Source organism: Paraglaciecola mesophila KMM 241 (genome assembly GCF_000315015.1).
In the GTDB taxonomy this organism is placed as follows: Bacteria; Pseudomonadota; Gammaproteobacteria; order Enterobacterales; family Alteromonadaceae; genus Paraglaciecola; species Paraglaciecola mesophila.
Map to the genome: position 1 here is coordinate 1 of NZ_BAEP01000032.1, position 115343 is coordinate 115343.

The 115343-nt window shown below is 45.0% G+C and carries 101 protein-coding genes and 1 pseudogene (1 of these 102 running past the window's edge); 69 read left to right on the plus strand and 33 right to left on the minus strand.

The features are described from left to right. Nucleotides 1-89: 89 nt before the first annotated feature. The 9 genes from GMES_RS07715 to GMES_RS07755 all read right to left on the minus strand — a co-directional run bounded on the left by GMES_RS07715 (nt 90) and on the right by GMES_RS07755 (nt 6749). A complete protein-coding gene (locus tag GMES_RS07715; RefSeq protein WP_006992073.1) occupies nt 90-788 on the minus strand; it encodes a VC0807 family protein in 699 nt (232 codons plus the stop codon). Between the two features lie 115 nt (nt 789-903). Beyond that, nucleotides 904-1482, minus strand: a complete 579-nt coding sequence (locus GMES_RS07720; protein ID WP_006992074.1) for a rhomboid family intramembrane serine protease — start codon at nt 1480-1482, stop codon at nt 904-906. A gap of 67 nt (nt 1483-1549) precedes the next feature. Beyond that, entirely contained in the window at nt 1550-2713 is a 1164-nt protein-coding gene (locus GMES_RS07725) for a glutathionylspermidine synthase family protein (RefSeq protein ID WP_006992075.1), read from the minus strand. 8 nt (nt 2714-2721) lie between these two features. Further along, nucleotides 2722-3336 (minus strand): DUF1190 family protein, encoded by a 615-nt coding sequence (locus GMES_RS07730; protein WP_006992076.1) that lies wholly within the window; start codon nt 3334-3336, stop codon nt 2722-2724. Nucleotides 3337-3344: 8 nt separating this feature from the next. Next, nucleotides 3345-3761 carry a DUF350 domain-containing protein gene (locus GMES_RS07735; protein ID WP_006992077.1) on the minus strand — a complete coding sequence of 139 codons (417 nt, stop codon included), beginning with the start codon at nt 3759-3761 and terminating at the stop codon, nt 3345-3347. Nucleotides 3762-3787: 26 nt separating this feature from the next. Next, nucleotides 3788-4435, minus strand: coding sequence for a YjfK family protein (locus GMES_RS07740; RefSeq protein WP_006992078.1), 648 nt, complete (start codon nt 4433-4435; stop codon nt 3788-3790). Between the two features lies 1 nt (nt 4436). After that, nucleotides 4437-5486, minus strand: a complete 1050-nt coding sequence (locus GMES_RS07745) for a potassium channel family protein (RefSeq protein WP_006992079.1) — start codon at nt 5484-5486, stop codon at nt 4437-4439. A gap of 177 nt (nt 5487-5663) precedes the next feature. After that, on the minus strand, nt 5664-6344 hold the full coding sequence (locus GMES_RS07750; RefSeq protein ID WP_006992080.1) for a PspA/IM30 family protein: 681 nt from the start codon (nt 6342-6344) through the stop codon (nt 5664-5666). Between the two features lie 15 nt (nt 6345-6359). Next, nucleotides 6360-6749, minus strand: a complete 390-nt coding sequence (locus tag GMES_RS07755; protein ID WP_006992081.1) for a YjfI family protein — start codon at nt 6747-6749, stop codon at nt 6360-6362. Between the two features lie 186 nt (nt 6750-6935). Between GMES_RS07755 and GMES_RS07760 the strand changes: the two genes are divergently transcribed. The 6 genes from GMES_RS07760 to secF all read left to right on the plus strand — a co-directional run bounded on the left by GMES_RS07760 (nt 6936) and on the right by secF (nt 13057). Continuing rightward, entirely contained in the window at nt 6936-7244 is a 309-nt protein-coding gene (locus GMES_RS07760; protein ID WP_006992082.1) for a DUF6471 domain-containing protein, read from the plus strand. Nucleotides 7245-7480: 236 nt separating this feature from the next. After that, nucleotides 7481-8521 (plus strand): tRNA preQ1(34) S-adenosylmethionine ribosyltransferase-isomerase QueA, encoded by a 1041-nt coding sequence (gene queA / locus GMES_RS07765; RefSeq protein WP_006992083.1) that lies wholly within the window; start codon nt 7481-7483, stop codon nt 8519-8521. Between the two features lie 180 nt (nt 8522-8701). Beyond that, nucleotides 8702-9814 (plus strand): tRNA guanosine(34) transglycosylase Tgt, encoded by a 1113-nt coding sequence (tgt, locus tag GMES_RS07770; RefSeq protein ID WP_006992084.1) that lies wholly within the window; start codon nt 8702-8704, stop codon nt 9812-9814. Nucleotides 9815-9844: 30 nt separating this feature from the next. Beyond that, nucleotides 9845-10183, plus strand: coding sequence for a preprotein translocase subunit YajC (yajC, locus tag GMES_RS07775; protein WP_006992085.1), 339 nt, complete (start codon nt 9845-9847; stop codon nt 10181-10183). Between the two features lie 77 nt (nt 10184-10260). Next, complete coding sequence (gene secD / locus GMES_RS07780; RefSeq protein ID WP_006992086.1) at nt 10261-12105, plus strand: protein translocase subunit SecD; 1845 nt, start codon at nt 10261-10263, stop codon at nt 12103-12105. 10 nt (nt 12106-12115) lie between these two features. Then, complete coding sequence (gene secF, locus GMES_RS07785; protein ID WP_006992087.1) at nt 12116-13057, plus strand: protein translocase subunit SecF; 942 nt, start codon at nt 12116-12118, stop codon at nt 13055-13057. A gap of 232 nt (nt 13058-13289) precedes the next feature. Here the strand turns inward: secF and suhB are convergent, their stop codons facing one another. Next, entirely contained in the window at nt 13290-14069 is a 780-nt protein-coding gene (suhB, locus tag GMES_RS07790) for an inositol-1-monophosphatase (RefSeq protein WP_006992088.1), read from the minus strand. A gap of 200 nt (nt 14070-14269) precedes the next feature. Between suhB and gloA2 the strand changes: the two genes are divergently transcribed. The 12 genes from gloA2 to GMES_RS07850 all read left to right on the plus strand — a co-directional run bounded on the left by gloA2 (nt 14270) and on the right by GMES_RS07850 (nt 23100). Continuing rightward, on the plus strand, nt 14270-14653 hold the full coding sequence (gene gloA2, locus GMES_RS07795; protein WP_006992089.1) for an SMU1112c/YaeR family gloxylase I-like metalloprotein: 384 nt from the start codon (nt 14270-14272) through the stop codon (nt 14651-14653). 7 nt (nt 14654-14660) lie between these two features. Further along, the gene (locus tag GMES_RS07800; protein ID WP_226990266.1) at nt 14661-15410 is read left to right on the plus strand and encodes a hypothetical protein; all 750 of its coding nucleotides are present in this window, start codon (nt 14661-14663) and stop codon (nt 15408-15410) included. A 149-nt stretch (nt 15411-15559) separates the two neighbouring features. Then, on the plus strand, nt 15560-16285 hold the full coding sequence (gene trmJ / locus GMES_RS07805; RefSeq protein ID WP_006992091.1) for a tRNA (cytosine(32)/uridine(32)-2'-O)-methyltransferase TrmJ: 726 nt from the start codon (nt 15560-15562) through the stop codon (nt 16283-16285). 2 nt (nt 16286-16287) lie between these two features. Next, a complete protein-coding gene (gene cysE, locus GMES_RS07810; protein WP_006992092.1) occupies nt 16288-17091 on the plus strand; it encodes a serine O-acetyltransferase in 804 nt (267 codons plus the stop codon). A gap of 125 nt (nt 17092-17216) precedes the next feature. Beyond that, nucleotides 17217-17702: a Fe-S cluster assembly transcriptional regulator IscR gene (gene iscR / locus GMES_RS07815; RefSeq protein WP_006992093.1), complete on the plus strand. Its 486-nt coding sequence runs from the start codon at nt 17217-17219 to the stop codon at nt 17700-17702. A gap of 16 nt (nt 17703-17718) precedes the next feature. Continuing rightward, on the plus strand, nt 17719-18942 hold the full coding sequence (locus GMES_RS07820) for an IscS subfamily cysteine desulfurase (RefSeq protein WP_006992094.1): 1224 nt from the start codon (nt 17719-17721) through the stop codon (nt 18940-18942). A gap of 63 nt (nt 18943-19005) precedes the next feature. Next, nucleotides 19006-19386 (plus strand): Fe-S cluster assembly scaffold IscU, encoded by a 381-nt coding sequence (iscU, locus tag GMES_RS07825; RefSeq protein ID WP_006992095.1) that lies wholly within the window; start codon nt 19006-19008, stop codon nt 19384-19386. 25 nt (nt 19387-19411) lie between these two features. Next, a complete protein-coding gene (gene iscA, locus GMES_RS07830; protein WP_006992096.1) occupies nt 19412-19735 on the plus strand; it encodes an iron-sulfur cluster assembly protein IscA in 324 nt (107 codons plus the stop codon). A gap of 134 nt (nt 19736-19869) precedes the next feature. Further along, nucleotides 19870-20397: a co-chaperone HscB gene (hscB, locus tag GMES_RS07835; RefSeq protein ID WP_006992097.1), complete on the plus strand. Its 528-nt coding sequence runs from the start codon at nt 19870-19872 to the stop codon at nt 20395-20397. Between the two features lie 20 nt (nt 20398-20417). Next, on the plus strand, nt 20418-22286 hold the full coding sequence (hscA, locus tag GMES_RS07840; protein ID WP_006992098.1) for a Fe-S protein assembly chaperone HscA: 1869 nt from the start codon (nt 20418-20420) through the stop codon (nt 22284-22286). A gap of 46 nt (nt 22287-22332) precedes the next feature. After that, a complete protein-coding gene (fdx, locus tag GMES_RS07845) occupies nt 22333-22671 on the plus strand; it encodes an ISC system 2Fe-2S type ferredoxin (RefSeq protein WP_006992099.1) in 339 nt (112 codons plus the stop codon). 138 nt (nt 22672-22809) lie between these two features. Further along, a complete protein-coding gene (locus tag GMES_RS07850; RefSeq protein ID WP_006992100.1) occupies nt 22810-23100 on the plus strand; it encodes a YebG family protein in 291 nt (96 codons plus the stop codon). A gap of 156 nt (nt 23101-23256) precedes the next feature. Here the strand turns inward: GMES_RS07850 and GMES_RS07855 are convergent, their stop codons facing one another. From GMES_RS07855 to map, 4 genes are all read right to left on the minus strand, one after another. Next, entirely contained in the window at nt 23257-25032 is a 1776-nt protein-coding gene (locus GMES_RS07855; protein ID WP_006992101.1) for a bifunctional ornithine lipid synthase OlsF, read from the minus strand. A gap of 110 nt (nt 25033-25142) precedes the next feature. Then, the gene (locus GMES_RS07860; protein ID WP_006992102.1) at nt 25143-25961 is read right to left on the minus strand and encodes a UDP-2,3-diacylglucosamine diphosphatase; all 819 of its coding nucleotides are present in this window, start codon (nt 25959-25961) and stop codon (nt 25143-25145) included. A gap of 135 nt (nt 25962-26096) precedes the next feature. Further along, nucleotides 26097-28709, minus strand: coding sequence for a [protein-PII] uridylyltransferase (gene glnD, locus GMES_RS07865; protein ID WP_006992103.1), 2613 nt, complete (start codon nt 28707-28709; stop codon nt 26097-26099). A gap of 147 nt (nt 28710-28856) precedes the next feature. Then, complete coding sequence (gene map, locus GMES_RS07870; protein WP_006992104.1) at nt 28857-29648, minus strand: type I methionyl aminopeptidase; 792 nt, start codon at nt 29646-29648, stop codon at nt 28857-28859. A gap of 311 nt (nt 29649-29959) precedes the next feature. On the opposite strand from map, the gene rpsB reads away from it, so the two are divergent. From rpsB to GMES_RS07965, 19 genes are all read left to right on the plus strand, one after another. Further along, nucleotides 29960-30691, plus strand: a complete 732-nt coding sequence (gene rpsB, locus GMES_RS07875) for a 30S ribosomal protein S2 (RefSeq protein ID WP_006992105.1) — start codon at nt 29960-29962, stop codon at nt 30689-30691. 132 nt (nt 30692-30823) lie between these two features. Further along, complete coding sequence (tsf, locus tag GMES_RS07880) at nt 30824-31696, plus strand: translation elongation factor Ts (RefSeq protein WP_006992106.1); 873 nt, start codon at nt 30824-30826, stop codon at nt 31694-31696. A 267-nt stretch (nt 31697-31963) separates the two neighbouring features. Further along, nucleotides 31964-32707 carry a UMP kinase gene (pyrH, locus tag GMES_RS07885; protein ID WP_006992107.1) on the plus strand — a complete coding sequence of 248 codons (744 nt, stop codon included), beginning with the start codon at nt 31964-31966 and terminating at the stop codon, nt 32705-32707. Between the two features lie 15 nt (nt 32708-32722). Continuing rightward, nucleotides 32723-33280 carry a ribosome recycling factor gene (gene frr, locus GMES_RS07890; RefSeq protein ID WP_006992108.1) on the plus strand — a complete coding sequence of 186 codons (558 nt, stop codon included), beginning with the start codon at nt 32723-32725 and terminating at the stop codon, nt 33278-33280. Nucleotides 33281-33294: 14 nt separating this feature from the next. Then, nucleotides 33295-34035 (plus strand): polyprenyl diphosphate synthase, encoded by a 741-nt coding sequence (uppS, locus tag GMES_RS07895; RefSeq protein ID WP_006992109.1) that lies wholly within the window; start codon nt 33295-33297, stop codon nt 34033-34035. 49 nt (nt 34036-34084) lie between these two features. Further along, nucleotides 34085-34948 (plus strand): phosphatidate cytidylyltransferase, encoded by an 864-nt coding sequence (locus GMES_RS07900; RefSeq protein WP_006992110.1) that lies wholly within the window; start codon nt 34085-34087, stop codon nt 34946-34948. Beyond that, nucleotides 34948-36141, plus strand: a complete 1194-nt coding sequence (ispC, locus tag GMES_RS07905) for a 1-deoxy-D-xylulose-5-phosphate reductoisomerase (RefSeq protein WP_006992111.1) — start codon at nt 34948-34950, stop codon at nt 36139-36141. The genes GMES_RS07900 and ispC overlap by 1 nt, the downstream gene beginning before the upstream one ends. Beyond that, nucleotides 36141-37493, plus strand: a complete 1353-nt coding sequence (gene rseP / locus GMES_RS07910) for a sigma E protease regulator RseP (RefSeq protein ID WP_006992112.1) — start codon at nt 36141-36143, stop codon at nt 37491-37493. The genes ispC and rseP overlap by 1 nt, the downstream gene beginning before the upstream one ends. A 61-nt stretch (nt 37494-37554) precedes the next feature. Further along, nucleotides 37555-40029 carry an outer membrane protein assembly factor BamA gene (gene bamA, locus GMES_RS07915; RefSeq protein WP_006992113.1) on the plus strand — a complete coding sequence of 825 codons (2475 nt, stop codon included), beginning with the start codon at nt 37555-37557 and terminating at the stop codon, nt 40027-40029. 54 nt (nt 40030-40083) lie between these two features. After that, nucleotides 40084-40599: an OmpH family outer membrane protein gene (locus tag GMES_RS07920; protein WP_006992114.1), complete on the plus strand. Its 516-nt coding sequence runs from the start codon at nt 40084-40086 to the stop codon at nt 40597-40599. Between the two features lie 42 nt (nt 40600-40641). Continuing rightward, nucleotides 40642-41676, plus strand: coding sequence for a UDP-3-O-(3-hydroxymyristoyl)glucosamine N-acyltransferase (lpxD, locus tag GMES_RS07925; RefSeq protein ID WP_006992115.1), 1035 nt, complete (start codon nt 40642-40644; stop codon nt 41674-41676). Nucleotides 41677-41717: 41 nt separating this feature from the next. Next, nucleotides 41718-42164, plus strand: a complete 447-nt coding sequence (gene fabZ, locus GMES_RS07930; RefSeq protein WP_006992116.1) for a 3-hydroxyacyl-ACP dehydratase FabZ — start codon at nt 41718-41720, stop codon at nt 42162-42164. Between the two features lies 1 nt (nt 42165). Further along, nucleotides 42166-42936, plus strand: a complete 771-nt coding sequence (gene lpxA, locus GMES_RS07935; protein WP_006992117.1) for an acyl-ACP--UDP-N-acetylglucosamine O-acyltransferase — start codon at nt 42166-42168, stop codon at nt 42934-42936. Between the two features lie 3 nt (nt 42937-42939). Further along, on the plus strand, nt 42940-44106 hold the full coding sequence (gene lpxB, locus GMES_RS07940) for a lipid-A-disaccharide synthase (RefSeq protein ID WP_006992118.1): 1167 nt from the start codon (nt 42940-42942) through the stop codon (nt 44104-44106). Further along, complete coding sequence (rnhB, locus tag GMES_RS07945) at nt 44106-44699, plus strand: ribonuclease HII (RefSeq protein WP_006992119.1); 594 nt, start codon at nt 44106-44108, stop codon at nt 44697-44699. The genes lpxB and rnhB overlap by 1 nt, the downstream gene beginning before the upstream one ends. Further along, complete coding sequence (gene dnaE / locus GMES_RS07950; RefSeq protein WP_039986907.1) at nt 44700-48167, plus strand: DNA polymerase III subunit alpha; 3468 nt, start codon at nt 44700-44702, stop codon at nt 48165-48167. It begins immediately after the preceding gene. Nucleotides 48168-48215: 48 nt separating this feature from the next. Beyond that, a complete protein-coding gene (gene accA, locus GMES_RS07955; protein ID WP_006992121.1) occupies nt 48216-49172 on the plus strand; it encodes an acetyl-CoA carboxylase carboxyl transferase subunit alpha in 957 nt (318 codons plus the stop codon). Between the two features lie 96 nt (nt 49173-49268). Then, nucleotides 49269-50663: a tRNA lysidine(34) synthetase TilS gene (gene tilS / locus GMES_RS07960; RefSeq protein WP_006992122.1), complete on the plus strand. Its 1395-nt coding sequence runs from the start codon at nt 49269-49271 to the stop codon at nt 50661-50663. A gap of 160 nt (nt 50664-50823) precedes the next feature. Beyond that, nucleotides 50824-51609, plus strand: coding sequence for a lipase family protein (locus tag GMES_RS07965; protein WP_006992123.1), 786 nt, complete (start codon nt 50824-50826; stop codon nt 51607-51609). A gap of 17 nt (nt 51610-51626) precedes the next feature. On the opposite strand, the gene GMES_RS07970 is transcribed toward GMES_RS07965, so the two are convergent. From GMES_RS07970 to GMES_RS07980, 3 genes are all read right to left on the minus strand, one after another. Next, nucleotides 51627-52520: a LysR family transcriptional regulator gene (locus GMES_RS07970; RefSeq protein WP_006992124.1), complete on the minus strand. Its 894-nt coding sequence runs from the start codon at nt 52518-52520 to the stop codon at nt 51627-51629. A 97-nt stretch (nt 52521-52617) separates the two neighbouring features. Beyond that, nucleotides 52618-54264 carry a response regulator gene (locus GMES_RS07975; RefSeq protein WP_052013396.1) on the minus strand — a complete coding sequence of 549 codons (1647 nt, stop codon included), beginning with the start codon at nt 54262-54264 and terminating at the stop codon, nt 52618-52620. Nucleotides 54265-54459: 195 nt separating this feature from the next. Then, nucleotides 54460-55323: a GGDEF domain-containing protein gene (locus tag GMES_RS07980; protein WP_006992126.1), complete on the minus strand. Its 864-nt coding sequence runs from the start codon at nt 55321-55323 to the stop codon at nt 54460-54462. A gap of 128 nt (nt 55324-55451) precedes the next feature. Between GMES_RS07980 and GMES_RS07985 the strand changes: the two genes are divergently transcribed. From GMES_RS07985 to GMES_RS07995, 3 genes are all read left to right on the plus strand, one after another. After that, nucleotides 55452-57425, plus strand: a complete 1974-nt coding sequence (locus tag GMES_RS07985) for a monovalent cation:proton antiporter family protein (RefSeq protein ID WP_006992127.1) — start codon at nt 55452-55454, stop codon at nt 57423-57425. A gap of 108 nt (nt 57426-57533) precedes the next feature. Beyond that, nucleotides 57534-59339, plus strand: coding sequence for a carboxyl transferase domain-containing protein (locus GMES_RS07990; RefSeq protein ID WP_006992128.1), 1806 nt, complete (start codon nt 57534-57536; stop codon nt 59337-59339). 122 nt (nt 59340-59461) lie between these two features. Further along, complete coding sequence (locus GMES_RS07995) at nt 59462-59935, plus strand: YehS family protein (protein WP_006992129.1); 474 nt, start codon at nt 59462-59464, stop codon at nt 59933-59935. A gap of 47 nt (nt 59936-59982) precedes the next feature. Here GMES_RS07995 and GMES_RS08000 read toward each other — a convergent pair whose 3' ends face one another. From GMES_RS08000 to tsaA, 4 genes are all read right to left on the minus strand, one after another. Beyond that, a complete protein-coding gene (locus tag GMES_RS08000) occupies nt 59983-61113 on the minus strand; it encodes a patatin-like phospholipase family protein (protein WP_006992130.1) in 1131 nt (376 codons plus the stop codon). A gap of 26 nt (nt 61114-61139) precedes the next feature. Beyond that, a complete protein-coding gene (locus tag GMES_RS08005; protein ID WP_006992131.1) occupies nt 61140-61979 on the minus strand; it encodes an MBL fold metallo-hydrolase in 840 nt (279 codons plus the stop codon). Nucleotides 61980-62331: 352 nt separating this feature from the next. Further along, nucleotides 62332-64047: a proline--tRNA ligase gene (locus GMES_RS08010; RefSeq protein WP_006992132.1), complete on the minus strand. Its 1716-nt coding sequence runs from the start codon at nt 64045-64047 to the stop codon at nt 62332-62334. A gap of 94 nt (nt 64048-64141) precedes the next feature. Next, nucleotides 64142-64897, minus strand: coding sequence for a tRNA (N6-threonylcarbamoyladenosine(37)-N6)-methyltransferase TrmO (gene tsaA / locus GMES_RS08015; RefSeq protein WP_006992133.1), 756 nt, complete (start codon nt 64895-64897; stop codon nt 64142-64144). Between the two features lie 224 nt (nt 64898-65121). On the opposite strand from tsaA, the gene serB reads away from it, so the two are divergent. Next, a complete protein-coding gene (serB, locus tag GMES_RS08020) occupies nt 65122-66204 on the plus strand; it encodes a phosphoserine phosphatase SerB (RefSeq protein WP_006992134.1) in 1083 nt (360 codons plus the stop codon). A 303-nt stretch (nt 66205-66507) separates the two neighbouring features. Here the strand turns inward: serB and GMES_RS08025 are convergent, their stop codons facing one another. After that, on the minus strand, nt 66508-69030 hold the full coding sequence (locus GMES_RS08025; RefSeq protein WP_006992135.1) for a PilZ domain-containing protein: 2523 nt from the start codon (nt 69028-69030) through the stop codon (nt 66508-66510). A 234-nt stretch (nt 69031-69264) separates the two neighbouring features. Between GMES_RS08025 and radA the strand changes: the two genes are divergently transcribed. From radA to GMES_RS08045, 4 genes are all read left to right on the plus strand, one after another. Further along, nucleotides 69265-70629, plus strand: a complete 1365-nt coding sequence (gene radA / locus GMES_RS08030) for a DNA repair protein RadA (protein ID WP_006992136.1) — start codon at nt 69265-69267, stop codon at nt 70627-70629. 185 nt (nt 70630-70814) lie between these two features. Then, nucleotides 70815-71882, plus strand: coding sequence for a transporter family protein (locus GMES_RS08035; protein WP_193362980.1), 1068 nt, complete (start codon nt 70815-70817; stop codon nt 71880-71882). Nucleotides 71883-71889: 7 nt separating this feature from the next. Then, nucleotides 71890-72450, plus strand: a complete 561-nt coding sequence (locus GMES_RS08040; protein ID WP_006992139.1) for a YfiR family protein — start codon at nt 71890-71892, stop codon at nt 72448-72450. Beyond that, a complete protein-coding gene (locus tag GMES_RS08045) occupies nt 72450-74561 on the plus strand; it encodes a putative bifunctional diguanylate cyclase/phosphodiesterase (RefSeq protein ID WP_006992140.1) in 2112 nt (703 codons plus the stop codon). The genes GMES_RS08040 and GMES_RS08045 overlap by 1 nt, the downstream gene beginning before the upstream one ends. Before the next feature lie 710 nt (nt 74562-75271). On the opposite strand, the gene GMES_RS22195 is transcribed toward GMES_RS08045, so the two are convergent. From GMES_RS22195 to GMES_RS22810, 9 genes are all read right to left on the minus strand, one after another. Then, entirely contained in the window at nt 75272-75430 is a 159-nt protein-coding gene (locus GMES_RS22195) for an entericidin A/B family lipoprotein (protein ID WP_006992141.1), read from the minus strand. A 352-nt stretch (nt 75431-75782) separates the two neighbouring features. Further along, entirely contained in the window at nt 75783-78506 is a 2724-nt protein-coding gene (acnA, locus tag GMES_RS08050; RefSeq protein WP_006992142.1) for an aconitate hydratase AcnA, read from the minus strand. Between the two features lie 96 nt (nt 78507-78602). Then, on the minus strand, nt 78603-79364 hold the full coding sequence (locus GMES_RS08055) for a PRC-barrel domain-containing protein (RefSeq protein ID WP_006992143.1): 762 nt from the start codon (nt 79362-79364) through the stop codon (nt 78603-78605). 534 nt (nt 79365-79898) lie between these two features. Beyond that, entirely contained in the window at nt 79899-80309 is a 411-nt protein-coding gene (locus GMES_RS08060; protein WP_006992145.1) for a GFA family protein, read from the minus strand. Between the two features lie 135 nt (nt 80310-80444). Beyond that, complete coding sequence (locus GMES_RS08065; protein WP_006992146.1) at nt 80445-81728, minus strand: NRAMP family divalent metal transporter; 1284 nt, start codon at nt 81726-81728, stop codon at nt 80445-80447. Between the two features lie 80 nt (nt 81729-81808). Then, nucleotides 81809-82444: a TetR/AcrR family transcriptional regulator gene (locus GMES_RS08070; RefSeq protein WP_006992147.1), complete on the minus strand. Its 636-nt coding sequence runs from the start codon at nt 82442-82444 to the stop codon at nt 81809-81811. A 127-nt stretch (nt 82445-82571) separates the two neighbouring features. Next, nucleotides 82572-83891, minus strand: coding sequence for an amidohydrolase (locus GMES_RS08075; RefSeq protein WP_006992148.1), 1320 nt, complete (start codon nt 83889-83891; stop codon nt 82572-82574). Nucleotides 83892-83935: 44 nt separating this feature from the next. Further along, a complete protein-coding gene (locus tag GMES_RS22805) occupies nt 83936-84796 on the minus strand; it encodes an amidohydrolase family protein (protein WP_226990267.1) in 861 nt (286 codons plus the stop codon). Next, a complete protein-coding gene (locus tag GMES_RS22810; RefSeq protein ID WP_226990268.1) occupies nt 84793-85419 on the minus strand; it encodes an amidohydrolase family protein in 627 nt (208 codons plus the stop codon). The genes GMES_RS22805 and GMES_RS22810 overlap by 4 nt, the downstream gene beginning before the upstream one ends. A 396-nt stretch (nt 85420-85815) precedes the next feature. Here GMES_RS22810 and GMES_RS08085 point away from each other — a divergent pair, with 396 nt between their 5' ends. The 6 genes from GMES_RS08085 (at nt 85816) to cyoE (ending at nt 91191) form a co-directional block, all read left to right on the plus strand. Continuing rightward, entirely contained in the window at nt 85816-86217 is a 402-nt protein-coding gene (locus GMES_RS08085; RefSeq protein WP_006992149.1) for a hypothetical protein, read from the plus strand. A 203-nt stretch (nt 86218-86420) separates the two neighbouring features. After that, complete coding sequence (gene cyoA, locus GMES_RS08090) at nt 86421-87329, plus strand: ubiquinol oxidase subunit II (RefSeq protein ID WP_006992150.1); 909 nt, start codon at nt 86421-86423, stop codon at nt 87327-87329. Nucleotides 87330-87331: 2 nt separating this feature from the next. Next, nucleotides 87332-89326, plus strand: a complete 1995-nt coding sequence (cyoB, locus tag GMES_RS08095; RefSeq protein ID WP_039986913.1) for a cytochrome o ubiquinol oxidase subunit I — start codon at nt 87332-87334, stop codon at nt 89324-89326. Next, nucleotides 89323-89970 (plus strand): cytochrome o ubiquinol oxidase subunit III, encoded by a 648-nt coding sequence (gene cyoC / locus GMES_RS08100; protein ID WP_006992152.1) that lies wholly within the window; start codon nt 89323-89325, stop codon nt 89968-89970. Before cyoB ends, cyoC begins: the two co-directional genes overlap by 4 nt. Next, entirely contained in the window at nt 89970-90287 is a 318-nt protein-coding gene (gene cyoD, locus GMES_RS08105; protein WP_006992153.1) for a cytochrome o ubiquinol oxidase subunit IV, read from the plus strand. Before cyoC ends, cyoD begins: the two co-directional genes overlap by 1 nt. Nucleotides 90288-90300: 13 nt before the next feature. Continuing rightward, nucleotides 90301-91191: a heme o synthase gene (cyoE, locus tag GMES_RS08110; protein ID WP_006992154.1), complete on the plus strand. Its 891-nt coding sequence runs from the start codon at nt 90301-90303 to the stop codon at nt 91189-91191. A 91-nt stretch (nt 91192-91282) separates the two neighbouring features. Here the strand turns inward: cyoE and GMES_RS08115 are convergent, their stop codons facing one another. Both GMES_RS08115 and ettA read right to left on the minus strand, forming a co-directional pair. After that, on the minus strand, nt 91283-94954 hold the full coding sequence (locus tag GMES_RS08115) for a PAS domain-containing protein (protein ID WP_006992155.1): 3672 nt from the start codon (nt 94952-94954) through the stop codon (nt 91283-91285). 174 nt (nt 94955-95128) lie between these two features. Then, entirely contained in the window at nt 95129-96796 is a 1668-nt protein-coding gene (ettA, locus tag GMES_RS08120) for an energy-dependent translational throttle protein EttA (protein WP_006992157.1), read from the minus strand. A 273-nt stretch (nt 96797-97069) separates the two neighbouring features. On the opposite strand from ettA, the gene GMES_RS08125 reads away from it, so the two are divergent. From GMES_RS08125 to thiL, 18 genes and pseudogenes are all read left to right on the plus strand, one after another. Further along, entirely contained in the window at nt 97070-98374 is a 1305-nt protein-coding gene (locus tag GMES_RS08125) for a M20/M25/M40 family metallo-hydrolase (protein WP_006992158.1), read from the plus strand. A gap of 95 nt (nt 98375-98469) precedes the next feature. Beyond that, on the plus strand, nt 98470-99546 hold the full coding sequence (locus tag GMES_RS08130) for a Gfo/Idh/MocA family protein (protein ID WP_006992159.1): 1077 nt from the start codon (nt 98470-98472) through the stop codon (nt 99544-99546). A gap of 297 nt (nt 99547-99843) precedes the next feature. After that, the gene (glyA, locus tag GMES_RS08135) at nt 99844-101100 is read left to right on the plus strand and encodes a serine hydroxymethyltransferase (RefSeq protein WP_006992160.1); all 1257 of its coding nucleotides are present in this window, start codon (nt 99844-99846) and stop codon (nt 101098-101100) included. Nucleotides 101101-101334: 234 nt separating this feature from the next. Continuing rightward, entirely contained in the window at nt 101335-101919 is a 585-nt protein-coding gene (locus GMES_RS08140; RefSeq protein WP_006992161.1) for a FlgO family outer membrane protein, read from the plus strand. A gap of 13 nt (nt 101920-101932) precedes the next feature. After that, entirely contained in the window at nt 101933-102601 is a 669-nt protein-coding gene (locus tag GMES_RS08145) for a FlgO family outer membrane protein (protein ID WP_006992162.1), read from the plus strand. Nucleotides 102602-102649: 48 nt separating this feature from the next. After that, on the plus strand, nt 102650-103741 hold the full coding sequence (locus GMES_RS08150) for a FlgO family outer membrane protein (RefSeq protein ID WP_006992163.1): 1092 nt from the start codon (nt 102650-102652) through the stop codon (nt 103739-103741). Between the two features lie 211 nt (nt 103742-103952). Next, nucleotides 103953-104564, plus strand: coding sequence for a DUF4402 domain-containing protein (locus GMES_RS08155; protein WP_006992165.1), 612 nt, complete (start codon nt 103953-103955; stop codon nt 104562-104564). Between the two features lie 51 nt (nt 104565-104615). Continuing rightward, nucleotides 104616-105077 (plus strand): DUF4402 domain-containing protein, encoded by a 462-nt coding sequence (locus tag GMES_RS08160; RefSeq protein WP_052013397.1) that lies wholly within the window; start codon nt 104616-104618, stop codon nt 105075-105077. Between the two features lie 71 nt (nt 105078-105148). Beyond that, the gene (locus tag GMES_RS08165; RefSeq protein ID WP_226990270.1) at nt 105149-105955 is read left to right on the plus strand and encodes a fimbrial biogenesis chaperone; all 807 of its coding nucleotides are present in this window, start codon (nt 105149-105151) and stop codon (nt 105953-105955) included. Nucleotides 105956-106080: 125 nt separating this feature from the next. Continuing rightward, nucleotides 106081-109164, plus strand: a complete 3084-nt coding sequence (locus GMES_RS08170) for a hypothetical protein (RefSeq protein ID WP_006992168.1) — start codon at nt 106081-106083, stop codon at nt 109162-109164. An 82-nt stretch (nt 109165-109246) separates the two neighbouring features. Then, complete coding sequence (locus GMES_RS08175; protein ID WP_006992169.1) at nt 109247-109936, plus strand: SPOR domain-containing protein; 690 nt, start codon at nt 109247-109249, stop codon at nt 109934-109936. A gap of 128 nt (nt 109937-110064) precedes the next feature. Then, entirely contained in the window at nt 110065-110514 is a 450-nt protein-coding gene (nrdR, locus tag GMES_RS08180; RefSeq protein WP_006992170.1) for a transcriptional regulator NrdR, read from the plus strand. 58 nt (nt 110515-110572) lie between these two features. Further along, nucleotides 110573-111691 (plus strand): bifunctional diaminohydroxyphosphoribosylaminopyrimidine deaminase/5-amino-6-(5-phosphoribosylamino)uracil reductase RibD, encoded by a 1119-nt coding sequence (ribD, locus tag GMES_RS08185; protein WP_006992171.1) that lies wholly within the window; start codon nt 110573-110575, stop codon nt 111689-111691. Nucleotides 111692-111837: 146 nt separating this feature from the next. Next, nucleotides 111838-112496 (plus strand): annotated as a pseudogene (locus GMES_RS08190) (riboflavin synthase). 94 nt (nt 112497-112590) lie between these two features. Further along, complete coding sequence (gene ribBA, locus GMES_RS08195; protein WP_006992173.1) at nt 112591-113688, plus strand: bifunctional 3,4-dihydroxy-2-butanone-4-phosphate synthase/GTP cyclohydrolase II; 1098 nt, start codon at nt 112591-112593, stop codon at nt 113686-113688. 234 nt (nt 113689-113922) lie between these two features. Continuing rightward, nucleotides 113923-114399, plus strand: coding sequence for a 6,7-dimethyl-8-ribityllumazine synthase (gene ribH / locus GMES_RS08200; protein WP_006992174.1), 477 nt, complete (start codon nt 113923-113925; stop codon nt 114397-114399). Continuing rightward, the gene (nusB, locus tag GMES_RS08205) at nt 114400-114822 is read left to right on the plus strand and encodes a transcription antitermination factor NusB (RefSeq protein ID WP_006992175.1); all 423 of its coding nucleotides are present in this window, start codon (nt 114400-114402) and stop codon (nt 114820-114822) included. A gap of 71 nt (nt 114823-114893) precedes the next feature. After that, nucleotides 114894-115343: the beginning of a thiamine-phosphate kinase gene (gene thiL / locus GMES_RS08210; protein WP_006992176.1), read on the plus strand. It continues 561 nt past the right edge of the window; 450 of the gene's 1011 nt are visible here — the first part of the coding sequence; the start codon lies at nt 114894-114896; its stop codon lies beyond the right edge, outside the window.

Genomic DNA, 115343 nt, shown 5'->3' on the forward strand with positions numbered 1-115343 from the left:
TCTATCTAGCGTTTTTTATTTTCAATACTTTTCCGTTACCGCATCGTTAGTTATTGCTGGCAGTTACGGTTGGCAGTTACGGTTGGCCGTTACTGCTGGGCAAGGAAGTTCTCTAAATCTTCCCCCGTCAATTTCTTAATTTGAGCGAATAGGTACCACAAGGCGCCCATTAACATGATCATGCTTGGGATCACTATCACTGGGTAGCTCAGGGCAGTCATGCGACCAAGTTCTTCCGTATATTCAGTCGTCCCTGGGGGGCTTACCAGAATCACTTTGGCCAATACGTAATTTAAAACTGAAGATAAAAAGAATGAACCGGCGACAATATAAGAGCTGATCGCCATCTTGCCTTCAAAGTCATTGGTGGTACCTTTTGCTTCTAGAGCTCGGCTCAAACTGTCCCAGTTGACAATTTGCTCGTTAAGCACAAGCACCTTTAGCAATGGCTTGGTGGTGCGCTGGGTAATCAATACGGCAATGCCAATCACGGCCGGAATAGCCGCTTCTTTTATAGCAATATATTCAGCAGGAAGTTCCAACAGACTAATGCCGCCGGTTAATATAACGCTGACAATCCCCAATATTGAAAAGGCATTTACCTTGCCCGACTCTTTAAGATCCCACAACCCATAACCGATAGGAAATATCAGTGCGGCAACAATACTCCATGCTGGGCCTAGGTATTCATCAGAGCTTAAATTGCTCATGATCACCACGGGAATAATGATATTAAATGCTAGATTTCCGAAAAATCCATTTTGTTTTTTGGGGGCTTGATTGCTCATTTGGGCCTTGGTTTATATTTAGACAACTACAGCATTATAAGGAAGTTGTACTTCACGCTCTAGCACTACCTTAGGTTAATTTGATTATAAAGCCTGATTGCACGAGATGGGCTTGTCAGTGTACATTTTTAGCCCACAATCTTGCAGCAATTAAGCCAGAGATAAAGCCGAACAAATGCCCCTCCCAAGATACAAAGGTTCTTGCAGGCAATACGCCGAATATTAAGCCGCCATAAAAAAAGGCCACTAACAAGGAAATAATAATGAGCTTAAACTTTCGGCTTAAAAAGCCCGCCAATAGCAGAAAGCCAAAATAACTGTATATCACGCTGCTCGCACCGATATGACTGGCTGAACGGCCAAATAACCACACCAACAACCCTGTTAAGACAATACAAAAGAATGTGACACCAAAAAAACGCTTATTACCATATTGCAGCATTAAAAAGCTCAGCACGCACAGAGGGATAATATTCGACAGGTAATGGCTCACACTACCGTGCAAAAAAGGGCCGGTTAAGACACCAACAAGCCCCGGAATGTACCGTGGAATATTGCCAAAGTGATTTAACATGCGCCCAGTGAGTAGGTTAATGATCTCTATGGCGGTGATCACAATGAAGATAATGCCCACCGTTTTTAACTGCTGGCTTAAGCGAGAAGGATGGCGCGAGGTGAGTGTTTTGCTATTCATAAAACTGTGTTGGATAAGTGATAACTGTATTTTGACGTAAAAGGCTGAAGAATGAGATGTCAAATTGTCACAAAATAATATGCGGTAAATAGCGTGACATATCTTGGGTGATAAGCGAGGTGTCTTCCCGTACCGAAATGCCCGCAGGCTGATCATCTACCAACCACGAGCCAATCAAGGTGTGATTTTCTCCGAACTTTGGTAATGGCGAATAGGCTTGATAAATAAACCCTTCTTCACCATAAGGGCCCTGTGCTTCGAGCACCGTCTTGCCGTTTTCAATTACACTAATGTTCGCCCCTTCACGGGAAAATATTGGCTTTTTGACTAATTTAGTCTCGTTAGCGAGTTGCAGTTCATCTTCAAAATAAGATGCCAGCAAGTTGGGATGACCGGGAAACATTTTCCATAACATGGGCATCAACGCTTTATTCGACAGTATTGATTTCCACAGAGGCTCAATCCAATGGCTGCCAGAAGGCTGAATATGTTGAGCGAAGGCTTCTCGCTGCATAAATTCCCAAGGGTAGAGCTTAAACAGGGTCTCAATGATCTGATCGTCGTGATCGGTAAACGCCCCGCTGTCACTCAAACCAATGTCTTCCATATAAACGAAGTAGTCCGCGATCCCTGCTTCGCGCGCACAATCTTGCAGATACTGCACCGTGCCTCTGTCTTCGTCAGTATCTTTGCAGCAAGCGAAATGCATGAAATCCAATTTATAGTGGTTAGCAATGTAGCCTAATCGTGCAACAAGCTTCTCTTGTAATGAGTTAAACTGGTCGGCCTTTTTATGCACTAGCCCTTTATTGACTTGTTCTTCAAGCCATAACCATTGCCAAAACCCACTTTCATACAATGATGTGGGCGTATCTGCGTTATTTTCGTATAGCTTAGCAGGGCCGCTGCCATCATAGCTAAAATCCAAACGTGAATATAAACTCGGGTCTCGGTTTTTCCATGAATCGACAACGGGCTGCCAAAAACCCTCAGGGATCTGAAAACGTTTAAGCAAAGCCTCGTCGTTAACGACGCGCTCAACCACTGCTAGACACATCTGATGAATATCGGCAGTAGGCTGCTCTATATCATTTTCAATTTGCTGCAACGTAAACTGATAATACGCTGACTCATCCCAATAGGGTTCGCCATGCATAGTATGAAACTTAAAACCAAAGTCAGCGGCTTTACGCTGCCAATTTGCTCGTTGCTGAATAGGAATACGAAACATACGAAGGGTTAGCCACCCCAACCACTGGATTTTCTGCTCGAGCCACCCCAGTTCGATTTTGCGCGCACGCTACTGCCAAACCCGCCTCGACTCATGGTTTTGGTTACACTCGGTTTTGACTTAAACGCATCTTTGCTGACGTTCATATTACGGCGGCGGTAATCCCCATAGTCACTGCCATCTGCACCCATCCAACGTTGGCGATACGAAGAGTACGGGGAGTATGAGGTAAACATGGGTTGAGTATTATAGCCTCGCGGTGACAGTAGGTTGCTCAACATGTAACCGGCCATAAAAGGCATGAAGAACGAGCCACTTTCAGTACGGGTATAATTACATTGATTGGCCCCAAATTCTTCTTCACATATTTGCCGTGATGCATATTTAGGGCCTGTACGCTGGGCTTCATCTAACGCATCTTGATAAGCCGTTTTGCATAGCTCTTCTTGCCCAGGATTTTGATTTGTACAATCGTCGACCGAGGTATAAACCGTGGCTTTTTCAGTTTCTTCACCACAACCACTAAGCATGACTGCTGCAATACCCAAGGCTAAAGGCTTGACCGAAAAACCTTTACGCATGCTCTTTAGGTTGATATTTGATGAGCGTTTACGCTGAGTCATATGTCCTCCTAATAGGTCATGCAAGCGGCATTGAGCAAACCAACCGCAACAGAAATAGCGCCAAGGATGGTACCTGCGGAAATTTCATTATTGATAATGCGCTCGGCAATTTTTGGCATAAAAGTGAACCGCAAAAGTAAGAATGCGACAACTTGCGCAATAATTGCCACAACACCCCACACGATAAAGTCGACCAATGACGCTGAGTTTGCAACCGCACTTGATAACGCCAAGGCAAAACCGATGATCGCGCCACCAAAGCCAATCGCTGCGGCTAGGTTTTTCTCTTGTTTAACTAATTTCCATTCATCATGGGGTGTCACAAACGCATAGACAATTTTGAAGATAAATAGCAGTACGATTGATACCGCAAAATAAGCGGCAAAATGACCAAGGCCGGCAATTGAGTTAAGTATTGTTTCCATCGTTTTTCCTTTCGTTAAATGGGATGTTAGCCGTTTATCGTGATGTCGGCTTGTTCAATATTAAAACCACTGCTGATGACCAAGCAGCGATCGAAGTTCTGACCAACTAATTTCTCTTCACCGCTAACTAGCAAGGCCTCTATATTGCCATCGTCTAATTCGCGTTCGTACAGCATCACGAATTGGTCGGTTTCACTCACGTCACCGTCTTCTTCATAGGTTTTTTCGGTCATAGCGACAGCGGGTGACACATCACCGACAGCGTCCCACACACGCTGATAGCTATTGCCCTCTAGTGCATATTGGGCTTGGGAGATATCATTCTTAAGTAATTGCTGCCATTGAGTGTCTGTGCCAACGGTTTTGGTTTCATAGAAATACCATAACTTGACATCAGTAATGTGGTTTTCTGTCACTCCGCCGTCCAAAACGACCTGTAAAAATGCATCGTCATCGGTGTAAAAGCGCAGAATTTTGCCACCTGAATCTAAATCGACTTCACCAACCGCCTGAATAATATGTGAGCTGGCAGCAGACTCAATGATAAGGCTCGGTTCTATCAGTTTGAGTTTTAGTGGATCAATTTGAAATGAACCACCTAAGTAAAGTCCCATAACCTCAGGCGCTTTTGGGCTTTTAGGCGTGTCTTTTTTACCAAATAATTTACTGAACATGCTATTCCTCAGAAAAACGTTGCCATTCGATTTTTTTGATCCTGGCTTTCGCGATATAAAACACCTTGTCACCTGGCGATAATTGCTCATCCAGATCAGGATTGACTTGTATGTTCAATCTATCATTGCTCTTAGCCGTGCCGATAAGCGTTGCATTATAACGAGATTTCAACTGATTGAATGCCAAGCTAACCTGCATAGGAGCCATATCAGGGGGGAGGGTGTCTGAATACTGAGCTTGGCCTTCAGCCACACTGAGTAAGTCGTGGTGTAATACGCTTGAACCTGGATCGAAAGCTGATTTTGCTAGCATCTCTATCGCCACACTCGGCGTGCATTCTACATTCGGGCAGTGGCGTTGGAGGAGGTTGGCTAATGTTTCATCGGTGAAGTAAGCGACCATTTGCGCATTGGGATTACGTTGACTGCAATAAAGCGCCGTAGTCATGGTTAAATCATCTTCTGGATTATCCATTAAAACGACTTTGGCATCAGCAATGCAGGCTCGGTCCATATCTTTGTCGTTACTAAAACTATTAACCTTCACAAATTCGATTTTATCTGGCATAGGGTTAATAATATCGGCGCGAACACACAATACAATCGTCGGGCGTTCGTCCACGGCCTCTCGCTCGCGTAGCAGTAAATCGAGTAATCTAAGCGTACGTTGCTCGTTCCACCCAAGTACCAGAATATGATTAGATACTGATAAACTCTGCAAACCTTTTACTCCTTTTAACCACTGAAATGATACCCAAGACGCGACACGACCAATTACTAATGCAAAAAAACTCAAGCCAACAGGTATTACATATAAAGAGACTATGTATTTTCCCGCGGTGGTAGTTGGCGACAAATCCCCGTAGCCCACTGTTGAGCCTGTTACCACCAACCAATAAATAAAATCAGTGCTGTTTGTTAGTGCATCTTCGCCTGCGAGCGCCATTAAGCACCAGCTCGAAACAGTGTAAAAACTTAACGCAATCAGTAAGGTGTACCAACGCATCTCAGAGAAATACTGAGACAGCATTTTACGTATTTTTATAAACATGGCGTTAAATTCAGGTTCTTGTTATTTCGAGATATTCTTTCATATCCCAAGGCATTAGCCAATGTAAGCCATTTCTCAGTTTGCACTAATCTTGTAAACGCAATTGATACAATTAACCCACAGATAAAAAAATGGCCAGCCTGCAAACGCGGACTGGCCATTCAAATACAATGTAACTTACTTACCTAAAATACGGCTTAACTCATCGTCAGCAGAGGTTTGTCCGCCTTTGATACCCGCTTGAGCCAAACGTTTCTCTAGGTCGTCGCTTGATTCTTCAGTCGCAAGCTCTTGCGCGGCTTGAAGCTCGGCATCGCGCAATGTCTGCTTGTCTTGAATTCGTTGCAACGACTCGGTTGCGGTTTTCATTTTACTGTTCGCACCTAAGTGACGTGACGACACAGCGACCTGTGCTTTTTGCACAGATTCAGTGGCCTTTACCATGTCCACCTGCTGTTCTAAGCGTCGTAGATTAGCCTTTGCTTGGCTGATATTACCTGCCAACTGCTTCTCAGATTGCTTGAACTGATCTAAATACTTCTGTTCACCTTCTTGTTCAACTTTCAAGTCACTGACTTTTTGAGCGCAGTCAAGGGCTAGCTGGCGATCTGAATCTATCGCTTTGCGAGCATGGGCTTCGTATTGCTCAATAGAAGATTGCAAGCTGGCGACTTTCTGCTCAGACAATTTGCACTTAGCCAAAATTTGCGTGCGTGCATGATCTGATTTACGCAGCTCGTCTTTCGCTTCACGGATCTCTTGTTCAAGGATACGGATCGCTTGGCTGTCTACCACTGTTTGTGCTGCTTCTGTGGCACCACCTTTAACGGCAGTCACTAATTTTCTCCAAACTGACATAATGTCACTCCTCGATTAAAGTAAATGTTCTGCATAAGCATCTAAAAATGCTTCTACATTTTGAAATAAGGTTTGCACTTCGATCGTAATGCTCTGTGCTTTCGATTGAGAACTTAAAGAGCCAAAGGCCGTGTAATAATCATCGCCAGCCACATTCGAAATACCCACAGTCGTTAATGGGAAAATCATATGGGTTTTTAAAATCTCTTCGTTTAACGCGGTTTTGTCTTTCACTTCATTGACAGAAAAGAGTAAAGACTCAACGAGAATTTGATCTCCGCTTATCGCTAACCAAGCATCAACACCGTCGCTGTTTGCAATTAATAAACAATTTTCTTCACGGGTAACAACGAGATCTTGGTTGTCACTAAAAAGGGCCTCAAGTTGATTAAGATCCCATGTCATGGCTACTCTCCTGTATGGCTAATGACCGTTGTTCGAATATGTCTCAACATTTCGTTGAGCTTGTTGGCAAAACTCGGGCTTAGTGTAGTCGGGTGAAAAACAATTAGTCAAATGTTATTTTCAACATTTGATATTTATTAGTTGCTAATGTAAATTATACGTCACATTTGTATTGTTGGGATAGTTATGCAAAATCATTCGGATAGTCTGACAGCAAAACAGACAAATAGTGCCTCTGCAGATTGGCGTCAAGTCGTGCAGCGTCTATTAAAAGCGGAGATGTCTAAGCGCGGTGTTAAGTACCAGGATCTCAGTGAACGCTTAGTATCAATTGGGGTGAACCAAAGCGCAGACAACCTGCGCAATAAAGTAAATAAAGGAATATTAGGCGCCGATTTGTTGTTACAAATCATGTATGTGCTTAATATGCGCCGTATTGAACGGGATGATATCGTGGATATGTTTAGCGACATGGGGCAAGATCTCTCGCAGTAGCGATGGAAAAGTTTTCCGAGCTAACCAAATACGAGCAAAAAATACAGACAAAAAAAAGCCCAACGCAATAGTCGCTGGGCAAAATAACAGTCAGGAGAAACGTCAATAATAAATAAACTGTTGATGTTATTTTAGCCGCTATATGCAAAGTCACAAGGTGGTTAGCGTATACCAAGGTGATTGCAGGTATTAATTAATATACGTAAAATAACGGGCTAAATTTCCCAGGATAATATATGAAAGTTTCTGAATTCCAGTTTGATTTACCTGAAGCCCTCATTGCGCGTTACCCCACCAAAGAGCGGACCGCAAGCCGATTAATGCACTTAGCCACAACAGGCTTGTCGCATTTGCAATTCACCGATGTGGTGAACTTGATTAATCCAGGCGATTTACTGATCTTCAATAATACTCGCGTCATACCTGCACGGTTACTTGGGCAAAAAGCCTCTGGCGGTAAAGTAGAAGTCTTGATTGAGCGCATTATTGACGAACATCATGTTTTAGCCCATGTACGTGCCAGTAAATCTCCTAAAGAGGGCACCCAATTGTTGCTTGAGGATAAAGTAGAAATGGAAATGGTAGGACGTCAAGACGCGCTATTTACACTCAAGCTGCTTAACCCTGAGCCTATTCTTGAAATACTTGAACAATATGGGCATATGCCACTGCCGCCATACATTGACCGCCCTGATGAAGAGTCAGACAAAGAACGTTATCAAACGGTATACAACGAAAAACCAGGAGCTGTCGCGGCGCCTACCGCAGGTTTACATTTTGACGATGTCATTTTGAAACAACTACGGGATAAAGGTGTAAACACAGAATTCGTAACCTTGCATGTTGGGGCTGGTACCTTTCAACCTGTGCGGGTTGATAATATTCTTGAGCATCAAATGCACTCTGAATATGCAGAAGTGCCGCAAAACGTTGTTGATGCTATCGCTAAAACCAAAGCGGCGGGCAAACGCGTGATTGCTGTGGGCACAACGTCGGTAAGATCGTTAGAGTCAGCAGCGAAAGCAGCATTAGAAAATGGCACTGCGCTGGCGCCGTTTTTCAGTGACACAGATATTTTTATCTATCCTGGCTACAAATTTCAGGTGATTGATGCCATGTTAACCAACTTTCATCTGTCAGAGTCGACGCTCATCATGTTAGTCAGCGCCTTTGCTGGAAAAGAAAATGTGATGCGTGCGTACCAAGAAGCTATTGCCCAGCAATACCGCTTTTTCAGCTATGGCGACGCCATGTTTATCGAGAAAAACCAAGACTGATATCCGGATTGTAATCAATACCTACGTTAGGCGAATAAATAGTGCGTTATTAGTTTTTATTCGCAGACGCAATTCGTATATAATCCGGCCACTTTTTGTCAGCAACTCGCTTGTTAGGCATTGAATATCACCTAAGACGAGAACACGCTGGTAGGCTCGCCCTGTCAGCAGGAAGTATTTATGCAATTTGAATTAGATAACACAGACGGAAAGGCGCGCCGCGGCCGTCTTAAATTTGACCGAGGCGTAGTTGAAACGCCAGCGTTTATGCCAGTTGGCACATACGGCACGGTTAAAGGCATGACGCCTGAAGAGCTTGATGAAACTGGCGCGCATATATGCTTAGGGAATACCTTTCATTTAATGCTACGCCCTGGCACTGAAATCATTAAACAGCACGGCGACTTACACGATTTTATGCACTGGCAAAAACCTATCCTAACGGATTCAGGTGGTTTTCAGGTATTTAGCCTAGGGGATTTGCGTAAAATCACCGAAGAAGGCGTAACTTTCCGCTCGCCAATCAACGGTGAAAAAATCTTACTGACGCCTGAAAAGTCGATGCAAGTGCAACGTGATTTAGGCTCTGACATCGTGATGATTTTTGACGAATGTACGCCGCACCCGGCTACTGAGAGCGAAGCACGCCAGTCAATGGAATTGTCATTACGCTGGGCTAAGCGCAGTAAAGCGGAACATGGCGACAACCCATCAGCTCTATTCGGTATCATACAAGGTGGTATGTACGAAGGATTGCGTGACGTATCACTCAAAGGTTTAGAAGACATTGGTTTTGATGGCTATGCCATTGGCGGCTTGTCAGTAGGTGAGCCAAAAGAAGACATGATCCGCATTTTGGATCACACCACCGACAAAATCCCAGCGCACAAACCGCGTTATTTGATGGGCGTGGGTAAGCCTGAAGATTTAGTTGAAGGTGTGCGCCGCGGGGTCGACATGTTCGATTGTGTTATGCCTACTCGTAACGCTCGAAATGGTCATCTTTTTGTCACCAGTGGCATTGTAAAAATTCGTAATGCGGCCCATAAAACTGACACGAGTCCACTAGACGATAAATGTGACTGTTACACTTGTAAAAATTATTCTCGGTCATATCTACATCACTTGGACAAATGTAACGAAATATTAGGCGCGCGTTTAAACACCATCCATAACTTGCGATATTATCAGCGTGTTATGCAAGGATTGCGAGATGCGATTGCTGAACAGAAGTTAGATGAATTCGTTGCGGATTTTTACGCACAAAAAGATATGCCGGTACCGGCGCTATAACTACAAAACTTAACAAACTATGGGGAATTTATGAGCTTATTTATCTCTGATGCACATGCACAGGCAGCACCAGGTGGTGCAACAGGCGGTGGTTTTGAAATGCTGATCATGCTCGGCGTATTCGGTTTAATCTTTTACTTCATGTTATACCGCCCACAAGCAAAGCGTGTAAAAGAGCATAAAAACTTGGTTAGCTCGTTGAGCAAAGGCGATGAAGTTTTGACCCAAGGTGGCATGGTTGGCCGTATAGTGAAAGTATCAGAAGAAAAGGACTTTCTTGAAATTGCACTAAACGATACAACCAACATTGTTGTACAAAAATCTGCTATCTCAGCTGTGTTGCCAAAAGGCACAATGAAAGCAATTTAAAATGAGTTACCTTAAATAAAGCGGGCGATTGCCCGCTTTATTTATGTATACGACATTCAAAATGGAAGGATTTTCACGTGTTAAACCAAACTCCGTTATGGAAGTATCTTGTACTGATTTTTATCGTCGGTATGTGTGCTCTGTACGCCACTCCCAATTTGTACGGTGAAGACTATGCCGTTCAAATCTCTGCCGGCCGAAATGCCAGTGTCGATGAGTCACTGTTAAGCAAGGTTACAGAAACGTTATCCAGCGAAAACATAGAAACAAAAAATATCGCTTTAGATAACGAACAGATTTTAGTTCGCTTGACCAATTCTGATAGTCAACTTATCGCGCGAGAAACCCTGCAGCGAGCATTAGGTGACGACTACTATGTGGCCATGAACCTAGCGCCAGATACACCCGCTTGGCTTGAAGCCATTGGCGGTGCACCGATGAAGCTTGGGCTCGATTTGCGCGGTGGTGTGCACTTCCTAATGGAAGTGGATATGAACTCTGCCGTGAATAAGTCTTTTGAAGACATGGTATCCGATTTTAGAAGTGCACTTCGTGAAGAAGGTATTCGCTATCGCACGGTGCGCCAAGTTGAAGGTGGAGTGGAAATATTCTTTCGTGACCAAGAAACCCTAGATAAGGCAGAGTTCTTTTTACGTAACCGTAATCGTGACTTGGTTTTCACTGAGAAAAACGACCTGAAAATTGTGGTCAGCATGTCAGAGCAGAAGCTTGCTGAAACCCGTGACTACGCGGTTAAGCAAAATATCACGATTATCCGTAACCGGGTAAACCAATTGGGTGTGGCTGAGCCAAGTGTACAAAAGCAAGGCGTTGATCGCATCGCTGTGCAATTACCTGGTATTCAAGATACCGCCCGTGCTAAAGAAATTTTGAATGCAACGGCGACATTGGAATTCCGCTCTGTAGATTTAGACCATGATGTACGTGATGCTGTTGCTGGGCGTGTGCCTGCGGGCTCTGAACTGGTACTCGATCAGCAAGGTCAGCCGCAACTGCTTAAAAAGAAAATCATTTTGACCGGTAACCACATCATTGATGCTAACTCTAGCGCAGATGAGTACGGTATTCCTCAAGTGAATATTTCACTTGATTCTAAAGGTGGCAGTAAGATGTCACAGTTTACCAAAGACAGTATTGGTAAGCCGATGGCGACCGTTTTCATTGAATATAAATCAACGGGTGAGCGAGATGCTAACGACAAGCTGATTTTTGAAGCGAAGCGTGAAGTGATCAGTATCGCCACTATTCAAGCGCGCTTGGGCAGTAGTTTCCGTATTACCGGGTTAGACTCACCACAAGAAGCGCATAACCTGTCGTTACTACTTAGAGCCGGTGCACTGATAGCACCTATTCAAATCGTAGAAGAGCGCACCGTTGGGCCAAGCTTAGGTAAAGAGAACATTGCACTGGGTACACAAGCCATCATTTGGGGCTTTGTTGCAGTACTAATCTTTATGCTGATTTACTACAAAGCATTTGGTTTAGTCGCGAACCTTGCATTAACTCTGAACCTAGTGATGATCGTTGGCATTATGTCGATGATACCTGGCGCGACATTATCGCTACCTGGTATGGCCGGGATCGTATTAACGGTCGGTATGGCGGTTGATGCAAACGTTCTGATATTCGAGCGTATTCGAGAAGAACTGCGGGAAGGGCGCAGCCCCCAACAGGCAATTCATCACGGTTATGACAGTGCATTCTCGACCATTCTTGATGCCAACATTACGACCTTCATTGCGGGTCTGATTTTGTTTGCTGTGGGCACAGGCCCAATTAAAGGCTTTTCAATCACGTTAATGATTGGTATTGCCACTTCCATGTTTACCGCTATTTTTGTTACCCGTGCTGTTGTAAATGCATGGTGTGGTGGTAAGCCTTTGAAAAAATTATCAATATAGGAGCGCTGACATGCAATTGCTAAACATGAAAGAAACAGTTGGCTTTATGTCGTTGCGCGTTCCCGCAGCGATACTATCCGCGTTATTGGTTATCGGCTCTCTGGTATCCCTTGGGATTAACCAGCTTAATTGGGGCTTGGACTTCACCGGCGGTACGCAGATTGAAATGCGGTATGAAGGTGTGGCTAACTTAGACGCGGTTCGCGCTGAGTTAACCCAAGCCGGTTTTATTGAGCCTACGGTGCAAAACTACGGTAGCAGCCAAGACATACTAATACGCATCGCCCCTATGGAAGGCGTGAAGAATGTTGAAATTGGCGATAGGGTAGTTGCTGCATTACAAGCTGCCGATCCAAGCGTTGAAAAACGCGGAATCGCTTTTGTTGGGCCAAATATTGGTGATGAGCTTGCCGAGCAGGGCGGGTTAGCCATGTTGGTTTCCTTGCTTTGTATTCTGGTATACGTAGCAATGCGATTCGAATGGCGCTTTGCTTTGGGCTCAGTTGTGGCGCTTGCCCACGACGTGATCATCACATTAGGTTTGTTCTCAATTCTACAACTGGAATTCGACTTAACGGTACTGGCCGCTGTATTGGCAGTAATCGGTTATTCCTTGAACGATACTATTGTGGTATCAGATAGGATCCGTGAAAACTTCCGTAAAATCCGCAATTCCGAAACCGAAGAGATCATTAATATTTCACTGACCCAGACCTTGAACCGTACCATTATTACCTCGTTAACGACGATATTGGTATTGATGTCATTGTTCTTCTTGGGCGGGGCGACTATTCATGGTTTTGCGACTGCCTTGCTGTTTGGTGTGATAATCGGTACGTATTCGTCTATCTACGTTGCCAGCTTAGTGGCGCTATGGTTAGGCGTAAGCCGTGAAGATTTGATGCCAACTGAGATTGAGAAAGAAGGCGCTGACCAAGAGTCAATGCTGTAGTAAATCACATTGCCCTTAAGGGCAAACAGAGTTGTACACTAAGAGCCGTTTGATTAACTATCAAGCGGCTTTTTTATTGGCTGAAGCTATGGGGTTATTAAGTTAAGGGACCTTTTGGGGGCGTTTAGCTATGAGTTGGAAAAAGCCTTTTCGAAGGCGCTAGGAGGACATAAAAAAGCGAGCCTTGGGCTCGCTTAAGAATAGGGCGTTACGTTTTTAAGCTATTACACTCTTAAGCTTTCAAATTCTTCACTAGGGTTTGCACGACTTTAGCGCTTCCAGCAACGATGTCACCATTATGCATGGGGTCGTTATTGCCTTTAAAATCTGTCACCAAGCCGCCAGCTTCACGAACAAGTAGTTCACCTGCTGCGATATCCCATGGCTTCAAGCCACTTTCCCAGTAACCGTCATAACGGCCGGCGGCTACGTAGGCTAAGTCCAGAGCGGCTGAGCCACTGCGGCGTACATCACCCGCTTGAAAAAAGATATTACGGAAGCTTTCAAGATATGTCGGTAATGCATCTTTGTTTTTGTATGGAAGTGCGGTGGCAAGGATCGTTTGGTTCAACTCTTTTGCTTTACTAGCACGAATACGGAAACCGTTAAGTTGAGCGCCAGCGCCTTTGCTTGCGGTGAATAGTTCGCCACGAATAGGATCGAATACAACTGCTTGGTCTAAACGACCTTTATGCATTAAAGCGATTGATACAGCGAAGTGGGGAATACCCTTGATAAAATTAGTGGTGCCATCTAGCGGGTCAATGATCCATTTGTAATCAGTGTTGCTACCTTCTACTACACCACCTTCTTCACCTACAAAGCTGTGATCAGGGTAAGATTGCTGGATTTTGCGAATAATTGCTTGCTCGGCTTCTTTGTCGACTCGGGTTACGAAGTCGTTACTGCCTTTGGCTTCAATCATTAGTTCAGATTGATTTTCAAAACCACGGGCAATGACGTTGCCCGCAGAACGCGCCGCGCGCACTGCTATATTCAGCATAGGATGCATAGTAAAACCACCAATTTTTAAAAGAACGTTAAGATAAGGATTTGTCATCCGTTACGGTTTAGGTAACAGGTGAACAAAAAATCGCCGCGCAGTGTATCAAACCACAGAATATTCGCAATCATAATCTGGATTTATCACAAACTATGTTAGCGTACATGCTTCAGTTTACTTATTTTTTAATAACAGATTAAGTGTACCTAATGTTAAAACGAATTCATCACGTGGCCGTTATCTGCAGCGACTATGCGCGCTCGAAACACTTTTACACTGAAATATTAGGGCTTAGCGTTATTGCTGAAAATTACCGTGCCCATCGCGACTCTTACAAACTAGATTTAGCACTACCCGATGGTGGCCAAATTGAGCTTTTCTCGTTTCCCGGAGCACCTGCGCGCCCCAGCCGTCCAGAAGCGCAAGGCTTACGCCACCTAGCGTTTGTGGTGGATGATGTCGAGGCCACAGTAGCTTTCTTGACGGCGAAGGGCGTTGAGGTAGAAGAAGTTAGAATTGATGAATATACGCTCAAAAAGTTCACCTTTTTCGCCGACCCAGATGGTTTACCATTGGAGCTTTATCAAGCGTAAAAATGATGTGAGCCATAAGGAAAATGAGATTAAGTGGTTGTTGGGGTTAGCTATATTAATAAGCTTGCAGGGCTGCAGTCACACCCAGGTTCATTTGTACGCTAAGTACCTTTCAGAATCAGAGGTAAACAGAATATCCAAGCAATTAAAAAAAGATGATTTTGATGTTGATGTTAATCAGCTTACTTTTCCGAATTCGATTAGCAGAAATAGCCTAGTTTACTCACTGATGTTGCCTGAACAGAGTGAGTTATCACGCTTAACGCAAAGCGCGGCGAAATTAGGGTACTCGGTTGAAAGTGAAGTGCCGCTTTTTAGTAATAATCATTCTTTTACCCATGACTCCATCGGGTTGTTTTTAATTCCTGATGATTTAGACATTTCTGCTTCGATATCCCGTGAAAAACTCATCGGGCGCTATTATAGCAAAGCCTGTGACGCAGATACTCAGTTGCTACTAAATTCAGATAACACCTACATCCTTGTTAACAGCCCTCAAGAAGCAATTAGCAACGCAAAGCAAGGTGAAGTGCAACTTAACCGTCAACAAACATTAATTTCTGGGTTTTGGAAAGTAACCCAATATCCTTACGTGCAGTTAAGTGGGCCGAAAAATCACCCTTGGGTAGCGCCGTTTGAAGTGGAAGTTTATGACGAGATAGAGTTTGGGGTGTCGGTAGAAAACACTTATTTGAAACCTTTAAGTGACTATAAACGCTTTGATTCTTGCCAATTTTATAAAGGAGCTGTGGGCTGATGTTCGGTGGTAATTTCTCCCTTAGAACATTTTCCCACATTTTTTAGTATGTGGGTTACTCTGTGCGCCGCGCCAACACTACTTTTGCACGCAAAATATGCTATTATCCGCGCCCTAAAATCCCCATAAATCACAGATAATCCTTTGTTATGCTAGAAAATATTAAAATCGTACTGGTTAATACGTCCCACACCGGCAATATTGGTTCAACAGCGCGCGCCATGAAAACCATGGGCTTGAGCCAATTGGTATTGGTTGACCCAGTATCGCCGCCAGACGGTAAATCTAGCGCGTTAGCTGCTGGGGCAGGGGATGTCCTGGCCAACGCGAAAATTGTCTCCACCGTGGCAGAAGCAGTAGCAGATTGTGGTTTAGTGGTCGGCACAAGTGCCCGTTCGCGAACGTTATCTTGGCCTATGCTTGAGCCACGTGAATGTGGTGAAAAGTTAGTATCCGAAGTGCCTAAATATCCTGTTGCCTTAGTATTTGGTCGTGAAAACAACGGTTTAAGTAACGAGGAGCTACAGCAATGCCATTTCCACGTATGTATTCCTGCCAATCCTGAATATAGTTCGTTGAACTTAGCCGCCGCAGTACAAACTCTATGTTACGAAATTCGTATGGCGCATCTTAGTGAAACGCGACATGAGACGACTGTGCAGGAAGAATACCCGCTGGCGGATGATCTTGAAGGTTTTTATAGCCATTTGGAACAAACCCTTCACAAAACGAATTTCATCATTCCACAACATCCGGGTATGGTCATGACCAAACTACGTCGCTTGTTTAATCGTGCTCGTCCTGAAACGCAGGAGCTGAATATATTGCGCGGCATCTTGGCATCCATCGAAAAGTCCAGTAAAGACAATACATAACTATGTTCGAACGTATTAAAGAAGACATCCAGAGTGTATTTCACCGCGATCCAGCAGCGCGCAATACGTTCGAGGTTTTAACGAATTACCCAGGGCTGCATGCCATTTGGTTTCATCGTTTAAGTCATCGGTTATGGAAGGCCAACTGGCACTGGTTAGCCCGTAGCTTATCAACGTTCTCCCGTTGGGCGACAGGAGTCGAAATACATCCTGGCGCTAAGCTTGGCCGTCGCTTTTTTATAGATCACGGTATGGGCGTGGTGATAGGTGAAACCGCAGAGATTGGCGATAACGTTACGCTATACCATGGCGTCACCCTAGGCGGTACTTCATGGAGTGCTGGTAAGCGTCACCCTACCTTAGAAGATAACGTCGTGATTGGGGCCGGGGCTAAAATACTGGGGCCTATTACTATGCATAAAGGCGTGAAAGTGGGCTCTAATTCTGTTGTGGTAAAGGATGCCCCTGAGAACGCTACCGTTGTGGGTATTCCTGGGCGCATCGTGATGCCAAGCGCGAGTAAAGAACAGAATGGCCACCGGGCTAAAATCGCCCGTAAGTATGGCTTCGATGCCTATGCTATTTCAGATGAAAACCCTGATCCTGTCGCAAACGCCATTGGGTTAATGCTTGATCATGTTCACCTTATTGATACCAAAGTGGAAGAAATGTGCAAAGAGATCAATAACATGGGAGGGAGCGTTTGCGGTAAATCATTGCCCACCCTTGAAATCGATAGCTTTGGTGATCATTTAACGACTGCGGAAAAGGAATCGGCAAAGAGGTCGTTCGATCCACAAATTTAGCGGTGTTGGTAAATTACACTGTAAAACCTAGCCCCCTAATACTTGACTAAAACAGTAGGATAAATACTTGACTAAAATAGTCGGGTTTGGGACAATAGCTGCAAGTTTTTAGCTAGGTGTTCAGAATGAAATTAACTTCTAAAGGTCGTTACGCTGTTACAGCAATGCTGGATGTAGCCTTACATTCACAGCGCGGTCCCGTGTCGTTAGCAGATATATCTGAGCGCCAAGAAATATCGTTATCTTATTTAGAGCAACTTTTTTCACGTCTACGCCGAGAAAAATTAGTAGACAGTGTGCGTGGGCCAGGCGGCGGTTATAAGTTAGGCCGCCAACCCAGCGACATTCCAATCGGTGAGGTGATTCGCGCGGTAGATGAGTCCGTTGATGCAACGCGCTGTCAAGGCCAGTCAGATTGCCAAGGTGGTGAGCGTTGTTTAACCCACAGCTTGTGGCAAGATTTGAGTGAGCGCATCAGCCTTTTTCTCGATGGCATTACCCTTGGAGAACTGATGGCGCAGCACGACGTGAAATTAGTAGCAGACAGACAAGATAAAACGAAACACCTCAATTATATTGCTGGCAACGAAATCGAAGTGAGCCTGCAGTAAATAAGCGGAGTAGACAATGAGCGACATTAAGTTACCAATTTATTTAGATTATTCATCAACCACCCCGGTTGACCCTCGCGTTGCTGCCAAAATGGCAGAATGTTTAACCAACGAAGGCAACTTTGGTAACCCTGCGTCTCGTTCTCACCGTTTTGGTTGGGTAGCAGAGGAAGCCGTTGATATTGCACGTAATCAAATCGCTGATTTAGTTAATGCTGACCCTCGTGAGATTGTTTTCACCTCAGGTGCTACTGAATCAAACAACCTTGCCATCAAGGGCGCGGCTCACTTTTACAGTAAGAAAGGTAAACACCTTATTACGGTAAAAACCGAGCATAAAGCCGTACTTGACACCTGCCGCCAGTTAGAGCGTGAAGGGTTTGAAGTGACGTATTTAGACCCAGAGCCGAACGGCTTGGTAGATATCGAAAAATTCACAGCGGCCATCCGCCCAGATACTATCCTTGCTAGCGTTATGCACGTGAACAACGAGATTGGCGTGATCCAAGATATCGCAGCTATCGGCGAAGTGTGCCGCGAGCGTAAAGTGTTGTTCCATGTTGATGCCGCCCAGAGCACAGGTAAAGTAGCAATTGATTTACAAGCATTGAAAGTAGACATGATGTCGTTTTCAGCGCATAAATCTTACGGCCCTAAAGGGATTGGCGCACTTTATGTTAGCCGCAAGCCTCGTGTTCGCTTAGAAGCTCAAATGCACGGTGGTGGCCATGAACGTGGTATGCGCTCTGGTACCATGGCGACTCACCAGATTGTGGGTATGGGGGAAGCATTCCGCATTGCTAAAGAAGAAATGGCCACCGAGAACGAACGTATTCTCATGCTTCGTAATCGCTTATGGGATGGTATCAAAGACATTGAAGCGGTTTACATCAATGGTGACATTGAGCAACGTGTTGCTGCGAACTTAAATGTGAGTTTTGCATTCGTTGAAGGCGAATCTTTGATCATGGCCCTTAAAGATATGGCCGTATCATCTGGTTCAGCTTGTACGTCAGCCAGTCTAGAGCCGTCTTATGTACTTCGCGCACTTGGTTTGAATGACGAATTAGCGCATAGCTCAATTCGTTTCACTATCGGTCGTTTTACCACTGAAGCTGAAATCGACCATGTGATAAGCGTAGTACGTAATGCAATCGACAAATTACGTGATATGTCTCCTTTATGGGATATGTACAAAGAAGGCATTGATTTGAATACTGTTGAGTGGGCTCACCACTAGTATTTGAATAATTTATAGAATTCACAGTAAGGCGAAATCGTCTTCAAAAATGAGGTAACCATCATGGCTTACAGCGAAAAAGTAATCGATCACTATGAAAATCCACGTAACGTGGGTGGTTTTGACAAGAATGACCCTAGCATTGCAACCGGCATGGTTGGCGCGCCAGCATGTGGTGACGTAATGAAATTGCAATTGAAGATTGGTGCTAATGGCATTATCGAAGATGCAAAATTCAAAACCTATGGCTGTGGTTCGGCGATTGCGTCTAGCTCATTGGTTACGGAATGGGTTAAAGGTAAATCAATTGACGATGCCGTGAAGATTTCGAACATGGACATTGCTGAAGAGCTTGCCTTACCGCCAGTAAAAATTCACTGCTCTATTTTGGCAGAAGACGCTATTAAAGCAGCCGTTGAAGATTACAAAAAGAAACAGCAGTAAACGTTAAACGAAAGAGGAGACCATAGTGGGAATTAAAATTTCTGAGGCCGCGGCACAACGAGCATCTAGCTTTCTGCAAAACAGAGGCTCAGGGCTAGGCTTGCGCTTAGGAGTCAAAACCACGGGTTGTTCTGGTTTAGCGTATGTGTTGGAATTTGTCGACGAGTTAAACGAAGATGACCACGTTTTTGAAGATAATGGCGTTAAAATCATTATCGATGGTAAAAGCTTGGTGTACTTAGACGGTACCGAATTAGATTTTGCCAAAGAAGGCCTTAACGAAGGGTTCCAGTTTAATAATCCTAACGCAAACGGCGAATGTGGCTGCGGCGAAAGTTTCAACGTATAGGTTTGCTATACGTGGCTGTCAAAGAAGCAGGCTAACAGGCCTGCTTTTTATTAACGACGATTAACACGTATCACGATGTAGACGCTTCCATTGTCTACACCTTCATAGGCCAAACTCAAAAGACGCTAATTGATATGAATTATTTTGCGCTATTCAACCTGACGCCTTCATTCGATGTAGACAAAGCGACGCTTGCAGCGACGTACCAACAACTACAAAAACTCACGCATCCGGATAAGTTTGCTACCGCCAGCGAGCGCGACAAACTCATTGCATTGCAAAAAAATGCGCAAGTTAATGACGGCTATCAAGTATTAAAAACGCCTCTAAGTCGCGCCGAGCACATGTTAGAGCTACGTGGTGTTGAATTACAGCACGAGCAAAAAACCATGCAAGACGGTGCATTTTTAATGCAGCAAATGGAATGGCGTGAACAATTAGACGAAGCTCAACATGCCAGCGATCCCCTAGAAGCCCTTGAGTCTTTAGATGACGAAGTGGCGGCGGATATTAAAAGGTTGTTGAGTGAGCTTGGGGCTTTTCTTGAGCAATCCGATGAAGCGGCGAATGAAAATGCTGCAAATCTGGTACGTAAGCTTAAATTTTTATTTAAGCTACGTCACGAAATTGAAATCAAAGAAGACGCGTTAAGCGACTTTTGAATAACTAAACGGTTTTTATAATGGCATTACTCCAAATTGCAGAACCTGGCCTGAGCGCGGCACCTCACCAACGTAAACTTGCGGTGGGTATTGATTTAGGCACAACAAATTCTCTAGTGGCGACTGTTCGCAGTGGCCAGGCAGAGACGTTAGGCGATAACAATAACCAACACCTTTTACCTTCAGTGGTCAGTTACACAGCTGATAACGTGGTGGTGGGTGAGCAAGCCAAGCGTGACGCTAGCCTCGACCCTGCAAATACCATCGTTTCAGTAAAGCGTTTCTTGGGGCGTAGTCTTAACGATATTCGCAGTAGTTATCCTGACTTGCCTTATGATTTCGATGAGTCAAACCCAAACTCGCCACTGCTCAACGTCACAGGTCGCCAAGTGAACCCCGTTGAGGTGTCATCTGAAATACTCACAGCTCTTCGTCTGCGTGCGGAACAAGTTCTAGGTGAAGAGCTAAGTGGTGCAGTGGTCACCGTTCCTGCGTATTTCGATGATGCACAACGTCAAGGTACCAAAGATGCTGCTCAACTAGCCGGATTAAAAGTGCTGCGTTTATTAAACGAACCCACTGCGGCGGCCATCGCTTATGGTTTAGACACTGCCCAAGAGGGCGTGATTGCCGTTTATGACTTAGGCGGCGGCACATTTGATATCTCCATATTACGCCTTAGCAAAGGTGTGTTTGAGGTATTAGCCACAGGCGGTGATTCGGCACTCGGCGGCGATGACTTCGACCATGTTATCGTAAAATATTTTCGCCAGCAGCTTGGCCTAGAGGGGACGTTATCAAAACGTCTGCATCGAGTCCTATTGGACAAAGCAAAGTTTGCCAAAGAAACCTTGAGCGATAAGAACTCTGTGACAGTAGATTTTGCCGATGACGAGCAAAAGACCCTTAGTCTATCTATTAGTCGAGAAACCTTTGAAGGTTTGATTGCTGACTTAACAAAAAGCACACTACGCGCGTGTCGCAGGGCGCTGAAAGACGCTGAGTTAGAAAAAGACGAAGTGCTAGAAGTTGTTATGGTTGGCGGTTCAACCCGCGTACCTTATGTGCGTGAACAAGTGGGTGAATTCTTCGGGCAAACCCCTTTAACCTCTATTGATCCTGATAAAGTGGTGGCCATTGGCGCCTGTATTCAAGCTGATATTTTGGTAGGTAATAAGCCTGACGGCGAAATGCTGTTACTGGACGTATTGCCACTGTCTCTTGGCTTAGAAACTATGGGCGGTTTGGTTGAGAAAGTCATTCACCGTAATACCACTATCCCTGTGGCGAAAGCCCAAGAATTTACGACATTTAAAGATGGCCAAACGGCCATGATGATCCATGTGTTGCAAGGAGAGCGCGAACTGGTTGATGACTGTCGTTCGTTAGCAAAATTTACCTTGCGCGGTATTCCGCCCATGGCGGCTGGTGCTGCGCACATTCGTGTCACCTTTCAGGTAGATGCAGATGGTTTGCTTAACGTCATGGCTATGGAGAAATCCAGTGGCGTTCAAGCTGAGATCCAGGTTAAACCCTCTTATGGATTAGACGAATCACAAATCAGCGATATGCTGAAAGCGTCCATGCAGAACGCCACAGGCGACATGCAGGCCCGCATGCTTAAAGAGCAACAAGTAGAAGCTGCAAGAGTACATGAAGCTCTACAAGCTGCGCTGAATGCAGATGGAGCTGAGCTATTGAGTGCAGCGGAAATCGACACCATTCAAGCCAGCCTTGTGGTGTTGGATACTGCAGGTAAAAATGATGATATCGATGCGATAAAGCAAGCGATTAGCGCAGCCGATGCAGCGAGTCAGATATTTGCAGAAAAACGTATGGATCACTCGATCAAAAAAGCATTAGCCGGTCATACGGTCGACAGCATTTAATTTTATTTAGCGTCAGAATTAATTTTTCGATTTAAGGAAACAACAGATGCCACAAGTTATATTTTTACCTCATGCTGAGCTTTGCCCAGATGGTGCCGTACTCGAAGCGCCTTCTGGCACAACAGTATTGGACGTTGCTTTGAAAAACGGTATCGGCATTGAGCATGCTTGTGAGAAGTCATGCGCCTGTACCACCTGCCACGTCATTGTGCGTGAAGGGTTTGAATCTCTTGATGAGAGTGATGAGTTAGAAGACGACTTACTCGACAAAGCATGGGGACTAGAGCCTGATTCACGTTTAGGTTGCCAAGCTATTATTAAAGATGAAGATTTGGTAGTTGAGATCCCTCGTTACACTGTTAATCAGGTCAGCGAAGGGCACTAATTAAGAATAGTAAAGTCGCTTTAAAAGAAACCAGCTTAGTGCTGGTTTTTTTATATCTACACGTTGGCAAAAATGAACTGTACATAAAAACAGGTGTTATGCTATATTTTGTACAGACACGCAATTGAGGATACAAATATGGCCATTATTACCAGATACGTCGTTGAGCATAAAGGGGTTGAAAAGTTTGTGACCGCAGATAAAAAAGAAGCCGATAAATACGACAAGATGTTAGAAGTAGCAGATAACTTAGCCGAGTACATCGAAGCTAAGGGGATGAAGTTCGAAGCTGACGTTTTAGAAGATTTGGCGATTATGCTGTCTAAAAATAAAGACGCGGTTGGCAAGATGTTCAAAGGTACTGAAGCGAAGTCTGTTTTGTCTGATGAAAAAGCTGAAGTGGTCGCCCTTGGTAAAAAGAAAGCCTAAGCATCAGGGGCAAATCACAGCTCAATACTGAGAACTTATACCAACCCCAGTAAATCATTAGCCACTTAGCGAAAATTTAAATATAAACTAAAAGGCGACCGCCAGGCCGCCTATGGCCTCTCAGTAGTTCATTCCTTACCACTTAAGAACTTAAGGTTAACTTGCCTTTTTCAGTTTTATTTTTTCAGCTTTTCCCTCGCTTTTGGGGGCACCTTTTTCTTTTTTGACAGCATCGTGCGGCATATAACGTGCTTTTTTCTTCGCTTTGAGCATGTGAATGTCAGCTAAGACTAAGCCGTCGATACAATCTCCGAAGTCAGCATCAATATTAAAATCTAGGAAATGAATACCACCGTCGTCATAGGTTTCCGTATATTGTTTATACAGGGTCGGAACGGATACGCCCATGTTAGCCAGCATATGCTTGAGCAAGATGAAATCTTTTTTATAATCATCGCCACTAAAACTGTCAGCTAAATCGCTTGCCAAGTGATAGGGCGTTTTCGAGGTGGCAATGGTGTCTTGATGGGTAAAGTACAAGCGGTAAAATTGTACTAACAAGTCTTTGGCCGCTTTAGGGTAGGTATCGCTCATGGAAACAGGGCCGAACAAATAGCGATAGTTAGGGTGACGCTGCAAGAAGGCGCCGATGCCATACCATAAGTAATCTAAACTTCGTTTACCCCAATACCTAGGTTGTACGAAACTTCGTCCTAGCTCCAGTCCTTGTTCAAAATAGGGCTGCATCGCATCGGTATAGTTGAATAAGGTGGCTGAGTACAGCCCGTCGGTGCCTGACCGAGCCAGTAATTTTTTAGCCTCACCAAAGCGGTAAGCTCCCGCTATTTCTAAATCGTCTGCATCCCAGAGGATCAAATGAAAATACTGAGTGTCGTATTGGTCAATATCGCGTCTGCAGTTACTGCCTTCGCCTACTGCACGAAAGGCTATTTCACGCAGGCGTCCAATTTCGCGCATAATGGGCGAACTACCCGTGTATTGATATAGGTAGATTGCTTTGCCATCTGTGGTTTCTCCTAGATACTCACAATCACGTTTTATTGCCCGGCTTAATTCCGTGCGGTTTTCCGGCATAGCGATGGCCTTTTGCGTGGCAAAAATACCTTGCTTACCCATACCGATGCGATAAAGGTGTTTTTTGAGTAATCTAACTTGCTGAATTCGATCAATTTTATCATTGGCATAGGATTCAACTGGGATCACTTCGCCAATACGCATTGGCAAGTGCCTACGCTTTTGTTTAAACATTTCTGTGACCAGAAGCATGGCCGCCAGTGGCTTATACAGCATGGATACGCCATAAAATAGGGGAGAGTTTTTAGCATCAATAAATACTGGCAGGATAGGGGCTTTCGCTTGACGAGCAATACGCAAAAAACCGCTATGCCAATGGGTATCGCGCACACCTTGGGGGCGTAGCCTGGACACCTCCCCCGCAGGGAATATCAATAGTGCGCCTTCTTGCTCTAAATGCTGCTGAATGTTGTGAATATGATCTTTTGCGGTACCACCGTCCATGTTATTGACCGGTAATAACATGCAGTGTAACGGGTCGATTGTCATCAACATCTGATTTGCCACGACTTTTACGTCAGTTCTGATTTCGCTAACCAATTTTATTAGGGCTAGGGCGTCTAACGAGCCGATAGGATGATTAGCAATTATGACCAAGCGACCTTGGCTTCGAATATGTTCACGCTCGTTGTCGCGCACCGAATAGCTAACATTAAAGTACTCAAGGACTTGTTCAACGAATTCCAGACCCTGGTGGTGTGGATAGCTTTGCGCAAATTCGTTGATTTCTCGTTCGTGAAGCAAATGTCTTAGCACAAATCCTGCTGATTTAAACAACCACGGCTTTTCAGCCACTTTAGGGTAGTGCTTGTGTAAAACGTCATTAACCGTAAACATAGAGAGCGCCGCTATTGCTATTATCCGCACTCATAGTAGCGATGATATATGACGATTTGGTGCTAGTTAAATGGCAATTTGATTACAGTTACAAAGGGCGAAAGTAACCATCAGGCCGCTTTGTTTTGACTTTTTGTTTTGCTCATACGTAGGTTGAATAGGTTGCTGGCGTGAGCCGTTTGCGTCCAGTAAATTAGCTTTATTTCACCACTTGCTAATTCGGTTAAAGCTGAACAGTTCTCAATCCAGTCTCCATCGTTGTAATAGGTTTTTCCTTGGATGGTATCAACTTCTGGGTGGTGAATATGCCCACAAATGACGCCGTCTAGGTCCATTTCTGTTGCGCGGTTAATACACGCATACTTATAACGACTAATGGCTTTATTAGCCTCTTTTATATGGCTCTTTAAATAGCCAGCCAATGACCAATAAGGGAATTTAAGCGATGTGCGAGCGCGATTATACCAGCGATTAATAAATAATAAAAAATCATATGCCTTATCACCTATCCATGACTGGAGGGGCCCGAAGCAAACTTCTTGGTCAAACTGATCGCCATGAAGTACCAATAATTTTTTGCCGTCTGCGGTGGTGTGAATGGCTTCTCTAGCTATCTCAATTTCACCAAAGGTGATGCCATCGTACTTTTGCAGTGGAGCGTCATGATTGCCGGGCAAAAAGATAACGCGAGTGTCTTCCTTTGATAAACACATGAGTTTGTGCAGCACCTTGTTGTGCGCTTCAGGCCAGCGGAATTGCTTACTCATTGCCCACATATCGATAATGTCACCTACTAGGTACAATGTCTCAATTGTTGAATGATCTAAGAAGTCGAGCAAGTATTCAGCTTTACAGTCTTTACTACCTAGGTGAATATCAGATAACCAAACTGTACGGTAATGTGCGCGATAAACCAGTGTGTTTTTCATGGTAAAACCCTTTAGCTGTTTAGGACTTAGGCTAAAAGCAGGGTTTTACAGTAAAGTGACGGTAATTTGAAAGTATCATGACAGTGAGCTCTTACTGTCGATGTGAAGTAATGAGCTCACTGGTGTTGGTCGGTGTTAATCTAGGGTTTCAGACAAGCGCTTTTTAAGCTCAATTTCCTGGTTTTGCGTTAAGGCTTTTTCGTCACTATTGCTAATGATGAATAAATCTTCAGCTCGCTCGCCGATCGTAGCGATTTTAGCCATACGTAATGAAAACTCCATTTCCACCAATAGGTTCCCCACTTTCGCCAATAACCCTGGCGCATCTAATGCTTCGAGTTCAACCAAAGTGACATCAGGCTGACTGGAATAAAACCGGACTTTTGTGGGTACGTCCAGCTGTTTCATTTGACGGGACATTTTACGGCGGTTCTGGTGCTCTTCACCCGGCTTGTTTAGCTGATTGGTCACAGCTTCTTTTAAACTGCTTAAGCGACTCGCCGAGTCAATCCTGTCTCCAGATTGTTCCAACACAATGAAGCTGTCAAAAACGTAGCCATCATTGGTTTTCATGATTTGTGCATCATGAATTGAACAGTTGCGGCTATCAAGCACAGATGCAACCTGAGCGAACAAGTTGATTTTATCTTTACCATACACCAGTAATTCTGTACCCGATTTAGCGGTGTGTTCATTGGCTTCTACGAGTAAAAAATCATCTGTCATAGGGTGGGCAGCTAGAATAACGCCCGCATGCCACGCAATTTGATCGGGCTTGAAACGCACAAAGTAATCGTCCGTTAAGCGTTTCCAAAACTGTTCAACTTGGCTTTCATTTACGCCGCGGTTTACCAGTAATCTTTTTGCTTTGGTCTGATGTTCGTCAATTCTATCTTGCAAAGCAACCTTGCATTCCAAGCCGTTATCTAAGGCTTTTTGCGTGAGCAAATACAGTTCACGTAGTAGGGTGGCTTTCCAGTCATTCCATAGGTTGTCATTGGTGGCACGAATATCAGCCAGTGTAAGCACATAAAGGTGATTAAGGTGATTGTGCGTGCGCACATTACCCGCAAATTCGTTGATCACCTCTGGGTCGTAAATATCGCGGCGCTGAGCAATGACTGACATCATTAGATGGCTTTCAACTAACCAAGCGATGAGTTCGGCGTCTTTATCATTAATGTCATGCATGGCGCAAAACTCGGCGACATCTTTAGCACCTAATTTAGAGTGGTCACCGTTACGGCCTTTACCAATATCATGAAAGATAGAGGCAATGTATAACAGCTCAGGTTTGTCTAGGTTACGCACTATACGGCTACAACGAGGAAAGCCTGCATTGCCCTGACTGTATTGAAAAACGTTCTTAACTAAACGATGGGTGTGTTCATCAACAGTGTATGCATGAAATAAGTCGAATTGCATCATGCCAACAATATGATCCCATTGCGGCAAATAAGACTGCAAAATTCCGTGCTTATGCATTATGTCCCAACCTAGACCAAAGAAATCTGGGTGTTGCATCAGTTCAATGAACAGCGTGCGACAGCGAGGAATTTCGCAGTAATATTGACTATGAAACTTGCGACGAGCTAAGCGTAGTTGGCTGAGTACACTTGAATGCAAACCTTCGATTTGCGGCGTATCTGCAATCAGTAATAGGCACTGCAGAATGTCTTCTGGCTCATTGAATACGTTGTCATGCCGCGTGGCGAGTAGACCGTCAGCAATTTCAAAGCTTGGATTGATAATTGAGCGATCTTTGACTTTGATATGTAATACGTCGTGGCCAAAGCGTTGCAATAACATTTCGTTAAGCTCACTAATACGCCTTACCGTTCTGAAAAACGATTTCATCATGCGCTCGACAGATGCCTTACCATCATCACCATAACCTAAGCGGCTGGCTACATCGTTTTGATAATCAAATAATAAGCGATTTTCGCTGCGGCCAGCTTGCATATGCAGTGCAAATCTTATGCGCCATAAGTTAGAGCGGCACTCTAGCAGCTCTTGAAATTCTTGCTCAGTGAAGTAACCGCGTTCTACTAGTTCCGTGCCCTTCATCACCTTAAAGTGTTTCTTGGCTATCCAGCCGATATTTTGTATATCACGCAGGCAGCCAGGGCTCTCTTTCACATTCGGTTCGAGGTTATAAGAGGTGCCTTTAAATTTAGAATGGCGTATTTGCTGTTCTTTTGATTTAGCGATAAAAAAGTCTTTGCTAGTCCAATAACCGCGCCCATGAAGCTTTTTATTCAGAGTTAAAAAGGTATCTTGGTTGCCTGTCAAAAGCCTAGCTTCGACCAAATTTGTTGCTATGGTGACATCACCACGCGCTAAAGAAACAGTTTCTTTTATGGTGCGAACTGATTGGCCTATGTCTAAACCAACATCCCACAAAAAGGTGATAAACTGACCTATGGTATTTTGCTGGGCTTGAGAAAGAGAACTAGGGCTAAGTAGCAACAGGTCAATATCTGAATAGGGTTGCAGTTGGCCTCTACCGTAACCTCCTACAGCCACCAATGCTATTTTAGTTTCTTTATGCAGGTCGAGTAGTTCCCATGCATGGCATAAAAGAGCGTCAACAAAGGTAGCACGACCAAGAACAAGGCTGTCTACATCGACTCGGGTAAACTCACTTTCTAACCAGTCGTAACTATCGCTGATGCAGGCTTTAAATGCAGGAATGTCGTCAGTGGATTGAATAAGTTGGATTTGATTTATTAACGTTTGCAAAGACAAGATACGGTCCTTTATTCAATTGAATGACGATTTAATTACACAGATATACTCTTAAGGTTCGTCTAATTAAAGCCTGATGACAAATAACTAATTCCGGCAAGAATTAATTATTTATCATAAGCTTAGAAAAGAGTTTTCGAATGACGCTTAATGATTAATGACGCGCTCTATTTCCTCATCGTCCCGCAGGGTAAGAATTTCCACCCCGGTTTCAGTGACTAATAAGGTGTGCTCCCATTGAGCGCTAAGGCTGCGATCTTTGGTGACGACGGTCCAGTCATCAGGCAACACTTTAGAATAACGCTTACCTGCATTCACCATAGGTTCGATGGTAAAACACATGCCAGCTTCTAACACTTCACCTGTGTTTGGGCGACCATAATGAACGACCTGTGGCTCTTCATGGAAGTTAGCGCCGATACCGTGGCCGCAGTATTCGCGTACAATCGAATAGTTATGTCCTTCGGCATGTTGCTGTATGGCATGGCCAATGTCACCTAAACGCACACCTGGCTTTACCATCTTAATACCGATGTAAAGTGCCTCTTGGGTTACGCGGATAAGGCGATCAGTCATAATGCTTGGTTTGCCAACCACAAACATTTTTGACGTGTCACCGTGGTAACCGTCTTTTATAACGGTAACATCGATATTCACACTGTCGCCGTCTTTTAATTTTTTGTCAGCCGGAATGCCGTGACAGATAACATGATTAACAGAGGTACAGATAGACTTAGGAAACGGCGGATTACCGTAATTCAACGGGGCAGGGATGGCCTGTTGTTCATTAACGATGTAATCGTGACAAATTTGGTTCAATTCATCTGTGGTCACGCCTTTTTTGACGTGGGGACCAATCATTTGTAATACATCTGCTGCGAGTCGCCCGGCAACGCGCATTTTTTCAATTTCTTGTGCGGTTTTTATAGTAGCTGGCAAAGCAATGTCCTAATTTTTTCGGGTCTTAATAAATGTGGTTATATCTTAACTTTTCAAGGCGCTGGTGTATAGCGCCTATACCCAAACTTGAATTTATCTCATTCTCGTGATATAAAGCGCCCCGCTGAAACAACTGTTCATTAATATGTTCTTCTGAACTTGTCATAAAACGGTTATTTACAGCGACTAACTTATATTTAATAACACACATACATCGACACAGTTTTCGGGGTGTTTGTGCAAGATTCGTCTGCACAGATCGAGACCTGGGATGTATGGAGGCCTAACCCCATATTAAGGAAACTAATATAATGGCAAATGTATCAATGCGCGATATGCTTCAAGCAGGCGTTCACTTCGGTCACCAAACTCGTTACTGGAACCCAAAAATGAAACCTTTCATCTTTGGCGCTCGTAACAAAGTTCACATCATTAACTTAGAAAAAACGGTTCCGTTATTCAACAATGCGTTGAATTACATCGGCGGCGTTGCTTCAAAGAAAGGTAAAATCCTTTTTGTTGGTACTAAACGTGCAGCAAGTGATTCAGTTCGTGACGCGGCAGTTAAATGTGACCAATTCTACGTTAACAAACGTTGGTTAGGCGGCATGTTGACTAACTGGAAAACAGTTCGTCAATCAATCAAGCGCTTGAAAGATCTAGAGCAACAAAGCCAAGACGGTACGTTCGACAAAATCACTAAGAAAGAAGTGCTTATGTTACAACGCGAAATGGCTAAGCTAGAAAACAGCTTGGGCGGGATCAAAAACATGGGCGGTCTTCCTGATTGTCTTTTCGTTGTTGATGCTGATCACGAGCACATTGCGATTACCGAAGCGCGTAACCTTGGTATTCCAGTTGTTTCTATCGTCGACACAAACTCAAACCCAGATGGTGTTGATTACATCATTCCTGGTAACGATGATGCGATCCGTGCAGTTCAACTTTACTTGAACTCTGCTGCTGACGCCGTTATCGAAGGTCGTGAGAAGAACATTGAAGTACAGGCTGAAGAAGGTGAGTTTGTTGAAGCTGCTGAGTAATCAGCCCCTTTAATATTCCTATTGAGTCAGTCTGTTAATGCACAAATGTGCATGACACGAAAATCTAACAGGGGCTAATGCCCCTGTTTTTTAATCCTAATTTAAGTACATTATATTGCTGAGGAAACGACAATGGCAGTGACAGCAGCCCTAGTTAAAGAATTACGCGAGCGTACCGCTGCAGGTATGTTGGATTGTAAAAATGCACTAGTTGAAGCGAACGGTGACATCGAGCTAGCAATTGAAAATATGCGTAAAAATGGCCAAGCAAAAGCGGCTAAAAAAGCAGGTCGTATCGCCGCTGAAGGCGTTATCTTGACCAAAGTTGCTAACGGTGTAGCAACAATGATCGAGTTGAACAGTGAAACTGATTTCGTTGCTCGTGACGAAGGTTTCATCGCATTCGGTAGCAAATTGATCGAAGTGGCGTCTGCTAATAAAATCAATGACATTGAAACGTTGAACGATTCAGTGGTTGACGGCGTTAAAATAAGTGACGCACGTGATACTTTGGTTGCTAAAATTGGCGAAAACATTTCTCCGCGTCGTGTTATCTCTGTTGAAGGTGATAACCTTGGCGCATACGTACACGGCGGCCGTATCGGCGTTATCGCTATCCTTCAAGGTGGCGACGAAGAGCTTGCGAAAGACATCGCTATGCACGTTGCGGCAGCTAACCCTCAGTTCGTTAAGCCAACTGACGTACCAGCTGAAGTTGTTGCTAAAGAAAAAGAAATTCAACTTGATATCGCTATGCAGTCAGGCAAGCCTGCTGACATCGCTGAGAAGATGGTTTCTGGTCGCATGAACAAGTTCACTTCTGAAGTAAGCCTAACTGGCCAAGCTTTCATTAAAGATCCTTCAACGTCTGTAGCACAATTGCTTAAAGCAAAAAATGCTGACGTTATCAACTTCGTACGTTTCGAAGTAGGTGAAGGTATTGAGAAGAAAGAAGAAGACTTTGCTGCTGAAGTAGCTGCACAAATGGCCGCTGCTAAGAAATAATTGCGCCATTTGCTTTTGCGAAAAGCTAATGTCATATAAACTATTGGCACCTCAAATTGAGGTGCCTTTTTATATGTGGACCAAGCTGTATAACGGCACGTACTTTGAAATTCAGTACATTTAGGTTCTTAACGCCTAAGTTTAGCGCCAAGCGTTGAACTATGTGCGCACAAAAGCAACTTAGGTAATGCCTGTATGCTAAGACGTACATTGTTATACCGAGAGTTATTGACCCCCATTATTCGTTAAATAAGGAACAGCCTGCCGATGAGTACAACACCTAAACATGCCTATCGTAGAATATTGCTAAAGCTAAGTGGCGAAGCCTTAATGGGCGAGGAAGGCTTTGGGATTGATCCGAAAGTTCTTGAGCGTATGGCCCAAGAAATAAAAGAATTGGTTGAACTGGGTATTGAAGTTGGCTTAGTCATAGGCGGCGGTAATTTATTCCGCGGCGAAGGTTTAGCAAAAGCAGGCATGAATCGTGTTGTTGGCGATCACATGGGTATGCTCGCGACCGTTATGAACGGTTTAGCCATGCGTGATGCGCTGCATCGTGCATTTGTGAATGCTCGTTTAATGTCAGCCATTCCACTTAATGGCGTATGTGATGCCTACAACTGGGCTGAAGCTATTAGTTTATTAAAATCTGGTCGCGTTGTAATTTTTGCAGCAGGTACGGGGAACCCGTTCTTCACAACTGACTCAGCCGCCTGTTTGCGTGGTATTGAAATAGAAGCCGATGCTGTGCTTAAGGGCACTAAAGTAGACGGTGTATATGATTCAGACCCTGCGAAAAATCCAGATGCAGTGTTATACAAAACCTTGTCTTACTCAGAAGTATTAGACAAAGAATTAAAAGTGATGGACTTGGCGGCATTTACGCTAGCACGAGATCACAATATCCCTATTCGCGTTTTTAATATGAATACCCCAGGTTGCTTACGCGCAGTTGTGCTTGGTGAAGATGTTGGTACCGTAATTTGCCATCCAGAAAAACAAGATAATTAATTAGGAAGACATTTTATGATTGATGAAATCAATGTAGACGCGCGTCAGCGCATGGAAAAAAGCGTGCTTGCGTTACGCGGCCAATTTACCAAAATTCGCACCGGTCGTGCCCATCCTAGCTTATTAGATAGCATCATGGTGCCATATTACGGCGCGCCGACTCCGTTAAAGCAATTGGCTAACGTGATAGCTGAAGACTCACGCACACTTGCCTTGACTGTATTTGACAAAAGCGCAGCACAAGCCGTTGAAAAAGCAATCATGCAGTCAGATTTAGGGTTAAACCCAATGAGTGCAGGTACGGTAATTCGTATTCCTATGCCAGCATTGACAGAAGAGCGCCGTAAAGATTTGATCCGCGTGGTTCGCAATGAAGCAGAAGGCGGTCGTGTTGCTGTGCGTAATATTCGTCGTGACGCCAATGGCGATATCAAAGAGTTGCTGAAAGAAAAAGAAATCAGCGAAGATGATGCTCACCGCGGTGAAGACGCTATTCAAAAGCTGACAGATGAATTCGTAAAGCAAATCGATGACATCTTAGCAGCGAAAGAAACAGAGTTAATGGAAGTGTAGTGGTTGCCTGATAAATGAATTCAGAATCACAATCGACCAGTAAACTCGTGCCCCAGCACGTTGCGATCATTATGGATGGCAACGGTCGTTGGGCCAAAAAGAAAGGCAAGATACGAACCTTCGGCCATCGTGCTGGTGTCAAAGGTGTTCGCGCTTCTGTGTCCTTTTCTCTTAAAAATAATATCAAAGTCTTAACCTTATTTGCCTTTAGCAGTGAAAACTGGAATCGCCCTCAAGAAGAAGTGGGGGTGCTAATGGAGCTGTTTAAAATGGTATTGAGCAGTGAAGTTAAGAAACTGCACAAAAATAACGTTAAATTACGCGTTATTGGTGATACTAGTCGCTTCGACAAAAAGCTGGTTGCGCAAATTCAAGATGCTGAGGCGTTAACTGAAAACAACGATGGCCTAATTCTCAACATTGCTGCGAATTACGGTGGTCGCTGGGATATTCTCAACGCCACCAAGGCGTTGGCTGAGCAGGTCAAAGAGGGCTCGCTCGAATGTGAGCAAATCGACGAAGCCATGCTCAACCGTTATACCTGTTGCGCTGACCTTCCTGAACTCGATTTACTCATTCGTACCGGTGGTGAAACCCGTATTAGTAATTTTCTGTTGTGGCAAGTTGCTTACGCGGAATTGTATTTTACCGATACCTACTGGCCGGATTTCAACGAAGACGCATTCCAACTTGCCATCGATAACTTTGCCGATAGGCAACGTCGCTACGGGATGACAGGCGAACAGGTCAGTTAATGACAGGTTCGCTTGCAGTTATCTCCACTTCCGCTTCTGAGGGCTCACAATGTTGAGAGAACGTATTCTGACCGCACTGGTGTTAGCACCGCTGGTACTGTGTTCGATTTTATTTTTACCTATGCTTGGTTTCGAAATTGCCATGATTGGTGTGCTTGGATTAGGCGCATGGGAATGGGCGAATATGTCGGGGTTTGTTACCCGCCAAACCAAAGCCATATATACACTTATTGTGGTGGCTATATGTAGCTATTTCACCTTTACCATAGACGTGGAAAATATATGGTATCAAGGCCAGCTGAATAGCCTTTACCATTATATTTTGGGTATAGCCGCACTGTGGTGGTTCATCTCGTTATTGATGATCATTGCCTATCCGCGCTTCAGCTCATTTTGGCGCACACGAAGAGGCATTCAAGGCGTATTTGGGCTACTTACGTTGATACCGACTTGGGTCGCTATCATCTCATTGCGCACTAGCTTGTATGACGTTGATAGTTTTTATGGCGCTTCACTTATTTTCTATGTGCTAGGCATAGTATGGGCTGCCGATATAGGAGCATTCTTTGTGGGGGTTAAGTTTGGTCGTACTAAATTACGCCCGAGAGTCTCTCCCGGTAAAACATTTGAAGGCCTAATGGGAGGCGTCGGGGCCTCTTCGCTTATTATCGCTTTTGCTGCACTTCATTATGCCGTTGACCCCAGCCGAATTTGGATCAACATTTTAATTGGCGGTTTGACGGTTGCGGTATCTGCATTAGGCGATTTGAATGAAAGTATGCTTAAACGCTGTGCGGGTATCAAAGACAGTGGAAACTTATTGCCTGGACATGGCGGTATCTTAGATCGCATTGACAGCTTAACGGCGGCATTTCCTGTTTTTGCCTTTTGCTATGTTTCGTGGATGGCTTAATGCAAAATATTTGTATATTAGGCGCAACAGGCTCTATTGGACAAAGCACTATTGATGTGGTGTTGCGCCATCCCGATTTATATCAGGTTTATGCGTTAACAGCTCATAGCCAAATAGATAAGCTCCTTGAGCAAGCCAAACTGTGCGAACCTAAGTATCTTGTGTTATCCAACGGCGCTAGCTATCAACATGCCAAACAAGCATTACTCGCCAGTGGAATAAAAACAGAACTTCTGTCAGGCGCGCAAGCGTTAGCCGATGTTGCCAGTGCCCATGAGGTTGATGTCGTGATGGCCGCTATTGTCGGTGGTGCGGGTTTGTTACCTACTATCGCGGCGGTTAAAGCGGGCAAAAAAGTATTATTGGCCAACAAAGAATCGTTGGTGATGTCTGGCGAGTTATTCATTAACGCAGCCAAAGAACATGGCGCAACGATATTGCCTATTGACAGTGAACACAACGCTATATTTCAGTGTTTGCCTCATGATTATCAATACGGTGATTTGGCGTCCTGTGGGATCAGCAGTATCTTGTTAACCGGCTCAGGAGGACCGTTTCGGGAAACGCCGTTAAATCGTTTATCTGAGATGACACCTGCTCAAGCATGTGCTCACCCTAATTGGGATATGGGACAAAAGATATCGGTTGATTCCGCCACTATGATGAATAAAGGCTTGGAGTTTATCGAAGCCCGTTGGTTATTTGGCTTACAAACGAGTGACATCAAAGTGGTATTGCATCCACAGAGTATTATTCATTCTATGGTGCAGTATTGCGACGGTTCAGTGTTAGCCCAAATGGGCAACCCTGATATGCGCACGCCGATTGCCCATGGCTTAGCGTTTCCAAAACGCATTGATTCAGGGGTCAAACCTCTGGATTTCCAAACCGTGAGCAATTTTAGTTTCGACGAACCTGAACCACAGCGCTATCCCAATTTATATTTGGCAATAGAAGCCTCTGATGCAGGCCAATACGCTACAACCGCATTAAATGCAGCGAACGAAGTGGCTGTGGCAGCTTTCTTATCAGGACAAATTGGTTTTAGCCAAATTGCCCAAGTCAATCAGCAATGCGTAGCACAAATGCAAGGATGTCAGCTCGATGACATCAATGCGATTGTTGAGTGGGATAAGGAATGTCGTAGTCAGGCACAACAAATTATTTCATCTTACTCAAGAGAGGCGCGCTAATGTTAGGCTTTTTATGGAGTTTAGCGTCGTTCGTTATTGCGCTGGGTATTTTAGTGGCTGTGCACGAATGGGGGCACTTTTGGGTTGCTAGGCGCTGCGGAGTCAAAGTCGAGCGTTTTTCCGTCGGCTTCGGTAAAGCTCTTTGGCGTCGCACGGATAAGCTAGGCACTGAATACGTTATAGCTGCCATACCTTTGGGTGGTTACGTTAAAATGCTCGACGAACGAGTAGACGACGTAGCAGAAGAAGATTTACCTCATGCCTTTAATCGTCAGCACGTACTCAAACGGATTGCTATTATCGCTGCTGGCCCGTTAACCAACTTTATTTTCGCCATATTTGCCTTATTCGTGATGTACCTTATTGGCGTTCAAACTATTAAGCCGATGCTCGGTGAAATAAAGCCAGACAGTATCGCCAGTCAAGCTGGGTTGATGGAAGGCTCTATTATCAAGCGAGTAGGAGAGCGAGGCACCATCGATTGGCAAGCGGTGAATCTAGAGCTGATTTCATATATTGGCAATGATACTCTGCCGCTCACTATTGCGTTGCCAAATAGCCCTGTTGAACAAACTAAAGTGTTGAATTTGAGCACTTGGCAATTTGATCCGGACAAAGACTCCGCAATTGAGAGTTTAGGTTTGTCTGTGTATCGACCAGAAGTCTTGAGTATCGTTGGTTTGGTGGCTGAAAACTCTGCTGCTGAGCAACTTGGTTTGAAGGTTGGAGATAAAATTCAGCAGGTAGATGGAACTACCATGGCAAATTGGGAACAAATAGTCAGTTATGTTGCGAAGCGTCCCAATGCTGACGTTGTCATTGAGGTGTTAAGAGACGAGCGTGTTGTTAGGTTGAGCGGCATGTTAGGCTCGCGCCACGATGGTGAAGATGAGATTGGTTACTTGGGTGTCAGCCCAACGTTAGCACCATGGCCGAAAGGGGTTTTATTCACTCACCAATACGGTCTGATTGACGCTGTTGTTCAGGCGAGCGACAAAACATGGCGTCTGATGACCCTTAGCGTCGAAATGCTAGGAAAGTTAATTACAGGTGATGTGTCGGTTAAAAACCTCAGTGGACCGATTTCCATTGCCCAGGGTGCTGGGATGAGTGCGAGCTCAGGAATAGTGTATTTTCTGAGCTTTTTAGCGTTAATTAGCGTCAATTTGGGAATTATTAACCTTTTACCCATTCCGGTGCTTGATGGTGGACACTTACTCTATTACTTTATAGAGCTTTTACGTGGTCGACCCGTTCCGGACTCTGTACAAGAGATTGGTTTTAAAATAGGTGGCTTATTATTACTCCTGTTTATGAGTATCGCCATCATTAACGACATTACGCGTTTATAATTTTTATCGGCCAAATTGGTCAAAGCACAAACATATGTGCGCTTAGGAAGAATGGTAATAAATGAAGTTTAAACAGTTAGTTGCTGCAGGATTGATGTTATCCGTTGCCAATATGGCAAAGTCGGCCCAAGAAAGTGAATTTGTCGTTTCTGATATTAAAGTCGAAGGTCTGCAACGTGTAGCCCTTGGTGCGGCATTGACCTACTTGCCGGTTAAAGTCGGTGATGAAATGAATAGCTTCCGAATAGCACAGGCTATTCGCTCATTGTATGCATCAACGCATTTCGAGAGCATTGAAGTGCTGCGTGACGGCGATGTACTGGTGGTTAAGGTGAAAGAACGCCCCACTATCAGTAATATTATTCTTGAAGGCAATGACGACATCAAAGACGAGCAGCTACAAGAAAGTTTAGACGGCAGCAATATTCGTTTAGGTGAGCCACTGGATAAAACCGTGCTGACCTCTATCGAAAATGGCTTAAAAGACTTCTATTACAGTATTGGTAAATATAACGCCGATGTAAGCGCGATCATTACGCCTTTGCCACGTAATCGTGTTGACCTAAAGTTGCTTTTCGAAGAGGGCGATGCGGCCAAAATTGAGCAGATCAACATTGTTGGTAACACCATTTTTGATGACGCTACTTTGTTCGAGCAAATGGAATTGAAATTCGATGCCCCATGGTGGGACTTCCTATCCGAAACCCGTTATCAGAAACAAACTCTAACAGGCGATATGGAAACGGTCACAAGTTATTACAAAGATCGTGGCTATCTGAAGTTCGATATTGAATCGACGCAAGTTTCCATGACACCCGAGAAAGCAGGTATATACGTCACCTTAAATATTGAAGAAGGCGAGCAGTATAAAGTCTCTGAAGTGGAATTGGTCGGTGAGTTATTAGGTCATGAAGATTACTTAAAGCTTGTATTGCCTATCACGCCTGGTGAGTTATATAACCAGGCTGAGGTAACGTACACAGAAGAATTTATCAGTAAGTATTTTGGTCGATTTGGTTACGCTTATCCAACAGTTACAACCATTCCTGATATTAATGAAGAAGATAAAACGGTTAAGTTGACCTTATCTGTGGACCCTGGCAAACGTATTTATGTTCGTCGTATTAACTTTGAAGGCAACATTGGCACTGCCGATGAAGTGTTACGTCAGTCAGTGACGCAGATGGAAGGTGCATGGCTATCAAATGCAACGCTTGAATCTTCCAAAAACGCACTTTCTCGTTTGACTTACATGGAAACAGTTGATTTTGAAACTGTTCGCCTGCCTGGCGAAGACGATAAAGTTGACGTTAACTTCAGCGTAAAAGAGCAAGCTTCTGGTTCATTCAATGCGGGTATCGGTTACGGTGATAGAACCAAGCTGAGCTTACAAGCGGGTATCCAACAAGATAACTTCTTAGGTACAGGTAAACGTATCGCATTGAACCTGAGTACAACGTCATATCAAAAAAGTGCTCAGATTTCTTATACAGACCCGTATTTCACCATAGACGGCATCAGCTTAGGTGGCTCAGTAGGCTATAGCGAGTTTGATGGCGAAAGCGCTGGTTTTATTCAGTATAACTCTAAGCAATATTCTGTCGGGGCAAACGTCGGTTATCCTATTGATGAGTTCAACCGCATTAACTTTGGTTTGACATACAGTAATGTTGAGTTGTTCCAAAGTACTTCTTACGAGCAGACGACCCGCTTTTATAATCAATTTGTGGATGAAAGTAACCCAGACGACTCTATTAAATACGATAGCTTCTTAGCGTCAGTCGCTTGGATCCGCTCTACGTTAAACCGTGGTGTTTTCCCAACTGCTGGTTCATCGCAACGTGCATCGTTCAGTATCACCACGCCGAATTCTGACGTTAACTACTTTAAAACCGAAGTGGATACCAAGTTTTATTTCCCATTGTCTCGTAATCAACGTTGGTCATTCTTGGCTCGCTTGAAGTTAGGTTATGGTAACGGTTATGGCACCGCCTATGGCGTAGACCAAATATTACCATTTAACCAAAACTTCGGTGCCGGTGGTAATGATTCACTGCGCGGTTTTGAAAACAACACAGTTGGCCCACGTGGTGTGCAGCTTACCCCTTCAGTCATCCGTGATATCGACGGCAATATTATCTACGGCAGCCCAGTTAACGACACTGTGACTATTTCGTCTCGTTCACTTGGCGGTAACGCCATGATCCTAGGTGGTGTCGAGTTAATCGTGCCTACTCCGTTTGTGGAAGCTGACTTCGATAATTCGGTACGGACTAGCTTGTTTGTGGACGTAGGTAACGTTTGGGATACTGAGTTTAGGTATGACCGCTATAAAGATTTAACGCTTAATCAACAGTTTAACAACGATCCATTAGAAGATTACAGTGATTACAAGTTGTATAGAGCTTCTGGTGGTCTTTCTGTACAATGGTTGTCGCCTATGGGACCTATGGTATTCAGCTTCTCTAAAGCGATTGAATCAAGAGAAGGGGATGACACGAAGTTTTTCTCTTTTAACATTGGTCAAACATTCTAAATCCAGTATTGTTTAGTGCTGAGAAAAATAACGATTAAAAATCAGGAGTATCTTTTGAAAACATTTACTAAAAGTCTTGTAGCAGGGGCATTAATTGGCGCAGCAGCATTCAGTAATGCAGCATTGGCAGAGCAAAAAATCGGTGCGGTTAACGTACAAGGTATTTTCCAATCTATGCCTCAAGCAGCCACAATTCAACAAGACTTAGCGGCAGAATTTAAAGACAAAACTGAAGAAGTTAGCCGCTTGGAAAAAGACATAAAGTATTACATTGAGAAGAATCAACGTGATGCAGCGACTATGAGCGGCAAAGAAAAAACTGAACTTGAAGGCAAAATTAATGCCCTTCGTGAAGAATATGCAGCCAAAGCACAGCCGCTTCAACAAGAAGTTCAAGGTCGTTTGAAAGAAGAGCAAAATAAATTGCTTGGTTTCATCAAACAGTCAATTGACGTTGTTGCAGCTAAAGAAAAATATGACGTTATATTAAACGCCAATGCAGTTGCTTTTATTAATCCAGAAGATGATATCTCTAAGAAAGTATTAGAGCAGGTTAGCAAAGTAAAATAAGTCCAGTAGGACGCACGTTACAATCGATAATAAGGTCTGACTTTGAATCAAACAGTTAGCTTACAGCAATTAGCTGATAAAATTGGAGCCACGCTACATCTTGCTGATGGCGACAGTGGTGATACGCAAATCCATTCACTGTCTACATTGGCGTCAGCGGGCAATGGTCAGATTTCATTTTTGTCGAATAGTCGGTATCGTAGCCAGCTTGAAAAAACGGCCGCTCAGGCCGTTATTTTAAAATCCGAAGATTTATCGCATTGTCAGTGCTCAGCATTAGTGATGGACAATCCCTATGTTGGGTTTGCACTCGCAGCACAATTACTTGACTCTACTCCTCGTTCGGCCGACGGCATTTCACCTTTAGCGGTGATAGCTGATGATGTTGAATTGGGTGATAACGTTAGTATTGGCGCGCATGCCGTTATTGAATCGGGTGTTAAGCTAGCAGATCACGTACAAATTGGCCCCGGCTGCTTTATTGGTAAAGGCGTAAGTGTTGGTGCCAATACTAAGTTGTGGGCAAATGTCACTCTGTATCATCGCGTAGTACTAGGGCAAGACTGTTTAATACAATCTGCCACTGTGATTGGTGCTGATGGTTTTGGTTATGCAAATGACAAAGGCCGTTGGGTTAAAATACCTCAGTTAGGCACGGTTATCCTAGGTGATCGTGTTGAAGTGGGTGCCAGTAGTACTATTGATCGTGGTGCGCTTGATGACACCATTATTGGTAATGGTGTAATTATCGATAATCAGTGTCAAGTTGCACACAATGTGATTATTGGTGAGAACACTGCTATCGCTGGATGCACAGTTGTCGCCGGAAGTGTTACTATTGGCCGCAATTGTACAATTGGTGGCATGGTGGCAATTAACGGACATATGGAAATTTGTGATAACGTTTATATTACGGGGATGAGTATGGTGACAAAAGCCATAGACAAACCTGGCGTTTACTCTTCCGGAATGCCCGCTATTGAAAACCGAGAGTGGCGAAAAAATGCAGTGGCGTTGCGTAACCTTAGCACCCTCAATCAGCGTGTCAAAACACTCGAAAAATCGCATTTAAAATAAGTCACCTCGCCAATTGGTGACTTAATTGAGGAGATAACCTGTTGGTTAATAATATCAATCAGCTTGGAATCGAAGAGATTCTTGAGCTTTTACCCCACCGTTACCCATTTTTATTACTTGATCGTGTTACGGACTATACCTTAGGTGAATCGATCACAGCCTATAAAAACATTACCTTCAATGAGCCGTGCTTCACTGGCCATTTTCCGGGTAAGCCTATTTTCCCTGGGGTACTCATCTTAGAAGCATTAGCACAAGCTGCAGGCGTGTTAGGCTTTAAAACTGCAGGCAATAGTGACGATTTATATTTGTATGCAGGGATAGATAAAGCGCGCTTTAAACATCCCGTCGTGCCTGGTGATCGTTTAGATATGGACGTGCGTCTTATAAAAGAGCGTCGCGGTATCTGGAAATTCCACGGTGTTGGCAGCGTAGATGGCAAAGCCGTTTGTGAAGCCGAATTCATGTGTGCAATGCGGAAACTATAACGTGATACATTCTACAGCTATCATTCATCCTTCGGCGATTATCGCCGATGATGTGAAAATTGGTCCTTATTGTCTTATCGGCGCTAATGTTGAAATTGGCTCAGGCACCGTACTTGAATCTCATGTAGTCGTAAAAGGCCACACTAAGATTGGCAAAAACAACCGATTCTTTCAGTTCGGTTCCATTGGTGAAGACTGCCAAGACAAAAAATATGCTGGCGAAGATACCTATTTGAACATTGGCGATAATAACGTTTTTCGCGAATCAGTCACTGTCCATCGTGGCACAGCTCAAGATAAAGCGTTGACTCAAATTGGCTCACATAATTTGTTTATGGCTTACGCCCATGTTGCCCATGATTGCGTTATCGGCGATAACAGCATTTTGGCGAATAATGCGACGTTAGCAGGCCACGTGCACATTGGCGATCACGTTATTTTAGGCGGTATGACAGCCTTTCATCAGTTCTGCCATATTGGCTCACATAGCTTTGTAGCAGGCGGAGCAATCGTGCTGCGTGACGTACCTCCCTATGTCATGATAGGCGGTGATAAAAGCACGCCACATGGTATCAATAGTGAAGGCTTGAAACGTCGCGGTTTTGATAAAGACGTCATTATGCAATTACGCCGTGCCTACAAGGTGCTATACCGTAATGGTCATCGAGCAGACGAAGCGGTTGAGTTGTTGAATGAAATGGCGCAAAGCACGCCCGAGGTTAAGATCATGGCTGATTTTGTGGCGACCTCTTCACGAGGTATTGTGCGCTAAGTCATGAGCGAAAAAGCCATTAGAGTAGGAATAGTTGCCGGTGAAACATCCGGCGATATACTAGCCGCCGGATTAATCAGCAGTATTAAGCAGCAATATCCCAATGCCATTTTTGAAGGGATAGCCGGCCCACGCATGCAAGCGCAAGGATGTACAACGATATTCGACATGGAAGAATTATCTGTGATGGGACTCGTTGAAGTGTTATCGCGTATTCGAAGATTGTTGTTCGTTCGCAAAAGTTTATATCAACATTTTATCGCCAATCCCCCAGATATTTTTATCGGCGTTGATGCCCCAGATTTCAACTTACGTTTAGAGTTACCTCTTAAAAAAGCGGGTATTAAAACTGTGCATTACGTCAGCCCTACAGTTTGGGCTTGGCGCGAGAAGCGCGTGTTCAATATCGCTAAAGCAACCGATCTGGTTTTGAGTTTGTTTCCGTTTGAGAAGCAGGTCTACGATAAGCATAATATCCCATGCCAATTTGTGGGCCATACCATGGCCGATGGCATCCCCTTAGTGCCTGATAAAGGCGCTGCACGTAGAGCATTAAAAGTACACCCAGACGAGCGAGTATTAGCCTTGTTGCCTGGTAGTCGCCACAGTGAAGTGAGCTTGCTGCTCGATATTTTTATGCAAAGCGCAGAGCTGTTGTCCAAAGACGTAAGCGATTTATGTGTACTCATCCCAGTGGTAAACAAAGAGCGCAAACGTCAAGTCGAAGACTATATGCGAGAGCATTTGGTTGACGTAAATTATCGAGTGGTTATCGGCCATGCTCGTGAAGTGATGACCGCTTCTGACGCTGTATTGCTAGCGTCGGGTACAGCGACGCTAGAGGCCATGCTATGCAAACGCCCTATGGTGGTGGCATATCGTATGAGCTGGCTGACCCACCAAATGATGAAGCGCTTATATATTGCTAAATATTTTGCATTACCGAATATTTTAGCGGATGAAGAGTTAGTCCCCGAATTATTGCAAGAAGACGTTAACCCTCAGAATATTGCTAGCAAATTATTGCACTACTTTAACCAGAATGAAGGTGAGAAAGCAGCGTTAGTCGCCCGCTTTACTGAACTTCATGGGTTACTCAAGCAAGATGCAGACGCACAAGCAGCCAAAGCGGTGTTATCGCTGATAGCACCCAATCAAGAGAGCAAGTAATGACCCAGTTAATTGCAGGTGTCGATGAAGTTGGACGCGGCCCCTTGGTGGGCGATGTGGTAACCGCCGCTGTTATCCTTGATCCTGCTAAGCCAATTGACGGGTTAGCAGATTCAAAAAAAATATCAGAGAAAAAGCGCCTCGCCCTGTTTGATATCATTATGCAAAACGCGTTAGCGGTCAGTGTGGGAAGAGCGTCACCGCAAGAGATTGACGAGTTAAATATCCTGCATGCCACCATGCTGGCTATGAAGCGAGCAGTACAAGGGCTAGCAACTCAGCCCACGTTTGTGCGCGTAGACGGCAATCGATGTCCTCATTGGGATTATGCCAGTGAAGCTGTGGTAAAAGGTGATAGCCTGTTTGCTGAAATTTCAGCGGCTTCGATTATTGCTAAAGTGACCAGAGATGCAGAAATGAGCGAGTTACATAATGCTCACCCTGAGTACGGTTTCGCTCAGCATAAGGGTTACCCCACAAAAGCGCACCTAGAAAAACTGGCTGAATTTGGCCCTTTATCTCAGTACCGAATGAGCTTCAAACCCGTGCAATTATCGTTAATACAGCGTGGCGGGCAGTTGGCAGGAAACTAAATGTCTGATTGTAAATTTGTACACTTGAGAGTCCACAGCGACTATTCAATGCTAGACGGTTTGAATAAAGTAAAACCGCTTATTGCCCATGTAAAATCACTCAATATGCCTGCGGTTGCGTTAACCGATCAGATGAACATGTGCGGCTTGGTTAAATTTTATGAGCAGGCCCATTCAAACGGCATTAAACCCATTATTGGAACGGACTTCTGGGTGCAGTCAGATGCCCTAGAAGATCATGTCTTTCGCTTGACGTTGTTGGCCGCTAATAACAAGGGCTACAAAAATATCACCTTGCTCATCTCTAAAGCGTATCTGCGCGGCAGTGTGCAAGACAAAGCCGTTATAGATCAAGAGTGGTTGGTTGAGCACAGTGAAGGGGTAATTATCCTCTCTGGTGGCCGCATGGGCGACTTAGGCGTTTATTTAACCAAAGGTAATGTAGGCTTAGCTGAAAAGGCTACCACCTTTTACCAGCAGCATTTTCCTGATCGTTTTTATTTAGAATTAACACGCACAGGGCGCTTAGGCGAAGAAGACTATATCCACCGAGCGGTGGAGTGGGCAGGGCAACACGACTTGCCCGTAGTGGCGACAAACGAAGTGTGCTTTATCTCACCTGATAACTTTGAAGCGCACGAAATCCGCGTGGCCATTCACGATGGTTACACACTGAACGATCCACGTCGTCCTAAGTTGTACAGTGAACAACAATACATGCGCACCAGCGAGGAAATGTGTGATCTATTTGCCGATATTCCCCAAGCGATTGAGAACACAGTTGAGATCGCCAAGCGTTGTAATGTATCAGTACTATTAGGTACTTATTTTCTACCAGATTTCCCTACCGGCGATATGTCTATCGCGGACTTTTTAGTGAAGGTATCTGAAGAGGGCTTAGAAAAACGCTTAGCGTTTCTTTTCCCTGATGAGGAAGAACGCCTTGCCAAACGCCCAGAATACGATGAACGATTAAAAATAGAGTTGGTGGTCATCAACCAAATGGGATTCCCCGGTTATTTCTTGATCGTAATGGAATTTATCCAGTGGAGTAAAGATAACGGTATCCCAGTGGGCCCAGGACGAGGGTCAGGTGCTGGTTCACTGGTAGCTTATGCGCTGGGGATCACGGATTTGGATCCGCTGGAATTTGATTTGCTGTTCGAGCGATTCTTGAACCCTGAACGGGTTTCCATGCCGGATTTCGACGTCGATTTCTGTATGGACAGACGAGACGAAGTGATTGATCACGTTGCTGAAATGTACGGCCGTGATGCGGTATCGCAAATTATCACATTTGGTACCATGGCCGCGAAGGCTGTTGTGCGCGATGTGGGGCGAGTTTTGGGTCACCCTTACGGCTTCGTTGATCGTATTTCGAAGCTTATTCCACCTACGCCGGGTATGACGTTAACCAAAGCATTTGAAGAAGAGCCGCGATTACCGGAGCTTTACGCCTACGATGAAGAAGTCAAAGATCTCATCGATATGGCGCGAATTCTTGAAGGGGTAACTCGTAACGCGGGTAAACACGCCGGTGGTGTGGTTATCGCCCCGGACAAAATTACCGATTTCGCACCCTTATATTGTGATGACGAGGGGAAAAACCCCGTCACGCAATTTGATAAAAACGACGTTGAAACGGCAGGTCTGGTTAAGTTCGATTTCTTGGGCTTGCGTACACTGACCATTATTCAGTGGGCCATCGATATGATCTCCGCCGGTAAAGGTGTCGATATAGATATCTTGGCCATTCCGATGGATGACAAGAAATCCTTTAAACTATTACAGCGCTCAGAAACCACAGCCGTTTTCCAGCTTGAATCCCGCGGTATGAAGGATTTGATCAAACGACTTCGACCAGATAGCTTTGAAGATATTATCGCGTTGGTGGCTCTATTTAGACCGGGTCCTTTGCAATCAGGCATGGTGGACAACTTTATCGACCGTAAACATGGTCGAGAAGCGATTTCATACCCAGATGCCACATACCAACATGAGTGCCTGAAAGAAATCCTAGAGCCGACGTACGGCATTATCTTGTATCAAGAACAAGTTATGCAAATTGCTCAGGAAATGTCTGGGTATAGCTTAGGTGGGGCAGATTTACTTCGCCGCGCAATGGGTAAGAAAAAGCCCGAAGAAATGGCCAAGCAGCGAGAATCATTTGAGACCGGTGCCAAAAACAATAACATTGACCCTGAGTTGGCGATCAAAATTTTCGATCTGGTAGAAAAGTTCGCTGGTTATGGATTTAACAAATCTCACTCTGCTGCTTATGCACTGGTCTCTTATCAAACCCTTTGGTTAAAAACCCATTATCCTGCTGAATTTATGGCGGCGGTAATGTCCGCTGATATGGATAACACAGATAAAATCGTGACCTTAGTCGACGAATGTCAGCGGATGGGAATCACCTTATTGCCACCAGATGTCAATGCAGGTAGTTACAAATTTACCGTTGATAGTGAAGGGCGAATTGTTTATGGCATCGGGGCAATCAAGGGCGTAGGCGAAGGACCAATTGCAGCGATCATTGAAGCGCGAGAAAACCACGAAAAATTCACAGATTTATTCGATTTCTGTGCAAAAGTGGATACTAAGCGGATCAATAAGCGCGTGCTTGAAAAACTCGTTTACGCTGGCGCACTGGACAACCTTGGGCCGCATCGAGCGTCTATTATGGCCACCTTACCGGAAGCAATATCTGCGGCAGATCAACACGCTAAAGCCGAAGCCCACGGGCAAAGTGATATGTTTGGCCTGCTAACCACTGAGCCTGAGCAAGTAGAGCAAGCGTTTGCTAAAGTGCCTCCTTGGTCTGAGAAAGTCTGGTTAGACGGCGAAAAGGTCACATTAGGGCTTTACCTAACGGGACACCCAATTAACCAATATGCCCAAGAGATCAAACATTACTGTACTGGTCGCCTAATAGATCTCAAACCGACTCATAAAGACGTCGTATCTTATGCGGTAGGATTAGTCATTGGTGTGCGGGTGATGACCAATAAACGAGGTCGACGTTGGGGCATTGTCACATTAGATGATAAAAGTGCTAGGATAGATGTACGTTTTTTCCCCGATCTGTTTGAACAATACGAGGAAATACTGCAATCTGACCGAATATTGGTGGTAAGTGGACAGGTCAGCTTTGATGAATTTTCCGGGGGCAATACAATAGGCGCCCGCGACGCAATGGACATAGTTCAGGCGAGGGAAAAGAACGCAAAATGGTTAAGTATGCAGTTTGAATCGAGCTGGTGTAATGCCTCAACACTCGCTAAACTGCAAGCAATATTAGCGCCTTATCAAGGCGGAAGCTGTCCGGTACAAGCCCATGTTGTGCATCCGGATGCCGAGGTAACATTAGCATTAGGTGCCCAGTGGTATGTTACTCCTGAGGACCAGTTACTTTTTGAATTACAGCAGCAGTTCGGTAAAGAGCATGTAGAGCTGGTGTTTCATTGATTTTGACAGATATAACATCTGTTCACGAATAAACAAATTAGGTGTGGAATGAGCTTGAACTTTTTGGATTTCGAAAAACCAATCGCTGATCTCGAAGCAAAGATTGAAGGGTTGCGTTTGGTTAATCAAGGCGGTGAATTCGATATTAGTATCGAGGAAGAAATCACAAAACTGCGTGAGAAAAGCGCGGAAATGAGCAAAAAAATATTCGCAGACTTAGGGGCATGGCAAGTATCTCAACTTGCGCGTCACCCAATGCGCCCATATACCTTGGATTATATCCCCCGTATTTTTAGCGAGTTTGATGAGTTGGCAGGTGATCGCGCTTTCGCCGATGACAAAGCAATCATCGGTGGCTTAGCCATGTTAGATGAGCAGCCTATTATGGTCATTGGACATCAAAAAGGCCGCGATACCAAAGAGAAAATCAAACGTAACTTTGGTATGCCTAAACCTGAAGGCTATCGTAAAGCGTTGCGTTTAATGGAAATGGCAGAGCGTTTTAATTTACCGATCATTACTTTTATCGACACTCCAGGTGCTTATCCTGGTGTGGGCGCTGAAGAGCGCGGTCAAAGTGAAGCCATTGCCCGAAACTTAAAAGTGATGGCAGGACTTAAAGTACCTATTATCTGCACCGTTATAGGGGAAGGTGGCTCTGGTGGCGCATTGGCAATTGGTGTTGGCGATCGCGTCAATATGTTGCAGTACAGTACCTATTCCGTTATTTCTCCTGAAGGCTGTGCGTCAATCCTTTGGAAAAGCGCTGACAAAGCCCCGTTAGCTGCAGAAGCAATGGGTGTTGCCGCCGGTCAAATTAAGGAACTAGGTTTGATCAACAGTATAGTGGAAGAGCCATTAGGTGGCGCGCATCGTGATCATGACGTTGCTGCAGCGAATCTGAAAGCGACCATTAAACAGCAACTCGCTCAACTGAAAAGCTTGTCTGTTGAAGAGTTACTCGATCAACGCTACGAGCGACTCATGTCGTTTGGTTACTGTTAAAAAATTGATTAGCTGCCTGTGTAAGCAGGCTGTTTATGTTCAGCGCTTTTACAATTACGTACTCGCGCTGACGTTGTTAGCAACCCGTTGGCAGATATGTCTTTACTCGACCATTTAGCAGCGCAAGTATCTGCACTGAAACGCTCCCACCCATCTCCCTTACACATTGTTATTGCTTACAGTGCCGGCATTGACTCTCATGTGCTATTACATGCTTTGTGGCAGTTAAAACATGCTCATATTTCCTCGTTTCAATTAAGTGCTCTCTATATACATCACGGGCTGAGTGATAATGCTGATAAATGGCAGCAGCACTGTGAAACTGTGTGCGGGGAGCTTGAGGTCGAGTTTGATAGCGCGAAGGTATTTGTTGATGTAGCTAGCGGAAAAGGGATAGAGGCCCAAGCAAGAGATGCTCGTTATGCCAAGTTAGTTGAAATAGCGCCGCCAGGCAGCGTGGTAATGTTAGCACAGCATCAAGACGACCAGTTAGAAACCGTATTACTGCAGCTAAAACGTGGCGCTGGCCCAAAAGGCTTAAGCGGCATGGGGCGGTGTTTTTCTCGCGCTAAACCTTCGGGACATCAAGAGAAAGTACACTTTTTCAGACCTTTGTTGGAGATAAGCCAAGGACAAATTCATCGTTATGCTGATGAACACGCACTGGTGTGGCAAGAAGATGAGTCTAATCAGAATATCGACTTTGAGCGTAATTTTATTCGCCGTGACGTTAGCCCGTTATTAAATCAGCGTTGGCCACATTTCGCTCGTTCGGTTTCTCGCAGCGCTTTGCTGTGTGCACAGCAGCAAGCGTTATTAGATGAGGTAACACAAGAAAAACTACACTCGCTGCTTAACCCCAACAACACCCTATCTGTTGAGCTTCTATTGGCGTTAACTGAGCCATGGCGTTTGCAAGTGGTGCGTATGTGGCTAGATACCCAGAATATTCTCAGCCCAAGCCGGGCAATATTAGCACAGTTAAGCAAAGAGCTACTGTTAGCCGCGCAAGATGCTAGCCCAGTGATACAGTGGCAGAAATGGCAGTTCAGGCGCTTTGAAAATGCACTTTACGTGATAGCCATTCCTGAACAGGTGAGTCCATGTGAAACATTTATACAGCCACCTGACGTTCAAAAATTACCCTTATCCTTAGGGGAAGTAGCGCTAAGACGTGGGCAATTATCCGAAGTCAGCGATGTCAGTCTCAACATAAACGATCTTGATATTGGCCCGATAAGCGTGGTCTTTGGCGGTTTTTCTCAGCGCTTCACACCGCAAGATGCACCTCAATCTAAGCCTTTAAAGCAATGGTTCAAAGAATGGAAGATACCTCCTTGGGAGCGTGCGAATATTGCCATCATCAGGCAGGGCGAGCAGATCATTGGCTTACTGATAAACGGTCGCTTTGTTGCTGGAAAATCGAATGGGCACAAAACAGCAACCCAGAATAAGTTGGATTCATCAGGCACCCTAACATACCAAAAATAGAGTGAAAAATGGCAAGCCCGCCGTTTTTGAATTCAGCCTATCCATTTATTCGTACTTTTAATTCATAACAATTGGATACACAATTGGCGCTCTGAGTCACGGGAGTGTCACAATACACGGGTAGCCTGCAGGCATTGACCCACTAACGCCTTTTTATTGATTGAAAAAACTCAAACGCTACCAATACGAACGCTACGCAGTGTTGTGCAAATTGGCTTATCCAAAAACCTTTGATCATGTGGAATTAGGATTCTCAGAGAACGGCCACGTTGCCATTAAAAACAGGCAGGGGCATGTATTGGCGCGTATTTTGTGGCAAGACAAAAAGAAAGAAGTGATCGTTGTTTTTCGCGGCTCTCAAGTCCTGAGCGACTGGCTTACAAACTTGTGTTGCTTCCCAAAGCGCAAGCGTTTCGACAAGACCGTTTATTACATTCATTACGGTTACGATAGACTGTTAAATCAAAAGGTGGCAGGGGCTGAGCCAGAAGCCGAAGCGCTGAGCATTTATCAGCAGATTGAAAAGGTACTGGCGCCGTTAATCGCGAGCGGTAAGCGAGTTAGTTTAACTGGCCACTCATCTGGTGGAGCAATGGCTATTCTGACCGCAGATTGGCTTGAGCGGCACTTTGACTCCCCTGTGCGCAGAGTCGTGACGTTCGGACAGCCATCTACCGGATTTAGAAGCTTTAATAAGCATTACATGTTGCACCGCCGTACATATCGCATTTGCTGCGATCTGGACATTATAACGTTTTTACCGCCTCTGCCGGGTATATTCAAACATGTGGGGCGCAACCTTTGGCTGCATAACGAGCGTATATACGAAAACATACGGCCGTCAGTGCGATTATATAAGACACTTACCAGCTGGCTTATCTCTCCTATTTCTTATCACTACATGCACAAGTACATACGAAACAAAGACTTTTTTGATAAGCACTGAGCTTCATTAGGGCTGCTTTACAGTGTTAGCTTGTCTTGAATGTAATCTAAAAAAGCACTGATACGAGAAGATAATGCGCTGTTTTTGTAATAAACCGCATTGATCTGCTCTCGCGGATGCGGGCTACTCACACTGCCTTCTAGTAGGCTCACCAAGTTATCTTCACTTATATCCTTGGCAACCATAAAATCAGATAACAGTGCAATGCCGTTACCTTGCAAGCATAATTGGCGGATGGTTTCACCGCTACTGCCTAAAATTGATGGTTTCAGGGGCGGTGACAGAACCTGTTTCATAGGCCAGTTATTCAAAGTGCTTGAAGAGGCGAAGCCGATAATACTGCAATCTTTAAGGGTTTCTAACGTCACCGGGAAGGCCAAACTTTGAAGATAATCAGGGCTTGCAACGATATGCAGCTTACTGTGACCTAACAGCCTAGCGTGCAGATTAGAATCTTCTAATTGACCAATCCGGATGGCCACATCGGTTCGTTTTTCTATTAAATCAATAATGCTTTCATTAGAAATTAATTCCAGATCAATAAGTGGATAGGCTTTGCGAAACCCAGCCATCAGAGGAACGATTTGATGGAGCATAAAAGGTGATGCCGCATCGATTCTCAAAGTGCCAGTGGGCGTTTTCTTTAGCTCGCGAAGTCTTGACTCCGCGTGACTTAATTGCTGAAGGCTAGCGCGCACTTCGTTGACGAAAAATACACCTTCTTGGGTTAACTCTACTCGCCGTGTTGTGCGATTGAGTAAGGTACAATCAAGATCTTGTTCGAGCTTTGCGATCGCCCTTGAAACGCGCGCAACCTGAACATCGAGTTGAGTTGCCGCGGCACTAAAGCCGCCGTTATCCACAACGGCTAACAGCATTTCCAAGGAAACGGTGGAAGATAGTATTGTCATAAGAATTGAGTTCCACTAATGAATAAGCTCCTTACAATGTTGGACTGTGTTTGACGTAACATTGTCACCCAACAGCTTATCTTAAATTGCCTTGAACTTATGAGCGCGATGTATTGTGCTGACTGATAGCGTCAATATATTGCGCTTGCTTAAGCTTTTGCTGGGCAGTGAGCTCAGCTGTTTTCAGTAGCAATTTACAGTGTTTTAAACCGCTGTTTTGTTCTTCATTTAAGCCTTCATCTTGGGCTATTCTCGCTAACACCTTAAGTAGACTCAGACCAATATTCGGGTTTTTGGGGGCGAGTTGCATCGCCTGAGTTAACAGCTTATAAGCAGGTGCAAAGCGTTTATTTTTATAATGAATAGAAGCCATTTCAGCGAGCTCTTTGGGGTTGTGATGAATTTCGCTACGTTCAACACGTTCTTGATCAATATATTCAGACATGACTTGATTGGCAAACTCATTGCCATGAATTTGTTCTTTCATTCGGTCTAGGATCGCCAAAGACTGCTCTCGTTGGCCGACTTCGTGAAACGCCTTTACCTTGTCTAAGTTATCTTCAACGGAGTGCCAGCTATTGACTTCGCCTTGAGTTTGCATCAACTCTTCGGCTTGCTTTTTGTTGTCTCCCAAGGTCAGCAAACGAGCTTGTAAAACCGTTAACTGGCTTTTGAAGTCGTTAACGTGAGTAAAATCTTGCTGAAATTTTGTGACTTTTCGTTCCATCTCAGCTAATAACTTTTGCGCTTGCGTGCTAGAAACCGTGCTGGCTAAATCAATACCTGAACGGATAACATTGAGCTGTAAGTCAGGCGTGTCGTGGATAGAGTTTTTAGCGTATTTCGCCATATTCTGCGTGGCAGTGTATTGGCCAAAAGGATCATGATTTAATCGAGCTAAATCCCACGCTTTACGATGACGCTGTATATTGCGCGGCGCCAGTTTACTCGCTTCTTTAATAAGCTCGTAGCCTTTCTCGTAATTCTCTTTATCGATGTAGTACTCGGTAAGTGTGTCATAGGTGGCGAAACGTGCGTCATCTCGCTCTAACAAATCATCTGCAAGGGTCATTGCTTGTTCAATTTTATCTTGCTTGAGTAGTGTCCTTAATAGCCCTACGACAACCCAGCCATAATCATATTGCGTGAGCAATTGCCGATAAAATGCCTCTGCATCAGCATATTCTTGCAAATTAAATAAACAACGACCGATCAAGCGATTAATTTGAGGATAATACTGGGCTAAAGATGCGTCTTGTAGCTGACGCTGGGCAAGGTATATGGCGCTTGGGTATTCTTCTTGGTCGAAGCAATAATTCAAACGATACAACTGACTTTTGACTTTCAAAATATAGTTGATCCGTTGTGCCACTCGGGACTTGTCCAACGGCTTAACCCAGAAATCATCTGGTTGTAATTCTATCACGCAATTAACGAGTTCGGCAGATGTGTCAGCGCTGAGAAAGACAACGCTGGTAGTCTTGGCGATATACCCTTTGAAGCGCATTTCTTCGAGTAGGTTAAACCCATCTTTATCGCTGCGCACATCAAACGCCACGAGAATGATATCGAAAGAAATATGTTCGCAAAGACGTAGAGCATAGAAAGCATTTTGAGCACAACGAACGTTTTCGATGCCCAGTTCGAGAAAAGCAGATTTTATCGTATCTTGTACAAGTGATTGCCCATCAATAACCAAAACATTCAGTTCTTTAACAGGTGGCTGCGGGGGGATCTTAATCAAACTAAATCCATTTAACGATGCTCATTTCTATCTTGTTGTTATATACCCAACGTTATAATGAACGATGAATAAGCTCAATCACTTTTTTGGGCATGGATATCTATTCAGAATGTGAAGTGGCGCTTGTGTATTGCAGCGCGTTTAATAACACCAACCTTTAATGTAGCTAAGAAGGTTTGATATAGCTATAACGGGCTACTTTTTATTGCGGTACATGGCGGCATCTGCGCGCATAAAAAGGCTGTGCTGTGTGTCATCGTCTTGATAAATGGCACTACCAATACTGCAACTAATGCTGTGCTGAGCAAGCAGACTATCTTCTTTAAAGGCCAGCTGAATACGTTGGGTTATTTGCTGGCAGGAATCTATGCACGTGTCGGTTAACAGGCAGCAAAACTCGTCGCCACCGAAACGAAAGGCAAAGTCAGTATCTCGCAAACAAGCTGAGATTGTCTCAGCACAGGTGACGAGTATTTTGTCCCCTTGTGAATGACCAAATTGATCATTCACCTGTTTAAATTTATCAAGATCAATAACCAGTAAAGCGAACTGACAAGGTTGGCGTTTCGCCTGGCTGAATAAACGGTGCATGGTGTCATCGAAATTGCTGCGATTTCCCAGTCCCGTCAGGTTATCTCGGGTGGCGGCCAATTTAATGCGCTCGTACTCTAAACCGTTTTTTAGGGGGTTCTTAAACAGCATGTGCAATTGTTGTAGAATTTGCCATTCACGCACGGCCAAAGTGCGAGACAATGAATAGTGGATCATGGCGATTTCTTCGTCCCCTTGACGCACCGCTAAGCGCTTATTATAGGGTTGACTGGTGAGTGTACCGTGGGTGATATCACTGTGATTCCACTGGATTTTTAATCCGCACAGAGGTAACGTATTTTGCAGTTGTTGGAAAAACAACTCGCTGAGAACAGCTAGGTCAATGGTGGTTAACCACTTTTGAAAGAACGCACTGAGCTCATGTTGATTTAAAACCGGCGCGTAATGGCTCGGATTAAACACATTTTCACCCACATGTTGTTCATAAAGTTGATTGAGTTGTTCCACTATTGACTCCTGCCAAAATATTGGCGTTTTCGCTAAAAATAGCGCACCGATTACGATAACGGTGAGTACTAAGCAGTATTCATGCCCAAAAATGTAATTGATTTAGCTAAGAGGTGGTAACCCTTGTAATGCATGGGATTTTTGCAAATATTTTAATCTTGATGGCGGTGGCGGTGGCCAGTGTCTGGTTATTTAAACGCATAAATTTGCCGCCTATTTTAGCGTACCTCTTTTGCGGGATCCTCGCAGGCCCCGATTTACTCGCTTTATTTGAACATCCTGAAGACATGCAAACATTTGCCGAGCTCGGGGTGGTGTTTTTGCTTTTCTCTCTTGGTTTGGAATTCTCCCTGCCTAAAATGATCGCCATGCGCCAAATGGTGTTTGGTGTGGGCTTAGGCCAAATGCTGCTGACTACTCTTGCTTTTATGGGGATTAGCATGCTCTTAGGTGTAGGGCTACCTGCTGCCATTATAGTCGGGAGTATTGTTGCGCTATCGTCTACAGCCATTGTTATTAAGCAAACAAATGACATGGGGATCTTAAATACATCTCGCGCCCAAATGGCGGTCAGTATTCTACTTTTTCAAGATTTGGCCGTTGTGCCTTTACTTATTGTTGTGCCTCTTTTGGCAATGGACGGCGGGCAAAGCTTAAGTATGGCGATAGCGCTTTCTATCGTGAAGGGCATAGTCGTCGTTTTCATTCTTATGTCTGTGGGTAAATGGATCCTGCCAAGAGTCTTTACTGAAGTCGCGCAAACTCGCACGGATGAGTTGTTCGTATTAACCACTATTTTGGTGGCGTTAATGGCGGCCGGTCTAACGTATTCTTTTGGGTTGTCGATGGCCCTAGGCGCATTTTTAGCCGGCATGATGTTAGGCGAGAGCCAGTATAAATATCAGCTAGAAGCGGATATTCGCCCGTTTCGCGATATTTTGATGGGGCTGTTCTTTATCACCATTGGGATGCGCCTAAACCTGACAGATTTGTTGGCTCAATGGCATTGGGCGCTGCTGGGGCTGGCTGCCATGTTGTTAATTAAGGTCATCATTATTCGTCTTGCCGGTGGATTATTCGGTGTCCCCAAAGAAGATGCATGGGCTGCAGGTTTTAAGTTATGTCAGATGGGTGAGTTCAGTTTCGTTATCGCTGCTTTAGCGGTTGATCACAATATTTTATCTACTCAAGTGGGTTCGTTGATCCTCAGTATTGGGATATTGAGCATGGCAATGACCCCTTGGTTAGTGACCCGTAGTTCTGATTTCGCTAAGCGTATGGTGAATGCCCCCCCAGTTGAATTCGAAGGTAATGATTCGGTTGCTGCAAAGCATGAACTGATGCATGACCATGTGATCATCATGGGGTTTGGCCGAGTAGGTCAGTCAGTGAGTCGATTACTTAAAAGCGAAGCGATCCCTTATTTAGTGGTCGACGCTGATCCCGTGCGCGTGCAAGAGAGCCAAAGTGCCGGCCAGCCAGTCTACTTTGGAGATGTTCGGCAAAACGATATCTTAAAGGCGGTGGGTATAGAGCGCGCTAAGTTAGTGTTGATTACGTTTGATGAGCACAACAAAGCCATGGCGGTTATCCAACTCATTTCTAGTTTGTATCCTGATTTACCGATAGTGGTACGTACCCGTAAAGATTACCGTATGAGTGAGCTATACAAGGCTGGAGCAAGTCAGGTAGTACCTGAAATTCTCGAAGGGAGCTTAATGTTGGTTTCCCAAGTCTTGCATTTATCCGGGATCCCTATGTCGCGTATATTGAAGCGCGTGCGCAAAGAGCGAAAGGGGCACTATGGCAATATGCACGGTTTCTTCCCTGGCGAAACCACCGAATTGAGTTACGAAAAGCAAGACAAGTTAGAGTTTTTACATGCTGTGGTGGTTGCGCCTAACGCCTATGCAACAGGTAAAGCTTTAGTTGATCTCAATGTAAATCGCTCAGGAGTAAAAATTAAAGGGCTGCGCAGGGACAATATTGAAATGGAAAGTCCCCCGATGAATATGGTGCTAAGAGCAGGCGATGTGCTGGTGATCAGCGGAAAGCCTAGACGAGTCGAACGCGCTGAACGTTACTTACTTGAAGGCGATTGATGACTGCCTTGTTATGTAATCACCGGAAATCAACTTGCTATTAAGCGCGGTTCCCATTTACCTACACCCGCTTTTATAGTGTTTTTTACCTTTTATTGAAGAAGTCTTATGTCCCATTCCCATACTATTACCGCCAGTTCTATCGCTGTTGTAACTAACATTTCTATTGCCCAAGGGCAAACCGTTACCCAAGGTCAACCGTTGTTGACTTTGCAGGTCATGGGAACGGCTTTGCCTGTGGTGGCTACGCATTCAGGTGTTATCAAACGACTGCACGTAAATATAGATGATGAAGTGGTAACCAAACAGATATTGTTAGAAATTGAAGATACGCCCCAAATGGCGTCCTCAGAGATCGAAGCATGTGCTATGTCGAGCACGCACAAGGCGCTGCTTGCTTTTGAAGCTCGCCAAGCCATGACATCGGACGAAGCTCGAAGTCAGCATATTGCCAAGCGAGAAGCACTGGGTTTTAGAAGCGCTCGGCAAAACGTTGATGATTTGTGTGAAGGTGCTCACTTTATGGAGTACGGCCAGTTTGCCGTAGCGGCGCAACGTCAGCGACGAGATTATCAAGAATTGAAAACGGCTACCGCTGCTGATGGCATCATCACAGGTGTGGGAAAGGTCAATAGTCAGACTTTGTCGTTGGTTGAAACGAGTGCAGGTTTTAAAACGGCGCTCATCGTTAATGACTACAGCGTGCTGGCAGGCACCCAAGGGTTCTTTCACCATCAAAAGCTAGACCGTATTTTGGCTGTGGCGCAAGAGCAGACTCTTCCTGTCATCATGTTTACCGAAGGCGGTGGCGGGCGGCCCGGTGATACTGATATCACCATAGTTAATTCGGGACTGCAGTGCGCGTCATTTTCAAGCTGGGCGGCATTAAGTGGTATTGTACCGCGTATTAGTGTTGCTAATGGTTACTGTTTTGCCGGCAATGCGGCATTGTTTGGTGCGGCAGATATTCGAATCGCAACCAAAAGATCGTGGATTGGAATGGCCGGTCCGGCCATGATCGAAGGTGGCGGCTTAGGCGTGGTCAATGCAAAAGAAATTGGCCCAATAGAAACACAAGCTAAAAATGGCGTGGTGGACATAGTTGCCGACGATGAAGCTCACGCCACCTATCTAGCAAAACGCTGTTTGGGGTATTTTCAAGGCGCTATCACGTACTCAGAGCAAGAGCAGGCTGAGAAAGACGCCCAGCAAACCAGTTTACGAGACGTACTGCCTGATGATCGCCGCTTTGTGTACGATATGCGAAAAGCGATCGATATACTGGCTGATAACGACAGTTTTACTGAGTTACAGCGCCAATTCGGTGGAGCGATTATCACCGGCTTTATAAGACTCGAGGGCAGGCCCGTTGGCATATTGGCGAGTGATTGTAAGGTGCTCGGGGGAGCGATAGACGTAGAAGCCGGAGAGAAAGCGGCTGAGTTTATGCAATTTTGCAATGGCTTCTCAATTCCGTTGTTGAGTTTATGTGATACCCCAGGCTTTATGGTGGGGCCTGAGCATGAACAGCGCGGGGCCGTGCGCAGGTTAGCCAAGTTGTTTACCTCTGGTGCTAAGCTCACTGTGCCGTTAGTTGCTGTGGCAATACGCAAGTGTTACGGCCTAGGTGCTCAAGCGTTGCTAGGTGGTAGTACCATGAAACCTCACTATATGTTGTCATGGCCTAGCGGAGAATTTGGCGGGATGGGCCTAGAAGGGGCCGTTAAATTAGGGTTCAGTAAAGAACTCGCGGCGCTAGATGACCCTATCGCACGCCAAGCGTTATTTGAAAAACTCGTTGCTAAGCAATATGCAAATGGTCAAGCTACAGAAGTAGCCAGTGTGCTTGAAATTGATGCGGTCATCGATCCGGCTAATACCCGTCAGGTCATACTCCAGACGTTATTTTCGTAAATACAGTTTATTCTTTAGTGCCTACAAACGGTTTTGATCGTGCTTTAGCGGCAACATGCGTATGATAGCGCCAATTAAAGCTCGATGAACACATTGAGTCCAGTGAACAGATAGGAATTCCCATGATCAATAACGATGTGATGCGTCGTATCCGCTATATTTTCGATTTTAATGATAAACAAATGCTCGACGTGTTCGCTCAGGCTGAATACCCGGCCACCACAGCGCAATTACACAGCTGGTTGCGAAAAGAAGAAGAGCCTGAATTTGTTCGCATAACGGATCTGCAGTTCGCGTTATTTTTAAACGGTTTGATCAATCTGAAACGGGGTAAGCGCGAGGGCGCACCGGCGCCGGTAGAGCGTGTGCTGACAAATAATATTATTTTAATGAAACTGAAAATTGCGCTTAATCTGCAAGCAGAAGATATTCTGGCTATTATGGAAAAGAGCGACTTTCGTCTGTCTAAGCATGAATTAAGCGCCTTGTTTCGTAAGCCCGGTAACCGCCATTACCGAGAATGCCAAGACCAGTTCTTACGTAATTTTTTAAAAGGGTTGCAGCTAAAATTACGTGGCGAAGCCGAGCAAGATTAACTGGCAGCTCAACGTAGCGACACGTGGCTTCCTCAACGATAAGCGCGCTATATTGCCAGAAAATGCCGGATTTCTTCCGCTCTTGCTAGGCCATCTTTAAAGCCTAGCTCGATTAACTCTTTACAGTATTCTTTTTCAAACAGAAGGTAACTGAGTATCGAGGAATCCGCATTATTGTGTAATCCCATTATCTTAAGCAGTGATTTTATGCCTGATGGCATTTGATGAAAGTGCCGTGCGGCCATGTCGTTAAAGGTCACACTAGGATTAATCACTAAGCAATCAATCGTCTTGAGCGCACTCTTTTGGCGTTGCTCGGCATCTAATTGTTCCAGCGTTTGATTGATGCGATGCAACCGCTCCAGATCAGAGCGTAAGGTGTCAGCGAAAATAGTATCGAGTAAATGCCCAGCAATTTCTAAGCTACTTGGGTAATGAATAACGTCAGTAAAGCGCGGAGCACGTTCGGGTTGTTCCACACCTATCACGAATATTTTTTGGGCGCCAAGATGGATAGCAGGGCTGAGAGGCGAAAGCTGGTGGACTGAGCCATCACCCAAAAATTCCCCGTCTAACTTAACAGGAGGGAACACTAACGGAATGGCTGATGACGCCATTAAGTGCTCGCTATGCAGAGCGGTTTTGATTCCTCTGCGCTGCTGCCTCTGCCAAGGCTGTATATCTTGATGTCCTTGAAAATAGCTAATTGAATCGTGGGTGCTATAGCTTGATGCACTGATACTGATTGCCCGTAAATATCCTCTTGCCACGTTATTATCAATGCGTTTGAAATCCAAACGATGACGAATGAGTTTACGCAGAGGTTGGTTGTTCAATAAACTACTGGCTTGCTTTTGATTTAAGGTGGACTGAAAACTGCGGAAATAACTTTGTGCTAGATGCGAATACACGTCACGTATACCACTTCCGTACACTTGCCGAGTGGTGAAATTTTTCCACACATGTTCTAACTTGCGAATACCTAAATGATAACAAGATGCATAGCATGCGAGTCCCGTAGCATTAATTGCCCCAGCTGAACTTCCGCATACGATAGGAAAGGGGATCCCTTGGTTTCTAGGTAAGTAAGCGCTGATAGATTTCAGCACGCCCAATTGGTATGCGGCCCTTGCGCCGCCGCCGGATAAAAGCAACGCGTAATGATTACGTTCATGCATGGTAAATTAGGATCCTGCCTTTTCTATTACAAAGCGATGCTCATACCTTCTGCTGCAGCGAATAGCTCGAGATCAGCTTGGGCTATACCCACTAGCTCTTGGCAGTGTGCTTCTACGGCAGCAATATTATCGTCGGTGCGTGTGTGATCATGACTATACAGAGCTAGACGTTTAGCACGACATGCCATGGTCAATTTTACCGCTTCTTCGGCCACTGAGTGACCCCATCCCGCTTTGCCTGGCATATCCGCCAGCATATATTGGGCATCATGAATGACTAAGTCTGCATCACGGGCGAATTCCACCCAATCAAGAAAGTCAGTGCTTTTCTTGTATGGGGGATACAGTTCATTGTCGGTAATGTATACCACTTTACTGCCATCGGCGGTAATACAATATGCACTGCCTCCACCTGGATGATTAATTTTTTGGCGTTGAATTTTTGCCTCACCGATATGCCACTGGCGCAGATTATCAGGCTTTGCCTCAAGAGAAATAGCCGAAGGTAAGCTATGAAAAGGAACGGGAAAGTAGCTACCACTCATTTGGCGTAAAATATTATCGTGCTCAGCTAAAGTCGTTTGTCCTGGGGTGATAAAAATATTGCGCTGGGGTTGGTATATAGGCGTAAAAAAGGGGAAACCTTGGATATGATCCCAGTGATTGTGGGTCAATAACAAATGTATATCCCCTTCTTTAGCGGCAAGTTTCTGGCCTAATGTGCGAATACCTGTGCCCGCATCAATGATGATGTCATTGCCGTCATTTAGCTCGATATGTACACAGGCTGTATTGCCGCCATACTTAATATACTCTGCACCAGGGGTAGGTATTGAGCCCCGAACGCCGTAAAAAGTTAATCGCATCTATATACTCAATTATCCAGTGTTGCAGGCGGGTGAAATGGGGATTAGCCCAGCAAGTAGCGAGTTTTTCACCGTTGATCTTGTTGAAGATTAGCACTAAACCGTGCTTTCAATAAGCCTTAATATTATACGCGGGTATGTGGTGAGTTCTTAATACCAACTCCATTAGATAATTAGCCACTCAGCGAAAATTTGAAGGAATTGGTATAAGCGGCGCATTGGAAAAAGCGCAATAAAAAAACGCAATAAAAAAGCGCAGTGTGAATGCGCTTCTATTGTTTAATAGTTGTCCGGCATTTGTTCAACATTGGGAATATTGAAACCCGTGGTTGAAGTATGCTTATCTTGGCGATTACAGCGTCGTGATGAATTCCGCCAACTGCGGAATATCAATCAGCTGCTTTTCACCACTACGACGATTTTTATATTCGACTTTTTGTTCGTCAAGGTTGCGCTCACCGATAACAATCGTGTGCGGTACACCTACTAATTCCATGTCGTTAAACATAACACCTGGGCGCTCTTTACGATCGTCGAACAATACTTCGACTCCAGCAGCTTTGAGTTGGGCGTACAAGTCTTCTGCTACTTGTTGTATACGATGGGATTTGTGCATATTCATCGGTACGATCGCGACTTTAAAAGGTGCTATTGCATCAGGCCAAATAATGCCGTACTTATCGTGATTTTGCTCAATCGCCGCGGCAACGATACGGGAAACCCCAATGCCATAACAACCCATATTAAGCACTTGATGTTTACCGTTTTCATCTAGTACACCGCAGTTTAATGCTTCCGAGTACTTACTACCGAGCTGGAAGATGTGACCAACTTCAATACCACGCTTGATCTCAAGAGTACCTTGACCATCTGGCGATGGATCTCCGGCTTGTACATTGCGTATGTCTGCTTCTTGGAACTCCTTTGCATCGCGCTCCCAGTTAGCGCCTGTGTAATGCACGTCATTTTCATTAGCGCCGCACACAAAGTCTGCTAACACCGCCGCGCTGCGATCAGCGATAACAGGTATATTTAAACCAACCGGCCCTATAGAGCCGATTGAACAACCGATAGTGTCTTCAATTTGCGCTTCACTGGCCATAGTAAGCGGAGCATAAACGCCGTCTATTTTCTCTGCTTTGAGTTCATTTAATTGGTGATCCCCACGCAGTACCAGCGCTATAAGTCCTTGCTGTCCCTTGTCATCCGCTTCGCCCAGTACGATCAGGGTTTTCACGGATTGTTCAGCAGGCATGTTAAGCAACGCACTGACTTGTTCGATGGTTTTCGCATTTGGCGTGGCTACTTTGGTTAACTCAGCACTGGGAGCGGGGCGTGAAAATTGTGGGGCTAGCGCCTCCGCTTTTTCGATGTTAGCCGCATAATCTGATGCGTTACTGAAGGCAATATCATCTTCACCTGAGTCAGCCAACACGTGGAATTCGTGAGAGGCATTACCTCCAATGGAGCCGTTATCGGCAATCACTGGGCGGAATTCTAGATTGATGCGCTCAAACACACGGCAATATGCTGCGAACATGTCATCGTAGGTTTTGTTCAAGCATTCATTGCTTAAATGAAACGAGTAAGCATCTTTCATAGTGAATTCACGACCACGCATCACCCCAAAACGCGGGCGAACTTCATCACGGAATTTTGTCTGAACTTGGTAAACGTTCAATGGCAATTGCTTATAGCTGCTCACTTCATTTTTGACTAAAGCGGTCACCACTTCTTCATGAGTTGGGCCTAATACGAAGTCACGGTAATGACGGTCTTTTATGCGTAAAAGCTCAGGGCCATACTCGTCCCAGCGACCAGACTCTTGCCACAAATCGGCAGGTTGTACGACAGGCATCAATATTTCTAACGAACCGGCACGATCCATCTCTTCGCGCACGATTTGAGCGACTTTGTTTAACACACGCAAGCCAGTGGGTAACCATGTGTAAAGTCCTGATGCTAGCTTGCGAACCAAGCCTGCACGTAGCATAAGCTGGTGGCTGATGACTTCTGCATCAGCAGGTGTTTCTTTTTGGGTCGATAATAAATATTGGCTTGTGCGCATTGGCGTGAGCTTCTCAATTAGGTATAGGTTAGAAATCGGCGGCTATTCTACCAGCCACACAGGCTGGGCTAAAGTCCCTAAACAGTAAATCTTGTTAATCTTTATGCGCTTGCGGCTCGTGATTGTGCGTGATACTTACAACATAGTTGGCCTTAGCGCTGACTCGCCAGCGTATGTTCAGATCATAAAGGCTCATACCATACTCTTCGTCGCTGTCTTGCTCAGCTTTATAAGCGGGACGTGGATCTTGCGCCAGTACTTGCTCGATCAGTACGCTAAGCATGGGATAATTGGCTTGCCAGTGGGCCAACTGCTTGGCAGATTGGTTTTCAAAATATACCGGCATCAGGGTAGGGCGCTCGGCGGCAAAACCACCTATTGCCTCAGGGATGCTGTCAGCCCAAGGTACATAAGGTTTAATGTCGATGATTGGCGTCCCATCAAGTAAATCGACCCCTTTGACATGCAGGCTTAAGCGCCCGTTTTTGTGCTCAACTTTATCATATTGAACAACAGACATTCCGATAGCATTTGGCCTAAAAGTGCTGCGTGTGGCAAGCACGCCTTGTTTCTTGTTTCCACCTAGACGAGGAGGGCGCACCATGGGGGACCAACCTTTTTCTACGGTTTGGTGAAATTGAAACAGCAGCCACAAATGACTGAATTGCTCAATACCCCTTAACATGTTCGGATCGCTAAACTCCGTGTGAAATACAATTTCGCCACTGGCGGCATCAACCAGATTCGGCTGCCTAGGAATAGCGAACTTCTGTTGGTACGGGGTGCGAATTACGCCCAATGGCCTTAGGTTGATGTGATCCTGTACCGGCAGGGTTTCATCTCGATTCATAAAATGGGGTCACTTTGTTGCAAAAGTTATAAAAATTTTATCTATGGTAAGCGCCCAGAGACGCTATCTCAAAAGTTAATTTTGTCCTGAAGCCCACACGGGAGCTTTATTATCAGAATTGCTGCGGCTAAAGAGCCGCAGGTCTTGAAGCTTGGAGCAATGCAGGTGGTATTTACTCTGCGCTTTGGTACCATTCAGCTCTAATTACTATTTAGGTCAAATACGTGTTTGAATTTAGCCCGCACTCTAAACAATTGGCGTCTAGCCTCTTCCTTGAACGTTTGATTGCTGATCAAACGTTCGATCAGTTCCATTTCATCAATGATCGTATTGTTAGCAGGTCTGTTCACGAACATTTCACCCCCAGCAAGCTCAGCTTAAAGGGCTTCGATTTAACCACAGAGCACAGCAGCTTGGTTATCTTCGCTGAGGGGTTGAGCCTCGCGAAAGTCTTCGCTGTATCCCTGGCGTTTGCGGATAAGTTAAACGTGCTGTGTTATCAAGTTTTGCGAGGTGTACCTTTATCTGGCGTGGGTATCGTTCTGCGCGTAGAGCGCCTGAGTAAAGAAGACCTAAGGCCATTGTTAGAGCGTGTGGCGAATGAGCATGCAGTAGAAATGTGTTTATTTTCCAGTGCGCCGCGTTTGGATGAACCAGGTTTATTGCTAATGGACATGGACAGCACCGTCATCAGTATTGAATGCATCGATGAAATTGCCAAGCTTGCCGGGGTGGGGGAAGAAGTCTCCAGTGTCACAGAGCAGGCCATGCAAGGAAAACTTGATTTTGAGGAAAGCTTACGTAGCCGCGTAGGGTGCCTCAAGGACGCCAATGAAGATATATTGCAGCAGGTGCGCCGAGCGTTGCCATTAATGCCGGGTATTTTTAACTTAGTGAGATTCTTAAAGCAGCACCAGTGGAAATTAGCGATTGCCTCTGGTGGTTTTAGTTATTTTGCTGACTATTTGGCTGATAGATTGGAGCTTGATGCTGCTGTGGCTAATGAGCTTGAAATAGTTGATGGTAAACTGACAGGGCAGGTCTCAGGGCCAGTGGTGGATGCTCAGGTCAAGGCTGCTACATTGCTAGAGCTGGCGAATGAATTCGATATTACTGATTGTCAAACCATGGCCATAGGTGATGGTGCAAATGATTTGGTCATGATGAACGCTGCAGCACTTGGTGTTGCATTTCACGCAAAGCCGGTTGTACGTGCCCAAGCGGATATTTCTATTCGAAACGGCGGTTTAGATTCCATATTGTGGGTATTAGCAGCGGCCACGCCTTGTAATACCAATTCGCATTAATAAGTGCCCGCCTCAGAATGCGTCCAGCGGTTTTTGATTAAGGCGTCGCTATATAAGTAATGGTTGTTGTTCCCTTTCAAATAGTGAGAACGCAGAGCAAAAGCCGCTGGGGCATTCCTTTCAGGCGAGTTTTAAAAGGGCTTACACTGCGTTGCATGACTTCGAAAGAGAGCAACTATTCATTCAATCATGCGCCTTGTTTAAGCCCTTTTAAACTCTCGCTGAGTGATCACTTATTAACGTGGAATGGTATAAGAAATAAACTACTAGGGCTAAGCGCCTATTTCGGCGCTCAGCCTAATGCTATTCAGCGTTTAATAATTGCTCTATTTCTATGCTTTTTTGTGGGTGATGCAATTGCCTTTCGTAGTTATTCACAATGGCTTGCGTGTCGAATGTGTATCGACTCATCACTAAATCCGTTATATCTACAATATCGCCTACACCATTTATGTTCCAAAGCTTTTCTTCCAGTTGTTTCGCCCTATGAACGGCATATACACCTACGTAATTAATCTCTGATTGCAGGCGGTCGATATCTGGACGTCCAGTACGCGCTAAAAATATTTTCAACGCAATGAACTGACCTTGCTCAAGGGCTTGTGCAATAAATTGACGACGCTGATCGTCGTTGGCAAATTGATCGATGTAACAACTCTTTATTGCCTCTGAAGCACTGTTTTTGTTGGGATCAAATGCCACAAATAGTTCACTCATGACGGGACGCTGATGGGGCTTAATGTGGCTCAGTGTGTGCTGCACAAAATTCATAGGGCCATTAAAGCCTTCAAACAGGGGCAGCAAGTTAAACTCACCTGGGGGGGCTTGATAGTTCAATAAATTAGTCAGTCGATTATGGTTCGCCCAGGTCGCTGCGGCATCAGGTACAAATTTGGTTCCTTCTTTTCGGATAAAAAACGCCACGTTAGGGACATTGTTTGCATAGATATTGCGCAAGGCCTCACCGATACCCGGAATATCTTCTTCATCTCGGTATGCTTTGAGTTTATTTTTATTATTTTTAATCAACTCTTCAAAAAACGCTTTGGTGGCGCTGCTATTTTCGTCATTTAATACGCTTAAGTGCAGCACATTTCGTTCGTTCGAAATATGACGCACTTGATAGGAAAGGTTACTTAGATCGTATTTACGCGTGACCTTTTGCAATTGCGGAAAACTCAGTTGCACTTGGCTATCGGTGGCTTTATGAAAAAACGTTTTTAACTCAAGTTTAATGCCGTGGGTGGATATGTCTTCTGTGTGGCCTTCAATGATTATATCTTCCACTTTGAGCTGTACAGCGCTGCGAAGCATAAAACGCGACTCTCGGCGTTGATTTGCATATTTAAAACGAAATACTTGGATATTTTCTGGGCTACGGTTCCTCGGGTGACCAAACACTTTTAAACTGGGTAGCTTGGCGCGATTAAGTGGCAGCTTTTGAAAGCAAAGGGTGTTCGAGTCATCTGTCACATTAGTTAATAGCGCAATATGACTTAAGTGACGTAAACGAGACATTAAGCGTGGGGTTGGTGGTTGATTCTGACGCTTGACTGATTCACTGATGCTATCGGCAATGGAGAGAGGTCGATGACTTTGCTTTGGTTCAACCTCTTGTACTTGAAACTTATATACTCGCCAACTCACCTTGCGTGAACCGTAACTCAAAAACAACTCATGTAGGTTTGGGTTTGCTAATAGCTCTTCGTGCGATGCAGAGTAAAAATACACCTTTTCATTTTTAATATGATGGAACGCGTATAGGTAGGTTTCTTGTCTTCCTTTTGGATACGTGAGGCATTGTCTAATTCTCTCATCACTAAAAAGGTAGCCCAGTTTGAGATCGTTAATTTCGTTGTTCCAGTAGAAAATATCTTGCCGATTGCAATCATTTGCTAATGCATAACGTGGCTTGAACACTCCATCAGTAGAGTCGATATATACGGGGATTGAGGTGAAGTTGGGGATGTAATATTGCTCATATGTTTTCTTGTGTATGGCGTCAAATGTGTTGTCCATATTGACTTTATAGCGGCGCTTGTTGCCATGAATAAAGCGCTCAAGAAAGCGATCAAAACTAGGCATTGAGGTATCGAATAAGCGTTTCAGGTGTAATCGCTGGTCTTGTGCGTTGCGGTCAATCGACTCAATGACATATTGCACACCTTGGCGGTTGTCCAACATGTACTCATGTTCCAAACCTCTGAACTGAACCGCTAAACGGTCACCCGCTTTAAATCTATGCTCTTTGCTTATTTTAAGTTTTAAGCCACTAAGGGATAAGTCGACCGTTGTAGCTAACATGCTTTTGTTATTTTCAGTGAACAGTTCAACACTCATGGAATAATTCATGCGCTCTTCACCCCGTTGGGCGAATTCGCCAAAAGGCATGATAGGGGCTAAATAACCACGGCTAACAGGAAGGGTTGAATTATCTGGTTGCTTTGGTTGTGAAGAGGCTTGTTGTTCTTTTTTATGCATCACGCGGTAATTGTTTTCAGTATTTAACACCGCTTCATACACGCCAACCGTATACTCGCCAAATGAGCGCACCTGACGTTCAAATACCTCTATCGCCATATCGTCTAAATAATGCTCTTGGTTCTCGTATTCATAGAGCTTACATTTACCGTCCACATGCCCGCGTAAATCGATTAGTCGAGTACATGGTCGCGCTAGACGCTTTAGTTCCATCTTGAGCAGGAAGCGCTTTTGCTTGGGCACCGAACCGGCAACTTGAGCCAAAATTTGACTAAACTCTGGCTCATGTATCATGGGTTTTAATTGTTCGATAATGTCATGATATTGTTCGAGATCTTGATTCATAATAAATACGTACTTTATTTTTAATTGTTAAAGACGAACGCCATAAAGACTTATCGGCACGCTGTGCGGTTTTCATAATGCACTATACTTAAGCTTATCTTATTATAAGCGGCTTTCTTCAAGGTTCTTGGTTTTCAAAACTAGAAAAGTAGTTTTTTCAAACCAGAGAAACGTATTCACACTGAATGTAATCCTTGTCGTTTTTATCACTGTAATCAATGTTTGTGGAGCAATATGGCCAAACGTAAAACCGCCTATGTCTGTAGTGACTGTGGCGCAGAATTTCCGCGCTGGCAAGGACAATGTAATGACTGCAATGCTTGGAATACCATCACAGAATTTGTGGTGAGCCCTGCTCGCAGCCAGCCTGAGCGCAATTTGCGCGGCTACGCCGGTCAAACTGGGGCCAAAATTGAAACCCTTAACAGCATCGATGTTGCTGAATTACCGCGCTTTACCTCAAGCTTTAGTGAGCTTGATAGGGTACTAGGCGGGGGCATAGTGCCGGGTAGTGCCATTTTGATTGGCGGCTCTCCTGGAGCAGGTAAAAGTACCTTGTTGCTACAAGTTATGTGCCAATTGGCAGCGCAGCGCACCGCGCTATATGTCACGGGGGAGGAATCGCTGCAGCAAGTTGCTATGCGTGCCCAGCGCTTAAATCTACCCAGCGATAAGCTCAATATGCTGGCTGAAACCAGTGTTGAAACCATCTGCGAATTAGCATTAACCCTTAACCCCCAAATTATGGTGATTGACTCCATTCAGGTGATGCATGTGGCCGATGTGCAATCTGCACCCGGTAGCGTTTCGCAAGTAAGAGAAAGCGCCGCTTATTTAACTCGCTTTGCAAAGCAGCATCATATTGCCATGCTGTTAGTGGGGCATGTTACTAAAGATGGCAGTTTGGCTGGACCCAAAGTGCTAGAGCACTGCATTGATTGCTCCATGATGTTAGAAGGGGAGAGTGACAGCCGTTATCGCACTTTGCGTAGTCAGAAAAACCGCTTTGGTGCCGTAAACGAACTGGGCGTGTTTGGCATGACCGAAAGAGGATTAAAGGAAGTGAGTAATCCTTCTGCAATCTTTTTAAGTCGAGGAGAAGAACAATCACCAGGCAGTATTGTTATGGTGGTATGGGAAGGCACTCGCCCATTGCTGGTGGAAATACAAGCACTGGTGGATTATTCACAGACCGCAAACCCTCGACGCGTCGCTGTTGGTCTTGAGCAAAACCGCATGGCAATGCTTTTAGCGGTATTGAATCGACACGGTGATGTGCAGATGAACGACCAAGACGTTTTCGCCAATGTAGTGGGGGGCGTAAAAGTAGCAGAAACCAGTGCTGATTTAGCGCTGTTGCTATCCATTGTTTCGAGTTTTAGAAACAAGACCCTTGATTCACAATTAATTGCATTTGGCGAAGTGGGACTTGCAGGTGAAATACGCCCCGTACCTAATGGCTCAGAACGGATCAGTGAAGCAGCAAAACATGGATTCAAACGAGCTATTGTGCCAAAAGCCAATGTGCCAAAACAAAAAATTAATGGGATCGAAGTGATCGGGGTATCTCGTTTAAGTGAAGCACTTGAGGTGCTTTAATTAACTGGACGAATAACGGTAAAAATATTATCGTCGATTGTAGGGCTTAATGCTGGAAGCTATATGCGCCTATCTGAATAATTGTAGCCAATACAGTAGTATAGATACATTAGTATGGATACAGTAGATAGTAAGTATCAATACGTATTGGCGTACTTATCTTTTTCAATTTATGGCCTAATAACATGATTAAATTTTCTTCTTTTTCGTTGTCTTTTTTCATCGCAGCGAGCGGGTTTACCCAGCTCTCATACGCACAAAGTACCCCTTCTGAATTTGCCGAATTGAGTTTAAATGAGCTGTTTGACATGAATATCGTGGACGATAGCGAAAACAGTGAAGCGAGCAGCCCTTGGACGTTCGCATATAATTTTAAGTTTGCTGAGTTTCGAGGCTATCTTGATGGTGACGCTAAGCGCGCAGATTCTGAGGTATTGTGGCAAGGTGCAGGCACTCAAAGAACGGACAGTAACTTCCCTATCCTTCCTACAATAATCGACCAACAAGTGCATGTATTTTCCATGGGATATCGCATTACCCCAAATTGGCGAGTACACGTTTCTTTGCCATATATCACCCAGAGCACTGACCATATCAGCGTGGTGCCTGGCTACGACCATTTTACCATTGATAGTGATGGCATGGGTGATGCAGTGGTATCTGTGAGTCGTCGACTGATTGCGACAACGGATGATGTGTGGTGGTTTACTGCGGGGGTCAGCTTGCCTACAGGCTCCATTGATGAAAAAGGTGACACTCCACGGGACGCAGGTGACCAGCAGCTACCTTATACGATGCAACTTGGTTCAGGCACGTATGACTTCCCTCTGGAATTTAGTTACCAAAGCATGGGCGAGCACGATTTTAGTTTGAGCATGTCAGCCATGATACGCACGGGTAAAAATGATAGAGATTATCGTCTAGGTAATAGTTACAGCCTTGCAAGTACCTATCGCTTTAACACATCTGTCAATCTGAAACCCTTTGTTGGATTGTCCTATCAGTATCGCAGTGCAATTCATGGGCAAGACAATGAAATTATTCTGGATGGTTCGTTTCCCTATCCCGCGAGTATCACCAATCCAAGGTTGTATGGTGGTAAAAAAGTCAGTGCTGAGATCGGTGCTAGATGGAAGTTCAGTGAGTCTTATGCGCTGAGTTTGACATTTTCAAAGCCTCTTTATCAGAATTTGAATGGTCCGCAACCAAAAGAAAATTTCCAATCTGGTTTAACCTTATCCCGTTCGATGTAGAGATACAGTGTCTGACTTGATAAAAGTATATAAAGCGAACAAGGCTCAAAGAAAATTCAGAAAATGGCTTTTTCAGTGCGCCATTTTGTTGTCATATATCGTGGTTTCACAGTGGGCCTTAGCCCAAGAGGAGTTAAGTAAGGAGCGCAAGCTTAAGGCTGCCTATTTACTGAATTTCACTAAATATATGAGCTGGCCCACAGACAGTGGCGCGAATAATGACTTCCAATTGTGTATTCAAAGTGATCAGCCTTTCTTTGAGTTTATGCAGGCTCTTGTAGCACGTCATAATCAGGGAAACAACAAGATGCATATCGCCATAGGTCATGTGCAGGAAGAGCCGCTATGCCACATGGCATACTTTCAATCTTCTATTGAGCAACCATTAGTTCAAATTAGGCGGGCGGTAGTTGTGCTGGAGTCAACGAATGTGAAACAAGCGAACAGCGCGATAAGGTTTTATACCCAAGAGCAAAGGGTGCGTTTTGAGTTTGATTTAGCACAGCTAGCCAGAGTAGACGTGATAGTAAGCTCTGAACTGCTTAAACTCGCTAGGATTGCTCGATAATGCTTTTTTCTAAGCTTCGGCGCGCATCGTTTTTTCAAAAGCAGTTAATGGCCATCATTGGTACAAATTTGCTGATATTGGCCATAGCCGCCTTTCTTATTTATTCCGCGTTTGTCGATGATTACCGAGATAACCTGGTTAAAACCATGGACAGCAACGCTTCTTTGCTGTCTGCGGCAAGCCGATCAGCATTACTTTTTCATGATGAGCAAGCAGGTCAGATGATTCTGGCGTCGTTAGCTAAGATCCCAGCCATGCGATTTGCCCAATTGCTCGACGCCGAAAAAAAGCGCTTTGCGACCTATACTCGGGACGATGCAAGTTGGGATGTTATGTTAGATAACATAAAACCTGGACACTTTTTTACAAACGATAATCTCTATCTGACTCAAGAAGTTACTCTAGGTGAGGACGTACTTGGCTATATTGTTTTATCAGCAGATACTGATTCGCTACAAGCTCAGCAACGACGATACGGGCGCATGGTACTGTGGGTATTTGTGTTGGGTTCGCTGTTAGCCTATCTACTGAATTGGCGCATGCAAAAGCGCTTACAATTACCGGTTAAACGCCTCATTCACTTAGTTGATTACGTCGCGAAGGAGGGGCGGTACGATCAACGTATTTTCAATCGTCGACAAGACGATATCGGGCGCTTGGTCAATGGTATTAACTCTATGTTAGATACCATTGAAGAGCACCAATCAAAGTTGAGCGAACACCACGAACACTTGGAGGGGCTGGTGGAGTTGCGCACTGAGCAATTGTACGAGCGCGCTAATTTTGACGCGCTAACACAACTCCCAAATAGACATTCCCTGACGGAAAAAATCACTCAGGCGATTGAAATAGCCCGTGAGCGTAAAACCAATTTAGCTTTGATGTTTCTCGATCTAGACCGATTTAAGGTCATAAACGATAGCTTAGGGCACTTCATGGGTGACAAGCTGTTAATTGAAGTGGCCAAGAAAATTCAACATAAACTAACCGACAATGATGTGGTAGGACGTTGGGGGGGAGATGAATTCGTTGTTTTAATTCAAAATCCGAAGGATCTCAGTGCGGTGGATAGTTTGGCAAAAGAGATTATCGCATCTTTGAGTCTTCCGCTTATCGTCTCTGGACATCAATTACACATCTCTACCAGTATTGGCATTGCGTGTTTTCCTGATGATGGTGACGATGCCTCTAGTTTACTCAAACATGCTGACACCAGTATGTATAAGGCAAAAGAACTAGGTCCGGGGCGGTTCCGCTTTTTTGACCAAGACATGCTGAATGACTCAGTGTGGCGATTAGAGCTAGAGACCCAACTGCGCCAAGCCTCCGCTCAACAGCAGTTTACTTTGGTGTATCAACCTAAAGTGAATGTAATTGACGAACAACTGGTTGGTTTAGAAGCCTTAATAAGATGGAATAATGGTCAAGAATATATTAACCCATCCACTTTCCTACCCATAGCAGAAGACATAGGGTTAATGGAATCTATCAGTGTGTGGGTGTTAAAGCAGGCGTGCCAGCAGAATGCAGATTGGCAGCGTGCGGGCTTTGATATTGTCCCCGTTGCTGTAAACTTGCCTGCATCGTTCTTGATGAGTCCTCAATGCCTTGATTTGATCAAAGGTGCATTGCATCAATCGAGTTTAGCGGCACAGTTTTTGGAAATAGAAATCACTGAAAACACCTTCATCGCGTCAACTGAATTAGCGGTTGATGTACTGAGTGCCATTCACGATTTGGGGGTGAAAATCGCCATTGACGATTTTGGGACTGGCTATTCGTGTATGAGTTATTTGCGCGACTTACCCATCAATACGTTAAAGATAGACGGCATTTTCATTAATGATTTGCTCGCGCCAGATGGTGTTCAAGAAGAAAGCGCTAAAGACCATCATTTACGGGATGAAGGCATAGTACGCACTATTATTACGTTGGGTAAAAGCTTAGGCTTAAGTACGGTTGCAGAGTGTGTGGAACATGACTATCAAGTGCAGATCTTAAAATCGATGGGTTGTGACGTTATCCAAGGCTATTTTTATAGCAGACCTTTGCAAGTGGACGCACTGGAGGCATACCTTGGTGCGCATGGCCGTGTCAGTAAAGAGTCTTAACGCTTACATAGGCTCCCGCTAAGTATGCGTCTTAATACTGCCAATCGTTAACGCGGTGCTTTGTGTTTAAGTTTTTAACTCGAGGCTATAGTTTGTAGCTCAAGGCTGACAGTTCGGTGCTATCAAAGCGCCGCAATTAACTTGCCATACATAACATTGCAATGATTGCTGGCGAGAGCAGCGTAGCCAAAAAGTGTCATTTAATGAAAGCGTAAATTATCAAGTGCGTCAGCTAACAAGAGCATCAGCTAATAAGAGCATCAGTCAGCTTACTAACTGACCAGTGAATCAATTGATGAGCGTGCTGATGAACGATTAAGCGAAGAAGCATGACCCACGCGCTTCAGTCAGTATATTCAGCAATATGAGTGTCGAGCAATGCTACTATCAAACAATGCGACGCACAGCAGCTTAGCGGTTTGGTTTTAATTTGCTTAACCAACTGTTACTACTCATGTGCGCGGAAGGCTTGCTCGGGCTCAAAGGCTGAATTGATTGCTGTATGCGGCGTAAATGATCCGCGAAACGGTTTGTTGAATCTTTAGAGTAAATCATTCTTCTATCTCCTACTCAAAAACAGCAAATCGGTGTCTGCATTAGCAGACAAATAAGTGCTACAGATTAACTTTTGCGACTTGCTTAGGCAGAGCAATAAATGCTTGCTGAACAGCAACAACCTAGCGTAGTCGGGTAGAACCAGAATCGAATGCTTAGTCGTTAGCGGCGTCTTGAACTGCTTCACCAGCACTCTCAATGTCTTCTCCTGCGCCGTCAATCGTGGCACACGAGGTTAGTCCAACGACTAGAATACCAACTAATACAACAGAGTTTAAAAACGCTTTTAAAGAATTTGCTATCTGGGTTTTCATAATAATTGTCCTCATGGTTAAGTGATTTTACACTTTGCTTACATATTACTAAGCGATTCTTGTGCCAACTTCGTTAAAATAAAACTACTTAAAAATCAATGCCTTAAGGTTAGTGCTAATATGCTCAATTCAAAGTGCGTAATTACTACCCAACTAAGAGATAAAATTTACCTATTTATAACAACCCGAAAAGCAGATAAGCGGTAAAGCAGCGCTTAAACAGTGAGACCCAAGTAACACCTGTTCATTAAAAGCCCACAAAAAAGCCGACCAGTGCAAACGGTCGGCTTTGATTATGTCGTGCAGCACTCAACGATTTGGACAAGCGCTGTGCTCCACATGCGCCCTTGTTTTAAGCGCCTTTATTCAAGCTTCGCAGCACATATTGAAGAATGCCTCCGTCACTGAAGTAACTAAACTCATTAGGAGTATCAATGCGGATCTGCGCGTTAAAGGTAAATTCTGCTTGTTCACCTTTTACCGATACCACTACTTCTTTCTGATCTCCATCAATGGCGTCTATCGAGTATTGCTCTGTGCCATCTAACTTCAAACTGGCTGCACTATCGCCTGATTTGAATTGCAGGGGTAAAATACCCATACCTATCAAATTGGAGCGATGAATTCGCTCGTAGCTCTCGGCAATAACCGCTTTAACACCGAGCAACAGAGGGCCTTTTGCGGCCCAGTCGCGAGAACTCCCTGTGCCATACTCTTTGCCCGCAATAACCACCGTTGGCGTTCCTTGCTCTTGATACTTCATTGCTGCATCAAATACAGACATCTGTTCAGCTGAAGGCTGAAAGCGTGTCCAGCCGCCTTCTGTACCAGGGGCCAGTTGATTCTTCAATCTGACATTGGCAAATGTTCCACGCATCATAACTTCGTGATTTCCTCGGCGTGAGCCGAAAGAGTTGAAGTCGTGCTCTTCAACACCGTGAGCTTGAAGGTATTGCGCAGCAGGGCCATCAGGTGCAATGCTACCGGCTGGAGAAATATGATCCGTCGTGACCGTGTCGCCCAGTTTCAACAAGCAACGGGCATCTTTAATGGCATTGATCGCTTCGGGTTGTTGCTTAATGCCATCAAAAAAGGTGGGTTTTTTAACATAAGTCGATTCGGGCCAGTTATATTGCTCGCTATCGACCACGTCTAAATTGTTCCATGTATCGTCACCCTCAAAAATATGGCTATAACGTTCAGAGAACATATTGCTATTGACCACGTCAGTCACAAGCGTTTGAATCTCTTCATTACTTGGCCAGATATCACGCAAATAAACGGGCTTACCGTCTTTGCTGGTGCCAAGTGGCTCCTTAAGCAAATCAATTTGCATATTTCCGGCAAGTGCATAGGCAATAACTAATGGGGGAGAGGCAAGGTAATTAGCTTTTACGTCGGAGTGAATACGACCTTCAAAGTTGCGATTACCTGATAGCACGGAAGTCACATTTAGCTTTTCTTTACGAATAGCAGCGCTGATAGGTTCGGGCAGTGGCCCTGAATTGCCAATACAGGTAGTACAGCCATAGCCAACCAGATGAAAGCCCAAATTTTCGAGTTCATGGGTGAGGTTAGCCTTATTAAGGTATTCGGTCACTACTTGTGAACCAGGCGCGAAGCTGGTTTTCACCCACGGTTTCACGGACAAACCCATTTCACTGGCTTTCTTGGCCAGCAGACCTGCTGCGATTAGCACAGAAGGGTTGGAAGTGTTGGTACAACTAGTGATAGCCGCTATCACGACCGCGCCGTCGTTGAGGCTGAAACGCTGACCGTTGTATTCAACTTCTGATGAGTCCTCACTTTTCTCTGCCTGATGGCCACCTTCTGATTCGAAACGACCTTTCTCAGGATCTTCGGTGGTAATAATCAGTTTTTCTTGCTCAGATAACCACGTACCGAACTTGTCTGCAGCTTCGCTTAACGGGATCCTGTCCTGGGGGCGCTTGGGGCCTGCAATCGAGGTCACTACATCACCAAGGTCAATGTGCAGATTCGCATGATAGATTGCGCTTTGCTGAGCTTCGCTGCCCCACATGCCTTGTGCTTGGGCATAGGCTTTGATCACATTGATATTGCGCTCTTCGCGGCCAGTTAAACGCAGGTAGGTTTCGGTTTGTTCGTCTAATGGGAAAATACCACACGTTGCACCATACTCTGGTGCCATGTTCGCTATAGTAGCTCTGTCGGCTATAGTCAGGTGTTTTACCCCTTCGCCGTAAAATTCGACAAATTTACCCACGACCCCAAACTCACGTAACTTTTGAGTAATGGTCAATACTAAATCCGTCGCTGTGGTCCCTGGTGGCAAACTGCCGGTAATTTCCATGCCGACTACCTCTGGTATTAGCATGGTGACTGGCTGACCTAACATGGCGGCTTCAGCTTCAATGCCGCCAACACCCCAGCCCAAAATGCCTAAGCCATTGATCATGGTCGTGTGTGAATCTGTGCCTACTAGGGTATCTGGATAGAGTAATGGCTGATCGTTTTGCTCTTCAATAAAGGTGACACGTGCCAGATATTCTAAGTTCACCTGATGTACAATGCCTTTGCCAGGTGGAACCACTTTAAAGTTGTCAAACGCCTGTTGACCCCAGCGTAAGAACTGATAGCGCTCTTTATTACGCTGTACTTCCATAGCGGTATTTTTTTCTAAGGCATCGTCTTGGGCAAAGTAGTCCACCATAACGGAGTGGTCGATAACCAATTCCACGGGTTTTAACGGATTAATTTTTTGCGGATCGCCTCCTAAATCAACCATAGCATCGCGCATGGCGGCTAAGTCTACTACCGCAGGTACGCCGGTAAAATCTTGTAGCACCACTCGAGAGGGAACGAAAGCAATCTCAGTCGTTGACTGATCATTAATATCCCAAGAGGCGAGTTTGTTAATATCTTCTTCTTGCACAAAGTTTTCAGCGCTGTGGCGCAAGAGGTTTTCTAACAATATTTTAGCGGCGAAAGGCAGTCGCTCAATGTCGTGGGTATCTGCAAGGGCATCAAGAGCATAATATGAGAATTGTTCACCCTCAACGGTCAGGGTTTTTAGATATGGGGAAGCTTGTTGCATGATAATCTCCGGCTGTGGGATGTTTTGCGATAGATTTATATCTTCGAGAGTCAACCGCAGCGCACAGGTTTGCGCGCGCGGCTGTTAGTTGGTGAATTACGCGCCGGGCAAGCTTTGCAACGCGCTTTTCACTTTGAGTTTGTAATCGGCGTCATTTAATAGGTCATGATCGCACTCTGGGCAAAGCTCAACGTCCTTAGCTGATAAAGTGCAATGAACGCGCTGCTCAAGCCAATTGATATCATCAATGTGCTTCGGAGCCAGTAGTAACTTCTTGCCACCGGGTAGCCAATTATGAGTATCGATAGTCAACATCGGTACTTCCCAATTGTCGGTGTCTAAAATTAGGTCATGAATATGACCCACCGTTTCACCACCTGCGATGACGTCGTATCCTTGCAATTCGTCAATTGAGCGTAAGTGATTCGCTTTACTCTTGTCGTGCTCTTCTAGGTTACTATTTGCTTGCTCTAGAGCTTGTTGATTTACCAAGGCCGTTGGGTGAGCATATTCGCCCCATGCACCAGGGCCAGTCCAGTAATAGCCGTATCCTAGGTAAGAAAACAATATCTCTTCATATTCTCGGGAAACGGTTTTCTCTTCATCAATCGATGGGCTTTCTTTGACTTGTTGCTTGCTCAAGGCAACGTGAATTTTTTCGTCATCTGTGTCTATTTCTCGCAACGAGATAGGGGAAATCAGAACCTTTTCCCCTAGGGGTAACCATTTATGGGTATCGACGTACATGTATCGAATTGTCCATGCACGATCGTCAAACAAGAAATCTTTGATGATGCCAATGTCACCGTCTGTGGCTGCAATAGTGAATCGTTGAATGTCTCGTAAGCCTGCTAACATGATGTTCTCCCTATTCGTAGATGTGATAGGCAAGATAGAAAGTGCTGGCTGTGGTTGTGCACACATGACACGCACAAGTAGCCTTATACAACAATCATCTTGGCTATTCTAAAATTAGCTGTTGCAGTGGGATTACGCAAAGAGCACGCCAGCTCATTTTTATGCCCTAAGTAGCGACGGTTGCTGTATTTGGAGCCGTTAGAAGCGAAGGTGTAGCAAAGCAAAGTGATTGCCAAACAGTAACTATTACGTTCAGACTGTAAGAATTACAAGCTGAAATACGCGGTTTTGGGTGTTACATGGAAGGCGTCGATACACGATAATCGCAGGGTTGCGGCCGGTAGTGCGAGCTTTTAGGCTCGTTTCATGCAGTTCGTTTCTAGCGCAATAAACTCGGGGACAAACAGCGACCACAGTCATTTTCTTTCGAGCAAACCGTGGCTGTTGCTGGGGCGGGGCGAGGGCGGTATTTTCGGTTTGCTTAGAAGAGCCAACCGCCCAGTTTGTCAATGGCTAAGCCAGTACTTAAAAGCGTTAGACGGGGCCTTTTTCAAAGCTAGGTAGCCTAGCTATATCAGCTAACCATTTTTGCGCAGAGTTTGACCAAATTTGACGCTTAGGTATCAATTCATTACGTTGGTCAATAGCGCCTATGCGCAAGTTGTATACCTTGGGCCCATCGCCCACAGCTGATGCATAAATCCCAGTGCCACAGTGCTCACAAAACCCTTGGGCTCGCGGGTTACCGCTTTGCGCTATCTTCACGTACTCTTTGGGCTTACCGCTAGAAAATGTTAACCCATCTACTTCACTGACAACCACGGTCCGAAATGCGGTGGCTGATAACACCTGACAGTCTGTGCAATGACAAATCATGGTTTTTTCAGGATCGATTACAGCGTCGAATACAAGTTCTCCACAATGGCAACGGCCGGTTATTTTCATTTTACTTTCCTCTGGGTGAATATGTGTATCACATCGGCCTGATAAGGCACGTGCAACGCTGTTATTTTAGGTTTTTTTACAGTTCATGATTGGGCTACGTAACGTCAATAAAGGTAGTTGCTAACGCCTAGCTTCCTAAGCTACAAACTTCCAAAAAATATAGTACACACTGAAGAGTGTTAGCACGCTTAAACAGCATAAAGTGTAAATACGAAATAGGCCCTGGGGCTTATATTGGGCGTCAACATCTGCCCCCATCATGACCTTATAATTTAACCAAGCGTAGATAGGCGCACTGACAAAGGAAACTGTCGTCACAAAGTCCAATAGGGCTTTTATGTCAGCGCTAAAGTCAGAAATTATCCACCAACTGCCCAAGGCGAGTACGCATAGTGCGGCGATATAAACGACATTTCCCTTTTTCGCGTGTGGCGTATCACTGGCGCTATCAAGGGGGAGAGGGGCATTATGAGCGTGGGTGAGCTGATAAGCTCGCTTCCAAACTTGCGGAAAACCATCGGCCACTGCAAATGTCGAAGAAAATAGCGCCACAAAGGTCACAACCGCCATTAATAACCAGCTCCAGTCCCCCAACGCATTGCTGTAAATCCCGACAAGCTGCCCAGCAAACGCTGCTGCTGAGTTGGCAAAACCTTCGCCTTGTCCAAACATGAGCAAGGCGCCCAACCATAAAAAGATGATGGCTAACAACAAACTCGCCGCGTAACCAATGTTGAAGTCCAAGGTGGCATTTTTCGCGTTTTGAACGCCAGGTTTGGCCCCACGAGACAATATCCATAACGAATGCCAGACCGATACTTCAACTGCGGTGGGCATCCAGCCTATCAGTGCCACGATAAAAGCGATGCTTGCCATAGAGCCAACTTCGATAGTCGGCACCCCTTCGGCTGGGCTGAATCCCAAGCGCCCGATTGCAGCAAACCAAGCGATAATGCTGCAAATGATCAGTACCAGCATCATCCACTTTAATAGCGTGTTGAGGAGCTTGTAATGACCTATCAAGAGCACGGCGCATACTACTCCCAGTATTAAGGCCGCCCATTGGGAAAGGGTGAGTACATCACCAAATAGATTCATGGCCAATGCGGCTGTAACTATGGTAACCCCTGATTGAACAAAAAACATGGTGATAAAGGTCAAACTGAGAAACAGGTAAAACGCCCATTTGCCCACTGAGCGATAGCCATCGAGTAGGCTTTTGCCAGTTAACCCAGCGTACTTAGGGCCAAATAGAAAAAAGGGATACTTCACCACGTGAGCCAGTAAAATAAAGCCTAATAAGGCAAAGCCGAAATCGGCTCCTGCTCGGGTTGACTGCACTATGTGTGATACCCCAATACTGGTGGCGGCCCAAACGATACCTGGGCCTAATATGGCCATTGTTTTAGCTAATTTCATGCTCGTTTTTCTCACATTATCATTATGGTTTTGAGGTACTAACTATTTTGCTTTCTGCCGCTGCATTAAGTCGCCGGCTACTACACGTTTGAGTGACCCAAATACAAGAGCAACATTTTTGTTAGTTCATCGCATAAGGCGAAAGAATCTAACTCGCATGCAACCGATGGGGTAATGTCGGGGTACAGTACTTTATCAAGCAGGGCAGTGATCATGGTGAAAATCACCATATTTGCTGCAGCTGATTTATCTATGGCATTAATCTCGTCACTGAAGCTAAGTAAAATATGACTAATACGGCTATACAGAAGCCGTCTGTCTATGAGGGCTCCACCAGCCACTATGTCAGTGTGCAAACGTGAATTAAGGTGAATGGTGCGAAACAAGCTACGATTGGCTACAAAAAATTCATGGGTCTTGTGAGTTATCTCTTGCACTGCATCAGCTAACGTTTTAAACGGCATCTGTTCTAATTGTTCAATCCAATGGGTAAGCTCGCTACCGAAATCTTGGTATAACAGCGGTAGCAGGGCTTCTTTGTTTTTAAAGCGCCGATAGAAGGTACCAACCGAAACGCCAGCGTGATCGCATAATTCTTTGATACTGATGTGCTCAAAAAACTTACTTTGCAGGCAGTGGTGTACAGCAGCCATAAGTTTCCGCTGAGTGTCTTGACTGCGTATTTGTTTGGCTGGGATAACACTTGGGGTTGGCATCGTAAACTTTTTACCTTAAATCACATATACATCACAGGCTTGCAACTGAAAATTGCGCCCGAATCATGCCGTTTTTGACATGAAACAGCAATACAAGAATCCGCGCGATAAGCCTAAAAGGACTTAATTAAGGCGCATTAGCTGCCATGTAATCCAGCGCCAGTTGGGTCAATGTCGCGGTGCCGATGGGCAACGCTTTTTCATCAGCGAAGAAATAAGGGGAGTGATTACTCGGTGCTTTCGTGGCGTCTTGCCCTACTGGTGTGCCACCTAAAAACACAAACACGCTGGGGACTTCAAGCGCATAAAAAGAGAAGTCTTCTGCCCCGGTAATTTTCGGCATGACGACGACCTTTTCTTCACCTGCCACCTTTTTTAGGCTTGGCAACATTTGTTCGGTTAAGGCTGGGTTGTTAATGGTAACGGGATAACCTTCGTTAATTTCAACCTCTGCTGTGGCGCCAGAAGCGGCCGCTATATGCGTGGCTGTGTGTTTGATTTTATCAAAAATTTGTTGGCGATTGTCCATATCGAAATTACGAATGGTGCCGACCATTTCTACTTTCTCAGGGATGATGTTGTTACGCACACCGCCAGCAATTTTACCAAACGAGACTATCGCTGGCTCTTTAGTGATGTCTATTTGACGACTAATAATATGGTTTACTCCTGTCACCACTTGAGCGGCAGCTGAAATAGGGTCTACCCCATTCCAAGGTGTTGAGCCGTGAGTTTGTGTGCCGTGAATAGCAATCTCGAAACTGTCTGAACTGGCCATCAGAGGGCCACTGCGATAGCCGATTTTGCCTGTATTCAAACCGGACGTGATATGCAGACCGAAGGCCACATCGGGTTTGTGTTGCTCAAATATTCCCTGTTTTAGCATCAATTCTGCACCACCTTCTTCGCCTTGTGGTGCGCCTTCTTCAGCGGGCTGAAAGACAAACATAACCGTACCTTGCAATTGCTTTTTCATGCCAGCTAATACCTCGGCCGCGCCCATTAACATGGCGACATGAGTATCATGACCGCAAGCGTGCATAATCCCCACATCAACCCCGCGGTAATTTGTGGTTTGGGTTGAAGCAAAGGGTAAATCGACTTTTTCGGTGACGGGCAGGGCGTCCATATCAGCGCGTAACATCACAGTGGGGCCGGGTAAATCGCCCTTTAATATGCCAACGACACCGGTATAGCCGATATTTCGCTCTACTTGCATGCCTAGGTTTTCAAGGTGTGAAGCTGCAATATCTGCGGTGCGTGTTTCACGATTACCCAGCTCTGGATGTTGATGGATGTCTCGGCGCCAAGCCACGACGTTTTTTTCAACGTCTTGAAGTTGTTTTGTAGGGATGTCGCTTGCGTTTACATTTGCCGAGAACGCAAATGCATTGATGGCAGCACAAAGGGCTAGCGTGATTGCTGTAGGTCGATGTGTTTTTATCATGTTATGTTCCTTTTTAAAGAGTTTAAGCTCTATGCGCAGGCAGACTAATGTAGCCCGACGACAGATTTGGTTTTCTGTACAATCTTGCTGACGTTGTAGCCAACGCCATCTTTAAACACCACTGCCATGTTACGGATGGCCTTGGTATCGTTCGTCAATTCGCCGTCTATCAAGACTAAATCAGCTTGTTTGCCTACCTCGATAGAGCCTACTTTATTGTCTCGCTCTAAAAAGGTTGCGCCGTTTAAAGTGGCGATTTTAATCGCGTGCTCAATGCTAAACCCCGCTTCGACCAATAATTCGATTTGCCTTTGATTTGAAAAGCCTGCAATGACACCGCCATAGCCGGTAGGGTCGGTGCCCGCCATCAAAATGCCACCAGCCTCAACGAATTTCTTCTCTAATTGCATCATTTTTTTAAAGACAATAGGCCAGGTTGGGTTTTCTTGCTCAGCGATTTTTTGCCATTGGCTTTCATATTGCTCTCGTACTTGGGGAATAAGGGCCTCTAGAGCGAGCGGATAGGCTTTAGGGCGGCCTTGGGTAAAGGTTTCAAATACGGTCAAAGTGGATGTGAGCGCCACGTTTTTATCCACTAACACCTTTATAAGAGCATTAACTTCTGGGCTGCCTATGTCTAAATTCAGCAGCGATTGATGAAGTTCACTTGATGGGCACTCGTTCTTCTTTTTGTTTTTAACAAAGTCGGTGGCTGCGAAAAAACCATGCTCTAGGTTATCGATGCCCAACTCGGCCGCTTCCTGATAGGTAATGGAGCATAAATGCCCAGTGACTTTGCGGTTGCGCTGATGGGCTGACGCGACGACTTGGGCTAGTTCGTCTTGATGGATATGCATATAGGCTTTGTAGGACGTGACGCCTTCTCGATCCCAGTACTGCATCATGTTTTGGCGTCTTGTGCATCGCGCAGCGATTTAATCTTAAGAATAGGCAGCCCGGGGCCATTCAAATAAGGAGCTGTCACGTCAATATCTGGGCCCATTGTTTTTCCGGTGTTGATGGCATCGCGTAAGTTTAAGTCGCCATAGGGGGCAGTGGTGCCAGCGGTGCGCACTGTGGTTGCCCCGCCCGCTAAATATAAGCGAGGAAAACTGTATAGCATTTCAGTGTAGTGGGCGTTACCCGTGGGGTAGAACATGTGTTCGTGCATCATTACCAAGCCAGGTATTAAGGTTTTACCTGCAGCATCAATGATCTGGGCTGATGCGCTAGGGCGTATGTCTGCTGAGGAGCCAATTGCGTCAATGCGCCCAGATTTCATTAGTACAGTCTGACGTGGTTTAGGGGCGACGCCCGTACCATCAATTAAGGTGACATTGACGATGGCAATCTCGTTTTGATCGTAACTGATAAATTCTTCGTCAATCGCTTGGGCAGTAATAGAAGTGAATAGGGCACTGCCAAATATGAGTAATGAACGAATACCGAAAATGTTGATACTTGAGAGCGCGCGAGGTGAAAGAACAAGGCGCGAGATGATAAAAGTAGCAGTGTTTGAATGAGGCATGATGACGTCTCTAATAGGATAAATCTGTTGGTTTTATACAGCGAATGTCCACATAGTATCCTTGTAATATATATTTTGTAAATCAAGATTCGCATATTGGTTGTGTTATTTGTATGGGATTTAGGTCGTAGCAGAGGTTGATTTACTCACCCAGCTTTGCAAAGTTAGGTAGGGCATCAAAGCGACTTACGGACTTTGTACAATGTTGTGCAATTGTTTGTGAAATGTGTTTTCTTTGTAAACTTATGATTTTCATAATGAATATTTACAATTTAGGGCTGACATCGCTTTGTAGCTTCGAATCGCTTTTGCTAGTATCCGCGCAACAAAAACTGAGCCAAAATTGATTTTGCTCAAGATGCAATATTTAACGTGTGATAAACGCCGGATTTTAGATTGAAGCAAATAACTCACCAAACAGATGATTTCATTCAGCGCAGTAAGGTGTTGGTGAATATATCGAGCACGTCGCTTTTTGCGAAAGTGTGCTTGGTGTCTGGAGTGTTGGTTTTTTTAAGCAGCTTCAGTGTATTTCTTGGCGGCATCTACGAAGGTGCTGAATTGGTCGGCTTCGCCCTCGACTTTTCTTCTTTCGATGTGCTTAGCAGTGCATTTCTTCTTTGGTTATTAGCACTAAGCGGTTATTTCGCGAAACATGCTTTATGGCTTTTGAATCTTGTACCTGATTATGTCCTTCGCCATTTGGCGGCTAAACCTAAGCCGTTATTTATTGTTCCCGCTGTTATCAGCCTTGTGCCCAGCGCACATGGATCTCGTGCTCCCCCCATATTTTCATAGCGGTTCAAGTCATTAAATAAGTCACTGTTGTTTATGTGCTAGCGATAGCACTAAGTCACATGCAGATGTTCAGCTAGCCCTAAGCTATCTGACCAATTATTGACCTTGAGCCCGCTCACACTATAAATCCGGTTTGTCCGGTGTTTAATGTTGCCTGATTCACTTATGGCAGTGCTTTGAAAACTGTGGGTAGGAGAAATCCTTTGTTGATCCGTAAGTTAGGTTATTCAGTGTTGACTGCAAGTATATTGTTGCTGTCGGGCTGTGAAGGTGGTGTGCTTGATCCTAAAGGTCAGGTGGGCATCGATGAAAAGTATTTGATCGTTGTAGCAACGGTACTCATGCTGCTGGTGGTTATTCCTGTTATTGGCATGACCTTATATTTCGCTTGGCGTTACCGTGAAGGTCGCGAGCATGAGATTTATGACCCGAAGTGGGCGCACTCAACCAAAATCGAAGTGGTTGTGTGGTTAATCCCCATTGTGATTATTGCGATATTGGGCACCTTGACTTGGTACTCCACTCAAGAGCTGGACCCATACAAGCCTTTGGATCACGAACACAAACCTATCACCATACAAGTGGTGTCTCTGAATTGGAAATGGTTGTTTATTTATCCAGAACAAGGGATTGCCACGATCAACGAAGTGGTGTTCCCCAAAGATGTGCCGGTGGAGTTTAAGATCACGTCTGATACCACCATGAACTCGTTTTTTATCCCCCAGCTTGGTAGCCAGATTTATTCTATGGAAGGTATGACGACACGTCTTAACTTGATCGCCAATGAAGCGGGTGAGTTTGACGGCATTTCAGCCAATTACAGTGGTGCCGGGTTTACCGGAATGAAATTCAAAGCCATCGCTAAAAACAGCGAACTAGAATTTGAACAATGGGTCAGTGCAGTTAAACACAGCCCAGCAAAACTGGGTGACCAAAGTTATGCCCAATTAGCAAAACCAAGTGAAAATAACCCCGTTAATTATTACGGCTCGGTGGACAGCCAACTGTTCCAGCATATTGTGATGCAGTTTATGGGCAACATGAATTCCCATGATATGTACGAAGATCATCAAGAGCATTCGGCTCAAATGCACATGCAGGCGGAGGATTAATTATGTCGCTATTAGGAAATTTATCCCTGGACGCCATTCCGTACCACGAACCCATAATTATGGTGACGTTGGCGGTGATTGGTGTCATTGGGCTGGCTGTAGTCGGCCTAATTACTAAGTATCAAAAATGGGGAGTACTATGGCACAACTGGCTGACCTCAGTTGACCACAAACGGTTAGGCATAATGTACATTATTCTTGCGTTGATCATGCTTATTCGCGGCTTCTCTGACGCGATAATGATGCGCACGCAGCTTGCTCTGGCAACTAATGGGGCACAGGGCTATTTACCTCCTGAGCACTATGACCAGATATTTACCGCCCACGGCATTATCATGATCATCTTTATGGCCATGCCATTTATGATTGGTTTGATGAACATAGTGCTGCCTTTACAAATTGGCGCACGTGATGTGGCATTCCCCTTCATGAACAATTTGAGCTTTTGGTTGGCAGCAGCAGGAGCAGTGTTGATTAATATCTCGCTAGGTTTAGGCGAGTTCGCAAAAACCGGATGGCTAGCCTACCCGCCATTGTCGGAGATGTCCTTTAGCCCTGGGGTTGGGGTCGATTACTATATCTGGGCCTTGCAGATATCAGGCATCGGCACATTACTCACCGGCGTTAACTTTTTAGCCACTGTGTTTAAAATGCGTGCTCCGGGTATGAAGTTAATGCAAATGCCGATTTTTACCTGGGCTTGTACCTGGGCCAATATCTTAATTGTAGCGTCATTCCCGATTTTAACTGCAGTGCTTGGTTTACTGACGCTTGACCGTTACTTAGATTTCCATTTTTTTACCAATGACGGTGGCGGCAACGCCATGATGTACATCAACCTATTTTGGGCTTGGGGTCACCCTGAAGTGTATATATTAGTGCTGCCTGCGTTTGGTATTTTCTCAGAGGTTATTTCAACCTTTACTGGTAAGCGCTTGTTTGGCTACACCTCAATGGTGTGGGCGAGTGGTGCTATATCGATTTTAGGTTTTGTGGTTTGGTTGCATCACTTCTTCACCATGGGCTCAAGTGCTGACGTAAACGCCTTCTTTGGGGTGATGACCATGATCATTGCTATACCCACAGGGGTGAAGCTGTTTAACTGGTTATTCACTATGTACCGCGGGCGCTTGCGCATTACGGTGCCGGTTCTGTGGACTTTAGGCTTCATGGTTACTTTCAGTATCGGTGGTATGACAGGGGTATTGCTTGCTGTGCCTGGTGCTGATTATGTATTGCATAACAGCTTATTTTTAGTGGCTCACTTTCACAACACCATCATAGGTGGTGCAGTATTTGGTTACATGGCGGGCTTTGCGTTTTGGTTCCCTAAAGCCACAGGCTTTCATTTGAACGAGCGCTTAGGTAAATACTCTTTCTGGTGCTGGCAAATAGGTTTCTATGTCGCTTTTATGCCTTTGTATGTACTTGGCTTCCTAGGTATGACTCGTCGCTTAAACCACACCAATAACCCAGATTGGAACATTTGGTTATATATTGCAGCTGTAGGCGCATTGATCATCTTCGTGGGTATCATTCTGCAATTTGTGCAACTTTACGTGAGTATTCGCGATCGTGAACAAAACCCAGACGTAGATGGCGATCCGTGGAATGGTCATACACTCGAATGGTCAACTGCATCACCGCCTCAGTTCTACAATTTTGCTGTTCTGCCTAAAGTGCATGACATTGATGCGTTCACTGATATGAAAGAAAAAGGCATTGAGTACCAAGCTCCTGACGAATATATGCCAATTCACATGCCGCGTAACACCGCTGCCGGTATGCAGATCGCAGGTGCCGCTGGCATCGTTGGTTTCGCCTTGATTTGGCATATTTGGTGGCTAGCCATTGTGGGTACACTGGGTATGGTTGTGGCGTTAATTGCACGCTGTTACGCCAAAGACGTGGATTATTACGTTGAGCCACAAGAAGTGGCTGAGATTGAGAGAGCTCACTTAGCCAGTGTGGCCACTGTGAAGGAGGAAGCGTTATGAGCGCCGTACCAGAAACATTGAAATTCGCCAATGAACACGGCTTACATGCGGATGATCACGGTGGCGGTCATCATGACGAACACCAGGATACAGGTGGGAATACACTGTTCGGTTTTTGGTTATATTTAATGACCGATTGTATTTTGTTCGCTTCGGTTTTTGCCACCTATGCCGTTTTATATATGAACACGGACGGTGGGGTGTCAGGCAAAGATATATTTGACCTAAACTTCGTGCTAGTCGAAACGGCTGCGCTGTTGGTCAGTAGTATTACGTATGGTTTCGCATTTTTATATGCCCATAAACAGCAAAAAGCTGGCACCTTGCTGTGGTTGTTGGTCACTATGGCCCTTGGCTGTGTGTTTATCGCCATGGAAGTGTATGAATTTCATCACTTGATTGTTGAGGGCCATAACCCAGACGGCAGTGCATTTCTAAGCTCATTTTTTGCTTTGGTGGGCATGCACGGTTTGCACGTTACCGCGGGGTTAATCTGGATGCTGGTCATGGTGCTCGAAGTACTTAAGCGCGGTTTAGGTGCGCAAACCGTTACGCGCCTTGGTTGCCTAAGCTTATTTTGGCATTTCTTGGATATCGTCTGGGTCTGTCTATTCACCGTTGTATATTTATTAGGAGCAATGTGATGAGTCATTCTGCTGAAACGACTTCCCACGGCAGCGTGAAGTCCTATTTAGTTGGCTTTGTGTTATCCGTTATTCTCACTGGCATTCCGTTTTGGATGGTAATGAGTGGGCATTTTGGTAAATCTGTCCTGTTTTACAGTGTGGTTTCCTTTGCGCTGGTGCAAATTGTGGTGCACTTGAAATACTTTTTGCACCTTAATTTTTCGGTCAAAGGGCGAATGGACACATTTGCGTTTCTGTTTACTGCACTGATTATTGTGATGGTGGTTGGGTTGTCCATTTGGATCATCTATAGCGCTAACGCGATGATGATGTAAGAAGGAGGCCACCATGAAAATAAAACGTTATATCAACATCACTAAGCCCGGCATCATCATGGGCAATTTAATCTCTGTTGCTGGTGGTTTTTTGCTCGCCTCGCGAGGGGAGGTTGACAGTTTATTGATGCTCATGACGGTGTTAGGTTTGTCGCTTGTGGTGGCCTCGGGTTGTGTGCTCAATAACTGTATTGATACAGACATTGACGCCAAAATGCAGCGCACACGCAATCGCGCTACAGTCACGGGAGATGTGTCCATTGCTCACGCGCTACAATTTGGTGTGGCCTTGGCGGTGCTCGGTTTTGGTTTGCTTATTCGCTACACCAATAGCATTGCAGTGGGCTTTGCTGTGCTGGGTTACGCGGTGTATGTGGGCGTGTATAGCTTATATATGAAACGTAAATCAGTGTATGGCACTTTAGTGGGCAGCTTGTCAGGCGCGGTGCCACCTGTGGTCGGTTACTGCGCCGCAAGTGGCCAATTTGATGCAGGCGCCGCTATCTTGCTATTGATGTTCAGTTTGTGGCAGATGCCGCATTCTTATGCCATCGCTATCTTTCGTTTTGACGATTACGCCAAAGCTAATATACCGGTATTGCCGGTAGCGAAGGGGATCGCGAAAACTAAATTACATATTGTGTTATACATCGCTGTGTTTGCGATTGTCAGCGCGCTACTGCCGCTAAGCGGTTACACCGGTCTGACGTTTATGGCGGTGGCTTGTGTGACTAGCTTGTGGTGGCTGTTTATGGCATTACGTGGCTATCGCAAAAACATCGAGCTGGTGGTGTGGGCAAGGCAAGTATTTGGCTTTTCGATTTTAACCATTACTGCCCTTAGTATCGGCATGGCCTTTGATTTTCAGGCCTTACCCCCAAGTTTGCTAGTGATGCTTAGCTGAACATCTGGGCTATCAGTTTAATTCTTTTAAACGCGTTAACTCAATGGCCTGGCAACTATCAGCTTTTGAACAAGCCCTTCCAACGCCTCTGTTACGATCCGTTAGAAGGGCTTACTTGAGCCAAAAGATTCAACAATGCGTTTAGTGAAATTGGCTTAACCATATGATGGTCAAAACCAGCCTCTTTAGATTTACGTCGATCTTCATCCTGGCCCCAGCCCGTTAGGGCAATGATCGTTATGTTTTTGCCCCATGTTTCTTTACGAATGGCGCTGCACACTTGGTAACCATCAAGAATAGGCAAGCCTATGTCGAGTAGAATGACATCCGGTTTGTGTTGCGCAGCAGCGATAACGGCTTGCTCACCATCATAAACCACGTGTGTGGTGTGCTGATGTATATCGAGCAACATCTGCATGCTGTCTGCACTGTCTTGGTTGTCATCTACTATCAGCACATTCAACGGCTCGATTTGCGCTGGGCGACTCACCCCAACGTTTTTGGTTTTGCTGCTTGGTTTAGCGGGCGTGCAAGGTAACGTGACAATAAACTCTGCACCATGGCCTAAGCCTTCGCTTTTACACTCGACATGACCGCCGTGCATTTCGACTAAACGTTTGACCAATGACAGGCCAATGCCTAAACCGCCCTCTGCTTGTTCGAGCTGATTGCTTACTTGGGTAAACAATTCAAATACTTGCGAGCGCATATGCTCAGCAATACCCAAGCCGCTGTCTTTCACGCTAATGCTGACTTGTTGCTCGTCACCTATATTGACCGTTACCCAAATAAGCCCGTTTTTAGGCGTATATTTACACGCATTGTTGAGCAAGTTACCAAGTATCTGCGCTAAACGTGCAGGGTCAGCAAATAAAGAAATGGATTCATTTGGCATGCTAACCTGCACAGTGTGGCCCAAACGGTTGGCGTAGGGGCTAACGGCTTCAACCGCTTGTTCAACGATGTCTTTGAGTTCAATACGTTGGCGTTTTAAAGACAGTTTGTCTTTTGATATACGGCTGATATCCAGTAAATCATCAATTAGGCGCACCATTTGTGCAACTTGACGATCCATGGTTGTCACGGCGGTCTGCATCATCGCGGGGTTGGTTTTGACATTGCGTATCAACTCCATCGAATTTCGCAGGGGCGCTAAGGGGTTTCTGAGCTCATGGGCGAGGGTGGCAAGAAATTCATCTTTGCGCTTGTCAGCCACTGATAGCTTGTCTGTTAATTTGGTAAGCTTTTCAGCCATTTTACGCTGTTCGGTGACATCGGTATTAGTACCAAAAAATCGGATCAGCTGGCCATCTTGGGCATAGATCGCATTCATTCGGGATAGAAACCAGCGATATTTACCGTTTGCGCCACGAAGGGGAAAGGTGTCTTCCCAGTCGATACCCTTGGCTAAACAGTCGGCAAATTTGCTGAATACGGCTTCTTGGTGATCTGGATGATGGTGCGCCTTCCAACCGCCGTTCAAGTTTTGCTCCATGGTGGTGCCGGTATAAGATAACCAGCGCTGGTTAAACCATTCTATTTCACCCTGAGCATTGGCCATCCAAGCTAGTTGGGGCACATTGTCGACGACCGCGCGAAAGCGCTCTTCACTCGATCTGACAGATTGTTCATTTTGCCTACGCTTGATGACTAGCTCAGCGGTGCGCATGATGATATCAAGGCTGTCGTAGTCCATTTTTGCAGGCGCTTGAGGCGCACTGTAATACATGGCGAATACGCCCAGCACATCTTTACCGGAAATAATCGGCAACGACCAACACGCCCGTAAATTATGGGCCAGTGCTAAATCTCGGTACTCAATCCAGAGTGGATCAGACGCAATATCCGCAACAAACACAGCTTGCATTGTGGCCGCTGAAGCACCACACGCGCCACTCTCCTGATTTATTTCCAAGCCATCAATGTGCTGTACATAGGCTTTTGGAAGACTGGGCCCAGCAGCAAAATGCAAGCATTGGGCGTGTTCATCAACCAACATGATGCTGCCAATCATGCCATTTTTAGAATGCTCCTCTAAAGATAATATAAGAGTTTCAAGCACATCATTAAGTGGTGCCTCTTGGGCCATAAGCTCCAATGCATTGGTTTGCGCAATCTGCAAGGCTTCGGTTCTTTTGCGCTCACTTATGTTTGCGACAATACCCAGCATGCGCGTGGATTTACCATCGGTTTCGCCATATAAACTGCCATATGACGCTAACCAGTGAATACTTTTGTCTGGCCAGATAACGCGAAACTCAGCGCGAAAGTCGCTACCGTCTCTCAACGACTTTTCGAACTTATATTTTACTTCATCTCTGTCTTGGGGGTGAATATGCGCGTAAAAGCCTTCAATCCCCCATTGCTCATCAGGTATTTGAGTTTCATAACCGAAGCATTTGTCGTGGTGCAAAGAGCGCCGCGTTAAGCCTGTGACTAAATCCACCTCCCAGTCACCTACTTGAGCTGCCTCAAGGGTGATGTCTAACGTGGTTTTACTTGCCCGTAGGGTATCTAAAATTCTTAGGTGCTCAGTACGCACCCAAAAACGCCGAGCAAACTCGATCACCAATTCTATTTCGTCATCACGCCACACATGTGGACCGTCACGATAAACACTCAACACGAAATGGTTCTTTTTATCCAGGCTGATAGGCACACAAATAAAAGCGCCGATGCCTCTTTCCTGAAACTGACCTTCCGTATATCTAGGATCCGTGGAGACATCATTCACGATCAAGGTGAGGTTTTCTTTCTCGCACATGACAATTTCAAAGGGCAGTTCCATTTTAGCTTTAGGCATTTCTGGTAGCGACGCGTGCTGCCATACGTGCGTGATCCCCAGTCTGTCTGAAACAGGTTGAGTTTCGCAAAAAATGCAGGCACTCAAATCAAGATGTTGTACTAAGTTTTCGGTTATGATCGCTTTGATCCTATTTAAGCTACCTGCGCTGAGTAAATCAGCACTCACTTGAGTTAACATCGCTGAGTTGCGCTCAGCACGCTTCCTGGTCGTGATATCAATGCCTGAAGGAATAAGCTGCACCACACTACCATGCTCGTCAAAAATAGGGTGCAACATGAAATCTAGATCGATGAGTACATCGTCAGTCAGCCTCGCTGTGGTATCAAAGCGAGAGGACACACCGTGCTTCGCCTTGTTGATCGCTTTACGAATCGATTGCTGGACTTGGCTATCGTGTGACCACCAGAAGGTTTGCTCGAACGGTAAACCAATAACTTCATCTTCTTGTAGTGACGCTGAAACAAGGGCGGTTTTGTTCGCTTCGCGCAAAATGCCATCTGGTGTCATTACGCCCATAAAGACCGCGAAACGCTCTAATACATCTGTAACGACTTTACCGTTGCTGTCTGTGGTCAATACTTTGCTGTTATCATCAAACACCGAGGATTGCTGCTGATGGAGGGTTAATTTACCAAGCAGGTTTATCAGAGTGACACTGAGTAGCAAGAACCAGGCAACTTGCAGTGAAAAAGCAGATAACAGCGCATAGGGAATATGATGGCGACACACATAAGCCACAACGCAGATTGCGCCTATTAGACAAAGATAAGCCAGCGTCGCGTTTTTCCGGTAGGCAGCCAGTAATACGGCAGGCAAAAATAACCACAACGCTTCACCCGGAGCAATTGCACTGGCCAAAAGGGAGGCAAAAGTCACAGCCAAAGCAAATGCAGTAAATGCGCTTAACCAGCCACTATCGTTGAGAGTAGAAAAGCGTAATCGAGTGCTAAAGAACATCAGCAAAATCCGTTTGAAGATAGGGGGGATCCCAGTCTTAATATTTGGCCGATTTTGCACTGTTTTACGACTAATTCAAGCATTGTTGATAAATAAAAACGCCGCTTAGGTTTCCCATAAGCGGCGTGACATTTGGTTATAACAAAGGTGCCTTTAAAACACTGTTAAAATCTGTTATTTGCTGATTTTTTTGTATTTCAAACGATGAGGCTCAACCACATCTTTACCTTGGGTTTCTTTAAGCCAAGTGGCGTACTCAGTGTAGTTACCTGCGAAGAAGTTAATCTTGCCTTCATCACGATAATCCATGATGTGCGTGGCGATGCGATCCAAGAACCAGCGATCGTGCGAGATAACCATGGCACAACCAGGAAACTCAAGCAGCGCGTTTTCAAGGGCGCGCAACGTTTCAACGTCTAAGTCATTGGTTGGCTCATCCAGTAACAGCACGTTGCCGCCGGCTTTAAGTAACTTGGCCAAATGCACGCGGTTACGCTCACCACCTGATAAGTCTTTTACAAACTTCTGTTGGTCGTTACCTTTAAAGTTAAAACGGCTGCAATAGGCGCGACTATTTAACTCAAAATTACCAATACGAATAATGTCCGAATCATCAGAAATTTCTTTATAAACCGTGTTGTTGCCATCCATATGATCACGGAACTGATCAACACTGGCCAATTTTACTGTTTTACCGACAATAACTTCACCTGAATCAGCTTTTTCTTCGCCGCTTAGCATACGAAACAGAGTTGATTTACCCGCACCGTTTGGCCCGACAATACCGACAATGGCACCTTTGGGCATGGCAAAGGTTAAATCATCAATAAGCAAACGGTCACCGTAGCTTTTGCGTAAATGATTTACTTCAATGACTTGCTCGCCTAAACGATCACCTGGTGGAATAAACAATTCATTGGTTTCGTTACGCTTTTGGTAATCACCGGTATTGAGCTCTTCAAAGCGGGCCATACGCGCCTTACTTTTAGACTGACGACCTTTGGCGTTTGAACGTACCCATTCCAATTCAGTTTTGATCGACTTTTGACGAGCACTTTCGGTTTTCTCTTCTTGTTGTAAACGAGCGTCTTTTTGCTCTAACCAAGAAGAATAGTTGCCTTCCCAAGGAATACCTTGGCCACGGTCAAGCTCTAAAATCCAACCGGCGACATTATCTAAGAAATAACGATCGTGAGTAATAGCGACCACTGTGCCTTCATAATCGTGTAAGAAGCGCTCTAACCAGGCTACCGATTCGGCATCTAAGTGGTTGGTAGGCTCATCCAGTAACAGCATGTCTGGTTTTTCGAGCAACAAGCGGCACAAAGCCACACGGCGGCGCTCACCACCAGATAACTTGCTCACATCTGCATCCCAAGGGGGTAAACGCAACGCATCGGCGGCACGCTCAAGGGCGTTTTCAAGGTTGTGACCGTCTTTGCTTTGAATAATGGCTTCAAGCTCACCTTGCTCTTTGGCGAGTGCGTCAAAGTCTGCGTCTTCCTCTGCATAAGCAGCGTACACTTCTTCGATGCGCTTAAGGGCATGAGCTACATCGGCGACGGCTTCTTCGATATTGCCGCGCACGTCTTTGCTTTCGTCTAATTGTGGCTCTTGGGGTAAGTAACCAATTTTTAAGCCGGCTTGAGGAATGGCTTCCCCTTCGATGTCTTTATCGATTCCAGCCATGATCCGAAGCAGGGTAGATTTACCTGAGCCGTTCAAACCCAGTACGCCGATTTTGGCGCCGTGGAAGAAACTCAGTGAAATATCTTTAAGAATAAACTTGTTCGGGGGCACGATTTTGCCCACACGATTCATGCTATATACGTATTGCGCCATGATGAAAACAACTCCATAAAATTTTGCCTATTGTAAACACTGCTCATGAGCGATGAAAGCGCTAGCTGAGACTATTTTTGTAATTGTTGACTTTATGGGTATAGCTAAACAGGAGTAGTTTTTTATCTAATTGATATTTAGATATATTTTAACCTTTTGCTGGTTGATTTTAGCAAGCTGAACGAGCACACATTCATTGACAAATTTCGGTGTGCATCCCTTGCATCACTCGCGTAGTATTTGCATCGTCTTAGGGATAAAAAAGAGAGCGCTATGTTAAAAAAATCATCCGTTTTAGTTATGTGTGCCGGCCTTTTATGCCAGCCAGTACTAGCCAGCCGTTTAGTTGAAAATGCCTTGGTAGAGCAAACAAGCCAAGAGTTAACGAGTGCCAAAGCGTTACTGCTTAAAACCGTTAATATTAACAGCGGTACTATGAATTTTGCGGGCGTCAAAGAAGTTGGCAGTATTATGCGCAAAGAATATGACGCACTCGGTTTTAAAACTGAGTGGGTAGATGGCAGCGAATTTAACCGCGCTGGGCACCTTGTGGCTACCTTCGAATCCCCGACTCATCCCACAGGGCAAAAGCTTTTATTAATAGGCCATTTGGATACAGTTTTTGCTAAAGACGATGACTTTCAGAAAGCTAAAGAAATAGACGAGCAACATATTGCTGGGCCCGGCATCTCAGATATGAAAGGCGGCAATGTGATCATGCTTGCTGCGATTAAAGCGCTAAAAGCCAGAGGCATGCTTGACCGCTTAAATATTAAAGTGGTGCTTACCGGTGATGAAGAGTCCAGCGGTCGCCCGTTGAGTAAATCTAAAAAAGCTTTAATCGATGCCGCCATTTGGGCCGACGTGGCCCTTGGTTTTGAAGATGCCGATGGTGATATTCGTACCGCGGTTACCGCTAGGCGCGGTGCGTCTACGTGGCAGGTGACCACATCTGGCAATGCTGCCCACTCGTCACAAATATTCACAGACAAAGTGGGTGATGGGGCGATATTTGAAATAGCGCGTATTTTACAGGAATTCCGTTTACAACTGGCCGATTTGCCTTTGCTCAGCTTTAACCCTGGTGTGATTGCAGGTGGTACGCGGGTATCAACGAATAAAGGCGGCGATGAAGTGGTGGCCTTTGGCAAAACAAACGTTGTCGCCAAAGATGCTTCAGTAAAGGGCGGCCTAAGGGCTGCATCCCAAGAGCAGTTAGAACAAGCTAAAGCAATTATGAGTCAGGTGGTGGAGCAACACCTAGCACAAACAGATGCAACCTTCATGTTTGATGAGGGCTACCCGCCCATGAAAGAAACCAAAGGTAATAAATCACTGTTGGCACAGTACAGCCAAGTCAGTGTTGACTTAGGCTATGGCCCAGTGACGGCGGTGAACCCACGAAATGCCGGGGCGGCGGATATTTCGTTTACCGCAGGGCACGTGAAAATGGCCATCGATGGGTTAGGCCTAATGGGCGAAGGGGGCCACACTAAAGACGAAGTGGCAGATATGACTACCTTTAAACAGAACATCGAAAAAACCGCGGTGTTGATGTATCGCTTGTCGAACCCATAAATCTATTATGCAAATCTGCGCAGCCCGCTAGCGTGAGTAGCTACCAGCGCTAGCGGCCTCGCCATCTTATAAAATAGCAAGTTTAAGGGAGTAATATGACATCATTTAATTGGGCCATTATGGGCCCAGGCTCGATTGCAGATATGTTCGCAGATGCGCTAAAGCCGTCGCAAAAAGGCGTTTTGTACGCTGTGGCGAGTCGCGATATTAACAAAGCTCAGGCCTTTGCTGACAAATACAGCGCTGACGAAGCTTCTCATAAAGCTGAAGCTGATGGTGCTTCTCATAAGGCTGACGGCGCTTTTTATAAAGCTGACGGCACCCCTCCGAAAGCTTACGGCAGCTATCAGCAGATGCTGACTGATCCAAAGGTAGACGTGGTGTATATCGCCACGCCGCAAAGCCTGCACTTCGAGCAAGCGAAAATGTGCTTAGAGGCGGGCAAACACGTATTGATGGAAAAGCCGCTGACTATTAATGCGGCGCAAACCGAAGCATTAATAGCGTTAGCACAAGAAAAGCAATTATTACTACAAGAAGGGCTGTGGAGCCGCTTTATGCCATGCTTCGAGCAAGTAAAATTATGGCTTGATGAGGGGCGCATTGGTGAGTTGCAATATATTTGCTCTGACATTGGTTTTGCTTTTGGTGATAGAGAAGGGCACAGGTTACATAACCCAGCTCTGGGGGGGGGCGCCTTACTCGATTTAGGCGTTTACAGCATTACCTTGAGCCAATGCTTGATGCAAGAACATCCCAGCGAAATCAACGCTATGAGCCATTTTGGTAATTTGCAGGTAGATGAAAACACGATCGTAAATATGCGTTACCCGTCAGGGCGTTTCGCTCAGTTTACTTGCACGATTGCCGCACAGGCGAGTAATTCAATGACGTTGATGGGTAGTAAAGGGCGCATTGTATTGCCGTATATGTTTTGGAACGGCAATAAAGCGACTTTGCAGCAAGAAGGTGTGCAAGACGAGGTGATTGAGTTTGCGCATCGGGTAAATGGTTTTGAGTATCAAATCGAAGAAGCCATGAACATGATTGAGAAAAATCAACTGTGCAGCGATTTTATGCCCCACGGCGATAGCTTAGCGGTTATGCAAACCATGGATGAAATACGCCGCCAAATTGGCCTGAAATTCACCCCTGACGCAGAGCGTAGGTAGCACGACTGGTTCACCACTTAAGCCGTGGTGATCCTTCTTTACACTTTTAGGTTATAGAACATTGCATAAAAGCTATGTACAAAAAGTGCAAAATGACTAGAATGTGCGCTCTTTTAAGTTAGCACTTAATCTTTAGCCCTTAATTTTTAGCACTTAAATTGCCAGCCAACATAGCGTTTGATGAAAAATGCAGCTACGGCGTTAAGTGTCTGTTGAGAATATGTATTCTTGATAGGCCAAAGCGCATGCAGTTAAGCGACTTTTATCGCGCAAGTGTAACGGCCCCGAGGAGAACTGATGTTATCACGTGACATGAATATTGCCGATTTTGATCCTGAGTTGAGTCAAGCTATCGCGCAAGAAACCCAGCGCCAAGAAGATCACATTGAACTGATCGCCTCTGAAAACTACTGTAGCCCGCGCGTACTTGAAGCCCAAGGCTCGCAACTGACTAACAAATACGCTGAAGGTTATCCGCACAAGCGTTACTACGGCGGTTGTGAATACGTTGATATTGCAGAAGATTTAGCCATTGAGCGTGCTAACCAATTATTCGGCTCTGACTACGCGAACGTGCAGCCTCACTCTGGCTCACAAGCTAACTCAGCAGTATTTATGGCGTTACTTGATGCTGGCGATACCGTACTAGGTATGAGCTTGGCACACGGCGGTCACTTAACCCACGGCGCACATGTTAGCTTCTCGGGCAAGACGTATAATGCAGTACAGTACGGTATCGATGAGCAAACTGGCAAAATCGATTACGACGCGGTAGAAGCGCTCGCGGTTGAGCATAAACCTAAAATGATCATCGGTGGTTTCTCAGCGTACTCAGGCATTGTTGATTGGCAGCGATTCCGCGAAATCGCGGACAAAGTAGGTGCTTACTTATTAGTGGATATGGCTCACGTTGCTGGTTTAGTGGCAGCTGGTTTGTATCCTAACCCATTACCTCATGCGCACGTTGTGACCACCACTACGCATAAAACCTTAGCTGGCCCACGTGGCGGCTTGATTTTATCAGCCTGTGGCGATGAAACCATTTACAAAAAACTAAACAGCTCAGTATTCCCTGGTAACCAAGGTGGCCCTTTATGTCATGTGATTGCAGCGAAAGCCGTTGCGTTTAAAGAAGCATTACAGCCAGATTTTAAAGAATACCAACAGCAAGTATTGCTTAACGCCAAAGCAATGGTCAGCGTGATGCTAGAGCGCGGCTACGACATCGTATCTGGCGGCACCGACAATCACCTGTTCTTGCTTGATTTGATCAGCAAAGACATCACAGGTAAAGATGCTGACGCAGCCCTGGGTCGCGCGAACATCACAGTGAACAAAAATTCGGTACCAAACGACCCACGCTCACCGTTTGTGACCAGTGGTTTACGTATCGGCTCACCCGCTATTACTCGCCGTGGCTTTAAAGAAGAACAAGCGAAGCAAGTGGCTACATGGATTTGCGACGTTATCGACAACATCGAAGACGAAGCGGTTATCGAGCGCGTAAAAGGCGAAGTATTAACCCTTTGCGGCAAGTTCCCGGTATACGCTTAGGTTTTAGTTCGTTCGCTAGTTAGTTAATAAACATCACCTAGTGTAGAGCGGCAAAACGAGTGCACTAAATAGAAATCCGTTGAGGTTAGCCTCGACGGATTTTTTTATGGCCTGATATTTGCTGAAATCATCAATATTAAGCTTTGAGGCACTGTTTTTTGACGCTTCAATTATGGGTTAACGTTGCGCTGTAGCGATAGGTAGCAACGCACTGAATAACGCGGGGCGAATGTTTTGAAGATTTTTTTTAGTCTATTAGTGCTATTTCTTACAGGCTGTGCACATTTACCTTCGTGGCAAGAAGATGCCGAAGAAGGGCAGGTTGTGGCCGAAGAGCCGCTGTTGCTGCACACCGAACAAATAGCCAATAAATTGTTTGCCAGCTTAGCGCCCATAGAATACGGCAATTTAGCGGTCGTGAGTTTTACCGAATTAGAGAGTTTAGCGTTATCAAAAGCCAACCATTCCTTAAATATGTTGGGTTTGCAGCTTCAAGAGAGCATGTTGTCGGTATCGACTCAGCGCGGTTTCAATGTGGTTGAGATTCGGGCCGCGAATCAAGTGCAATTATTCAAAGACCACGAACGCCTTTTAAGTCGTGACAGTGGCGATATCAGCAAAGATATAGATGTGCGCTACATGGTTGTGGGCACGCTACTTCAAGGTAATCAAATGACCACAGTTAATGCCAGATTATTAGACTTACGAGAAGGAACGGTTATCGCTGCGGTATCAGATAATGTTCCTAACAGTGTGATTGGCCTAAACGCTAATCAAATCCAAATGAAACACAACAAGCTGTATCGCTCGTCATTATAAAAGTGAGTTAATTATGAAATTTATCAAACTAGCCGCCATACCACTCATGTGCTTCTTAAGTACGTCATGCTCAAGTTGGTTTTCGAGCGACGAGCAAGTACAAGAAATGCAAGCAACCAACTCAAGCGAACAAGCGATAGGATCAGTCAGTCGCTTCAATAATCAGCGCATGTCAGATATTTATAAACGCGTTGAAGTAGGTGACGTAAACCATTATGTGCAAGGCATTATGCAAGACTTGATTGCCAATATGGATAATCCAGGAAGCAGTATGGATATTGGTGTGACGAGCTTTGTATATCTTGACGGCAGCTTTGATGAAACTGACCTCTTGGGAAATCAATTATCAGAAAGCTTTATGCATGAGCTACATCAATTTGGGTTAAACGTATTGGACTTCAAAAGCTCTGACTATATCCGCGTGACCCCCACTGGCGATTTTAACTTTAGCCGAGATTATGAAGAACTAAACCCAGACATGCCTGTGCAATACGTAATGGGTGGCACCATGGTAAAGCATCAAGATGGCGTAATTGTTAACGCTAGAATGGTATCAATTAATACTAAAAAGGTGTTGTCTAGCGCGCAAGGGTTTATCCCTGCCAGTGTGGTTAACGCGTTACACCGAAGTCAGGGTAATCCCGGCATTAGCCTTAAATTCAAGCAAAGTGAAAAAAGCTAAGAATATTCTGAGTGCTTAAAGCTAATCGTTAAAATTCTGAGGTGTATTGTGAGTAAATTTATTATGGATAACGCGAAAACGATTAGCGTGCTGTCAAGAGCCGGCTGCGCTGGGTTAATGTTAATATCGCTTTGTGGTTGTTCTATGTTTCAAGGCGAAGATGACATCGTAGTTGATAAAAGCGACCCGCAATACCTTGAATTAAAAGTCATGTTGGAACAACAAAAAATCGAATGGGAAGCCCAGAAACCCGCGTTAGAGCGACTGGTGAAAAACGAAGAAGATCTTGCTTTTCTAATTGATGCCTTGAGTAAGATGTCGATCATCGGTAGTTCGCCTTCTCTTGAGCAATATATGCTTGGCCAACCACAATATATCCAAGACAAGGCTAATGGTACGAAAAGTAACGGTATTTCAGTTGGGGGCTCTCAAACTATCAATTCAGGCGACACCAATACCTCAATTAATGTTAGCAACGTTAATAGCGGTAATATTTCTAATGCAAATCCCCTTATGCAACTGGTGGATTCCCCAGAAGAGTTGACACAGTTGATGACCGACCTGCAGAAACTAGCGCGCACTCAGCGATATAAAGCACTCAATAAGCAAAATTCGTCTAATAGCTCTCAAGCTACCTCAAACGATGAACTAAAACCGGGTAAGTCGATCGGGCGTAACGGCACAACCTATGGTGGCATTTTTGCTAACAGCAAAGTCCAGCTAGGTGACTACGCTCAGCAATTGGCAGGTAAGCTGGCTAAATTTTCAGCTCTTGAAGGCTCAACTGTTGGCGTCGCAAGCTTTGTGGACTTTGATGAAACATTAAGAAATTCCAGTAGCTTAGGTAATCAATTTGCAGAAGCTTTAGCCACAGAACTGCCTAGTTACGGCGTTAAAGTGGTGGATTTCAAGCTGACTAAAAATATTGATGTGTCCGCCATGGGCGATTTAGCGCTATCACGCGATGGTGCAATACTAAATGGCCAAACTGATATGAACTATGTGCTCACGGGCACGATGATTGCCATGCCTCGTGGTGTGAAAATTAACAGCCGTGTGGTATCTGTTTATGATAACAGTGTTATCGCTGCGGCTAGTACTTTTGTTCCTAGAGGACTTTTAGCGCAAATGAAGCCTTAGGTGTTTAAAAAATATACACAATGCACTAATTGTATAATTTTTAAGCAATAAATTCTTTGGGTTTACAAATTAATTTATGATTTTTAGACGAAAGTTGAATTATTTGCTTAATAAAATGCTAATCCCACCGATAAATGAGTTAGCCCTTAGTAAACAAGCGTGTTTATTTTGGCGCTACTACTTTACGTTTATTCAAAGATAGGGAACCACGATGACAAAAATGAACAAAATAGCTGCCGGATTAGCAGCATCGCTTTTATTGGTAAGTGCAGCTCAAGCTCAAGAAACAGTTACGACAACAGCGTCTGGTACGGTGCAAAATTCATTTACATTGACTAATGATGCAGATTTGGATTTTGGTACATTTCGAGCTCAGAATGATAACGCAGCATCAAGTCCCGTAACTGCTACGTTACGACGCCCGGCGGATCCATCAGAAAGCTCAGTAGCGACCAATGGCACTGCTAATGCTGCGGTATTGCAGTCGCTGGTAGAAGGAGCGCCAGCAGAGTACACAGTATCGGGAGTTGCTGGTTTCTCAACCTTGACCGTAACTGTTCCAGCGGATGGAGCGGTGACTCTAGCTGCAGCAGGAAGTCCTACAGGCGTTGCTACTTTTGTGTTGAACGGTTTTGAAGCGTATAAAACGTCAGGTACACCTGGTGATATCACTCTGACCAGTAACAGCGGTACGTTTCAAGTGGATGCAACAGGGGATGCCACATTTACTCTAGGTGCTACTTTGACGACAGTACCTAGCACGACTGACACCTATACTGATTTAGCATATTCAGGTGATTACGATATTACTGTTCAATATTAACTTAACTGGGTATGTAGGTGTGTTAATTTCGCACACCTACTATATTTTTAAATGAAATTTATCGTGCTTGTGTTCTTAATAGTTATTTATTTTTTAGGAGCTGCTAAGACTCATGCAGCGATGGAAGTTAACGTACCGCTATCTTTTGGTACTTTTGCTATTCCGAACAACTCTTCGGTCAGTCAGTTAACTATCTCCACTAATTTCCGCTCGTACTCAACTAATCATATTCATGTAATTCAGCCAGGGCAACCAGGCGAGTACAAGTTAGTCGAGTTTCCGGTCTATACCCGCCTCTTTTTAAATGCCTCTTTACCACAACAATCGACGGTATTTGTTGGTGAAACGGAGCGATTTACTTTGACCAACATTGAGCTACCAGATTCAGTGATTACAGATTCAAATGGTGAAGCAGATCTCTTAGTTGGAGCCACAATTGAATCATCAGGTAATGGAGGTCGATACCTAGACACGAAATACGATTTACCGCTGATTTTTACCATTAATTATTAATTTTTAGTACGAAGTGCATGAGGGAAAACATGATAAATTTACGTTCACTAATATTTGGGTTAATTCTTTGTATGCTGTTTATTTCTCATGTGAAGGCAGATTTATTGATTTCACCCACCAGAGTTGTGTTTGACGAGAGAGCTAGATCTAAACAGATAGTGTTGATCAACTCAGGGAGCAAAACTATGACCTATCGCCTGGGTTGGGATCAAAAAAAAGCCCTGACCTCAGGGGGATATGCAGATTTAACTGCTGAAGAATTGAGCCAGTTTCCAGTTGCTAGTGACATGCTTAGATTTAGCCCAAAACAAGTGAGCCTGAAACCTGGCGAAAAACAAATTGTCAAAATTGCAGTGAGAAAACCAAAAGACTTAGAGAACGGTGAGTACCGCTCTCATTTGTTGTTTAAAGCCTTACCGAACCCGAAAAGGCAAGAAGGTACGCACAATGCAATGTCGCTATCATTGAATGTTCGTATGAGCTATTCAATGCCTGTTATGATTCGTGAAGGCAAAGAAACTAGCACCGTCGACATCTCTGAATACTCGTTTGATTACTCTCCTGAAAGCCATCGAGGAAAAGTTTCTGTCGTACTGAATAAGAGTGGTGAAAAATCAACCTTTGGCAATGTGCTTGCTTACTGGTCAAATAGTAATAACGGGCAGAAGTCTATGATTGCTCGGGTTAACTCCCATAGCATTTATGCTGAGACCCAGCGCTCTGAGGTGGATTTGGTGTGGCTCGATAATCCTTTTACGCTATCAGATGGCATCTTAACTGTGGTCTATGAAGGGGAGTCAGAATACCGCGGTCAGACTTTTACTACGCAGCAGTTCAATGTATCCAAAGAGAACATCTCGACTTTTGCTTTAAATTAATATTCTATCTTCCGCTTTAATTCCTACTTCTCCAATAGGTAAAACGCTAACTAGCGCCAATTATTCGACGAATAACTTGGCGCGTTGTTTGCTATCCATTTGCTGTCAATTAGAAATGGAACTTTATGTCACGTATTTCCTCTGTCGTTAGCGTATTATTTATCTTCAGTGTAGTTACGCTATTGAGCCAAACAACCTCTGCAGCAAGTAAGGCTAACTTGTCTTCGGCTTTGTCAAATAAAAAGCTAATTGCTTTGCTCAAAGACGTAAACCAAAAATACCAGCAGCCAATCAGACCAAATGCACTGGATACAGTGGATAAAAGCGCTGTGTCGTCACGCTTTGATCCAGGTGAAGAGCTATTTCTATCGCTGAACATAGGTAAGCTTTACTTGGCTGATGTGTACGCGATTAAAAGCGCCAAGCAAGCACATATTAGCCTGATAACTTTGTTCGAAACACTTGATTTTCCTATTCAGTTTGTCGAGCCCGTAAACAGCATGAATAAAACGGGCGGGGCGTCAGGTTGGTTTATCCGCGAAGACAACACCTTTGATTTACAACTACCTACAGCTCAAGGCAAACCTATTTTAGTCGTGGTGAACGGGCAAGAATATGAGCTTAGTAGCCAAGATTATACCCTAACCGATGATGGTGATATCTACGTTGAAGCAGCTGCAATAAGCAAGTGGATGGATTTAGATTTTGAGTTCGATTTTGCCAACCTAGAATTATTCACTGATTCAGATATCCCGCTACCCATTGAACAGCGTCTAGCGCGCCAGAGCCGCCGCGCAAATCAAAGCTCAGGTCGAGGTGAGGCGGTTTTGCCTATGCTGCAGTCGAATTACCAAGCGATAACCGCTCCGTTAGTTGATGTGCAACTTGCTACTACGATTGACCCTGATCGAGACAGCGCGCGCTACTCTGTTCTAGGTAGTCATGATTTTGCATACTTAAACAGTCAATTTTTTGTCGCGGGCAACGATAGTGACGAACTCAGCGATGTACGCTTAACATTGTCAAAGGAGTCTTTGAATGGGGACTTGCTCGGTCCGCTGAATGCCACCCAAGTGCAATTCGGTGATATCACTCCTGTCAATGTGGGCATTGGTAATACCGCCTCACAAAGCCGAGGCTTCAGAGTCACCAATAGTAAGCTTGCGCAAATTAATGATAATAAAACGATTAATCTTACCGGTGACATTCAGTTGGGCTGGGATATAGAGCTTTATCGAAATGGAATATTGATCGACCAGCAAATGAGCTTGCAAAGCGGCCGCTATGAGTTTAATGATGTAGATTTATTGTTCGGCGATAACCAATTTGAGCTTATAATGTATGGGCCTCAAGGCCAAATTGAAAGTCAGACTGAGCAATACTTTATTACCACCAACTCGGTAGAGCAGGGGGAAGGGCAATACCGCTTTTCCGTTGCTGATGTGGGGGAGTCACTGTTTGGAATTTCTACTGTTAGCACGGCGCTAGATCCAGGAGTGTTATTGTCTGGTGTATATAACAGAGGTATTACCGATTGGTTCTCATTGAGTGCGGGAGTATCTTCGTTGCTGGCGGATGCAGGGGAAGATCAGCAGTATTTTTCTTTAGGCTCAAACTTAGCGCTGTTCGATCGGGTGTTACTCGATGGCATAATACAAATTAATCAAGATCAACAGACCCGAGCTGAATTTGGTGCTCGAACTCGCATCGGTGATACTGCGTTAAGCGCTGATTATTACATGGACGAACGCAGCGTGTTATTCACGGACGAGCAGCTAAACGATGAGCAGACCAACTTAGATGATACTCAGTTATATCAGCAATTCGCTTTAAATATGTCAGGTGAGTTGTACAAAGCGAATAGCTTCGGGGTGAACTACCAAAACGAGTGGCGTCATACCATGCTCGAAGACGGTTTACGCAGTGATTTATTGTCAAACCAGCTATCGATCAACAGTCGCTTACTTTACGTGTCCCATGAATTGAATTGGCTCAAAACTGACGATGAATTTTCTGAAGAACAATTTAGCGGTACTCTTCGTTTACAAAAGAGTTTTGGGCGTGTTTTCACGCGCTTAAATGCAATCTATTCAATTAAACCTGAATCACAATTAGAGCAAGTCAGTACCGAGCTATATATGCCATTGACGACTGAGCTGCAAAGCCAACTTGAATTAATCTACTATCCACAGATTGATGATTATCGAGCGACACTGGGCTTAAATTGGCAGCATGACTTATTTTATTTCACCGCTGACACCGAATACGATAAAGACGGTGATTGGTCAATTGGCTTAAACATGCGCTTTAGTTTCGGTTACGACCCCCTTGGCGAACAATTCTTTATGAATCGCCGTTCAATGGCCAGTAGTGGCGCTATGGCAGTGAGGGTGTTTGAGGATTTGAACTTAAATGGCCAGTTTGATAGCGATGAGCCGTTAATCGAAAATGCAAAAATAAAGGCGCTGCAAAATTATCGTCATGGCACCACTGATAAAACAGGTGTGGCCATGCTGAGCAGTATGACCAATAACGTGCGAACAGACATTGTGCTGGATAGGCGCAGTCTCGAAGACCCTTTTTTGATCAATGCAATTCCAGGTGTATCTGTTACGCCCAGAGCTGGCCATTTGGATGTGCTGGACTTCCCTGTGGTGCAATCTGGTGAGCTAGAAGGAGTTGTTTATGTTAGCAATGCTAGCGGCGATGAGGAAGTGGCTACTTATGCGCCAATCCGTTTGTACGATAGTAAAGGCAACGAAGTAAACAGCACTGTGACTGAGTTTGACGGCTACTACTTATTTACCGATTTGCTGCCAGATGATTATCAAATGCGCATTGATGCAAGTTACCTAGAAAAGAAAAACTTGCGCGGCGGTAAGGTGATTGAAGTTAGCCTAGCCAGTGCTGGTGAAATAGTAAACGGTGCTGATTTCACTTTGCAAGAGCGAGAAGCCGCTGAAGGATATGTAGTTTCAATTGGTGAATTCAATTCACTTAGAATGCTAAAGGCATTTTGGCAGATTTTGATTAAGAAAGGTGTATACGTCGTTGATCCTAAGCCTTTTTATTACAAAGCGGATGGTGACAAGAAATATACCTTGAACGTGGCGTTTTACCCTAAACAAACATACGCAAATGCAGTTTGCGCACGTTTTGCAGCGAAAAACATTTCGTGCAATGTGGCTCCCTTTACCTTTGATATTTAAGTTAGTCGAGATATAGACAATGAATACTAGAAAATTTTATTTCTGCCACACTGCGAAATTATCGGCGTTGCTAGGCGGCCTTATGTTGCTTAACGGATGTTCTAGTGCGCCCAAACCGCAGATTGCCGAAGTGCCAAACGAGCTCAGTGCACAAGAGTTTCACGATACCATGGCTGAGTTTGAGTACATGAAACCCAGCTTGCAGCGCCTCGCGGCGCTTGAGCCTGAGCTAAAAGCGCTTATTTCCCAGTTAACTCAAATCGCAGAAGCCGCTGAAATACAAGAAAAGCGAGAGATAGCAGAGGCAACAGCGACGCAAAGCGTTCCAGAAATTGCCCAGGTCAATCAAACAATGTCAATTGAGCCTAAGCCGGTAAAAGTGCCTGCTAGTAACACAAATAAGTCAATGGCTAGTTCCAATGAGCACGGTACTAATAACCTAAGCGCTAAGATGAATAAACATGTAGAAGAGAGTGAGGTGGCAGTTAGTTCTAAAAAAACAGTTAAAGGTCAATACACTCTGCAACTAACAGCCGTTACGGATAGAAAAAAACTACTAGATTCATGGAGAACGCTGCAAAAAACGTACTCACCTGAATTGGATGATTTGCAGGCTATATACCAAGAAATAGAATTGTCTGGTGTAACTTTCTATCGCATCAAAGCGGGCTATTATTCGTCTGAGCAACAGGCAAAAAAAGGTTGTTCTTCACTCAAAAAGCTAGGAGCAAATTGTATCGTGAGTAATAACAGCGGCTTGAGTGTTATTTGAAGGAGCGGCTTAAGCAATCGCTAAGGACTATAATTACAGCGTCCCTGTTGTTTAGTAACTGTATTTCTCTATCAACTTTCGTGTTTTTTTGTTAATTTACGGGCAAATTTCCGGTACAAGAGAACGTTATGTTTTGTCCCTTCTGTTCTATCCAAGAAACCAAGGTGATTGACTCTCGCTTAGTGGCTGATGGGCATCAAGTGCGCCGTCGTCGTGAATGTACTATGTGTAAAGAGCGTTTCACTACTTTTGAAATGGCTGAGTTGGTCATGCCTCGCGTGGTCAAGCGTGATGGCTCTCGTGAGCCGTTTAACGAGGATAAGCTGCGCGCTGGTTTGCAACGCGCCCTTGAAAAACGCCCCGTAAGCACCGAACAAGTCGAGCAGTGTATCAGTAGGCTTAAATCGGCTATGCGCGCCACAGGTGAGCGTGAAATTACCAGTGAATACTTGGGCAATCTAATTATGGATGCCCTTAAAGAACTCGATAAAGTCGCTTACGTGCGCTTTGCTTCTGTGTACCGCTCGTTTGAAGATATTCGCGAATTTGGCGAAGAAATCGCTCGTTTGGGTGACTAACATGCCGAATGATTCCCGTTTTTCCTGTGCCCTCGAGTTAAATTAATAAGGTTGTAGAGTGACGCAATTCTCTGCGCTAGACGCAAAAATGATGGCTTTGGCCATCCGTTTGGCTGAAAAAGGTCAATACACGACTTCGCCTAATCCCAATGTGGGCTGTGTTATCATTGACGCCCAAGGCAATATTGTCGGCCAAGGCTGGCATCAAAAGGCCGGTACTCCTCACGCTGAAATTCACGCTATTGCCCAAGCGGGTGAGCGCACCAAAGGCGCTACCGCTTACGTCACATTAGAGCCGTGCAATCATCACGGTCGCACAGGCCCGTGCTCTGAAGCATTATTAAAAGCAGGGGTAAAACGTGTTGTTGCCGCCATGGTTGACCCAAACCCACTTGTGGCGGGCAGTGGTTTACAAAAACTCTGTGACGCCGGCGTTGCAGTCAGCAGTGGTCTTCTTGAGCGTGAAGCGATGGCGCTCAACCTTGGTTTTATTAAGCGCATGAAAACCGGCATGCCTTGGGTCACCGTTAAACTGGCATCAAGCTTAGATGGTAAAACCGCATTAAATAATGGTGAAAGCCAGTGGATTACTGGGCCCTTAGCCCGTGAAGATGTGCAACGCCACCGGGCGCAGAGTTGCGCGATATTATCGGGCTCGGGCACGGTTTTGGCGGATAACCCTTCATTGAATGTGCGTTACAGCGAATTGGGTTTTGCCAAGAATGAGATAGCAGAAGTGAATTTACGCCTACCTGTGCGAGTTTTGCTCGATGGGCGCAACCAGATGCGCCCCGACCTGCATTTATTTTCCTTATCGTCACCTATTGTAATTATCAATAGCCAGCCAAATACAGCTGAATTTCCAGACCATGTTGAGCAATATCAAGCCCATTCGAACGGTGCGCAGCTTGACCTGCACGATGTGATAAAACACCTTGGCGAGCGTGGCTTTAATCAAATATGGGTCGAAGCAGGGGCTAAGCTTGCAGGGGCCTTATTGCAGAATAAATTAATAGATGAATTGATTTTGTACCAAGCGCCCAAATTACTAGGGGATAAAGGCCGAGATTTATTTGCTGTAGACGAATTAACCCAAATGCAGCAAGCTTTTGAATTACAATGGCAGGATGTACGTCAAGTCGGCCCTGATTTAAAGCTGACGGCGCGCTTCACATAATTTACTACCCACGCCAAGTAATCCTTACATAAAGACGATAACGGGCGCGTTTGATATAAGTAGTCCGTTTAACCTAGCCTGTTCGTTTGAAATCAGCGCGAAGTTTATAAGCAGATTACACAGTTTAATATGAGTGAAAAGACATTATGTTTACCGGAATAATTGAAGATGTGGGGTACATCGAAACCTTAACCCCAACGGGCGATGACATTCGTTTGCGCATACGGGTAAATAAACTGGATATGTCAGATGTAGCCCTTGGCGACAGTATCGCCAATAACGGTGTATGTTTAACCGTGGTAGACATGAACTCGAGCGGTTTTAGTGCTGACGTGTCGCACGAGACCATCAAGCGCAGCGGTTTTGCCGATTATAAAGCCGGTAGCAAGGTAAACTTAGAAAAGGCCATGTTACCGACATCGCGCTTTGGTGGGCACATTGTCAGCGGACATGTTGATGGTGTGGGGGAAGTGGTTTCCGTCAACCCTGTTGGGCGTTACGTGGAAATTTGGGTGCAAGCCCCAAAAGACTTAGCCCGTTACTTAGCGGAAAAAGGCTCCATCACAGTGGATGGTGTCAGCTTGACAGTGAATGCTGTAGAGGGTGCCAAATTTTTGATTACCCTTATTCCCCACAGCCTGCAAGAAACCATTATTGGTGGCTACAAGAAGGGTACTAAAATTAATTTGGAAGTGGACGTGGTTGCCCGTTACCTAGAGCGTTTAATGCTTGGTGACAAAGCCGCTGAAACAGGCCAACAAAAATCAGCATGGCTTTTTTAGCCGAAAACGGTTTTTTACGCTAGGACACATGCTGAGAAATAAAGGTGTGCTTTAGCACACAATGACATTTGCAGATAACTGCTCATTTAGGACACAACCAAAAAGAATCACAATATTATGGCAATGAACACAACAGCAGAAATTATCGAAGACATTCGTCTTGGCAAAATGGTTATCTTGATGGATGACGAAGATCGTGAAAACGAAGGCGATTTAATCATGGCCGCTGAGTGCGTGACTCCAAAAGACATTAACTTTATGGTGACTCACGCTCGGGGGTTGGTTTGTTTGCCCATGACAGCAGAGCGTTGTAAACGTTTGAATCTGCCTTTGATGGTGGACAACAACGGTGCGCAGTTCTCTACTAACTTCACGGTATCAATCGAAGCGCGTGAAGGGGTCACCACGGGTATTTCTGCTGCGGATCGTGCGCGCACTATTTTAGCGGCAGTTGCTGCGGATGCCACGGCCAACGATATTGTGCAACCAGGGCATATATTTCCCCTTATCGCTAAAGAAGGTGGGGTGTTAAACCGCGCTGGGCATACAGAAGCCGGTGTTGATTTACCGCGTTTAGCTGGCTTGGAGCCTGCCTCTGTTATCGTTGAAATACTTAACGAAGACGGCACCATGGCCCGTGGCCCTGAGTTACAAGAATTTGCTAAAAAGCATGATCTTAAAATTGGCACTATCGCTGATTTGATTGAGTATCGTAACCTAAATGAAACCACCATCGAGCAAGTGGCAAAATGCAAATTGCCGACTGAGTACGGTGAGTTCGATTTGGTGACCTTTAAAGACTCGATTGATAACCAAGTGCATTTCGCATTGAGCAAAGGCGATATTACCCCTGATGAACCAACGTTGGTGCGTGTACATTTGCACAATACTTTGAGTGATTTGCTGGGTTCAGAGCGCGCTATCGAGCGCAGCATGAATTTGCCTCAGGCGCTAAAACGTATTGCCGCTGAAGGTGGTGTATTGGTTTTACTGGGTAAAGACGAAGATTTACTGACGCAAGTGAAACAGTTTGAAGCCGAAGATAACGGCGAAAAGCCTGTTGGCGCAGCATGGAGCGGCACATCCCGCACTGTGGGTGTCGGCAGTCAAATACTTGCCAGCCTAGGCGTTAAGAAAATGCGTTTGTTAAGTCGACCTAAAAAATACCATGCCTTGTCGGGATATGGCCTAGAAGTGGTTGAATACGTAGATTAGCGAAATATAGTCAATTACAAACTCTAAAAAAACGCCTGCTTTTCAGGCGTTTTTTTGTTTAGGCAGCCATCTCATATTTGATTTATATCTCGAGGCAAGGTTATTTCTTCATTATAACTTCCCGGAAGCCTATGGCGGCAATGACTATTTTATAAACAGCGCATTAAGCTGTTTGGGATCATATGGTGCTGTGCTATAATACGCGCCATTTTTTATAGATAAGGCTTACTAGGCATGAATATCATTGAAGGTAATATTCGCGCAACAGGCAAAAAATTTGCGTTGGTTGTGTCACGTTTCAACAGTTTTGTTGTTGAGAGTTTGGTTGAAGGCGCATTAGATACACTTGAGCGTCACGGTGAAGTAAACAGCCAAGATATCACTTTGGTTCGCGTACCTGGTGCATACGAGTTGCCTATCGCGGCTAAAAAGCTAGCGGAAAAAGGGACCTTTGATGGGATCATCGCTTTAGGCGCTGTAATCCGTGGCGGTACGCCACACTTCGAATTTGTTGCTGGCGAATGCAACAAGGGCTTAGCTCAAGTTTCACTCGAATTTGGTATTCCAGTTTCGTTTGGTGTTATTACCACCGACAGTATCGAGCAGGCTATTGAGCGCTCTGGTACTAAAGCAGGAAACAAAGGTGCTGAAGCGGCACTAGGTGCTCTTGAAATGGTTAACGTTATGGCCAATATCGAAGGGGCAGAGTAGGTGAAACCAGCAGCCCGTCGTAAAGCCAGAGAGTTAGCGGTTCAAGCCGTTTACTCATGGCAGATGTCAAAAAATCCACTTGACCAGATAGAACTCAGCATTGTCACTAGTAACAATATGCAAGACGTAGATACCGAGTACTTTCTAGAGTTGTTGCGCGCCGTTGTGCGCAAAACAGCCGAGCTGGACGCAAAAATCAAACCTTATTTGGGGCGTTTACCGGAAGAGCTTGATCCTGTTGAAAAAGCTATTTTACGACTGGCTACTTACGAACTTGTTGAGCGTATTGATGTCCCTTATAAAGTGGTCATTAATGAGGCCATTGAGCTTGCCAAGTCGTTTGGTGCTGAAGAGAGCCACAAGTTTGTGAATGGGGTGCTTGATAAAGCCATAAAAACCCTTCGTAAACACGAGTTGTCATAAAAGATCGTTATATTTTAGGGAGTTACACAGGCCGTGTATTCCCTTTAATCTTAGAGTTTTAAAATAAAAATGTGAAAGAATTTTCTTTAATCGATACCTATTTTCGCGATGTGAGTTTTCAGCGCAAGGATGTGTTGTTAGGCATAGGCGATGATTGCGCTATTACCCAAATTCCAGCTGGTCAAGCCCTTGCCACCACGACTGATACCCTAGTAAGCGGTGTGCACTTCTTACCTGACGCTGACCCTAAAGCCATTGCCCAAAAAGCCATTGCGGTAAATTTGAGTGACTTGGCAGCCATGGGCGCTGAGCCTGCTTGGTTGAGTTTGTCTTTGTCTTTACCTAACGTTGATGAGCAGTGGCTTAAGGCGTTCTCTGAAGGATTTAAAGAGCTCACTGAGTATTACTCAGTTCAGCTTATTGGCGGCGATACGGTGCAAGGTCCACTGGCTATCACCATTACCGCACAAGGTTTTGTGGCCGCGGATCAGGCATTGAAGCGCTCTGGTGCTAAACCCGGT

What these genes read in the sequence shown, in the direction of transcription:
- GMES_RS08065 (WP_006992146.1), bottom strand. Translation starts at nt 81,728, where the DNA reads ATGAAATTAGCTAAAACAATGGCCATATTAGGCCCAGGTATCGTTTGG.
- rpsB (WP_006992105.1), top strand. Translation starts at nt 29,960, where the DNA reads ATGGCAAATGTATCAATGCGCGATATGCTTCAAGCAGGCGTTCACTTC.
- ispC (WP_006992111.1), top strand. Translation starts at nt 34,948, where the DNA reads ATGCAAAATATTTGTATATTAGGCGCAACAGGCTCTATTGGACAAAGC.
- queA (WP_006992083.1), top strand. Translation starts at nt 7,481, where the DNA reads ATGAAAGTTTCTGAATTCCAGTTTGATTTACCTGAAGCCCTCATTGCG.
- bamA (WP_006992113.1), top strand. Translation starts at nt 37,555, where the DNA reads ATGAAGTTTAAACAGTTAGTTGCTGCAGGATTGATGTTATCCGTTGCC.
- GMES_RS07740 (WP_006992078.1), bottom strand. Translation starts at nt 4,435, where the DNA reads ATGTTCAGTAAATTATTTGGTAAAAAAGACACGCCTAAAAGCCCAAAA.
- pyrH (WP_006992107.1), top strand. Translation starts at nt 31,964, where the DNA reads ATGAGTACAACACCTAAACATGCCTATCGTAGAATATTGCTAAAGCTA.
- frr (WP_006992108.1), top strand. Translation starts at nt 32,723, where the DNA reads ATGATTGATGAAATCAATGTAGACGCGCGTCAGCGCATGGAAAAAAGC.
- ribH (WP_006992174.1), top strand. Translation starts at nt 113,923, where the DNA reads ATGAATATCATTGAAGGTAATATTCGCGCAACAGGCAAAAAATTTGCG.
- GMES_RS07715 (WP_006992073.1), bottom strand. Translation starts at nt 788, where the DNA reads ATGAGCAATCAAGCCCCCAAAAAACAAAATGGATTTTTCGGAAATCTA.
- GMES_RS07745 (WP_006992079.1), bottom strand. Translation starts at nt 5,486, where the DNA reads ATGTTTATAAAAATACGTAAAATGCTGTCTCAGTATTTCTCTGAGATG.
- GMES_RS08145 (WP_006992162.1), top strand. Translation starts at nt 101,933, where the DNA reads ATGAAATTTATCAAACTAGCCGCCATACCACTCATGTGCTTCTTAAGT.
- GMES_RS07985 (WP_006992127.1), top strand. Translation starts at nt 55,452, where the DNA reads ATGCATGGGATTTTTGCAAATATTTTAATCTTGATGGCGGTGGCGGTG.
- cyoB (WP_039986913.1), top strand. Translation starts at nt 87,332, where the DNA reads ATGTCGCTATTAGGAAATTTATCCCTGGACGCCATTCCGTACCACGAA.
- gloA2 (WP_006992089.1), top strand. Translation starts at nt 14,270, where the DNA reads ATGTTAAAACGAATTCATCACGTGGCCGTTATCTGCAGCGACTATGCG.
- cyoC (WP_006992152.1), top strand. Translation starts at nt 89,323, where the DNA reads ATGAGCGCCGTACCAGAAACATTGAAATTCGCCAATGAACACGGCTTA.
- secF (WP_006992087.1), top strand. Translation starts at nt 12,116, where the DNA reads ATGCAATTGCTAAACATGAAAGAAACAGTTGGCTTTATGTCGTTGCGC.
- GMES_RS08045 (WP_006992140.1), top strand. Translation starts at nt 72,450, where the DNA reads ATGCTTTTTTCTAAGCTTCGGCGCGCATCGTTTTTTCAAAAGCAGTTA.
- tsaA (WP_006992133.1), bottom strand. Translation starts at nt 64,897, where the DNA reads ATGAATCGAGATGAAACCCTGCCGGTACAGGATCACATCAACCTAAGG.
- cysE (WP_006992092.1), top strand. Translation starts at nt 16,288, where the DNA reads ATGTTCGAACGTATTAAAGAAGACATCCAGAGTGTATTTCACCGCGAT.
- GMES_RS08055 (WP_006992143.1), bottom strand. Translation starts at nt 79,364, where the DNA reads ATGTTAGCAGGCTTACGAGACATTCAACGATTCACTATTGCAGCCACA.
- acnA (WP_006992142.1), bottom strand. Translation starts at nt 78,506, where the DNA reads ATGCAACAAGCTTCCCCATATCTAAAAACCCTGACCGTTGAGGGTGAA.
- GMES_RS07725 (WP_006992075.1), bottom strand. Translation starts at nt 2,713, where the DNA reads ATGTTTCGTATTCCTATTCAGCAACGAGCAAATTGGCAGCGTAAAGCC.
- suhB (WP_006992088.1), bottom strand. Translation starts at nt 14,069, where the DNA reads ATGCATCCTATGCTGAATATAGCAGTGCGCGCGGCGCGTTCTGCGGGC.
- GMES_RS07750 (WP_006992080.1), bottom strand. Translation starts at nt 6,344, where the DNA reads ATGTCAGTTTGGAGAAAATTAGTGACTGCCGTTAAAGGTGGTGCCACA.
- rnhB (WP_006992119.1), top strand. Translation starts at nt 44,106, where the DNA reads ATGACCCAGTTAATTGCAGGTGTCGATGAAGTTGGACGCGGCCCCTTG.
- GMES_RS08025 (WP_006992135.1), bottom strand. Translation starts at nt 69,030, where the DNA reads ATGAATCAAGATCTCGAACAATATCATGACATTATCGAACAATTAAAA.
- GMES_RS08060 (WP_006992145.1), bottom strand. Translation starts at nt 80,309, where the DNA reads ATGAAAATAACCGGCCGTTGCCATTGTGGAGAACTTGTATTCGACGCT.
- GMES_RS22195 (WP_006992141.1), bottom strand. Translation starts at nt 75,430, where the DNA reads ATGAAAACCCAGATAGCAAATTCTTTAAAAGCGTTTTTAAACTCTGTT.
- GMES_RS08010 (WP_006992132.1), bottom strand. Translation starts at nt 64,047, where the DNA reads ATGCGCACAAGCCAATATTTATTATCGACCCAAAAAGAAACACCTGCT.
- uppS (WP_006992109.1), top strand. Translation starts at nt 33,295, where the DNA reads ATGAATTCAGAATCACAATCGACCAGTAAACTCGTGCCCCAGCACGTT.
- GMES_RS07855 (WP_006992101.1), bottom strand. Translation starts at nt 25,032, where the DNA reads ATGTTTACGGTTAATGACGTTTTACACAAGCACTACCCTAAAGTGGCT.
- yajC (WP_006992085.1), top strand. Translation starts at nt 9,845, where the DNA reads ATGAGCTTATTTATCTCTGATGCACATGCACAGGCAGCACCAGGTGGT.
- accA (WP_006992121.1), top strand. Translation starts at nt 48,216, where the DNA reads ATGAGCTTGAACTTTTTGGATTTCGAAAAACCAATCGCTGATCTCGAA.
- GMES_RS07970 (WP_006992124.1), bottom strand. Translation starts at nt 52,520, where the DNA reads ATGACAATACTATCTTCCACCGTTTCCTTGGAAATGCTGTTAGCCGTT.
- nrdR (WP_006992170.1), top strand. Translation starts at nt 110,065, where the DNA reads ATGTTTTGTCCCTTCTGTTCTATCCAAGAAACCAAGGTGATTGACTCT.
- hscB (WP_006992097.1), top strand. Translation starts at nt 19,870, where the DNA reads ATGAATTATTTTGCGCTATTCAACCTGACGCCTTCATTCGATGTAGAC.
- iscU (WP_006992095.1), top strand. Translation starts at nt 19,006, where the DNA reads ATGGCTTACAGCGAAAAAGTAATCGATCACTATGAAAATCCACGTAAC.
- GMES_RS08075 (WP_006992148.1), bottom strand. Translation starts at nt 83,891, where the DNA reads ATGATAAAAACACATCGACCTACAGCAATCACGCTAGCCCTTTGTGCT.
- GMES_RS08070 (WP_006992147.1), bottom strand. Translation starts at nt 82,444, where the DNA reads ATGCCAACCCCAAGTGTTATCCCAGCCAAACAAATACGCAGTCAAGAC.
- dnaE (WP_039986907.1), top strand. Translation starts at nt 44,700, where the DNA reads ATGTCTGATTGTAAATTTGTACACTTGAGAGTCCACAGCGACTATTCA.
- GMES_RS08115 (WP_006992155.1), bottom strand. Translation starts at nt 94,954, where the DNA reads ATGTTCTTTAGCACTCGATTACGCTTTTCTACTCTCAACGATAGTGGC.
- hscA (WP_006992098.1), top strand. Translation starts at nt 20,418, where the DNA reads ATGGCATTACTCCAAATTGCAGAACCTGGCCTGAGCGCGGCACCTCAC.
- tsf (WP_006992106.1), top strand. Translation starts at nt 30,824, where the DNA reads ATGGCAGTGACAGCAGCCCTAGTTAAAGAATTACGCGAGCGTACCGCT.
- iscR (WP_006992093.1), top strand. Translation starts at nt 17,217, where the DNA reads ATGAAATTAACTTCTAAAGGTCGTTACGCTGTTACAGCAATGCTGGAT.
- GMES_RS08130 (WP_006992159.1), top strand. Translation starts at nt 98,470, where the DNA reads ATGACATCATTTAATTGGGCCATTATGGGCCCAGGCTCGATTGCAGAT.
- rseP (WP_006992112.1), top strand. Translation starts at nt 36,141, where the DNA reads ATGTTAGGCTTTTTATGGAGTTTAGCGTCGTTCGTTATTGCGCTGGGT.
- GMES_RS08160 (WP_052013397.1), top strand. Translation starts at nt 104,616, where the DNA reads ATGAAATTTATCGTGCTTGTGTTCTTAATAGTTATTTATTTTTTAGGA.
- GMES_RS07735 (WP_006992077.1), bottom strand. Translation starts at nt 3,761, where the DNA reads ATGGAAACAATACTTAACTCAATTGCCGGCCTTGGTCATTTTGCCGCT.
- ribBA (WP_006992173.1), top strand. Translation starts at nt 112,591, where the DNA reads ATGGCAATGAACACAACAGCAGAAATTATCGAAGACATTCGTCTTGGC.
- GMES_RS07995 (WP_006992129.1), top strand. Translation starts at nt 59,462, where the DNA reads ATGATCAATAACGATGTGATGCGTCGTATCCGCTATATTTTCGATTTT.
- cyoE (WP_006992154.1), top strand. Translation starts at nt 90,301, where the DNA reads ATGAAAATAAAACGTTATATCAACATCACTAAGCCCGGCATCATCATG.
- GMES_RS07730 (WP_006992076.1), bottom strand. Translation starts at nt 3,336, where the DNA reads ATGACTCAGCGTAAACGCTCATCAAATATCAACCTAAAGAGCATGCGT.
- trmJ (WP_006992091.1), top strand. Translation starts at nt 15,560, where the DNA reads ATGCTAGAAAATATTAAAATCGTACTGGTTAATACGTCCCACACCGGC.
- GMES_RS08035 (WP_193362980.1), top strand. Translation starts at nt 70,815, where the DNA reads ATGATTAAATTTTCTTCTTTTTCGTTGTCTTTTTTCATCGCAGCGAGC.
- cyoD (WP_006992153.1), top strand. Translation starts at nt 89,970, where the DNA reads ATGAGTCATTCTGCTGAAACGACTTCCCACGGCAGCGTGAAGTCCTAT.
- GMES_RS07860 (WP_006992102.1), bottom strand. Translation starts at nt 25,961, where the DNA reads ATGAAAAACACACTGGTTTATCGCGCACATTACCGTACAGTTTGGTTA.
- GMES_RS08165 (WP_226990270.1), top strand. Translation starts at nt 105,149, where the DNA reads ATGCTGTTTATTTCTCATGTGAAGGCAGATTTATTGATTTCACCCACC.
- GMES_RS07990 (WP_006992128.1), top strand. Translation starts at nt 57,534, where the DNA reads ATGTCCCATTCCCATACTATTACCGCCAGTTCTATCGCTGTTGTAACT.
- GMES_RS07820 (WP_006992094.1), top strand. Translation starts at nt 17,719, where the DNA reads ATGAGCGACATTAAGTTACCAATTTATTTAGATTATTCATCAACCACC.
- GMES_RS07760 (WP_006992082.1), top strand. Translation starts at nt 6,936, where the DNA reads ATGCAAAATCATTCGGATAGTCTGACAGCAAAACAGACAAATAGTGCC.
- GMES_RS07900 (WP_006992110.1), top strand. Translation starts at nt 34,085, where the DNA reads ATGTTGAGAGAACGTATTCTGACCGCACTGGTGTTAGCACCGCTGGTA.
- GMES_RS07720 (WP_006992074.1), bottom strand. Translation starts at nt 1,482, where the DNA reads ATGAATAGCAAAACACTCACCTCGCGCCATCCTTCTCGCTTAAGCCAG.
- lpxB (WP_006992118.1), top strand. Translation starts at nt 42,940, where the DNA reads ATGAGCGAAAAAGCCATTAGAGTAGGAATAGTTGCCGGTGAAACATCC.
- fdx (WP_006992099.1), top strand. Translation starts at nt 22,333, where the DNA reads ATGCCACAAGTTATATTTTTACCTCATGCTGAGCTTTGCCCAGATGGT.
- tgt (WP_006992084.1), top strand. Translation starts at nt 8,702, where the DNA reads ATGCAATTTGAATTAGATAACACAGACGGAAAGGCGCGCCGCGGCCGT.
- radA (WP_006992136.1), top strand. Translation starts at nt 69,265, where the DNA reads ATGGCCAAACGTAAAACCGCCTATGTCTGTAGTGACTGTGGCGCAGAA.
- GMES_RS08005 (WP_006992131.1), bottom strand. Translation starts at nt 61,979, where the DNA reads ATGCGATTAACTTTTTACGGCGTTCGGGGCTCAATACCTACCCCTGGT.
- GMES_RS08000 (WP_006992130.1), bottom strand. Translation starts at nt 61,113, where the DNA reads ATGCATGAACGTAATCATTACGCGTTGCTTTTATCCGGCGGCGGCGCA.
- GMES_RS22805 (WP_226990267.1), bottom strand. Translation starts at nt 84,796, where the DNA reads ATGATGCAGTACTGGGATCGAGAAGGCGTCACGTCCTACAAAGCCTAT.
- GMES_RS08175 (WP_006992169.1), top strand. Translation starts at nt 109,247, where the DNA reads ATGTTGCTTAACGGATGTTCTAGTGCGCCCAAACCGCAGATTGCCGAA.
- glyA (WP_006992160.1), top strand. Translation starts at nt 99,844, where the DNA reads ATGTTATCACGTGACATGAATATTGCCGATTTTGATCCTGAGTTGAGT.
- tilS (WP_006992122.1), top strand. Translation starts at nt 49,269, where the DNA reads ATGTCTTTACTCGACCATTTAGCAGCGCAAGTATCTGCACTGAAACGC.
- GMES_RS08170 (WP_006992168.1), top strand. Translation starts at nt 106,081, where the DNA reads ATGTCACGTATTTCCTCTGTCGTTAGCGTATTATTTATCTTCAGTGTA.
- GMES_RS22810 (WP_226990268.1), bottom strand. Translation starts at nt 85,419, where the DNA reads ATGCCTCATTCAAACACTGCTACTTTTATCATCTCGCGCCTTGTTCTT.
- GMES_RS07755 (WP_006992081.1), bottom strand. Translation starts at nt 6,749, where the DNA reads ATGACATGGGATCTTAATCAACTTGAGGCCCTTTTTAGTGACAACCAA.
- GMES_RS08155 (WP_006992165.1), top strand. Translation starts at nt 103,953, where the DNA reads ATGACAAAAATGAACAAAATAGCTGCCGGATTAGCAGCATCGCTTTTA.
- GMES_RS08125 (WP_006992158.1), top strand. Translation starts at nt 97,070, where the DNA reads ATGTTAAAAAAATCATCCGTTTTAGTTATGTGTGCCGGCCTTTTATGC.
- GMES_RS07850 (WP_006992100.1), top strand. Translation starts at nt 22,810, where the DNA reads ATGGCCATTATTACCAGATACGTCGTTGAGCATAAAGGGGTTGAAAAG.
- ettA (WP_006992157.1), bottom strand. Translation starts at nt 96,796, where the DNA reads ATGGCGCAATACGTATATAGCATGAATCGTGTGGGCAAAATCGTGCCC.